The organism is Polynucleobacter brandtiae (genome assembly GCF_002797575.1).
GTDB lineage: Bacteria > Pseudomonadota > Gammaproteobacteria > Burkholderiales > Burkholderiaceae > Polynucleobacter > Polynucleobacter brandtiae.
This window is the reverse complement of the sequence record NZ_PGTX01000004.1, coordinates 57672-140739: the sequence shown is the minus strand read 5'-3', so window position 1 is coordinate 140739 and position 83068 is coordinate 57672. Positions and strand designations below refer to the sequence as shown.

Genomic DNA, 83068 nt, shown 5'->3' with positions numbered 1-83068 from the left:
AACCCCGCTAGAGTTCGTATCTGAATGGCGCAATAACTTAAACCCTGGAGCCCATGTTTCTAAATGAAAATGGTCCGAAGAAACCAGACAGGTCAAAGGCATAACCACTCTTGCGCTCGACTAAGGTCACGATGGCTTGCTTATGGGCAGCGCCAATGACGGTATCGCCTTCCCAGTGGCCGATTTGGGATCTGGCTTCAATGTGCTGGGGACGCTCGCTGATGGGCCTTCTACCGACGATCTGACCCCTCCGGTCACGGCCACTGGCATAGCGCTTTTTGCGTTTCTTTTGGCAGCGCAGCTGCTGGTAAAGGCTGCCACGGTAATCCTCCCCTTTTTAACCTAAGCTAAAAGTAGAGGCTGGTACTGCAAGTGCTAGTTTTTGTTTAGGAGTAATTCCTCCTAAACCCATATTGGGTCTTTCGTGATTGTAGGTCCACATCCATTTGGTTGCAAAGTCTTGTACTTCATCAATCGATTCAAAGAGGTATTGATTAAGCCAGTCATATCTCACGGTGCGGTTATAGCGTTCAATATAAGCATTTTGCTGTGGCTTACCTGGTTGGATATAACTCATCTCAATTTGGTGTTTAGCAGCCCATGCAGTCAGGATGTTTCCTACGAGTTCGGGGCCATTATCACAGCGTATTTTTAAGGGCTTGCCACGCCATTCAATGATCTGATCGAGTGACCGGATCACTCGTACTGCGGGCATAGAAAAATCAATATCAATGGCTAAGGCCTCTCGATTAAAGTCATCGATCACATTAAAAAGGCGGATGGTTCTGCCATCATGAAGTTGGTCATGCATAAAATCAATCGACCAAGTGTCATTAATACCTTGAGGTACAGCTAAGGGTAAAGGCTTTTCCCGAACTAAGCGTTTATGGGGTTTAATCCGTAGATTAAGCTCTAGTTCCTTATCCCTAAAGGGACTTCCCTTGGTCGTAATCCGGTAAACCCGCTTGTGGTTCCAGGTAAATCCCTTCACGTTACGCAAAAATAAGAAGCAAAGACCAAAGCCCCAGTTGCGTTGATTGTGAGTAAGACGGATCAGCCAATCGGCAATAAGGGCATTGTCAGAAGACAGCTTAGGGCTATAGCGATAGCAGGTCTGGCTAATGACAAAGGTATCGCAGGCTAGGCGGATACTCATACGACCCCTTTTTACTTCTTGGCTGGCCATCTCACGGCGGCGAGATGGCCGAGTTACTTTTTTTGCAAAACTTCCTTTAAGACATCTGCCTGGAGTTGGACTTCGGCGTACATCTTCTTTAGGCGGGCATTTTCAAGCTCTAACTCCTTTACGCGGGACATCATAGAAGCATCCATGCCGCCGTATTTAGAGCGCCATTTATAGAAGCTAGCAACGCTAATATTGTGCTCACGGCACAGTTCTGGGGCTGGCACGCCAGATTCGGCTTGCTTGAGAATGGCCATGATTTGGCTATCGGTAAATCGGGAGGTCTTCATAGAATTTCCTTTAAATCAAACTACATAGAAATTCTACTTTTAAATCAAGTTAACCTAGGGGACGATTACCCAAGGATTACATTGACCAAAAGATACCGCTAGTCAAGCAAGATAATCCGAATCATTTTTCACCTGGCTTAAATATTAAATTTATATTCTTAGATGATAGACCTGTAGTTTCTGAGCAGAAACTTGATGAGGCCATTAGGGAGGTTGAGCTGAGTGAATTAAAACGTGCGGCAGAGTGGTATTCAAATGAAATTTCGCGCTTTGTCCGACGCAATCAAAAGGTATCTGATTTTTCAAAATTATTAGAAATTAAAGAATTTTCCACCACTCCAGATTTAGATCAATTAGATCGCTTGATGCGTTATCAAACCACATTGCAAAGACAGCTTTCAACGGCCATTGGAGAGTTGATAGCCCTTACTAAAAATTAGTGTCCGCCACCTTTAAAAATTACCAGGATGCCTTTCCAGATTATCCATAGGTCCAAACAAAGAAGCCCAAATGAAGAGCGCTTGAGATATTGATCTACATATTCGTATTCATAAGCTGGGTTTCCCATTTCCGAAGTGCCTTTATTGATGTGACCTAAACCTAAAAGTCCTCCACGCAGCAAAAACCTAGTGACGTTTCCCTGCGCTCGGTCTCGATCGTAGTGCATTACAGATAAAGGACGCGGCCCAACAATACTCATATCTCCCTTGAGAACACTCCAAAATTGAGGCAACTCATCCAAGTAGAACTTCTTAACAAATTGACCAACAAAGGTGCGACTATCGGGCGTCCACTCCGCAGAGTAAGCAAGCCAATCATGCCTCTTGGCACCCTCAGGTTCAATATATTTAGTTTTAATTAAGCGAATTTTATATTTAGGAATAATTCTTCCAGCACTAACCCCGTTGTAATAAAAAAACATCGGGCCTTTATTTTCTGGAATTGCCCAACCTTCAATTATAAAAGTCAGCTTTAGTAATAATAAAATTGGAGCAGAAATTATCAGCAAAATAAATGCAAGGGTTTTATCAAAAAATACTTTAAAAAAACGTGGCGGCAGCGGTTCTTTTAAATTAAAAATATGCGGATATTTTTCTAAAATCTCAATAGTTGGCGGTTTATAAGGAAATGCCTCATGAGGTTCAATTTCTTCAATCATGAATATATTAAGTAAAGAGCTTAATCCAGCGGTTTTTAGAAATTATAGTATAGCAACTTTCTCAAAGTGGCTTTATTAGTTTCTGTCCTTTTTAAATCAAAAAACCAACCCCACTTATTAAAATATTTAATGGCGGAAATTATATGGTAGTACAGGAGTTTTTTATTTTTATATGAGCCCTTAGCATGGCCATGGACTGCAGATGCTTCCGGATAAAAATATACTCTGTGACTTTTGGAAATTCTTCGACAAATATCCAAATCCTCCATGTATAAAAAATATCTCTCATCAAATCCATTAACCAACTCATAGGCAGCGCTGTTAATCAAAAGACATGCTCCATGAATAAAGGGTACATCGTATGTTTTATCATAATTTGTAAAACGTAATTCTGTTTTATTTAAATAGGGCTTAATAAATCTAGAGAAAAACCTCCTAGAAACCAAATCAATTGGGGTTGGAAGCAATCTACATACATATTGAATTGTATTATCAGGATTTAAGATTTTTGGAGACACAATCCCACAATCCGAATGCGACTGCATAAAAATATATAACTTATTTAAAGCATCGGACATCAAATATACATCAGGATTTAGAATTAAATATGACTTAGCCCTACTAGAAGTGGATTTTAGAATAAAATTATGGCCACCACTAAATCCAACATTATTATTTAGGGTTAAATAATTAAAACCTTTCACATTACAATAGTCTCTAATAGATGAATCTAATCCATTATCAAATATATATATTTCAATATTAATAATATTTGATTCATTTAAAAAACTACTTAGAACGGCATCAATTTGTGATGCAGGAGTCTTAAAGACTACCATTGAGATAATAATATCAACCAAAGGATTCCTAGATTTTTAACTACGAACTGCCATAGATAATATTTTCATAGCAGAACAACAAACTTGCAACATGTTTTTCAAGCGAACTTGGCGAACCCCAATACTTAACATAGGCATTACCTCCAAGCTCATCAGCAAAGCTTGGATTTTCGTCTAACATCTTGATTTTATCAATTAAATCAACAAGATCGCCAGATTTAAACAATAGGCCAGTAACACCATCGACAATCAACTCTCTCGCAGCACACCCGTCCGAAACTATGGCTGGAATCCCCAATGCAGCCGACTCTGCAACCGTTAAACCCTGCGTCTCATGACAGATAGAGGGGAATATCAAAGCCCGACTAGATTTCACCGCGCCTAATACCCCATTACTATCAAGCCAGCCTAAAAATTTAGCGCTTGGACATAGCGTGCGAATACGATCTTCCTCACTTCCAAGCCCTACAAAAGTCGCCGATATCTTTAAAGCATCTGCAGCTTGTGCAAACAAAGTTGCGCCTTTTTCTGGCGAGAACCTTCCTACATATATGAAGGAGCTGCTAAGCGAAGGGGGTAAATTTGGTAACTTTTTAATTGTTATGGGATTGGGAATTCGAAATACATTTGCACCCTCTGGGAGATAAGGAGATACAAGCGCCTCACTGTAGGAGGATACACAAATATAGTTCTTAACCTCGTTTGGAATATGGGCGATGTTTTCCTGTATCAGCTGCCGAGTATAGCGCCATAATTTATGCGCATAACTCCTAGAATCGCAATTTGTTGAAAGGCAGCTTAATGACATAGGGGGGACCGTGCAGTGCTCCCCTTTGGGATAGTTATACAGACCTCCATTAGGGCAGACTAAGAAATAATCATGTAGCGTCAGAACAACTTTAAATCCATGATCTATACATGCCTTAATGACACTAGAGGAAAGTGACTTAACCCATGTGTGTATATGTATTACAGAATTCACAGGCGAGTACTCCTTGAGTATCAGCTCTAAATTTCTTTTATGCTTATAGTTCCATAATCCATTTACAGCCGATCTAAACCTTAATGCGTCACCAAGCAAATCGACACCCTCAAAACATGTAACTAAAACCTTGTCCCTATTAATACTGGCGTCAATAGGCCCTACTGCAGCAACCAATCTCACATCAACCCCAGAATCGGCCAAATAATTTAAACTCGAAAGAGCAACTTGTGAAGCACCTCCATTAATATAGGCATAATCAGTTAAAACAATTAATTGAATTTTATTTTTCTTTTCTAATTCCACTGTCATTATTTTTTAAATTAAAATTTGAGTAATTAGATCCAATTATAGCTACCAACATAAAAAATGGTCCGCCAAAATAACCAGATGTTCGAGTAAAAAATATAAGAATTATTATATAAATTAGGGTTACTTGAATTAAATACATCTGCTTGGTCAATAATTCTGTAGAAAATTTATATTTTTTTATTAATTTAAAAAATATAAAAACCAAATAAGAGAAAAATAAAATTCCAAATATTCCAAATTCTGATACAATTTTAGCGCCAAGAAAGGAGCCGTCTTCCGCATTTAAACTAATTAAATTTAAACCTTCCAAAAGCTCTCTAGCGCCAGATTTTGGAAGAGGAGAACACCCCATCATATTTAAACCAAGCCCAAAGCCATATGTTCTATATAAATTAATCCAAGCATCCTCAAGGCCCTGCAGAAACACAAGACTAGAAATATTAGTGCTGCTGTCAATATCACTTAAAATTCCGACAACACGATCAACTGTGGGCATAAAAAAAGAGTTCGGAATTAGGAAAATAAAAGCGGCAATTAAAGTTACGACGATAATTCGCAAAATACTTGTAGATTTTATTCTCAAAAAAAGAATAAATAACATCCATCCCAATATCAATATAAAAAGAGTGGATGAGTGGGAGAGAAAAACCATCATAAAAAGCGCAATCAATCCAAAAATTTGCACTTTCCTTTCTAGGGAGCTAAGAATAACTACTATGCAGGGAAACACAGAAAACGCTACGTGACTTGGCTCAGTAAAAAATCCAGACAACTTCCATGCATCTCTATATCGAGCTGTATCCAAAAAAAACTGGGGGAAAAGATACTCAAGCAAAAATTCGAAAAATAATACGATAATTATCAATTGAGATATTTTAATAAGTCCAACCCAAATCCGCGGAGATGATTCTCTGCCAATGCTCCATGCAAGAATTGACGAAACTAGAAATACGGGTAGAGTCAATAAAAATTTATTATGCATATCCTCGCACCCCCCCAAAGAAAATGATAGGGTGGAGATGAGTAATGAGGCAAAAGAAATAATAAGAAGAAAAGCAGCCGGAATGAGTATATTTTTTACGTGCATAATCCATATTAAAAATATACAAAATAAAGCAAAGTAATAAGGCTTGATTACTAAACTACCGACTTTGAAGGTAATTGGCCAAATTATTGTATTATTCAAAAACAAAAAATATAACAATCGCTCCCTTAGAATTAGATTTTTCTTAGTAACCACGTATGTAGGGCCTTAGGTTATTTTTAACCAATGCAATACATGCTCTTACTATTGCAATCAATATGGGTGATCCATAGTCTTTTTGAATTCTATATGCCTCTAAAATTGCTCCATATGTGCCACTAGCGCCACCAACCAACATTGACGCAGTCACACTATTTATATGTGATGTCCTTAGATTGGCTCCGCACCTCATCAGATATTCATAATCTCCAGCCGACGAATATGCAAGATTAAATTTTCCAAATTTTTCAAATAAAGATTTTTTATGAAAAGCTCCAACATGTGCTATGGTCATAACCTTTTTATGCCGCTCAAAATCAAATTCTGATCCAACTTCTCTGAGACTCTTTCCTTTATCATCAACCAGTTGAATTTTTGAGGTTATTAGCTCACTCTCACTATCGCCTGTGTGTATTACGTTCACATAAATTTGCAAGGCTTCAGGAAAGTAGCAATCTCCAGCACCTAGAAAAGCTATCCACTCGCCCCGCGCCAAACCCAGACCTTTATTCCATGCATCGTAGATTCCACTGTCCGGCTCGCTTATCCAATTTGCTACGATATCGCTGTTTTCCTTAATAATCTCAAGAGTTAGGTCGTTTGAACCCCCGTCAATCACAATCCACTCAAAATCTTTAAAATTTTGGTTCCTTAACGATTCAATTGTTTTTCCAAGTGAACGCTCGGTATTGTAGGTCGCTGTAATTATAGAAACAAATGGCTTGTAAATAATTTGCTCCTCATTGTCGATCTTATATTTTAAAGCCGTCAATTAAAATGCTAAACACAATAAATACTTTTTCCGAAGATGCAAAGCTTAAATGGTGTGCTCCATCACACATTTATAGATATTTCTATAAGTCTTTCCAACAGAAGTTTCTTTGCATTCCTCTATTAACTCAAAAGACGCTATACCCAATTTAGAATTTTCAAATATTTTTTTTAGACCCCTTTCAATAGATGACTGACTATTTGCATCAACCAAAAAAGCGTGTTTAAAAAATTTTTGCCTGGCATAAGGCTGATCAGCAATAAGAACAGGAATTTGGCCTGCCATCGCTTCCAGCACTGATATTGGCTGAGTTTCAGTATGACTTGGAAGAGCAAATATTTTTGCACCTCGGTATATGTCAATCAATTCAGAAGAAGCCGACTCAATCCCCTTTAACCAGGTGGCATTGCTATACGCTTGGAGTTCATTTTCAATTTCTATGCCGTACCTCTCATCCCCCGGCAATACATTTCCGACAAGCACTAAAGGTACATTTAATTTTTTGCAAGCCTTCACCAACTGAAGTTGATTTTTTCTAAGGCAAACATTACCCACAGACAATACATAACTCTTAGCTACCGGCGATTCTGCTAAGAAAAATTTATCGTCAACAATATTTGGCGCCACATAAATACGCTCCATTGGATATCCAAGAACACTATTAACGTATCTTTGTTGCTCGTCATTAACAACAGTAATCGCATCTACCCATTCAAGCATCTTATTTCTTAGAACACCAGGACCGATAAAACTTGATGCAAAATTGCGCGCTCTAGACTTTAAAGTTATATAAGGAAATAGCCCAGTCAATACAACCTTCTTTCCACTCAACTTTGCCCATTTTATTGAATTGTAGTGCTGAAGATCGTATCCCCAAATGTGCACAATATTAAAATCACTTTTTTTGTCCCAAAAGTTTAGCGGCGAAATATCAACGCCACTCTTTAAACTCGCCTTGATTGCAGCAAGCATTTGAACCTCAAATCCACCAAATGCAAATGAGTGAGGTTGCAATGGAACCACCCTCACCACAGGAAATGTGCTCTTAGTTACCAACTTAAATTTCTCTTAACTTCTGAAATACATTGTTATGCCCAACACTACCAATTAGGATTAAATCATTCATTGCCCGTTCTTTAACAACACGAGAGGGGCCCGGATGTCCGGCGAATGCAAATCTGCTTGGGTTATAGTCGGCGTATAAACTTGAGTCATCCATTACCAATATTCCACCGATATTTAGGCACCTTATACTTAATTCGTAATCGGCAATCGCGACGTCATAATTATGATTTCCATCTATATATATCAGATCCCATGAGATAGATTTTATATATTCAATTGCCAATTCATCTGCAGAATAGCCACGAAATAATGATGGAGTGGCGAGGTTAAATACTTTGTGATTCTGCAAAACATCCTGATAATAATTTACCCCGCCAATATAATTGCTTACACTATCTCCCTCATTTTCGAATGGTGAAATTCCATGAATATCGCATTTGAAATCAAATTTCTTTGCAAGTAGAGCCCAAAGAGATATGACCTGCCCCCTATATACACCAATTTCTAAACACCTAATCGGTCTGAATTGCTTAAAAATTGAAAACCACATGGCGTGCAAAGCATCCTCCCCAAATCCACGCTTGTTCCTAGAAAAATACTTTCTATGGTCTCTTACATCTACAGGGCAGATATTATAGAAATACCTGTGCATATACCTGTAAATATCGTCTCGATGCCCAACGGTTGTGAGGATCTGTGTAAATAGAAGTTCTTTCTGCCTAAAACACCAGGGGCGTCGATACCACAACTCGGAAATATAATTTCTTGCCCTTCTTAGGTAGCTTTTCATTTATTAATACCTTCAAAATGTGGTGCTTTAATACTGTGGAGCGTTTTATCAAGAACATTATGAAAATGCCGTTTATAACTATTAAAATAGAAGAACTTAATTCTTTCATGTCCCTTTTTTACCATTTGATCACGTAATCCGGGTGTAAGTAAAATTTTCTGCATTGAATTTTTTATATCTGATATTGATGAGGGATTAAAATAAATTGCAGCATCTCCAGCCTGCTCATGTACACCAGGTAAATCAGAAATTATGGCTGGGCAACCGTAGTGAAATGCCTCAAGCGTTGGTATATTTGTAGGCCCCAGAAATGTAGGCATGATTAACGCTATTGCATTCTTATATAAATTTTGCACGCCAGCGTCAGGCACATATCCAAAATACTTAACCTTTCCCTCAAGACCAAGCACCTTGATTTCCTGAAATATTAGATCATCTCCGGATTTTCGAGATCCAGTTAATATCAAATGCAAATCGGGATAACTGGATTCAATTTCCTTAAAGGCCCTTAAAAGATTGAGGTGGTTTTTATGGGGCCATAGTTGGGCGGGATAATAAAAATATTTTTCAGGAAGCATCAAACCTTCATTATCCAATTGCATACCACTGGTATTATCAGCCGAGTCCCTATTCATCCCCAAACATTGAGGTATTACAAAAATATTATCGCGATCAGCGCCATATATAGCCATGACGTCATTTTTTAATTGCGTCGATTCAACTACAATTGTTAGTGCATTTCTCAGACCATACTTAATCAATTGCTCGCGTCGATAGGCCTCTAGCCCAGACGCTAATTCAGGAAATTCTGGGTGGGTTCTATGACCTATATCGGCTAAAAAAAATATGGTTGGAGCAGTAGAGGCAACTGCATCAACGAACAGGGTAGGTAAAACCAAGAGATCGATAGCATCTTTTCTAAAATAAATATTTGACGCTAGAAGAAATGGCATCCTTGAGGCTAGGAACGGCGCAACAAAGAATAGTCGCTTGAAAATAGCCTTAGCTATATGGCCAAATTGACCAATACTAATGTAAGTTAAATTTTGATATCTTTTTTGAATTTCCTCTAAATTTTCATAATTCTTTTTATGGTAAACGAATATTTCAATTTCCCGATAAGAAGCCAAGGCGTCGAGAATATTAATCATCCACTGAAAGCTTCCCCCGCCACTCCTTGGCATTTCCAATAAAAAACCAACTCTTATTTTTTCATTAATTTTATTGCCCATTAAAAATCTTCTTTTTTAATGACAAATACTGCAGTCCATGTTTCGAGGCCTGCTTGCCTGTCCGTCATCCATTCCAGCACCTCGATACATCTTAAACCCACCTCACCCAATAAATAGTCAATTTCCGGCTTAAAAAGATAGCGCATCTTATGAATTTCTGCGATGTGACTAACTTTTCTCGTGGCCTTTTCCACTACCTCAACATTAAAACCAACGTCAACTAAATTTGAGTTGGGGTAAATAGTAGGATTTGCAATACGAGTCACCTCAAATTCTTCGCTGATCATTTTCTTTACCCGATTTTTTGGCAGATCTGTAAGTACGCCAGGGCCATACCAACAATCAAAGATGAAAATACCTCCGGGATGCAAGTGCTCTGCAACTGTTAAAAACATATTCTTTAAGTCTAAATTACTAGTTTGATAACTAGCAACATGAAATAACGAAATCACAACATTAAATAACTTTTCCAATCTAATGCTGCGAACATCTCCCACCGTATAAATTGGCTCCACTAAACAATCTGAATACTTTCGACTTCCTGCAGCATTAACCATGGCCTCGCTTAAATCAATGCCATGCACAGCATATCCCATTCTTGAGAAAATTTCAGCATGCCTACCTGTGCCACAACCCAACTCTAAAAGTTTATTCCCCATTTCCGCGCTATATTTGGAAAGTAAACCTCGGACAAAATTTGCTTCCGCCTCATAATCTTTATCCTGATATAGAAGATCGTAATAAGCGGCATACGCATCAAATATTCGACTCATGAAAATTCCTCTCTAATTTCATGGGCAACATGCTTAATCTGATCTTGTGTCAACGCCATTCCACTTGGAATATAGAATCCTTTTCTGCTTAATTTTTCAGCCTCTGGATATCGCTCCCCCTTAAAAAATCCCATTTCCCTTAAGATCGGCTGCTCATGCATCGGATAAAAGAATGGCCGTGTTCCTATTCCTCGTTTGGCCAGTCTATTCATAGCCTCTTTTGCATTAATTTCCTGGTCGCCATTAATATTCAGCCCATATACCCAGTAAATATTCTCAGCATAATCTGTTTTTGAAAGCGGGAGATCAAACCCCTTAATCCCCTCTAGCAATCTTGTATAAAGACATCCCATACGGCGCTTACGATCCACAAACTCGTCTAACCGCTCGAGTTGAGCAAGACCAATAGCTGCTTGTAAATTAGTCATGCGCATATTCCATCCAAGGCGTTCATGAACAAACCGCTTCGATGGTTGAAAACAAAGGTTGCGAAGGCTGCGACAAGCATCGGCAAGAGCTAAGTCATTTGTGACTACCATACCGCCTTCTCCGGTTGTAATATGCTTGTTGGGATAGAAGCTAAAAGTACTAATATCCCCAAAGCTACCGCAAGGGGCACCCAAATAAGTTTGACCATGCATTTCGGCGGCATCCTCAATTATCCTGAGCCCATATCGCCTTGCAAGCTCAATTACGGGATCCATATTGACTGGAAGCCCATAAATATGAACAATCATGATCGCCTTTGTTTTTGCGGTTATCTTAGCCTCAATTTGACTTACATTCATATTCCAAGTGCAGGGATCGCTATCTACTAAAACGGGAATTGCTCCAGACCTGACGATCTGAAGAACACAGGAAATTATTGTGAATGCAGGCAATATAACTTCGTCGCCATCCCCTATGCATAATGCTTCAACAGCGAGATCAATCGCAGCAGTGCCATTTGAAACGGCCACTGCATATTTTCGCCCCACCCTTTCTGCAAATTTACGCTCAAACTCCTCAACAAAAGGACCTTCGGATGAGATCCAACCGCTGTCGATACACTCAAGCAAGTATTTTTTTTCATTGCCATCAATTAATGGCTCATTAACAGGAATATTTATACTCATAGATGACATTCTTTTTTGCTCGTAATGGATAATCAAAAAATTACCACCAACACTTAAATCTAAATTTCCTATTCAGCATGAAACTTAGCCCTACCCATAAGCTTCTAGGTCACACTATGGGTGAATGACAATCCTATCAGCGATATCTGCATCAAAATGAGTCTTATCTCCCTCGCCCGCATAAGGCCCCTGCTTAACCTCAATCATTTCAGTATTTTCAAGCATTTCAAAACCATGCCCACCCGATGCCAATAACAAAACGTCGCCAGGCATTAAGATTTTGCTTTCAATGTACTGCTTGCTTTGACTATAAAAGTCAACTCGCACTTTTCCTGATTTAATAAAAAGAACTTCGTTAGTTAAATGAACGGTGCGAGATACTTTATTATGTAGGTGGGGCTTTATAGAATAACCTTGGGGTCGATTCATATAACCCAGTTGCTGAGAATAATCATCTGGGGTCAAAAACTTTATCCCATCTGAGTAATAATTTGTTCGCAATATTATTGCGATCACATCACCAGAACAATTAATTTTTTCTATCATACTTATTTCAATTCTCTAATATCTGTATCAAAGTAGTTATCTCTTAATATCCATGGTAATAGGCTAGGATTCATTTTGACTTGCTCTTGATGAAATAGCCAACCCTGTCTTTCAGCATATTTTGTCATGATTTGTGGACTTCCAGAATTAACAGCGTAGACTTTATCAAGACAAAAATTAATAAGCATCTTTTTAAAATTCGCTTTGAGTGTACGCAATGAATCAAAAAAAGGCTGCGGTGAATTACTTTTTATTAATTTAGATTTATTATTCCTTGACCTTATGTTAGCATATGAATCAGAGACGCCATGGTAAAATGCTCTCTTCTTAAAGTATTCTAGATTTAAACGATCTTGACCACACTGATGAAATACTAAAGCACCTTTTAGATAATCCGCCCTTCTACCCGAATCGCGAACCTTCATAGTTAAGCCAGTCTCCCCATCTCCCTGCCAGCACTGATAATTCTTTGGAACCAAATCTGGGTGGAAGCCGCCCAACTCATAAAGCACACTCTTACGTATTGAGAAATTTAACCCCCAGATATAATTTGGATCGACCCCTTTAACGTCAGATCCAATATCAGATAAGGACAGCCAACTGCACATCCAACCCCCATAGGGCGTGGATGTAAAAAAACTCCAAAACCAACTTGGAATTGAACCATCAAACTTAGGAATACTCGGGCCACCAATCATTACTACATCATCATCCAAGAAACCTTTATGGATGGTATCCAGCCAACCCTCAGAGACCTCAACATCATCATCCAAGAAAATCAATATTTCCCCGTTGGACTCACGCGCCCCTCGATGTCTCGCGGCAGTAAGTCCCGGAGAGGGCTCATGCACATATCTCAGCCTTCCTTGTAGTTCGATACAATGCTGCATCAGAATCTGGGACATTAAAGGATCACTGTTATTATCAACAATAATAAGTTCTGAATTATTTTTTTGTAAATCAAGTCTCAAAATTGATTCTATCGCTTTTATCAAGACGTCAATTCTGCCAGCTGTAGGAATAATAATAGTGGAATTAATCAAAATAGAGCCTAAATATGTGTAATGAAATTACTTTCTAATTGCAAAAATAAGAGTTCTATTGGCCTCTTCTTCAATAATTTCAATTATTTTAAAATTTCTCTCCAATGCAGCAGTAAAGGTTTCTAATGTGTAGTTAGACGGCAATCCAGGATCGGGAACGAGATTATTTTGACCAACCAAACCAAGAGGCATAAATTCTACAAATAAATATTTTTTACATACAGCACCAACCCTTTCTACAACCTGTTCAGCAGAAAATCCCTGTGTAAGCAATAAATGATGGGTTAACGCCATACAAACCGTTATGTCAGCAGCATATCTTACGTATGGGGACTTATCAGAAAGATACCCCATAGGAGACATAAAGTCAAAACAAGCAAAACTAATTTTTTTAGCATTCAAAGTTAATCGAGCGCTATTAAATCCTCGCTCTATGGCACCATCATCTATATCTAAGCAAATATAACTCTTTAATTTGGTTTTTAAAATGAGTAGGTTAATCAAGCTGCCCTGGTTTCCGGCAATATCAACCAAAGATAATGCATCTGGGCACCGCAGATTAATGCTATCTATTAAATGACTAAACCTCTCGCTAGCAATCTCAGCAGAATCGTAATACGTCGACCATTGAGATATCACCTTAGGCGCGCTAATTCTTTTAAGTTTTCTAAAATTAATTTCCAAGCAATTTAGGATGCTCCTAGACATCCAATTAACAATTGGTTTAAAGACGGATATAAAGGTTCTAAGTTTTGGATTTTTAATTGCACTTAACCTTGAGAAAGAAAGCTGAGAAATCTTCCTAAAATTCCCAACTAGTAAGGCATATTTTGAAATTAAAGTATGAGGGATTAACGTGGCAAGTGGAAAGCGAATTAGAGTATATTTTAAACGGTCAAGCGGATATAGGGTTGTTAAGCATAAATTGCCTATCCAATAATTTCCCTTGGACATTAATGTTAGAGGATAAATATATGCCTCCAAAAATGACTCCTGGGGAGCCCAACCCACAGCCCCAGGCTCACTTTTATAAAAACTCCCAAGATCGACATACACAGGAATACAGCCCTTGAATAATATATTCTGGGTGTGACAATCTTTCATATTGTAGCCATAAATCGCTGCTATTTTCGCAGCCTCTAAAACGCATAGAGCTGCCTGATAGAGCATGGAGAATGTCCATTCTGATGGATATATCTCTGGTGATATTGTTTCATGCTTCAGTATTAATCCATATCCAGGCAATCTAAAATCCGTTACCACTGTAATAGGAATAAGATTTGCATCTTGCAAGTGCCCTATAAGACCAGATGAAAACATCTCGAGTACGTGTTGTACATAACCATCATTGATTGCCCGATAAAATTCACCGCAAAAACTAAAGACACGCCCAAGAGGATCAATACTTTGCCGATCTAGGAATTGGACATCAGCTAGGACAAATGTATTATCTAGCACCAGTTTTTCTACACTTATAGTCATATTTGCTTTACCTCTTTTAGGCACCCGTTTTTTATTTCATAGATAAAATTGCAACTCTTGAGAGTTTCAGGCCTATGAGAAACCATAAGAATGGTGACATCATTGTCTATACGATCTAACTCGGCTATTACTGCTCTCTCAGTTTCACTATCCAATGCGCTAGTAGCTTCATCAAGAATGATAAGGTCAGCACCCTTATAAAGGGCTCTCGCAATACCTATTCTCTGACGTTGGCCACCTGATAGCCTAATACCCCGCTCACCCACGCAAGTATCAAATTTATCGGGCAGTGAATTAATGTAGTCTTCAAGTGAGGCTTGTCTAATCACGCGATTCAATCGAATATAGTCAATTTGACTCCCTGAATCAGACATAGCAATATTTTCGGCGATACTACGATCTAATAAAAATATATTTTGAGGAACATGCGCAATATGTCTTTGCCATTGCCTTGAATTAGAAAGATTTATTTTCTCTTCGCCATCAATGTTAATCACTCCGGATGTGGGCTCCAGTAAACCCATTATCAAATCTAAAAATGTGCTCTTCCCAGATCCTGTTACACCTATCAATCCCACACGTGAACCCTTGATTATTTCTAGATTAATATTCTTTAAAACCAAAGGTTGATCAATTGCATAGCGAAATGCTAATCGCTCAATATTAATTGAACGCTTAAAAGAAATATTGCCAATCGATTGAAGTCTGGATGCCTCACTTGGCAAATCTAGCAAGTCAAGGGCCTCAGCAACTGAATGTTGCGCTCCCTGTAGGCTCGACCAAGAGCTAAAAGTTTGCTGCAATAGAGGAAGAAGCCTTTGTGCGCCTAAGGCCATTGCAGCTAATTTAGGAATTAACTCCCCTGCGTTACTATTACCCAAACTCAATGTAAGTGCGACTCCGATCATTACTATTATTGCCATTGCCTCAACGGGATACCTAGGGGCTAGCGAAATAAATAAGGTGCTTGCCTGAGCACGCCTTAGGTTTAAGTCTATTTCACTATGAGTGGCAGCATGAATATTCTGAGTGCCATCGATAATAATTTCGCGAATACCGCCCATACCCTCCTGTAAGGATTGGAGAACTCTATGAGATTCATATGCACAAAATAAACTGTTTCTTTTAAGGCTATTTTTCGTCAATAAGGCTGCACATAAGTAAATTACGCAAAAACCTATGAACGAAATTAATGTAATTGTTGGATCGACTAGAATTAGCGCCCCAAAGATAAAAAGCCCAAGGAAAGTTGCTGAAAGCAGATGAAGTAATGGCAGTGTAGTACCGTATACGATCCCATTAACTTGATTCGTTATGCTGTCTATGACTTTGCTACTGCTACGATTTATATGAAGAGAATACGGCTGATTGAGTATTGCGCGATAAATTCGCTGACCTAAATCAGCCCCTAGATCAAATGAGAAATATGTGGTTGCCCAAGCTAGAATTGTTCTAAAAATAGCTGCCAATAACACCGATAATGCAAAAAAAATTGACGCGACAATCCTAATATCTTGAATATTGGTAGCCGAAATAACATGAAGTGCGCTTGCCGCTATTGACCCCATGAAATTAGAGTTAGGATTAGCTATTAGCGCTAGAAAGGGGACGACCGACCCAATCACTAATATTTCCGAAAATGAACAAAGCACCATGAGCAGAATAAGTGCAATAAACTGTTTCTTTCTAGCGTGAGAAAATGTACGCCATAGACGCACTAGATTAATTGAAATTGTATCGTCACTATTATTCAAGAGGAGATATTCCGATTGGTGCTAAGTTACATGATGACAGCAAAGTCGGCAATTGCATTCTCCAGCTATAACTACTTAAGCACATTTCCCCTAAACTTCTTTTCGCCTTCCATCCCAAAACTTGGAAAGCCATAGATGGGTCCGCAAAAGCAGCAGGCACATCCCCTGGTCGGCGACCAATAATTTCGTAAGGAATTTTTTTTCTAGTTACTCTTTCATACTCAGCAACTACTTCAAGCACGCTATAACCAATCCCCGTACCAAGATTTACGGCGTGACTCCCAACTTTGATAAGGCCTTCAAGTGATGCAATATGCCCTTCAGAAAGGTCAGATATATGAACATAATCTCTAATGCATGTCCCATCTCCAGTTGGGTAATCGCCACCAAAAATATACAGTTTCTGAACTTCGCCACTGGCGACTTGATCAAGATATGGCATTAAATTAGAGGGCAGACCAACAGGAAGTTCGCCGAAATAACCTGAATCATGAGAGCCTACAGGATTAAAATATCTGAGTTTGCCAACTTTCCAACCCTTATTAGAGACGCATACCGACTCAAGTATTTGCTCGCATACTACCTTTGTATGTCCATATGGGTTGTTAAATCCATACGAAAAATCCTCTGATACAGGTAAACGCACAGGATTTCCATAAACGGTACAGCTACTCGAAAAGATTAGATTCCTGACCTTTTCTGCATCCATTGCCGAAAGTAAATTAACAAATTCGCTTACATTATTTTTATAATATGCCAAAGGATTTTTTACTGATTCGCCAACTGCCTTAAATGCTGCAAAATGCATAACCACATCTACTGAATGTTCTTTTAAAATTTGCCTAATTAATGTTTGATTGCCAACATTGCCTTCGTAAAAAAGAATATCTTTTTTAGCAGCAGCTTTAAGAAGAGTTAAAATTTTTGGGTCGCTAGCGCTAAAATTATCAAGCAATATTGGAGTATGGCCAGCATTTAATAATGCTAATGCGGTATGGCTACCAATATATCCAGCACCTCCAGTAAGAAGTATATTCATAATTTTCATTCAAAAAAACGTTAATCTCAACCGCCAAACTTCCTAAAGTACGCAATCGTCTCTTTAAGGCCATCTTCAAGAGTGACCTTAGGCTCCCAACCCAGCTTTACTTTAGCCAAATCAATATTGGGTTGGCGTTGCTTAGGATCATCCGATGGTAAAGCCTGATGAACAATGTTGGATTTACTACCAGTGAGCTTAATTACTATTTCTGCTAATTGCAGAATCGTGAACTCACCTGGATTACCAATATTGACCGGGCCCGTAAAGCCATCCTCCGAATTCATCATTCGCACCATGGCATCGATGAGGTCGTCAACATAACAAAAGCTTCTGGTTTGGTGACCATCACCATAAATAGTGATGTCTTTGCCTTGTAGTGCCTGGACAATGAAATTACTCACTACCCGGCCATCATTGGGATGCATACGTGGGCCGTAGGTATTAAAGATTCGCACGACTTTGATGTCAAGATTGTGTTGGCGGTTGTAATCAAAAAATAGAGTTTCCGCGCAGCGCTTACCCTCGTCATAGCAAGAACGAATACCAATCGGATTTACCTTACCCCAATACTCTTCTGGCTGAGGATGCACTTCTGGATCACCATACACCTCGCTAGTTGAAGCTTGCAAAATGCGAGCACGCGTTCTTTTTGCCAAGCCCAACATATTGATAGCCCCATGCACGCTAGTCTTGGTAGTTTGCACTGGATCATATTGGTAATGCACAGGAGATGCTGGGCAAGCGAGGTTGTAAATTTGGTCCGTTTCTACATAGAGCGGAAAAGTCACATCGTGACGCAGCACCTCTAAGTTAGGATTGCCCAGCAAATGGGATAGGTTGTGCTTGGTGCCGGTAAAGAAATTATCGACCACCAAAACCTCATTACCCTCTTTAAGCAGCCTTTCCGTTAAGTGGGAGCCAAGAAAACCAGCGCCGCCAGTAATGAGAATTTTTTGATGTTTATTGTAGATTTGCATAATATTTATGATCCCTAGGGCTTAATCTCCCCCAAATAAATCGCGCGTGTAAACCTTTGCTGTCACGTCATTTAACTCATCGACTAAACGATTGGAAACAATTAAGTCAGCTCGTTCTTTAAATATATCCAAATCATCCAGGACTTCGGAGTTAAAAAATTCTTTTTGACCTAAGATGGGTTCATACACAATTACTTCAATTCCCTTGGCCTTGAGGCGCTTCATAATTCCCTGAATACTCGAAGCTCGCCAATTGTCTGAGCCTGCTTTCATAATTAAGCGATAAATACCAACTACCTTCGAATTGCGCGCCAAAATATCCTGCACAATAAAGTCTTTGCGCGTTGAGTTCGAATTCACAATGGCTTGCATCAAGTTTTGCGGCACATCTTGATAATTAGCCAATAACTGCTTGGTGTCTTTTGGCAAACAATAGCCGCCATAACCAAAGGAAGGATTGTTGTAATGAGGTCCTACTCGTGGGTCTAAACCAACACCTTCAATAATCTGACGTGTATCCAAACCATGGATGGCGGCATAGGTATCTAATTCATTAAAGTAGGCCACTCGCATCGCTAAGTACGTATTAGCAAAAAGTTTGATCGCCTCAGCTTCCGTTGGATTGGTAAAAAGCGTTGGAACATCTTTCTTAATCGCACCTTCTTGCAGTAAATCCGCAAAGACTTTGGCACGCTCTGACTGCTCACCCACCACAATGCGTGAGGGGTGTAAGTTATCGTAAAGCGCTCTACCTTCACGCAAAAACTCTGGTGAAAAAATAATGTTTTGATAATTGAGTTTCTTGCGCAGTTGCTCTACATATCCCACTGGAATAGTCGATTTAATCACCATCACTGCATTGGGATTGATTACCATGACATCACGCGCTACTGCTTCAATATATCCGGTATTAAAGTAGTTCGTTACTTCATCGTAATCTGTAGGTGTAGCAATAATGACAAAATCAGCCCCCACATAGGCCTCTTCTTTATTTAAAGTGGCCTTTAAATTTAAGGGCTTGGTTTTGAGATACTCCTCAATCTCGACATCTGCAATTGGTGACGCTCGACGATTTAGCAAATCTACTCGCTGCGGAACGATATCTAAAGAAACCACTTCATGATGTTGAGAGAGCAAGATTGCATTGGATAATCCCACATAACCGGTTCCGACAACTGCGATCTTCATGAAGACTTTCTTTTGTTGATAAGCGCCTAAGCTACTTGTTTTTGAATTGATTGAATTGCTTGCGCCCGCTAATGCCCGCTCTCGACCAGTATCCTGAGTAACAGTTCCGCCCCATTTAAACGCAGATCCTTGCTTGATTTTTATACTCACCCTGGTCTTGATGTTCATTTATGGGTTACAAGTTCAGAGGCAGGCTTTTTAAGCCCCCCCCCCCCCAATTGAGACTTCTTAACCCTTGAATCCTTAGCTGCGGACTCAATTTCTTGGCGTAATTCTTCATATTCGGCCATCTTACGCTGTAAAAAATGAGCCGTCAGTGCTGCTTTGCTTTTAATGCCCTTGGGGGTTAATAAGTAAGCGTAACCCAATTTTTTCTGACTGTGGCTAAAGTTTCCCATTTTGACCAAACCTTTACCCACTAACGCTTTCACACAATAGTGAGCCTTGCCCAAGCTCACACCTAAGACGCAGGCTAACTGGCGCTGAGTGAGCTCAGGATTTGACTCAATGGCGCGCAACACTTGAAGTTGGATCTCTCCAGGGGACATGTTTATTGGCTACCGTTTGGTAGTTTTAATGAAAACTGGCTATACATGAAATAATTCTAACATTTATAGTCTTCTTGTTCAAAAAAAGAACGCCTCCATCGTAAGCTAGACCATTACCCACATTAGCAATAACCCCTAATAACCTTTAAGTTCATTAAAAGTAAAAAATGGTAAACACCGTTAAAAATCAGTGCAGTCAGCCAAAAAAAGGGGTCGAGCCACAAAAATACCATCAGGGAGGGATTATTTTCGGAAAAATGCAACCTTCTTGAGCTATTTTTCTATAGGCGAGGCTTGCCCAGAATCTTCAAAGTATTTTTTGCGCCAAGTGGGGTATTCATGAACCATATCCGCATTTTTCACATATTTAAGGACGCTTTGCGGTAAGCCCCAGCCACCACGTTGCATAACCTGCAAAAGTGATGCCCCTGTTCTCAATAACTCTTGCGCAGCCCCAACCCTAGTCGAGTGACTCGTTAATTCAGCTACCAGTGCCTCATCAAATCCTGCTTTTCTAGCTAGGCGTTTATATGTTCGATTAATTGCGCCTGGTCCGTAAGCTTCCATCATTACCTGACCACCACGCCTTATACCCCTCAAAATTGGCCCCTCTTTAATTTGCGCAGCCTCGAGCCAAATCTGTACATCTACCCACACTTCAGGAGGAAGATATATCCATCTGCCCCGTCTTAAGGTATCCATCTTGCTTGCTCGTTGATGTAGCAGCACAGATCCATCTTCGTTATGCTTAATGTCTTGTGCTAATAGCTCCACTAATTCGTGACGGCGACATAGACTGGAATAACCTAACTGCAAAAGCGCCCTATCGCGCTTGCCAAGAATATCATCGCCTGTTGCATTCATTAAATCTTCAAATAAATTTCTATTTAAACCGTAAGCTTGCTTGTTAAGTCGTCCATTTTTTCTAGCCATGCGTCGTAATGCGAGTTGCACATCAACATCATGGGCGGGGTTAGAAAAGCGGCAAAATTTATGAATTGACGCAATTGCACTAACTTTGCGCTTAATAAAGTTCACACTGCAGCCCCTTTCGACGTTTTTGTCTATAAACAAGGCTAGCGCCTCATAGCTTGCCGGCAAAGGCGGCAACTCTCGTTCATTACAAAATCGAATAAATTCTAGAAAATCAGCCTTATAAGCACGTAAAGTATTTGGTGAATAGGCGCCATCGATCTTTCTTAAAACTCCTGCAAGAATAATTTCTGGGGGTTCGGCCGATAAATCCATAATAAATTTTCCTATCTAAATTAAGGTTATTTGATTAATCGAAAATATTAGTTATTTCCTCATAAACACATATTTGCTTTAGATAAATAAATAGTCAACTTAATACAGATTGCCTGGGAGATAAAAATGTCAAATTTACAGCGATGAAGTTAAATTAGCCCAACTGAGTAAGATGCTCGTTGATTAACGTTGCAACCCAAGCACTTAATAGTTACTACATAGTTTTAATTATGTACAACATAACCTAAGGATGCGACTCTTAACGGGCTAAATTAATTTATTCGGGGCATAAATAGATATATTTGCAAAGCTTAAATATGGTTTTAAATATTTTCAGTCAACTAACCCAGATTGTTGGCGCCTGTAAGTTATGACATAACGATAAAACATGAGACACCAAGTACAGATGGTTTTACCCTGATTTTATTTTGGATCTCTTTGATAAGTCATTTTTAATTTTTTGGAGCTATGATTAATACGAAAACTTGCTAATCTTTCAACAACAGAAATACCACTATCCTCATCATGTGAATATTTTATTCATGAGCTCAAATCTCGCATAATCAAGATTAATGAAAATACCTGACAATCTCGAAATCATACAAAGAGAACCTATGCTGTACGACGATCAACACATCCAATGAACCCCAAAAAATCCTCAACGCAACTCATCTTAGAACTAACTCAAGCTTTTGCACGCCTCCCAATACTGGACGAGCGCCACGAATATCTTGATCGATATATTGGATTTTTAGCCCAGCAAATGAGCGGGGTTGTTCATCTACCCTTTCCCAATAATTTTATTAAAAAGCCTGCTGTAGTCAACGTTGAATTACAACGCCTGCTGAGCAAAACTACCGATTTAGAGCATTACCTCACGCAAATTCATCAAAGCACGATTTTGGCAATTCCTGGTAAATCTGCCAGAAGTGATCTGCGATCGGCCTGCCAGAAAATGATTGCCACCATTCATGACGCCCTGGAATCACTACACGACAATAATGATGGACAGCAACCAAACACGGGAGGCCGCCCCGCAAAATTTAGGGCTCTTGACCTAGCTAAGAGTTTGGCTGGCAACTATCGTCAACTAACTGCTAAACCGCCAACTATTCAGGTCGACTCCATATTAGAAGGGCATCCAGCGAGCAGTGATTTTTTAAGGCTGGTGACGGATGTCTTTGGAATACTCGAGGTTGAAGGTAGCCCCGAGCATTTTGCAAAACGTGCCATAGAAGAGTTTCATAAGCAAAAGGAGAAAACCCCACCCTAATCACAGGGGGTTACCTCCTTTAGACATGGCTTAATTTTTTCCGTACAAAGGTTCCTTAATTTCCCAAAAAAGGAGCCTTTATGAAATCCGCTTTACCAAACACCAGCTTTAAATTACCCAGCGAATTACAAGCCGATCCGCGCAATGCTCGGATTCATAGCAAACAGCAGATACGTCAGATTGCCAAAAGCATTCAGGCCTTTGGCTTTAATGTCCCTATACTGATTGATGCCAGTCATCAAATACTTTGCGGCCACGGCCGAGTCGAAGCTGCCAAGCTTTTAGACCTGCCGCAAATTCCGGTCATTACACTCGATCACCTTACCAAAGAGCAAGCCAAAGCCTTTGCGATTGCCGATAACCGCCTAACCGAAAATGCCTCCTGGGACGAAGCGCTATTAGGGGAAATTTTCTTAGAACTCAGTAATTTGGATTTGAGCTTTAACCTAGAAGACACTGGTTTTTCGATGGGAGAGATTGATCTACATATTTCCGGCTTTGAGAGTCTTACTGCTGCTTCTGCAGAAGATACACTCCCGCCAGTACCCACCAAACCAGTCAGTGCGCTAGGCGATCTGTGGCTTTTAGGTAAGCATCGGCTGATCTGCGGCTCAGCGTTAGAAGAAACCACATTTGAAAGGCTTATGGCGGGCAAAAAAGCAGGTCTCATTTTTACCGATCCACCCTTTAATGTACCCATTGAAGGACACGTGAGTGGCAGGCGAAATAATAAAAGCAATCAAAGCGATGATGGCAAAAAGTTAATGGCACAGATCACTCAGCCCAAACATCCCGAATTTGCGATGGCCAGTGGCGAGATGAGCTCTAGTGAATTCACCCAGTTTTTAGAGCGCTCACTAAACTTACTGGCGAGCCATAGCAAAGCAGGTTCAATTCATTATGTGTGTATGGACTGGCGTCATCTTCCAGAGATTCATACGGCAGGCTTGAGTGCCTATACAGAGCTCAAGAACATCTGCGTCTGGGTCAAAGATAAAGGCGGCATGGGATCACTATATCGCAGTCAACATGAGCTTATCTTGGTGTTTAAAAATGGTAAAAGTCCTCACCGCAATAATGTCGAGCTGGGCAAACATGGGCGCTATCGCACCAATGTGTGGCAGTACGCAGGTGCCAACACATTGACTCGCCAAGGTCATGAAGGCGACCTCTTAGCAATGCACCCAACTGTTAAGCCGATTAATCTCGTTGTAGATGCGATTTTGGATTGCTCGGCACGCGGCGAGTTTGTTCTCGATCCCTTTTTGGGTAGCGGCACCACACTTCTTGCGAGTGAGCGCACGGGTCGTATTTGCTATGGAGTAGAGCTCTCTCCAGCGTACGTGGATCTCGCGATTACCCGCTGGCAAGAAATTACTGGGCAAGCCGCTATCCACGCAGCATCAAATAAACGCTTTGAGGAGCGTATGAAAGCTAATGCAGTAACTGAAGCATTGGAAGCCAAAGCGAAAGCAAGTCATGTCTAAACCCGATCAATTCAATAATGCTAACAATGTTAACAATGCTGCCTACCGCGTGGGGTATCGTAGCCCACCCAAAAAAACCCAATTTAAAAAGGGTAAGAGCGGCAATCCCAAGGGGCGTCCGACAGGTTCGCGCAGCTTACAAACTATTTTGGTTGAGGAGCTCAAGTCTACTATCACCATTAATGAAAACGGGCGAAGCAAAACAGTCAAAAAAGGTGAAGTAATTGCCAAGCAGATGGTCAATAAAGCGATGGCGGGAGACCACAGGGCCGCTAACCTTGTACTAGGCGTATCACAGCAGCACGAATATCAAGAGGCTCTCAAGGCTCCCTCAGTCATTGAAACCCTTCCACAAGAAGATCGCCAAGTGATGCAAAACTTAATGCGGCGCTTACAAGGCCAACTCCCTACCCCAACTGCAGAACCTGAGAAGAAAGGCTTTTCATGAATGACACCACCATCCAAATAACGCAACAAGAATATCGCACCATCATACGTAATGACTTTGTCACTTTTACCGAGCGCGCCTTTTATGAGCTCAACCCTCAAACGCAATTGCTACTGGCGCCCTATATTTACTTAATTGGGACGCATTTAGAAAATTGCCGCACTGGTATAACTAAGCGCCTGATTATTAATTTGCCGCCGCGTTACCTCAAGTCCCACTGCGCTTCGGTCTGCATGCCTGCCTGGCTACTAGCGCATGATCCTTCGGCGCGCATTATCTGCGCCTCGTATGGTCAAGACCTAGCCGATAACCTAGCACTAGAGTCTCGCAAACTCATGCAAAGTACTTTTTATCAAACCCTCTTTGCTACAAGGCTCGATCCTAGAAAGATGGCGGTCAATGACTTTATGACTACCAAAGGAGGCGGCCGTATGGCTACTTCCGTAGGAGGCGTATTAACTGGTCGCGGAGCCGATTTTATTATCTTAGACGATCCCATGAAACCCGATGATGCCCTCTCTCAAACCCGGCGCCAATCTGTCAATGATTGGTATGACAACACCCTACTGAGTCGCTTAAACGATAAAAAGAACGGCTGTATTATTTTGATCATGCAGCGCTTACATCAAGATGATTTAGTCGGTCATGCGCTAGAACATGGAAATTGGACGGTACTCAATCTTCCGGCCATCGCCGAGCAAGACGAACTATTTGAGATTACCGATTTACTAGGTACCCGCTCTTGGCAACGCCAGGAAGGTGAGCCCTTGCATTCTGAGCGTGAAACAATTGAGATGCTCAAGGCAACCAAAGCGCGAATTGGAAACTTCAATTTCTCCAGTCAATATCAACAAAACCCCAGCCCAGTTGGTGGATCGATTATTAAATCGAACTGGATCATGCGTTATGACAAGGAGCAGCCTTTGCCTGAAGGCATATCCATGACAATCCAAAGCTGGGATACCGCTCATAAAGCCGGTGATCTGAACGACTACAGCGTATGCGTAACCGTAATGATGATTGAGGAGCACTACTATATTTTAGATGTCCATCGCGAGAAACTAGACTACCCCACCCTTAAAAAGCGGGTGATTGAAAAAGCAGAGCAATTTGAGCCTCGTCCGATTGTGATCGAGGATAAATCCTCGGGCACCTCTTTGATCCAAGAACTTCAGCAAATGTATCGCTACAAAATTGTGCCCTACGTACCTCCAGCGGGTACCGATAAAGTGATGCGTCTACATGCGGTGTCTGATCTTTTTGAGGCTGGCCTGGTGTACTTACCCAATCAGGCGCCTTGGTTAGAAGCCTTTGAGCATGAGCTCTTAACCTTTCCTGGAACGCGCTATGACGATCAAGTCGATGCCACATCGCAAGCTTTAGCGCACTTGCGTCAAAGGGGTAATCGCGCCATGATGATATGGGCCAAATTAGCAGACTAAGACTAACAAGGCACTTTGCTATGACCTCAAACACCGTCCATAGCCATACCTACAAGTCAAGTAAATAAGTTTGGGTTTAGGGGCTAATTGACTTGATCTTGTGGCTCTTCAGAGCGTTACTGGTGTTGTTATTTCAATAGGGAAATATCAACACCAGGAGCCTTTATGCGAGTTGTATTATCAAAAACTACCAAACCAATACTCAAGCTGCCAACACCAAAAGTCATCACTCCTGAGATGGCGCAACCTCAGAAAAAGGTTGCCGCCAAATCTCTTAAGAAGGCAGTGGTTACATCAGCGGCATCCTCAGCTCCATCATCAATCACACCCCCTCGCTTGCTAAAGCCGACCAAACAATCCCAATGTATTGATTTACTGAGCCAGCCTCAAGGCTCAAGCCTAGAGGAGCTAATGCACACTCTTGGATGGCAAGCCCACTCGATCCGGGGGTATATCAGCGGAACCTTACGTAAAAAATTAGGACTCCATATAGTGCGGCACACAGTAGATGGCATCTATATGTATCAAATTACCCAATCCAAAATATGAAAGCAGCCCTACAAGAACTGCAAGCGATGAGCCGCGCAGAACTGGCTAAAGAATGGCAGGTGCTCTTTGAAGTGCCTGCCCCACACCTTGCTAGAGAAAATATTTTGCGCGGTGCCATCGCTTGGCAAATTCAAGCCAAAGCGATGGGAGGATTATCCGGTAGTGAAAAACGCCAGTTGCAATCCGGTAAACCCATCTCCATCAATCAACCCGCTATTGGCTCACGCCTGATTCGGGTCTGGAAAGATCAAACTCATCAAGTCACCGTTCTGGCTGATGGGTACTTACATGAGGATCAAATCTATAAGAGCTTATCGGCGATTGCTAAAGCGATTACCGGGACCGCCTGGTCAGGACCCGTGTTCTTTGGCTTGAAAAAATAGATGGCTAGCAAAATAAATACGGGTAGTTTGCGATGCGCCATCTATACCCGTAAATCTTCCGAAGAGGGACTCGAGCAAGGGTTTAACTCGCTTGATGCCCAAAGAGAAGCGTGCGAGGCCTTTATTAAGAGTCAGCAGCATGAAGGCTGGAAACTGATTCCGACCTTTTATGATGATGGGGGATATTCAGGTGGCAATATGGATCGCCCTGGTCTGGCGCAACTTCTTTTAGACATTGATCAAAAGAAGGTACAAGTCGTCGTTGTCTATAAAGTCGATCGCCTAACAAGGTCGCTAGCGGACTTTGCCAAGATTGTGGAACAGTTTGATGCCAAGGGGGTTTCCTTTGTATCCGTAACCCAGCAATTTAATACTACGTCCTCCATGGGGCGATTAACGCTCAATGTTCTTCTGTCCTTTGCGCAGTTTGAGAGAGAGGTCACGGGTGAGCGCATTCGGGACAAGATTGCCGCTTCTAAAGCGAAGGGAATGTGGATGGGTGGTACTCCGCATATGGGTTATGTGGCCAAAGATCGCACTTTAGCTATTCATGAAGAGCAGGCTAATTTAGTACGCCATATTTACGATCGGTATCTGATTCTTAAAAATGTTCGCACCCTTAAATACGAATTAGATGCCCAGGGGATCACCACCCCACTACGTATCACCTCTACTGAACGCACCTTTGGAGGCAAAGCGTTCTCCCGCGGGCATTTCTATAAAATTCTGACCAACCCCGTCTACATTGGCAAGATTGCTCACATTGACAAGATTTATGAAGGTCAACATCCAGCCATTATTGACATGGGGACTTGGGATGCCACTCAAGAACAGTTGCTTAGCAATCGCCAAAGTGAGTACAAGCGTAAATCAGCGCCATCCGATAGTTTGCTCTTAGGTCTAGTAGTAGATGAGCAAGGCCACCGGCTCGTGCCATCACATAGCCAAAAGAAAAGTAAGCGCTATCGTTACTATGTATCGGAGCCCTTGATCACCAATTGCAGACAAGCAGCTCCAGAGGGTATTCGCATCCCAGCTCAAGAACTTGAAACCTTAGTGATCAATCAACTGCAAAATTGGCTTACTGATGAGACCAGTATCTTAGATTTTTTGCAGCCAGAGTCAAACCAAGTTCAGACACTCATTCGATCCATCCATGAGCATCTTGAATTGGTCAAGCAAGAAGGTAAAGAGCGTTATGAATTGATTCATCGATTGGCAAGTGGAGTCAGAGTGCTTCCAGATGAAATCCAAATAACAATCAAGCCACATGTTCTTCTTAAGGAGGAACCGAATCATATGACTAATAAAGTGACCACTAAAGCATCCGAACTGATTATCACCACCCAAGCCAAGATTGAGCGCTGCGGATTTGGTATGAAATTATTAGTGGGTAACCAATCTCAGAGACAGTCAGCAGATGCAGTATTAGTGGCATCGATTCAAAAGGGGCAAGCTTGGTTAGAACAACTGACCTCTGGAAAAGCTAAATCTCTCGCAGAGATTGCAAAAGCTGAGCGTGTAACAACGCCTTACATCACCAACACTATCCATCGCGCCTTCTTGGCTCCAGATATTGTCAGAGCAATCTTAAATGGCCAGCAACCCCATACACTTACAGCTAACTCCTTAAAACAATTACTTCCACTACCTCATGATTGGGATGAGCAGCGCAAGATACTGGGCATCAATTAGCCCAAAGCCAGCCCTAAGTGAACCGTCAAAAAGACGTTCTGAGAGAAAGCTGGGAATGAGGCAAAAATATAGGATTAAACCAACCGTAGAGAGATTTAGAAATGCAAAAGCCCCGCTGTTGGCGGGGCTCCTGCGGTATTTTGCGCTGAGAGGCAAATTACTAAGACTACTTGGCGGAGCAATCACGACGCGAACCCGCAGTATCGAGCTAGATTCCCACCTTTACATTATAGCTCCTAATGCCTACATAGTCAAATTTTATTGTTTAAAAACAATAGCTTATGGATATTTTCACAATCACAAATTCTCTCCCGTAGACAGGTATTGACTTGGTAATGCAATTGCATTACCATTTACCTTATGAATACCTCTCTCACTTTTTCCGGGAGCCAAATGATGCCTACCGCCGTACTTGAAACTGAATCTACCCTAACCGATCGCTATCAAACGACTGTCCCCGAGCCTATTCGTCAGGCATTAAAACTGGGCAAGCGCGATAAGGTGCATTACGCCATTTTGGACAACGGAGAGGTGCTGTTGAGTCGCGGGCAAGAGACTAAGTCTGACGATCCAGTATTGGGCCACTTCCTCCATTTTTTATCCCATGATCTGACCACCCATCCCGAGCGCTTACAAGCACTCGATAGCGCCTGGGTTGAACGCCTGCAATTGTTGGTAGGCAAGGTGCAGTTTGATTTAGAGGCCCCCCTACCAGATGATGAGGCTTAATCATTTCTACAAAGCCATCACCTCTGATCATTGCAGGCTGGAGCATCTTTGCGCACCCTTTGTTTCTGGATCAAGTTCAAGTCCTAACGAATGAAGTCGCCTCGCTTAAAGAAAAGAATCCTGCAACATATCAAAATAAAAATGCGGCCAAACGATTGGCTGCCATTCTTAAACTGGCATACGAAGTCATTCCACAAGATCCAACACTACCGGTATATCGGCAAGGCAATACACTTGGTGAGGATCATAAGCACTGGTTAAGAGCGAAATTCTTCGCACAATATCGATTGTTCTTTCGATATCACGAAGCAAGCAAGATCATCGTATATGTCTGGGTGAATGATGAAAATACTAAACGTGCTTACGAAAGCAAGGATGATGCCTATCGTGTATTTTCCAAAATGCTAGGGAAAGGTCATCCACCTGATGACTGGGAAACTTTACTCAAAGAGTCAAAAACGCAATCAAATTAACTCGCGCAATTTGCGCAAGATAGACGCTTAAATCCTACTCAATTTATTTGTGGCACATCGTACATTTTGCGATGAAATCAGGCCTTGTTTGCAGCTGCAAACAACCTAAGTAAACCGTCAAAAAGACGTTCTGAGAGAAAGCTAGGAATGAGGCTAAAAATACGGGCTAAGGCAAACGCAGAGAGAATTTGAAATGCAAAAGCCCCGCTGCTGGCGGGACTTTATGGAAAATACCTATATTAATCAAGGACTTAAAGACTTTATGGCGGAGAGGGTGGGATTCGAACCCACGGTACCTTTGACAGTACGCCTGATTTCGAGTCAGGTACATTCGACCACTCTGCCACCTCTCCGAACCGTAAAAGGATTATAGCCATTCATAACAACCGCCCCTAACTTGTAAGAGGGGTTGGCGTAAGGCAATTATTGGTTCAACCCACTTATTTGCAATGGCCCGCTCGCTTAGTTAGCCCGGCTTAAGAACCTCTAACCCGCCCATGTAGGATTGCAACACTTTAGGTATCCGAATACTGCCGTCTGCCTGCTGGAAGTTTTCTAGCAAAGCAACGCCCGTCCTACCAACCGCTAAGCCTGAACCATTTAAGGTGTGTACCAGCTCCGGCTTTCCTTGCCCCACTTTAAATCTCGCCTGCATCCGTCGCGCCTGAAAATCACCCATACTCGAGCAAGAGCTAATTTCTCGATAGGCATTTTGCGAAGGGATCCATACCTCCAAGTCATAGGTCTTGACACTGCCAAACCCCATATCGCCAGTACACAGAAGTACTTTTCTATAAGGTAACTCCAGCAGCTCCAGAATTCTTTCAGCATGCGCTGTGAGATCTTCCAGGGCCTGCATTGAAGACTCCGGCTTGCTGATCTGCACTAACTCCACCTTATCAAACTGATGCTGACGAATCATGCCGCGAATATCGCGCCCATAACTACCCGCCTCAGAACGAAAGCATGGGGTGTGCGCAACAAACTTTAATGGCAGCTGATCGGCATTCACAATCTCGTCCCGTACTAGGTTCGTGACTGGCACTTCAGCTGTTGGAATAAGATAGAAATTCTCAACACGAGGTTCACCAGCATCACCCTCACCACCCATTTGACGGGGAACTTTAAAGAGGTCTTCTTCAAACTTGGGCAGCTGCCCTGTGCCACGCATGGATGCAGCATTCACAATATAGGGCGCATAAATCTCTTGGTAGTCATGCTGTGTTGTGTGCATATCAAGCATGAACTGTGCCAGCGCTCGATGCAGTCTGGCCATAGACCCCTTAAGAACAACAAAGCGTGACCCGCTGATTTTTGCTGCTGACTCAAAATCTAATCCTAACGGGGCACCAAGGTCAACGTGGTCCTTTACCTCAAAATCAAATTGAGGCATTGCGCCCCATCGCTTGACTTCGATATTGTCGGCCTCATCCTTCCCTACTGGCACAGATTCATCAGGTAAATTGGGGATCTCCATTAAAAAGTCAGCGATCTCCACTTGCAAAATAGTTAAGCGTGCGGCCCCAGACTCCATATCACTATTAATTTGGGTCGCTTCTGCCATTTCAGTAGCAGCATCCTCGCCCTTCCCTTTTTTCATCCCAATTGCTTTAGACAGTTGATTACGCTTGGCTTGCAACTCTTCTGTGCGAGTTTGAAGTAATTTTCGCTCGGCCTCCAAGGCATTAAATTTCTCAACATCCAATTGAAATTTACGAGTAGCTAAGCGCGCCTGTACTGCGACGATATCTTTACGAAGTAGTTGTGGATCAATCATGCTTTGCTCAATTTTTCAAATTCAATGTTTATCAATGGAATATCTTGCTGCAGCTACTTTGTGGCTGCTTATCAGCTACTAATCCGATTTTTATCAGCTATTTTTAGTTCAGGCGTAAAACCTCTGCGCCTTGGGGTGGTACGAAATTAAATCGGTTAGCCGGTAAATCAATATTTAATTGGATCTTATCCAAAGTTACCAAAACAATACTGCCCAGCCCATCTATCAGCTCCAATGCTTTTGGTAATCCATTGCTCATACCAATCGCAATCTTGGTGTAGGGCATGTCACTCCCACCCTTGGCAGTCGGGCTTTTCTTGGGTGACAGCGAAACCCATTGCATACCCAAACGACTTTCGCCCTCCATTAAATCAAAGTGCTGATCTAAGGAAGTCTCTCCAAAAAGAATGGCGGCTGGTGTAGTAGCAAGAGCTTGACCCGCAGGTCTAAAGGTAGCTTGATTTAAATCTTTATCCCATAGGATCAGCTGTTTACCATCGGCAATCAATTTTTGCTCATATGGCTTTTGGGTATCCCAGACAAAACGCCCTGGCCGCTGAAAAATAAAGCGCCCCTGTGTTTGACGAACAACTTTCAAGCCCTTATCTTGCGACTCGCCAGCTTTTGGAGCGCGCAATTGTTGCTGCACAAAATCCCCTTCGGCTGTCTTTGAATTGCGCACAAACTGGCGCAATTGCTCAACACCGGTTTGCACATCGGCGGCCATAGCATGATTGATTGGGATTGCAGCCACCTGAATACAGATACCGATGGTGAAAGCGGATACAAATTTACGGACCATCCTTGCGATCATCACTAATCTCATCTTATTCAGATGCTCGGTGAAGAATTTCTCGATTACCGCCATTACCCATTTTAGAAACAAGCCCTGCTTTTTCCATATCCTCCAATAGGCGTGCTGCGCGGTTGTAACCGATCCGCAAGTGACGCTGTACCAAAGAAATCGAAGGACGTTTATTGTCCAAAACAATAGCAACTGCTTGATCGTATAAAGGATCTGCTTCGCCACCGCCCTCGCCAGTTAATGCATCAATGGTTGATTCATCGGCACCCTCAAGAACGCCTTCAATGTAATTGGCCTCGCCTTTTTCTTTAAGCCACTCGACTACGCGATGTACCTCATCATCAGAAACAAATGCGCCATGCACACGCACCGGCAAGCCTGTACCTGGTGCCATGTACAACATATCACCCATACCAAGTAGTGCTTCAGCGCCCTGCTGATCCAAGATGGTACGACTATCAATCTTGCTGCTAACTTGGAAAGAAATACGGGTTGGTACATTTGCCTTGATCAATCCCGTAATCACATCCACACTCGGACGCTGCGTTGCCAACACTAAATGAATACCGGCTGCACGCGCCTTTTGAGCAATACGAGCAATCAACTCCTCGATTTTCTTACCCTGAACCATCATGAGATCGGCCAACTCATCAATCACAATCACAATCACTGGCGCTTTATAAATAGGCTCTGGATCATCCGGGGTTAAGCTAAAGGGATTGGTCAGTTTTTCACCCTTTTCTTCAGCCTCTAGTATTTTCTTATTGAAACCCGCTAGATTACGAACACCAAACTTACTCATCAACTTATAGCGACGCTCCATCTCATTCACAGCCCAATTGAGGGCGTTATAAGCCTGCTTCATGTCTGTTACGACTGGGCATAAGAGATGTGGAATCTGGTCATACATAGCCATCTCTAGCATCTTGGGGTCAATCATGATTAAGCGGACTTCATCAGGCTTCGCTTTAAACAGTATCGACAAAATCATGGCATTAATACCAACAGATTTACCTGCTCCAGTAGTACCAGCGACCAAGCAATGTGGCATCTTGGCTAGGTCAGCAACCATTGGGCTGCCTGAGATATCTTTACCCAATGCCAACGTTAAAAGTGAGTGACTGTCGTTGTAAACCTGTGAACTCAGAATCTCAGAGAGATACACTGATTGGCGACTGGGGTTTGGCAACTCTAGGGCCATGCAAGTTTTCCCAGGAATGGTTTCCACGACCCGCATACTCACAACGCCGAGTGAGCGCGCCAAATCACGGGCTAGGTTGACAATTTGACTCCCCTTCACGCCAACTGCTGGATCAATCTCATAACGGGTAACTACTGGACCCGGATAAGCGGCAATTACCTTCACGGCTACATTAAATTCCGCTAACTTTCGCTCAATTAAACGCGAAGTAAATTCCAGCACTTCTGCAGAAATAGTTTCCTTAGCCTCTGGTACTGTATCGAGCAAAGCTAAGGGGGGCAATTCTGAGTCAGGAATATCCACAAAGAGGGGTTGCTGCTTTTCACGCTCTACTCGTGCGCTTTTCACAATCTCGGTCGCAGGACGCACAATCTGAATAGGCTTAGCAATTTCTACCCTACCCCTAAATTCTTCTACAAATTCCTCGCGCTCCTCTGCTGCAACCTCGCCTAACTTACGATCCTCCTCGCTATCGCGACGCTCACGGACATACTGAATAGCTAATTCAATAGAACGCCCTACTTTTTCTGCGATGTCGAGCCATGAAAAATGCAGAAATAAAGAAAGTCCAGCACACAAACCAAACAGCAAAACCAGGGTGGCGCCGGTAAATCCCATCGTCATTTGGAGGGGATCCCCAATCAGCTCCCCCAAAATACCGCCAGGAGGCCTAGGGAGCTCTAAGCCCAACGAATGCAGCCGAATAGACTCTAGACCCATACTGCTTAATAAAGTAAGCCCAAAGCCGAGCCAACGAACTAATAAAGAGCCTGGTTTAGCCTCCGGATCGACTGGAAGGGAAATACTCCACAGTTCACGCCAACCACTGAGAACACGACGCCCGAATAGTACTACCCACCAAAAGGCCGAAATTCCGAAGATATAGAGCATTAAATCAGCGATATAGGCTCCAAAACGCCCTCCCAGGTTCTTGGGCACCTCAAAACTAGCGTGAGACCAGGCCGGGTCAGCCTTGGAATAGGTCACTAGAATGGCTAATAACCCCAAACATAGGGCGCAAGAGATAAACCAGCGGGCCTCCAGGAGGAGGCGGGGCAGCCTACCTTGCCCCAGATTCTCGGGGGGCTCTGGACTCAAGGGAGCTTTAGACTTGGGATATACAGTTCTGACCATGTTCTACCGATTGTAATCAAGCAATCCTATAATTTGAATATGAATACAAATATCCCAAAACACTCCAAAGTTCTCATCCTCGGTTCTGGCCCTGCCGGTTATACAGCAGCAGTTTATGCTGCCCGTGCCAATTTGAGCCCTACCCTCGTCACTGGTATTGCCCAAGGCGGTCAGTTGATGACAACAACCGATGTAGAAAATTGGCCTGCGGATCCAGATGGCGTTCAAGGCCCTGATTTGATGGAACGTTTTTTAAAGCATGCTGAGCGCTTTAATACTGAAATCATTTTTGATCACATTCATACAGCTGCTTTAACTGAAAAGCCCATTCGTCTAGTAGGCGATTCTGGCACCTATACCTGTGATGCCCTCATTATTTCTACTGGGGCTTCTGCTCAGTACCTTGGCTTACCTAGTGAAGAAGCTTTTATGGGGCGCGGTGTATCTGGTTGCGCTACCTGCGATGGTTTTTTCTATCGCAACCAAGACGTATGCGTAGTCGGCGGTGGCAATACTGCAGTAGAGGAAGCGCTCTACCTCACAGGCATCGCTAAAAAAGTAACCGTGATTCATCGTCGCGATAAATTTCGTGCAGAGCCTATTTTGAATGACCGCCTTATGGCTAAGGTAGCCGAAGGTAAAGTAGAGCTCAAACTCAATGCGACCTTAGATGAAGTTCTTGGTGACGAAAAAGGTGTCACTGGCGTACGCATTAAAAACCAAGATGGCAGCACTGAAGAGATTGCCGTCATGGGCGCCTTTATTGCGATTGGTCATAAGCCCAATACTGAGTTGTTCATTGGTCAATTAGAGATGAACAATGGTTACATCAAAACCCACTCTGGTTTAGAAGGTAACGCTACAGCAACCAATATTCCCGGCATATTTGCAGCGGGTGACGTACAGGATCATATTTATCGTCAGGCCATTACTAGTGCAGGTACGGGCTGTATGGCAGCACTTGATGCTCAGCGTTATTTAGAAACTTTGGCCTAGAGCCTTAAAATAAAACCTGATTAGATTTAGTATTTATTTTTTATTCGCCACACCCTATTATTTTGGTTTTAATCAAAATATATATTAATCACCAATTGGAGTATTCATGAGTTACGACAAAGTCAGCCCAGGCAAGAAAATCCCCGAAAGTTTTAACGTCATTATTGAGATCCCAATGAATGCAGATCCAGTAAAGTACGAAGTGGATAAGGAAAGCGGCGCACTCTTCGTAGATCGCTTTATGGGTACAGCCATGCACTATCCATGCAACTATGGTTACATCCCACAAACCATCGCTGGTGACGGCGATCCTGTTGATGTTCTGGTGATGACACCGTTCCCACTCTTCCCAGGTTCGGTAATCAGTTGCCGTGCTATTGGTGTTTTGCTGATGGAAGATGAAGGTGGCCAGGATGCTAAATTATTAGCTGTTCCTGAAGATAAAATTTTGCCTATTTATAAGCATTTGCAAAAGCCCGAAGACTTACACGAATTGCAACTCAATCAGATTCAGCATTTCTTTGAGCACTATAAAGACCTCGAAAAGGGTAAGTGGGTCAAGGTAAAAGGTTGGAGTGGTGTAGCTGATGCTCATAAAGAAATTCTTGAAGGTATTGAAGGTTATGCGAAGTCACAAAAATAATCTTTGAGTTACCCACATTGACCTCACCCACTATTGCCCTAGCGCAGATCAACCCTCTATTGGGTGATTTGCCTGGCAATGCTCAGCTTATTTTGCAAGCAGCCTCTGAGGCGTATGCAAAAAGTGCTTCCATAGTACTAACGCCCGAGCTATCCCTCACGGGCTACCCTCCTGAAGATTTGTTGCTGCGCCCAGCTTTTATTAAAGCTACTGCAATCGAGCTCAATAAACTCATACTTGAACTCAAACAATTCCCCGGTCTGACAGTCATTGTTGGTCACCCAAAAATGACGCCTGTCGGACTACAAAACTACGCCTCTGTTTTGCGTGATGGTCAGGTCATTGCAGCCTATGCCAAGCAAGAGCTACCAAATCACGAGGTCTTTGATGAGGTACGGTATTTTGTCGCAGGCAATACAGCCTGCGTATTTGAAGCTGCTGGCATTAAATTCGGACTCATCCTTTGTGAAGATGCTTGGCATACCGGCCCTGCCTTACAAGCACATGCAGCAGGTGCAGAGATATTGTTGGTACTCAACGCCTCACCATACCACCTACAAAAAGAAGTGCTCCGCATCGAGGTTTTGCGTCAGCATATTGCCACTACGAAAATGCCGCTGGTGTATGTCAACGCCGTGGGTGGTCAAGATGAACTAGTGTTTGACGGTGGATCGTTTGCTCTAAACAACATTGGCGAGCTAGTGATGTCTATGCCACAGTTCGAAACAGATCTGGGTTTTGTTGGTATCAGCAAGTCGGGTGATTTGGAAAAAGGGTTGTTAGTTTTACCATCAAGTGTTGAGTCTCAGGCTTATCACGCCTTAGTGCTAGGTGTGCGTGACTATGTTCGAAAGAATGGCTTTTCAGGAGTGATCATCGGTCTCTCAGGGGGCGTTGACTCTGCTCTGGTTCTGGCTATCGCTGTAGATGCCTTAGGGGCGGATCAGGTTCGCACCGTCATGATGGCTTCGCGATATACCGCTGATATCTCCTGGATTGACGCAAGAGAAATGGCAAAAAATTTAGATGTCCAATACGACGAAATTCCGATCAGTGCGCCAGTCGATGCACTAGAAACAGCTTTAGCAGAACAATTCAAAGGTTTAGCGGTAGACGCAACCGAAGAAAATATTCAAGCGCGTGTGCGGGGTACCTTATTGATGGCACTCTCAAATAAAACAGGTCGCCTAGTATTAACTACCGGCAACAAAAGTGAAATGGCTGTCGGTTACTGCACCCTATATGGGGACATGGCCGGTGGATTTGCGGTCATCAAAGATATCGCCAAGACCTTGGTATACCGGCTATGCGCCTATCGCAATAGTCTTAGCCCCGTTATCCCAGAGCGGATTTTGACCCGTGCACCCTCTGCAGAATTACGGTCAGATCAAACAGACCAAGACAGCCTGCCTTCGTATGAAGTTCTGGACGGTATTGTGGAGCGATATATGGAACAAAATCAATCTATTGCCCAAATTGTTGAGGCTGGTTTTGATATGGAAAGCGTTGAAAAGGTTACTCGCCTCATCAAACTTAATGAATATAAGCGTCGTCAGGCACCCCCAGGCGTGCGAGTTACCACCCGTGCATTTGGACGCGACTGGCGCTATCCCATCACTTCAAAATTTAGGGCCTAGAGGCGCCTACCGAGGTTCTTAAAGTGACACATAAACCACCCGATGAATTTATCGGTATGATTGTTTTTATTACCACATTGAAAGAAAGCCATGAAACTCATCACCTGCGTCATCAAACCATTCAAGCTAGATGAAGTTCGCGAGGCTCTTGGTGATCTGGGTGTTACCGGACTCACTGTTACCGAGGTTAAGGGATTTGGGCGTCAAAAGGGGCACACTGAGTTATATCGTGGCGCCGAGTATGTAGTCGACTTTTTGCCTAAGGTAAAAGTCGAGGTAGTAGTGGCAACGGATCGTGTTGATGCTGTGATCGAGGCCATTGTTAAATCAGCCCACACTGGCAAGATTGGTGATGGCAAGATTTTTGTCAGCCCAATTGAGCAAGCAATTCGGATTCGTACTGGCGAAACCAACGAGTCTGCAGTTTAAAAGCAGGGTTGTTCTCAAAAAAATCGATCGAAGCTGGGCTGGGCTGGCCTGAGTGGTCCTGAGTGGGCCATATTGAGCCCAAGTAAATTCAAAGATCTAAGAAAAATCTGCACCCACCCCAATACCAATTTCTATTTATTGCACCGCAATATTAAATAAGTGGAGGCATGTCACAAAATAGGCATCCTCCACCATCTCACGGCACAATAGAGCTTTTCAAATCATTCTTTTTTGGAGTCCACACTCGCATGAAACGCCTCAACGAACGCTCTCGCAATGTCACCGAAGGGGTTGCACGTGCTCCTAATCGCTCTATGTATTACGCAATGGGGTATGAAGATAAGGACTTTTCTAAACCGATGGTGGGTGTAGCGAATGGTCACGCCACGATTACCCCTTGCAATAGTGGACTTCAGAAACTAGCAGATGCGGCAGTAAGTGCTCTTGAAGCGGCTGGAGCAAAAGCGCAATTATTCGGTGTTCCAACTGTATCCGATGGTATCGGCATGGGTACCGAGGGTATGAAATACTCACTCGTATCACGAGAAGTTATTGCAGACAGCATTGAAACTTGTGTCAACGGCCTGTGGCAAGACGGTGTTCTTGTTATCGGTGGTTGCGATAAAAATATGCCAGGCGGCATGATGGCTATGGCACGCACCAATGTGCCTAGTATTTACGTTTATGGCGGCACTATTCAACCCGGCCATTACAAAGGCAAGGAGCTCAATATTGTTTCTGCATTTGAAGCGGTTGGTGAGTTTACTTCTGGCCGTATGACAGAGCAGGACCTTAAGGGCGTAGAACAAAACGCTTGCCCAGGAAGCGGCTCTTGCGGTGGTATGTACACCGCCAATACCATGAGCTCTTCTTTTGAGGCCCTTGGCATGAGCTTGCCTTACTCTTCAACCATGTCTAACGTAGATGCAGAGAAAGTTGCTAGCGCACATGATTCAGCCCTAGTGTTGGTAGAAGCTATTAAAAATAACTTACGCCCACGCGACATCATCACCAAAAAATCGATTGAGAATGCAGTAAGCGTCATTATGGCAGTGGGTGGCTCTACCAATGCCGTTCTCCATTACTTAGCCATCACTAGTGCAGCAGAAATTGATTGGACAATTGATGACTTTGAGCGCATTCGTCAGCGAGTGCCAGTCATTGCGGATATGAAACCTTCCGGCAATTACTTAGCTACTGATCTGCATCAAGCGGGGGGCATTCCCCAGATCATGAAGATATTGCTGGATGGCGGACTACTCCATGGCGACTGCATCACCATCACCGGTAAAACCATCGCAGAGACCTTGAAAGATATTCCTTCCGTCCCCCGCGCGGATCAAAAGGTGATTCGTACTTTAGACAACCCAATGTATAAACAAGGTCACTTAGCTATCCTGAAGGGCAATATTTCGCCTGAGGGTTGCGTAGCTAAAATTACTGGCTTGAAAAATCCATCGATTACCGGCCCTGCCCGTGTATTTGATTCTGAGGATGATGCAATGGCAGCCATCATGGCGCAAAAGATCAAAGATGGTGATGTCATGGTCATTCGCTACGAAGGCCCTAAAGGTGGCCCCGGTATGCGTGAAATGCTTGCTCCGACAGCTGCTCTAGTAGGGCAAGGCTTAGGGGAGTCTGTCGGCCTTATTACCGATGGACGGTTCTCTGGTGGCACTTGGGGCATGGTTGTTGGTCATGTTGCACCCGAGGCATTTGTAGGTGGTACGATCGCCCTCATCCATGAAGGCGACTCAGTAACCATTGATGCGCACAAGCTGCTAATTCAGCTCAATGTAAGCGATGAAGAGATCGCTCAACGTCGCGTTGCTTGGGTACAACCCAAGCCTCGCTATACTCGCGGTTTGTTAGCGAAATATGCGCGCCTTGCGAGCTCTGCCAGTAAGGGCGCAGTAACGGACTTGAACTTAGATTAAACCGCTCAACCCAAAACAAAAATCCCTCAGTCAAAAACTGAGGGATTTTTTTATGCCAACCCTCAAAGTCCATAAGCCAAGGGTGGAGATAAAAACATTAGTGCTTCATAGCTCCGCCCACAGCATTGACTGGCATTTTCACCTCAACTTCACCGGCTTTAGCAAATCTGAGTTTTACTGGAACCATCTCACCCGCAGCTAATGGAGCCTTTATATTCATGAACATTAAATGCAGGCCACCTGGCTTTAGCTCAACAGAGCCACCTGCTGGAATAGGGATATCTTTTACTTGACGCATTTTCATCACGTTGCCTTCCATGGCCATTTCATGTAACTGGACTTCACCAGCAACCGGTGAGGTTACAGAAACTAATTGATCTACTGCGCCCTTGTTTTCAATCTTAAAAAATCCACCTGCTACTTGCTGGCCTGAAACCGTTGCACGGGTATAGGCATGCTCAATTTGTAAATTCCCTACTTTTGCGTTTTGAGCAAGCGCCGCAGTGCCATAGCCCATAGTCATGGCTAGGGCTAAATAAATTAATGAATACTTTTTCATAAAAATCCTTTAAAAAAATGATAGTGAACTACTTTTGAAAATCAAAACGACATAGAGGCTTTTACTAACTAATTGTCTTAGAACCACATAATCTACACAACACAGGGCAATTCATCTGCCGTTTTCATAGCGAGGCCATGGACCTAATTACTTAGGCCTGTGAAGGAGGTGCGGCAGAGGGCGGCATTAGCCAGATAGTTAGAGGCTGAGGTGACTGATAAAACAGCTGCGGTAGGAACGCAAAACTTTGCGGCGCCTGAAATGTCAGGCTGGTATTCAATCCGGGTGTAACAGCACCCTGAACAAAACAGTAAGGGCAAGGTCTACTCGTGTCTTGAAAATCGGTTGGAGAATCTGCATTTGCTCTGATATCGATCTGCAGTTGATTCCCTTCTGCCGAACAAATCTCCATCGCAAAGCCTTGACCATGCTTGCTAACTGAAACTGCCTGAGAAATTGCTGGAGCAAGTGCGCTGATCAGTACTGCAAGGGCAGCAAGCCAGTGAACCAAGCGGTGTTTGGGGAAATTCATTCTAGGTAAATTTTAGCCGACTTCTAGAGGCTGCCCCCGAATAAGAAAGGGGGCTTACGCCCCCTTCTCTTTACTGTGGCCTACCAGCAAGTTAAGCAGTTGCGGGCTTTTTCTTGCTAATCACCTTGCCAATAATTGGCCAGAAGAGCAGCAATAGGGCCAAAGCAGTGATTCCACTTACTAGGTAGTTGGAGAAAAATACATCCAAACTACCTTGAGAGATCAGCATTGACTGACGGAATGAGTCCTCTGCACGATCGCCCAATACTAAGGCCAAGACCATTGGCGCCATTGGATAGTCGAGCTTTTTAAAGACATAACCCATCACACCAAAACCTAACATCAACCAAACGTCAAAAGTAGCATTGTGGACGGTATACGCACCAACAGCACATATGACCAAAATGACTGGCGCAATGATCGAGAACGGAATTCTCAAAATAGAAGCAAACAATGGCACGCAAGTAAGCACTACGAACAGGCCAGCTAGGTTACCTAAATACATACTGGCAATAAGTCCCCAAACAAAGTCTGGCTTCTCAACGAAGAGCAATGGGCCAGGTTGTAAGCCCCAGATCAATAAACCACCCAGCAATACTGCAGCGGTTGGTGAACCTGGAATACCTAAAGACAGCATCGGTAACAAAGCAGCGGTACCAGCAGCATGGGCTGCAGTTTCTGGAGCAACAATACCCTCCATCTCGCCCTTACCAAAGTTTTCACCATCCTTAGATACCCGCTTTGCGACACCATAAGCCATGAAAGATGCAGGAGTAGCGCCACCAGGGGTGATGCCCATCCAGCAACCAATCAAGCAGCTACGCAATGTTGTTGCCCAGTACTTTGGAAGCTTTGCCCATGTCTCAAGTACAACCTGGCGACGAATCTTAGCAGCGGCACCCTTAAATGCCAGACCCTCTTCCATGGATAGCAGAATTTCACCAATACCGAATAAACCGATTACAGCGATTAAGAAGTCAAAACCGCGCATTAACTCTGGCTGCCCAAAAGTCAAACGGAGCTGACCGGTAACCGTATCCATACCAACCGTTGCCAAGGCAAAGCCCAGCATCATGGCTGAAATGGTCTTGAATGGAGAGCCCTTATTCATACCCACGAAGCTACAGAAGGTCAGCAGGTAGACCGAGAAGAACTCTGGCGGCCCGAACTGCAACGCAAACTTCGCCACTAATGGGGCCAAGAAGGTAATCATGACGATCGCGAAGAACGCACCAACAAACGATGAAGTAAACGCAGCAGTCAATGCCTCGCCAGCCTTACCATTACGCGCCATTGGATAACCATCAAAAGTTGTCGCAACCGACCAAGGCTCGCCTGGAATGTTAAACAAAATGGAAGTAATCGCGCCGCCAAATAATGCGCCCCAGTAAATACAGGAAAGCATAATGATCGCTGAGGTTGGTGGCATCGTGAAAGTCAACGGCAACAGAATGGCAATTCCGTTCGCGCCACCTAGACCTGGCAACACACCAATAATCACACCGAGAGTGACCCCGACAAGCATGAGCAGCAAGTTAAACGGTGTCATTGCGACGGCAAAGCCGCCGAATAGAGCATTAATTTCTTCCAACTGGAACTCCTTTTTTTCTAATCTTTTTAGTAGTTATATTTTTTAGTTCACGCCAATAAACTCGAGTGGATTGATCCACGAGCCATGTGGTAACGGAACCTGAAACCAGTATTCAAACATGAGGTAAAGGGCAATAGTCACACCTAATGAAACAGCGACAGCCTTCCAAATAGGGTATTTTCCCAACCAAACCATGAATACGGCAATATAAATAAGTGAGGAAACATAAATACCGATGAGTTGCACACCCAAAACAAAGACAATGGCGGGAAGCAACACTGCCAAAACTTGCTTTAAAGGTTCTTTATCAACAAAGGACTCCGTTTTTTTCTTCTTATCAACCACTACAGCCTGATAAAGCGTGATTGAACTAGAGAGGATAAATATCAAGCTGATATAAAAAGGGAAGTAACCAGCTTCGGGGCCATCGCTACCCCAGGATGCTCCTAACTTCATACTTCCCGTCATGACTACCAGGCCGAGAATAATAAAAAGCAGCGCGGTGATGATGTCCATGGCGCGTACGCTGATGGCGGACTCTGAGTTGGGGCTATTTGTATTTTCAGACATTCATTGATTCACTAAAAAGGGTTGATTAAATCTCATTCACTTCATTACTGATGCTACTAATAAAAATAGGACCTCCGCACGGAAGCCCTATTAGATTTCACTACTGATTACTTCGCTAAGAATCCAGCCTCAGTCATCAACTGCTTATGCAGCGCTTCGTTTAGCGTAAGCCAGTTTCCGAACTCTTTACCAGTCATGAACGTTTGGTTAAAGGCACCATCAGCCATGAATTTTTTCCACTCTGGTGTCTGAATGACTTTCTTAAACAAGTTGACATAGTAATCAACCTGCTCTTGGGTCACGCCTGGAGCCATAAAGATTCCGCGGAGCATCGTATAGTCTGTGGAGACACCAGCCTCTTTGCAAGTTGGCACGTCATACCAAGACATGGTTGGCGTAATCTTTTCCTTGTAAGGCATACGTGTGTCGTCAAATACGCACAATGCGCGTAGTTTTCCGGCACGCCATTGAGCAACTGCCTCAATTGGATTATTTACAGAAGAATCAATGTGGTTGCCCACCAATTGAACTGCAACGTCACCGCCCCCTTTAAATGGGATGTAGGTGAACTTAGCGCCAGACGCTTTTTCTAATGCAACAGTAATGATTTGATCTTCTTGCTTAGAGCCAGTTCCACCCATCTTGAACTTACCAGGGCCGGCTGCTTTAGCTGCGTCGATGTATTCCTTAGCAGTTTTGTAAGGCTTTTCAGCGTTATCCCACAACACAAACTGGTCAAGTGCCAACATTGCCACTGGTGTAATGTCTTTCCAGTTAAACGGCACACCTGTAGCTAAGGGCGTAGTGAATAAATTAGACAGGGTAATCACAATTTTATTAGGATCGCCCTTCGCTTCTTTCATTGCCAAGAAACCTTCAGCACCGGCACCAGCTGATTTGTTGACCGGAATCATCGCTTGTTTCATCAGGTTATTTTTAGTGATGATGCCCTGAATCATGCGGGCCATTTGGTCAGCACCACCACCGGGACCGGCAGGAATGATGAACTCAACTGGCTTAGTTGGCTCCCAAGCAGCAAAAGCGGGTGAAACAGCAGCAACACCGAGGGCTAATGCGGTGGAAATCAATGCCCCTTTTAACTTCATTTTCATGAACGCTCCTCCAAAAAATTTTCAGGCCAACAGAAATTTGGCTTGCTTTTTATAATAGAGTAATTCTTATCGAATTCAGGCTTACAAGAATTGATTGCCATCAATAATTAACAAATGCCTTATTAGGGGTAATACTAGCTACTAAGTAGATACCCTAGTATAAAGATTGGTGCCGCTTGCCGGAATCGAACTGGCGACCTTTTCATTACGAATGAACTGCTCTACCAACTGAGCTAAAGCGGCGGTAAGGACTTGATTTTAATCGAAACGAACCTAGCGGAATCGATCTAACAACTTTTTACTAACTTTATCCAGCTGCGTTGAATCCTGGATGATGAATTGCAAGCCATTCGCGTCGACAATCAGCAAGGTATTGCCTGCAATACAGCGAATATCCTCTTCTGTCTTGAGTCGAATTCGAGTTGGGCCACGGTCAGTTTCAATATCCCAAACGCTGGGGGTGGCAAAGGTGGATACCTGCGTAATTTTTTCAATCACCGGCATAAACTCGCGTGCAGCCATTTCTTGCTCAATCAGACCTAATTCAGCCTCGGGTACTTGGCTAACACTATCAAACCAACAGAGCTCCTTACCCGAAGCATCCATTAATGAAATTCCGGCACCTGGCGCAGTAATTGGAAAGGCTCTTACTGGATAAATACCTTCATGACGATTACCGGCAGCATCGATCAACACGAGACGACCAAGACAATCCCGCTCTAAGGTGTGGGGTTTTTGATAGGGGCTCATATCGATACCTTCTCGAGGCTCTCACCAATTGCGCCGCCCTCAACTAACTCTGCAGCATGGCGAAGCTGGGCTTGGTACAACGCATAGTAAGCACCTTGCGCATCCATTAATTGATCGTGAGAGCCGATTTCTACGATTTCACCTTTGTCTAATACAACTAAGCGATCTGCTTTTCTGAGGGTGGATAAGCGATGCGCGATAGCGATAGTAGTACGCCCCTTAACAAGGTTGTCCAAAGCGCGCTGAATTTCTTTTTCAGTGGTGGTGTCGACAGATGAGGTGGCCTCATCTAAGATCAAAATACTAGGATTAATTAGTAATGCACGAGCGATTGAAATGCGTTGCCGCTCACCACCAGAAAGGGATTGGCCACGCTCACCAACGAGAGAGTCATAGCCTAGCGGTAAACGCAAAATAAATTCATGAGCATGGGCAGCGCGGGCTGCTTCAATAATCTCTTCCCGCGTGGCCTCAGGTTTGCCATACGCAATATTCTCAGCAATAGTTCCAAAGAATAAAAAAGGTTCCTGTAGCACTAGACCAATACGCTTGCGATAGTCGCTAATCGCAATGCTTCTGATATCACGTCCATCCAAAGTAATAGCGCCAGCACTGACATCATAGAAGCGGCATATTAAATTCACCAAGGTACTTTTACCGGACCCACTATGACCCACTAAGCCAATCATTTCTCCCGGGGCAATATCAAGGTTGATTCCCTTAGTGACCGCGCGATTGCCATAGCGAAAACCCACGTCCCGCAAAGAGATACGGCCTTTTACCTCACCTAAGGGAGCAGGATTAATGGGCTCCGGAACACTGGAGACATGATCCAGAATATCAAAAATCCGCTTTGCGCCAGCAGCTGCTTTTTGTGTATGCGAAACAATCCGACTCATGGAATCAAGGCGAATATAAAAACGTCCGATATATGCCAAGAAAGCAATCAAAACACCTACGGAAACTTTATGATGGGCAACCTGCCAAATACCAAAACCCCAAACAACTAATAGACCTGTTTCAGTTAATAAAGTTACCGTTGGAGAAAATAAACCCCACACTCGATTCACGCGATCATTAATCTGTAAATTATGTTTATTAGAGTCGACGAACCGCTTGAGCTCTCGATCCTCTTGAGCAAATGCTTTCACTACCCGAATACCCGGAATGGTATCAGCCAAGATATTGGTAACTTCTGACCAAATACGATCAATCTTCTCAAAACCAAAGCGCAACTTATCGCGCACCGCATGAATCATCCACACAATAAATGGCAATGGAGCCAGCGTTACCAATGCCAGTAAAGGATCAATGGATATCAAAATGGCTGCGGTCATTGTGATCATCAACACATCAGTAATAAAGTCTAAAGCGTATAGCGACAAGAAAACACAAATGCGATCAGTCTCTGCACCAATACGCGCAATGAGATCACCCGTCCTTTTTCCTCCGAAGTACTCTAACGAAAGCTTTAATAAGTGCTCAAAGGTAGTGTTACGTAAGTCTGCGCCAATGCGCTCACTGACTAATGCCAAAAGGTATGTCTTCCACCAACCTAAAGCCCAAGCAACAATGGCTGCTACGAACAGGGCAATGAGGTACATGCTCGCCAAATGAAAATCAATTGGATCACCCTTCTCAAAAGGAATCAGCACGTGATCCATTAAGGGCATTGTTAAATATGGGGGTATCAAGGTAGCGCCCGTAGAAAGCAGCGTTAATGCGAAGCCTAAAAGCAATTCTTTTTTGTAGGGACGGGCAAAACGCCACAACTTAAATAAAGTCCAAGTCGATGGCGGCGCATCCTCATCGGGGTCACATGTTGGACAGTCGTTTGTATTGGCAGGCTTTGGATTAAGGCAAGCTGGACAAACCTGTTGGTCGTATTCAGACGCTTGACTGGCTATATTGCCTACCTGATCCCCACGCAAGATTTGCTTAAAGCCACTTTGCAGGCGCAGTGCTTGGGGGTTAACTGCCAAGGTAAAGTACCAAGTTCTTTGAAGCCTGTCATCCATCTCCAGCTTTAAATGCCCTACACCTGCATGGTCACCATGTAACAGCTGTGCTCCGGCCTGAATTGGCCATAACTCAGACTGCTCGCCGTTAGTCCACAGTAAACCGGCAGGAGTAAGGTAAAGCAGGCTTTTAGTAAAGTGCATTTCACTATCAAGGTCGATCTCAAGCCATGCAAAGACCGAATCTAGCACTTGATCAGGGGAGTGAAGCCGCAGCTTACCAACCCAATGAGGGGGTAGCGAGGATGTAGATGGTGGAATTTCTAGCTTCATTGACCTTGAAAGTATAGTGGAGCTAAGTTTTTATGAATATGTAACTTTGTCAACTTTAAGCTGCCTAAAGCCGTTAAATTGTCAAAGTAAGCTTTTTAGATTATTTTTGCCAATTTGTGGATTTTCAATAACTATTAGAAATAGAGAGACAGTTTGAGCATTTTCTTACCCATGCGCCCTCAGCGCTAGCGAATTGCTCAATCCCACACATGCCCCAACTGCTAGATAAAACCATTGAAATACTGAGCGTAAAACATTTACGCGGCCCCAATATGTGGACCTACCACCCAGTAATTGAGGTTTGGGTTGATATTGGCGATTTGGAAGACTACCCCTCGAACCTGATTCCAGGTTTCTATGAGCGGCTAGTCAAAGCCTTGCCAAGCCTTCAAGAGCATCGCTGCAGTTATGGTGAAGCCGGTGGATTTCTCAAGCGAGTTGAGGAGGGAACCTGGCCGGCGCATATTCTGGAACATCTCACGCTTGAATTACAAAATTTAGCGGGTATTCCGGGTGGCTTTGGTAAGGCACGTGATGGGGATCGTCGGGGAGTTTATAAGGTGATGGTGAGCGCTATTAATGAAGAGGTGACCCTCACCGCTCTGAAGTATGCCCGCGATCTGTACCTGGCTTTGGCGCAAGATACCCAAGATCCCGTAGCCCAAGTCAAAACGATTATTGAAAACCTTCGTGAATTGGGTGATGACCTCTTACTCGGGCCTAGCACTGCTTGTATTGTCAATGCGGCCGAAGAAAGGAGTATTCCCTCTATACGCTTGTCGGAAGGCAATCTTGTTCAACTAGGTTACGGCTCAAAACAGCGCAGGATCTGGACAGCAGAAACGGATAGAACGAGCGCTATTGCTGAGACTATATCGCGTGACAAAGACCTTACTAAAAGCCTACTTTCAAGTGCAGGCGTTCCTACACCTGAGGGTCGTACGGTTACCAGCGCTGATGATGCTTGGGAGGCGGCTCAAGATATTGGCTTACCCGTGGTTGTAAAGCCAATAGACGGGAATCATGGTCGCGGTGTTTTTATTAATTTATATACCCAAACAGAAATTCAATCGGCCTACGCAGTAGCCATTGATGAAGGTAGCGAAGTCTTAGTTGAGCGGCACATTATTGGTGATGAACACCGCTTATTGGTTGTGGGTAATAAAGTAGTTGCCGCAGCTAAAGGGGAAACCGTCTGGGTTACTGGTGATGGCAAGCATACCGTTTTAGAGCTTATTCAAATTCAGATTAACTCTGATCCAAGGCGAGGTAAAGCAGAGGAATGCCCTCTGAACCCAGTGCGCATTGATTCTGCAGTGGAATTAGAGCTAGCCCGTCAAAAATTGAGTGGGACTAGTATTCTCGCTATCGATCAAAAAGTACTCATTCAAAGTAACGGTAATGTTGCATTTGATGTTACGGATCTGGTACACCCCGATACAGCGAGTCAGGTTGCCCTAGCAGCCCGCGTGGTTGGCTTAGAGATTGCCGGGGTTGATCTGGTTGCCCAAGATATTAGTAAGCCGATGGCATCACAAAACGCAGCCATCGTTGAAGTCAATGCCGGTCCAGGACTGCTAATGCACCTTAAGCCTGCAAGCGGTAATCCACAACCTGTAGGGCAAGCCATCGCAGATCACCTCTTTCCATCTGGGGTAGATTTTCGAATTCCGGTCATTGGCATCGCTGGTGCTCGTGGCAAAACACCTGTTGCAGAAATGGTTGCCCATTTTTTACGTTTAAGCAATTTGTATGTGGGCCTTTCTTGCAGTAAAGGCTTATTTTTTGGACACCGCTCTATTCAAAAGAGTAATGCGGCGAACTGGGAAAATGCGCGACGTACTTTACTGAATCGCGCTGTTGAAGCTGCGGTGATTGAGAATAATCATCTTTCGATGTTGATCGAGGGTTTAGCTTATGACCGCTGCCAAGTTGGTATCGTTCTGAACATTGACCCAGCAGCTAATTTCCCGCAGTACGCTATTGACGATGAAGATCAAATATTTAGTATTGTTCGCACACAGGTAGATGTGGTGTTACCTACCGGGGTTGCCGTTCTTAATGCCGATGACCCTATGGTAGCTAAGATGGCCGAGTTATGTGACGGAGAAGTGATCTTCTTTACACGGGATGCATCATCTCCAGCGATACAAGCCCACCTGAATAAAAAAGGCCGCGTGATTATCGTTGGCGAACAGCAAATATTATTGCAATGGGGTATTGATGAACCTAAGAGCATTCCCGTTCCGCGCCACGCAGAATCCAGCCCAAGTTCGCCATGGAAGGCAATGAATCTGGGCGCAGCCATTGCTGCAGCATGGGCTTTAAATATTCCCTTTAACGTTATTGAAGCTGGTGCTGAGACCTTTGTTTTCGACGCCACTATTCCAACAGGAGCTTAATTGGAAATCACCCGTATTCGTATGTTGCGCGGTCCAAATTTATGGAGCCGCCACACCGCCCTAGAGGCGATTGTTTCTTGCGATGAAACTGAACGCTCCATAGACTCCATTCCTGATTTTGAAAACAGAATTCGAGAGCGCTTTCCTCAATTAGGTAGTATGCGTCGGGGTGGTCATAATGAAATTCTCTCATTAGCCCATGCCTTGGAGCATGCAGCCCTTGGTCTGCAATCGCAGGCAGGCTGCCCAGTCACTTTTAGTCGCACAGTACAAACCATCGAGGCTGGTGTTTATCAGGTCGTGGTTGAATACACCGAAGAGGTGGTCGGTCGTATGGCATTTGACTTTGCTTTTGCTTTAATTCTAGCAACGCTGACTGACTCCCCATTTAATCTCACCGCAGCCCTCTCTGAATTAGAAGCCCTATATGAAGATGTTCGGCTTGGGCCTAGTACGGGTTCCATCGTAGATGCTGCTGTTCAAAGAAATATTCCCTTTCGCCGCATGACGGAGGGAAGCATGGTGCAGTTTGGCTGGGGCAGCAAACAAAAACGTATTCAAGCAGCGGAGACTAGCGACACGAGCGCCATCGCAGAAGCGATAGCTCAAGATAAAGAGCTGACTAAAAATTTACTCGCTGCTGCGGGTGTTTCTGTACCCATTGGTGAAGTAGTTACTACCGCTGACGATGCCTGGCGGGCTGCACAAAAAATTGGTGGGGCGATTGTCCTCAAGCCTAAAGATGGTAATCAGGGTAAAGGGGTGGTTGCTAACATCCAAACTGAAGCAGAGGTTCGCGCAGGCTTTGTTGTGACTCAGGCTTTTGGCCATGAGACTATCGTTGAGCGTTATTTACCGGGTGCAGACTATCGCCTCCTAGTAGTTGGCAATCGACTTTCTGCTGCTGCACGTCGTGAACCTGCCCAAGTCGTTGGCGATGGTAAGCACACTGTCGCTCAATTGGTAGAACTAGAGAACAGCAATCCGTTACGCGGCGATGGTCACGCAACTGCTTTAACTAAAATTCGTTTTGATGATATTGCCATGGCACATTTAGCCAGCAATAATCTGAGCCCAGAATCAATTCCCAAGACTGGGGAGCGGGTTTTATTGCGCAATAATGCCAACTTAAGTACTGGCGGAACTGCTACAGATGTAACGGATGATGTACATCCCGATGTAGCGGCTAGCGCTATCGCTGCGGCACAAATGATTGGCCTAGATATTGCTGGTGTGGATATTCTGTGTGAAGCAATTTATAAGCCTCTAGAGGCACAAGGTGGCGGCATTGTCGAAGTCAATGCAGCCCCCGGCTTACGCATGCACCTCAAGCCCTCGTATGGCAAAAGTCGTCCTGTTGGGGAAGATATTATTAATACGATGTATCCATTAGGCGAAGATGGCCGCATTCCAGTTGTAGCTGTGACGGGCACCAATGGCAAAACAACCACTGTTCGTCTGATTGCCCATCTGATTAATGAGACAGGTCTGCGTGTTGGTATGACATCTACCGATGGCGTGTACATCAATCATCGACTGATTGACTCTGGCGACTGTAGCGGTCCTAAAAGCGCCCGCAATGTCTTAATGCATCCCGATGTAGATGCAGCAGTTCTAGAAACAGCTCGCGGAGGAATGCTGCGCGAAGGCTTGGGTTTTGATCGCTGTGAAGTAGCCGTCGTAACCAATATCGGTGAAGGGGATCATTTAGGCCTGAACTACATCACTAGTGTCGAGGATTTAGCCATTCTGAAACGGGTAGTCGTGCAAAACGTAGCACCAACCGGCGCGGCAGTCCTCAATGCAGCAGATCCGATTGTGGTCAAAATGGGTGACGTTTGTAATGGCCGCGTTATTTTCTTTGCTCAAAATCAACACCACCCTGTAATTGCTGCGCATCGCGCAAAGAATAAAAAAGTAATTTACTGTGACGGCACTTACATCGTTGCATCTAAGGGCGCTCGAGTAGTCTACCGCTTTCCAGTAAGTGAAATTCCGATTACTCAAAATGGGGTTCTCGGCTTTCAAATAGAAAATGCAATGGCTTCTATCGGTGCTGCATGGGCTTTAGGATTAGACGCTGAGAAAATTGCACGCGGCTTACACTCCTTTCAAAGCTCTGCTAACGCAGTGCCAGGACGCTTTAATCAATTCAAGCATAAGGGCGCCACTGTAATTGCTGACTATGGCCATAACCCAGATGCTATGCGCGCCCTCGCCAGTGCAATAGCAGCAATGAAGCCCAAAAAGAGTCACGTAGTCATTAGTGGCGCTGGTGATCGTCGTGATGAAGACATCCGCGATCTCACCCGCATTTTAGGGAATAATTTTGATAACGTCATCTTGTATCAAGATCAATGCCAACGCGGTCGCGAAGATGGTGAAGTATTAAAGCTCTTGCAAGAAGGACTTGTGGGAACAACGCAAGCAAAGCAAGTCAAAGAAATTACTGGCGAGTTCTTAGCAATTGATACGGCCTTAAATGATTTATCGCCTGGTGATATTTGCCTAATCTTAATTGATCAAGTCGAAGAATCCTTGGCCTATCTCAAAGAAAAGGTTCAGCCATAAAAAAAATTCCAATCAATGATTGGGATTTTTTAGCATTGCCCCACTAGAGCAGTAATATTTTCTAATAACTAACTCTACGCATGGTAACGCTGTAAACGCTCGATTTCCTCTTTAGATCCCAGCATGACAGAAACACGCTCATGCAGATCCGTCGGGATTAAATCCATAATCAATTGATCACCGTTAGTAGATGCGCCCCCAGCCTGCTCTACTAAAAAACTCATCGGGTTCGCCTCATACATTAAGCGTAACTTGCCCGGCTTATGTGGTTCGCGCTGATCCCAGGGGTACATAAAAATACCCCCTCGAGAAAGTACGCGATGCACATCTGCCACCATGGAAGCAATCCAGCGCATATTAAAGTCTTTGTCACGCTCACCGCCAACACCCGCAAGACATTCATCAACGTAACGGCGCACTGGCTCCGCCCAATGACGCATATTGGACATATTGATTGAAAATTCTTTGGTAGCGTGGGCTATCTCTACAGATTCTTTAATTAATACAAATTCACTAGTAACCCTATTCAAGGTAAACATCACAACACCATCACCAAGAGTTAAGGCCATTGTGGTTTGGGGTCCATAAACCACATAACCTGCAGCCACCTGATGACGCCCCGACAATAAGAAGTCAGTCGTTTGCAATGGTGCAGCAGGATCTTGTTTTTTGAGGACTGAGAAGATCGTACCGATGGATACATTCACATCAATATTTGATGAGCCATCGAGTGGATCAAATAATAGTAAATAGTCGCCCGTTCCTTGAACGGCGACTGGTAGTTCCATTTCCTCAGAAGCTAAGCCCGCGAGTGATTGACAGCCTTTAACACCCTCAATTAATAAATCATTCGCGATCACATCTAACTTTTGCTGAACCTCGCCCTGCACATTGCCTGTACCAGCAGAACCCAATAAACCAATCAAAGCACCTTGAGCCACCTCATGGCTGAGGGTCATGCAAGTATCAGCAACCGCTACTAACAGCTCTTGTAGGCCAGTAGGAACGGCATTGCCCTTGACCTGGACAGTCTCTAAATATTGCTTGAAATGGGTATTAAAAGTCGTTGAAGCTGTCAAAAGAAATTCTCCATCAATCTGGGGTGGTACATTGCTAAACAGACTCTATTTTGCCTTCAAAGCACATTTACTATAAAAATATGCCGCTTTAATCACCAAGCGCTTTCAGAATCACCTCTTTTACATCTGCTGAGAGGGTTTCAGATTCGGCTACTCGCTCCAGGGCCGCCCGCATCAAACTTTGATAGGGTTGTGCAAACTGCTTCCAGCGATCAAGGCCTCTAGCTAAACGAGCAGCTACTTGAGGATTGATAGCATCTAAGGCGAGCACAGATTCTGCCCAAAAAGCATAACCACTGCCATCCATTTGATGAAAGCTAGCGGGGTTATTCATACAAAACGCATGAATCACGCTACGAACACGATTAGGGTTGTTCATTCTGAAAGCCTCGTGCCCTTGCAAGCGACGCACATCACTCAAAGTGGCAACAGCATCAGTAACGGGGGGCCTACTCGCCTGTAAAGAAAACCACTTATCGATTACTAAAGGATCATCTGCAAAGTGAGCATAAAAGTCTTCAAGGCATGCAACTGCCGATGAGGATCCCTGAATCACCAGCGCTGCTAAAGCAGCATAACGATCAGTCATATTATCTGCATTGCGATATTGATTGACCGCCATTGGCGACCAAATTAAAGGATCTGCCTCCAGCAACATACTCAACGCCAGATTCTTCAAAGCCCGTTTACCGGCACTTGCCGCATCAGGATTGAATGGACCAGGCGTTTGCATTTGCTGGTAGAGGGAAGCCCACTCCATTCTGAGTTCTCTTGCAATGGCCTTACGGAAAGCGCGACGAGCTACATAAATTTTCTGAGGATCAACGCTGACACACTGCTCATACAAATAAGTTTCTGCAGGCAAAGTCAGTGCAAGGTCTTTAAACGCAGGATCTAATGCGGGATCCATCAATAGATCGCGATAAGCCGAAATCAGCGCTGCATCAGGTAAACGACCCTGCAAAATCATCTGCATTGCTAATTTTTGCCCAGCCTCCCAGCGATTAAACGCATCATCATCACTTGAGAATAGCGTTAATAAATCAGCCTCACTTTGATCAAAGTCCAACTTAATAGGCGCAGAAAAATTGCGATTAATAGACAAAACGGGACGGGTTTCTACATCCGGAAAGGTCCACGTTTGACTTTCTTGCGTCAACTCCAACAAGCTTTCTTGTTGATCACCAGCAGGCGTCAATAAACGCATTGCCAATGGAATATGAAATAACTTAGTGTCCTTATTTTTTACATTTGCAGGAGGGTGTTGTGTCACCGTCACTTGATATTCTTTTTTAGCCGCATTATATGATTCGACCACGCTCACCGTTGGAGTGCCTGCTTGGCCATACCAATTCTTAAATTGCTCAAGATCACACCCGTTCGCATCAGCCATCGCCATCAAGAAATCTTCGCAAGTCACAGCCTGACCGTCGTGGCGCTTAAAGTAGAGATCCATTCCCTTACGAAAGCCCTCTCTACCCAGTAGCGTTTGGTACATACGCACAACCTCAGCGCCCTTTTCATACACTGTCACGGTATAAAAGTTATTGATTTCTTGATACTCATCTGGACGAATAGGATGTGCCATTGGGCCCGCATCTTCTGGAAATTGGAGTTGACGCAAAAGTCTGACGTCCTCAATCCGCTTTACCGCCCTACCGGACTCACTACCCATTTGATCGGCAGAAAATTCTTGATCACGAAATACGGTCAAACCCTCTTTTAGGGATAGTTGAAACCAGTCACGGCAAGTCACCCGATTACCCGTCCAGTTATGAAAGTACTCATGTGCCACAACGCTCTCAATATTGGCAAAGTCGGCGTCGGTTGCAGTCTCAGCCTGAGCCAAGACATATTTGGTGTTAAAGATATTGAGACCCTTATTCTCCATAGCTCCCATATTAAAATCTCCTACAGCCACAATCATGAATCGCTCTAGATCTAATTCCAAGCCGTAGCGTTTTTCATCCCAGTAAATGGAGGCAATTAAAGAATCCATCGCATGGCGCGTCTTCTTTAAATCGTGTGACTCAACCCAAATTTGCAATAGTTTCTTTGCGCCACTACTAGTCGTAATAGTCTCTTCAATACATTCCAACTTACCAGCAACCAATGCAAATAAATAAGCGGGCTTAGGGAATGGGTCTTCCCAGATTGCAGTGTGCCAACCATTAGCCAATTTTTCAGTACTCAGTAAATTGCCGTTGGATAATAAAACTGGATACTCCGCCTCTCGCGCCCGCAAAATAACCCGATAGCGCGCCATCACATCGGGCCTATCTAGAAAATAGGTAATTTTGCGAAAGCCCTCAGCCTCGCATTGCGTAAAAAAGTTACCATTAGAAACATAGAGACCCATCAGCGAGGTATTTTTCTCAGGAATGCAGACACAAATGATCTCGACACTAAACGCTTGGCAGCCATCATGGGGTAGCGCATGAATCGTCAGCGTCAGAGGCGTCAACTCAAACTGACGATGGGCCTCACCATTGATGCGTAAGCTTACAAATTCAAGTTCTTGGCCCTGAAGAACTAAAGGCAATCCGGCCTCATGATTGGGCCCAGGTAAAACTTCCAGGCGGCTTTTAACAATGGTTCGCGCTGGATCCAAAGCAATATCAAGCTCTACCTGGCTAAGAGTGTAATAAGGGGGGAGGTACTTGAGCCTGTTGAAGCTCTGCGGTAGATCAGTTTTCATGGGGTAATTTTAAGCCCGAATGGCAGTTTGTTCTTAACCCCAAATGAGGGTCGCTAAACCAATCACAATAAAAGTGATTGCGGCTACCCCATGTACCCATCGAAGCGGTAAACGCTGGGTAAATTTCTGGCCTATCCAAACTGCAGGGGCATTCGCTAGCATCATCCCCAAAGTGGTGCCTACGGTGACTGACAGCACATCTGCATACTTCGCACCCAGTGCGATAGTAGCGATCTGGGTCTTATCCCCCATCTCTGCCAAGAAAAAAAGGCCTATTGTTAGCATAAAAACTTGAAAGGCTTTGTCGGCAACCTTAGAGTCTGCCGCATCATCAATGTGGTCTGGAACCAGCAGCCAAAGTCCGATACCCAAAAAACTGAGCCCTAAAATCCATTTCAAAACATCCGCGCTCACTAGACTGGTGAGCCAGTGCCCTAAAAAAGCTGCACAAGCATGATTCGCAATCGTCGCAATAAAAATGCCACCAATGATTCCGAACGCTTGTTTCGGATAGCGAGCCGCCAACATCAAAGAAAGTAACTGGGTTTTATCTCCCATCTCGGCCAGAGCAACAACGCCTGTGGATATGGCTAGCGCAGAAATATCCATCTGCTCAAGCTGTTAGAAGGGGTTTTTGCATCCATTAATAATAAAGCAAAGCAGGCGGCATATTCTCGATATATGCCGCCAAAGCACTACACAGCTAGCAATTCCTCAGCTGATACAAAGTCTTTTTTCTGAGCAATGGCCACTGGTTCTGATGTCAGTATTCCTCGGTGCACACTTAACCCATTCCGTAAGTGAGGATCATTGAGTAAAGCAATCAAGCCACCTTTATTCGCCAATGCTTCAATGTAAGGGTAGGTTGCATTTGTAAGCGCAAAAGTAGAGGTGCGAGCTACAGCACCCGGCATGTTGGCAACGCAGTAGTGCAACACACCATCCACAGTAAAAGTGGGGTCTGTATGAGTAGTAGGTCTAGAGGTTTCGAAACAACCTCCTTGATCTATCGCCACATCAACTACTACAGCACCAGCCTTCATCTTGCGGACCATCTCTCGAGTGACCAACTTTGGTGCAGCGCCTCCTGGCAGTAGTACAGCGCCAATCACTACATCCGCCTCACACACTTCCAGCTCGACTAATAGCGGGTCTGCATAAAAGGTTCTTACGCGATTGCCATAAAACATATCTATTTGCCTCAAACGATCAATATCGCGGTCAAAAATACAGACTTCCGCACCAATCCCTACCGCCATTTGAAGAGCATTACGACCCACTACACCTGCGCCCAATATAACAACCTTTGCAGGCGCAACGCCCGGCACTCCGGCCATCAAAATACCCAAACCTCCGTGCGTCTTTTCAAGATGAGTAGCTGCTGCCTGAATCGACATCCTACCCGCCACTTCACTCATTGGTGCAAGCAGCGGTAATCCACCAAGTCCTGAAGTGACTGTTTCATAAGCAATGCACGTAGCCCCTGAGGACATCAACGCTTTGGTTTGGGTTGGGTCTGGAGCAAGATGCAAATAGGTAAAAAGAATCTGATCCTCGCGCAACATGGCACATTCTTGTGGCTGAGGCTCTTTAACTTTGACAATCATCTCTGCTTTTGAAAATACCTCGGCCGCACTATTAATTAATGTGGCTCCCGCTAAACGATAAGACTCATCTGTTAAACCAATCTGCTCTCCAGCCCCTCTCTGAATTAATACAGAGTGACCTTGTTTGCACAAACCTTTTACATTGCCTGGGGTTAAGCCTACACGGAATTCATTATTTTTTACTTCTTGAGGTACGCCAACAATCATTGCTATCTCCTTATTTAAAGTCACGATTGAGTTTGGTTTTGTGATGCAAGCCCACTAGGTAGAACATGACGAGATACAGGCCCATTAAGCAAGGCCCTAATATCAAAGCCATCCTGGCATCCTCATGAAAGCCCATCAGCACTACTACTAAAGCAATAAATGCCAATGCGAACCATGAGGAATACGGCCACCAAGGGGTGCGATAAGCTAACTCAGCTACCTGGTTTTTTGTCAAAGAGCGACGAAATTGAATCTGGGTAATCAATATAGAAATCCACACCATCAGGCCGATAAACGTCACTGCGGCCATGACATACTGAAATGCCTTATCAGGTACAAAGTAATTGAGTACGACTCCGGACATACACACAGCTACTGTTGCCATCACTGCTCGATGAGGAACGCCGTACTTGGATAACGTCGCAAAGGGAGATGGAGCATACCCATTCACCGATAAGGCATATAACAAGCGTCCACCACTAAAAATGCCGGCATTACAGGAAGACAGCGCTGCAGTAATCACCACAAAGTTAATCATGCCTGCAGCCTCACGCAAGCCAATGCGTTCAAACATCACTACAAAAGGACTGCCCTGCTGACCCACTTCATTCCAAGGGAATATCGCCAGAATCACGAAAATTGCACCCATATAAAAAATTAAAATACGCCAGGCCAATGAATCAATTGCCATAGGTATGGTTTTACGTGGGTTCTCAGCCTCACCGGCAGACAAGCCAATCATCTCAATGCCGACATAAGCAAATAAGACCATCTGCAGCGAGAGCAGCATACCGCTAATACCATTTGGGAAAAAGCCACCATGAATCCAGAGATTACTTAATCCAATGGGGTTCCAGTCATTCGTAAAGCCAAAAAAAATCACAGAGCAGCCTAATGCAATCATCGCAATAATCGCCACGACTTTGATCAAGGCGAACCAGAACTCAAATTCACCAAAGACTTTTACTGCAATCAAATTAATCAGACCCATCATCAGAATCGACGATAGTGCCCAAATCCACTGCGGCGTATCTGGAAACCAAATCCCCATGTAAATACCCACTGCTGTGACCTCAGCAACACCCACGACGATCCAGTAAGTCCAATAACCCCAGCCGACCATATAGCCAGCCAGAGGACCCACATAGGTATTGGCATAGGCTGCAAATGATCCTGCTACAGGCTCATGGACTGCCATTTCACCTAAAGTGCGCAGCACAATAAAAGCGACGATGCCCGCCAGTAGATATCCCAGCAGAATAGAAGGCCCAGCGATTTTGATTGCACTTGCAGAACCAAGAAATAGTCCGACACCAATCGTTGATCCTAAAGCCATCAAACGAATATGTCGCACCTTGAGGTGACGCTTTAAACTAGTATGTTCAGTCTGCAAAACAGACCCCCTTTCAGTTTGTCGTTGGCAAGTCACCAACGAAGCAAGGTCTAGGCAGGAGTTCTGATCTCTACTAGAGGGGTAATTTATCTAAAACTACTAAATAAATAAATATGATTCTTACAAAACAAAAATGGTTATTTAAATCAAAGGTTAGGCATTTTTAAACACCCAACAGATTACTAAAGAATACGTAATTTCCTACAGGGATTGCCCTTAAGGGTTTAGCTAGATTTAGGTAGATTCTGCTGAGACTACTGACTGAATCGAGATCAGATTGAGGATTTCTGCGGCGGCGGCTAAGCCGCAGGCTGCCGTTACCATAACGGTAGATCCATAGCCTGAGCAGGCTAAGCCGCCACTAGCTACGCCGGCTCTTGGCTCATGTGAATACACAGCACGAATGCCCATCTTGCTCCTTAAATTTCTGGAAAAGCCATGATCTTGTCTAAGTCCTTGGCGCACCTTTGCAAGTAAAGCATCTTGCTCGGTTCGAGACAGATCATCGCAACGAACAGAGGTGGGATCCGATTTTCCGCCCGCGGCCCCACACATCACTAATGCACGATGATTTTGAGTGGCCCAAACTGCTAAAGCAATTTTAGTCAGCACCGAATCGGTCGCATCCAAAACTAGGGCCTCTTGAGGAATCCACTCCTCTAAATTTTGTGGCTCTAAAAATGTATCGCAGATAGTCAGTGTGATTTCAGGATTAATCTGCCGTATCCGCTCAGCCATAGCCTGCACCTTAGCCTTACCAAACTCCCCCTCAAGCGCATGTAATTGGCGATTGGTATTGCTCTGAGAAATGTGATCAAAATCGACTAAGACAAGATGGCCGATAGCGGTTCTAGCCAAGGCTTCAGCAGCCCAAGAGCCAACACCTCCTAATCCAGCCACAACCACAGTCGCCTTGCGAAATCGTTCACGCAGCTCAGGGCCATAGAGGCGAGCCACCCCTCCAAAGCGACGATCATCTGCGCTAACCTCATTAGCCAACACCTCAGTTGCCTCCAACTTGTCTTCTGCCATAGCTTCTCTATATACTTTAAAAATGGATCCCATTGCTCAACTTCGTAAAAACTATACCTTTGGTCAGCTCTTAGAAACTGAAGTTCCAGTCAATCCGCTAGCTTTATTTCAAGTATGGTTTGATCAGGCTACAAAAGCAGAGTGTCCTGAACCGAACTCTATGACCTTGGCGACTGCTGATCAGGCCGGGAATCCTTCAGCTCGTATTGTCTTACTAAAAGGCGCAGACCAGAGTGGCTTTACCTTTTTTACCAATTACGACAGTCAAAAGGGTCGTGAGCTGGCAATTCGGCCCCAGTCAGCACTACTATTTCACTGGCATGAACTTGAGCGTCAAATACGAATCAAGGGCTCGACTGAAAAAATCACTGCATCTGAAAGTGATGATTACTATCACTCTCGTCCAGCGGCCTCCCGAATTGGCGCATGGGCTTCCCCACAAAGTACTGCAATCCCAAACCGGGAATTTTTAGAGCAGGCTGAAAAAGATTTTGGCGCGAAGTTTGGAAATGCGCCTCCGCGCCCAGAGCATTGGGGAGGGTATCGATTGCGCCCAACCGAAATTGAATTTTGGCAAGGCCGCCCATCACGGTTGCACGATCGCATTCACTATCAACTAGAGGGTAATAACTGGTGCATTACCCGGTTAGCTCCCTAAATCGACCACCGACTATCTCATTGCGTCTTATTGAAAGCCTACAGCTAACAAAGATCTAAACTTCGCCCTAAATTTGGCTAGCTTAGGCGCTACTACTGCCATGCAATAACCCTGCCCAGAGTGCTGACGGAAGTAATCTTGATGGTAATCTTCGGCCGGATAAATCACTGGTGCATCAGCAATTTCTGTCACGATTGGATTGGAGTAGATTTTCGCATCCACTAATTCTTTCACCACCTCATGCGCAGTCTTATTTTGAGCCTGGCTATGCGTAAAGATGACCGAGCGATATTGGGTGCCATGGTCATTACCCTGATAGTTCAGTGTAGTCGGATCATGAATCACAAACAGCACTTCCAATAGGTCGCGATACGTGATCACACTAGCATCAAAATAGATGTCCACAATTTCTGCATGGCCGGTTGTGCCTGAACAAACAGACTCATAATCCGGATTGGGGCGAGGGCCACCTGCGTAGCCTGAAATCACTGCGCTTACACCGGTAATTTGCTGATAAACAGCCTCAAGACACCAGAAACAGCCTCCTCCTAAGGTGGCACGCTCAATAGTTGCTAAGTTTTCTTCGTTAATAGTGTTCATGCCTTTATCCTAATACCTTATTCAATCATTTGCTTGCCGCCTATCTTATTCCCATGACAGTCAATCGCCTTACGCTCCAATTAGAAGAAATTAAAGCGGCTTATGCTGCTGACCCCAATCCCACCCTAGAGGTTCGACTAGAGAGAATTGGCCGTATTGAGAAGCTGGTGGCAGCCAATGAGGAAAGAATTTGTAAGGCTTTAGAAGCAGATTTTGGAGTTCGTAATCCAATTGAAACAAGGCTGGCTGAATTTCAAATGATTTATCAAGCCTGCAAGCATGCTCGCAAACATCTTAAAGAGTGGATGAAGCCCAGCTTGGTAGATACACCCAGCTTCTTAGGCTCATCCCAGGCTTGGACTGAAATGCAATCTCTGGGTGTAGTGGGCATCATGAGTCCCTGGAACTACCCAGTTCAATTAGCGCTTGTTCCGGCCATTGCAGCACTTGCAGCTGGTAATAGAGTTTGGCTAAAACCCTCTGAAAGAAGTTTGCGTACATCCGGTTATTTGGCGAGCCTTATTCAAGAGTATTTTCACCCAAGTGAATTTTGCGTAACTACTGGTGGCGTAGACATTGCCGAATCATTTGCTGCACTTGCCTTTGATCATCTCTTTTTTACTGGCTCGGAAAATACCGGCAAGAAAGTGATGCGCGCTGCAGCCAATCACTTAACCCCCATCACACTCGAGCTAGGCGGTAAATCGCCTGCGATGATCGATCTCTCAGCCAATCTTCCAGACGCTGCCAAAAGCATCATTTACGGAAAACTGATTAATGGCGGTCAAACCTGTATTGCACCAGATTACGTTTTAATTCATCAAAGTCAATGTACTGCTTTTGTTGCAGAGCTACAAAGTGCCGCTCGAGAACAGTTTTCTAATGTGGAGGAGTTCACTAGCGCGATTGATTCAACGCAACTTGCTCGTTGGCAGCTGTTGGCAAAAGATGCGGTAGAACGTGGTGCTCAAGTTACTCCACTACTACCACTGCATGAGAACATCCCAAACTATTTCACGCCACTTGTATTAATGAATGTGCCAGCAGATGCGCTCATCATGCAGGAGGAAATCTTCGGGCCTATTCTTCCAATAGTCACCGTTGAGGACGATACTGCCGCTATCCACTACGTCAACAGTAAGCCCAAACCATTAGCCCTTTATTGGTTTGGTCAGGATCGCAAAACAATGCAGCGCGTAATTCATGAAACACGCTCTGGTGGAGTCACGATTAACGACACCTTACTTCACGTTGCAGTGGAAGACCTTCCCTTTGGAGGCGTTGGCGCCAGTGGTATGGGTGCTTATCATGGCAAAGCAGGTTTTGACACCTTCAGTCATCGAAAGTCGATTCTTCAGGTGCGCGGTTTCTTCGGGCTATCCTTCCTACGGGGCACTCGATTGGCAAGGCCACCCTATGGAAAAGGTGTTGAGCGTCTACTTCGCTGGCTACGCTAATTAAAATAGTTCAAGGGGAAACCCTTGCTATTAAGCAATATCAATGTCATACTTAGGGGCTTTTTTAAGCAATTTGATTCATCGCCCCCCAGCTATATTTCAGCGATTAGTTTAGAAGTCATAAACACAACAACGCTGCCGCCTGTCTGATGGTCGATGCCTTTGACCATCACACTCAAAAAAAACAAGAGTGTATACACGGAGACATCCCCTAAAGGGGATGTGTAATAGCATGACTTTTTCTCAAGAAACGAATCACGAGTCCAAGGACTCAAAGCCGACTGGAACCGAATTCCAGTCTTTCGCGCTCGCGCCATCACTCCTTAAAAACATTGCTGAATTGGGTTATACCCAAGCTACCGAAGTACAGGCTCAGGTTATTCCTGCGGCTTTGGCAGGTGGTGATTTATTAGTCAGCAGTCAAACTGGTAGCGGTAAAACAGCCGCCTTTTTATTACCTTTAATTAATCAATTGATTGAAGACAACCCTAGTAACTCACCTGTTCCAGGTCGTGCTCAGCCTAAAGTATTAGTACTCTGCCCTACCCGTGAATTAGCGCAACAGGTTTCTGCAGATGCAGTGAACTTAGTTCGTGGAATGAAGGGTATTCGCATAGCAACAGTCATGGGTGGCATGCCTTACGGCAAGCAGATCCAAGCATTGAAAGGCGCCTTGTTAGTAGTTGCAACACCAGGTCGCTTACTTGACTTAACTGATAGCAAAGCCATTCGCTTGGATGATGTGAAGCAACTTGTGATCGATGAAGCGGATCGTATGTTAGACATGGGATTTGCAGATGATCTAGAAGCAATTGATAAGCGTTGTGTTGCCCGCACGCAAACCTTGATGTTCTCTGCTACTTTTGCACCAAAGATTATGTCTTTGGCCAATGAGTTGACCACTAACGCAAAACGTATTGAGCTTGCTCATGCTGGTGAAAAACACGCCAACATTGAACAGAAGCTTCACTGGGCTGACAGTGTTTCACACAAGCATAAATTGCTCGAGCATATTTTGGCTGATGCCTCTTTAGATCAAGCTGTTGTATTTGCTAGCACCCAGATCGAAAGTGAAAAAATTGCTGATACCTTACGTGCCAATGGTTACGAAGCTACCGCACTTCATGGTGCAATGCCCCAAGCTGTGCGTATGCGTCGCCTTGAGTCACTTCGCAAAGGTCACACGAAGATTTTGGTTGCTACTGATGTCGCTGCGCGCGGTATCGATGTACCCCGCATTAGTCATGTGATTAACTTTGGCTTACCTATGAAGCCAGAAGATTACACACACCGTATTGGTAGAACTGGACGTGCTGGTCGTAACGGCGTAGCAATTACCCTAGTTGAGCATCGTGATCGCGCAAAGATTCGCAATATCGAGCGCTTCACACAGCAAGATATCGTTGCCTCTGTTATTGCCGGTCTTGAGCCACAAGCCAAGCCTAGCTTTGGTGGTGGCGGTGGTGGTGGTCGTCCAGGTGGTGGTCGCTCTGGTGGTGGTCGTTCCGGTGGTGGTGGTCGCTCTGGTGGTGGCTACGGTTCAGGCGCTCGTTCCGAGTCTCGCTCTGGTGGTGGTAATGCTGGTGGGAACCGCTCTGGCAATCATTTTGAATCTCGCTCGTCTGGCGACTCACGTCCTTCAAGTGACTCACGCCCATCCGGTGACTCGCGTCCTGGCAATCGCTTTGCTGATTCACGTCCTGCACGCTCTGCAGACTCGCGTCCAAGTACTGGCAGCCGCTCTAGCGACTCACGCCCATCTGGTGATTCACGTCCCTCAGCTGGTCCTCGTTTTGCTAAACCCAAAACTGGCGGTCAACGTCGTAGCTTTAGCGGCAACTAAATATGGCTCACCGTCGTCGTCTCCGTTCTTCATGGAATCGAGTCGATTCCGGTGAACTGCATCAAGCGCCACGCAAGTGGCAGTCTTGGCTCAGTGATACCGGTTCTTTAACTCAAAAAATTGAATCCGTCATTGGTCAAAAACTAGAGGTAGTAGTTTTACGAGACTGCCGACAAAACCTCAATAGCGACGAAAGTCGCTATTTTCATTTAAAGATCCAGCGCTGTCGGGTTCGAGAAGTGTTGCTGTGCGCAAACAATATTCCATTGGTAATGGCACGCAGCATCATTCCCAGTTCAAGCTCTAGCGGTAGTAACCACCAGGTTCTGCGCTTAGGTTGCAAGCCCTTAGGGGCCGTCTTATTTGCAAAATCCCGCACCCATTCCAAGGCAAAGCCTATGCGAGAAATTGCGCGCCTTGATCAGCGCAGCGCTCTATGGAAAACATGTTTGCAGCGTTATGAGAGCCTACCTAGCGTCGCCTGGGGAAGACGCACTCTGTATCACCTGAAAGGCAAGCCGCTTCTAGTGAGCGAAATCTTTTTTTCCTCACTTCTCAGTTGTTAAGTAATTAGGCTATTGCCGCTCAAGCCAATCTTGACTTGCTTTGACTAAAGCGTCGTCGCCAGACTCACAAACAATAATTTCTCTAAAGCCAATTTGTCTCGCTGCATCTGCAATATTCGGGTGTGAACACAATGCGACACTAAGATTAAGTGATAACTGAGCACGCCCCAGGTGGCGCGCAGCTTCCGAGGAAGTTAGCAACCAAAGAGATTGAGCAAAGTCTATTTTTCGGATGTCGCCCCAAATAGGGCTTTCTAAATCCAGCGGAATGCGGCTGTACACCGAAATCAAATCTAAGTGTGCTCCAGCTACTTTGAGCGTATTGGCTAGCCAATCACGACCGCCCTCGCCCTTCAATATCACCACTCGCTTTGTAGGCCAATCCCATTGCAGTTTTTGCAGTGCCTTCCAAAGACCCTCAGAGTCCCACTCAGTACTATCTTGGGGATAAAGTAGCCTAGTTGGGGCGCTCTCACTACCAATGCCATAACTACTTAAAGCAGTTAAGCTACCACCGCCCATTACCCCAATAGGAACGGGGCTGTTAGTGAGCTCTTGCCAAGAACATTCTAACAAACGCATCGTGCATTCAATTGCATTCGGGCTAACAAAAATTGCTAAATCGGCCATATGTAATGATGTTGCAATATCTTGGGCCAATGCACTCCCCTTCGCTGGAAGAATGGTGAGTAATGGCAGTGAAATGATTTCCGGAGGCTTTGCTTGGCTAGCAGGGCTCTTTTGCAAACATTTGTAAAGCAACACTGACAGCTGCTGTGCTTGCCCGCTAGGGCGCGTAATCACAATGGTCTTAATGCTCATCGATCTGGTGCTTTGATTTGTTATCTACTGAGGCAAACCGTTTGGCAATAAACTTGCTGCGCCTTGCAAAATTAAATCCTGTGCTACTGCAAGACCTAGGGCCTCTGCTTCTGCCAAGCTTCTGACGGATCCTTGGGCGCTAGCCAAACAGATCGCCTTACCATCAACGCTAGCGACAAATGAGCGAATCTGCATTTGATCTTCGCTCCAAACAGCATAAGCCGCTAAAGGTACTTCACAAGAGCCCCCCAATTGACGGGAGACCATTCGCTCAGCGGTCACTGCATACAAGGTTGGTAAATTACTTAAGGGAGCAAGCCACTCTTTAATATTCGGGTGTTTACTGAGGGTTTCAATACCCAAAGCGCCCTGCCCAGCTGCTGGCGTGTAGGGATCAATTGGTAATAGCGCTCGAATACGTGCCTCAAGCCCTAGGCGCTTTAGACCCGCAGCTGCCAAAATGATGGCCTGGTACTCGCCACGATCCAGCTTACCCATGCGGGTATCCAAGTTACCCCGTAAAGGATGAATCTCCAAATGCGGAAATTGTGCTCTCAACACAGATTCACGACGCAGGCTAGAGGTTCCAACAATGGCACCCTGGGGCAGATCCTCTAGGCTTGCATAGTCGTTCGATACAAACGCATCACGCGCATCCTCACGTGCCATGACGCACGATAAATCAAAGCCCTGAGGCATCACCATCGGGACGTCTTTTAGGGAATGCACCGCCAAATCGGCTCGACCGTCCTCCAAAGCTGTTTCCAACTCTTTAACAAAGAGGCCCTTACCACCCACCTTGGAGAGTGCTTTATCCAAAATTTGGTCACCCCGCGTGGTCATACCCAAAATCTGGACATCGCACTCTGGATAGTGCTTTTTTAGGCAATCCCTGACATGCTCGGCTTGCCACATAGCAAGCCGGCTCTCGCGAGAGGCAATCACAAGACGCTGAGGAGGGCTAGAAATAGAGGATATGGAGCTAGAAATGGGGAGTTGGGACATAACATTTAAAATAATCGAAGACCTTCACCAATATACTGCGTTTATGAGCACATCAAATAATTCCCTTGCCAACAAAGCCCAAGCTTGGTCGGCCCGCTTTACCGAACCCGTTGACGAACTAGTGCAACGTTACACTGCCTCGATTGGCTTTGACCAGCGCTTTGCGATGGTGGATATCGCAGGGTCCTTGGCCCATGCTCAAATGCTAGCAACTCAAAAGATTATCAGTGCGCAAGATTTAGCGGATATTCAAAAAGGCATGGCGCAGATTAAAAGTGAAATCGAGGCTGGTGAATTTCAATGGCAGCTGGCTCTGGAAGATGTTCATTTAAATATTGAAGCCCGCCTGACACAGTTAGTCGGTGACGCTGGTAAACGGCTGCATACCGGTCGCTCACGCAATGATCAGGTCGCGACTGACTTAAGACTCTGGTTGCGTGGAAGCGTCGATGAGATCGCGGTCACACTAAGATCATTACGTACTGCACTGCTTGATCTTGCAGAGAAGCATGCTGCAACCATCATGCCTGGCCATACCCATTTGCAAGTCGCTCAACCGATTACCTTTGGCCACCACTTGATGGCCTATTACGAAATGTTCAGTCGGGATGCCAGCCGCTTAGCAGATTTACGTGCACGGTTTAATCGCCTGCCATTAGGCGCGGCAGCCTTAGCGGGCACTACCTATCCAATCGATCGCATGCAAGTAGCGCGTACTCTTGGCTTTGATGGCATCTGCGCAAACTCATTAGACGCCGTTTCTGATCGTGATTTTGCGATCGAATTTTGCGCGTTTTCTGCTATTTTGATGATGCATGTATCACGCCTCTCAGAAGAGCTGGTGCTTTGGCTCAGCCCACGCTTTGGATTTATTGATCTACCGGATCGCTTTTGCACCGGAAGCTCTATCATGCCCCAGAAGAAAAACCCCGATGTCCCTGAACTAGCGCGAGGTAAAACAGGACGCGTTTACGGCGACTTAATTTCTTTATTGACATTGATGAAGAGTCAGCCTTTGGCTTACAACAAAGATAATCAAGAAGATAAAGAGCCTTTATTTGATGCAGTCGATACCGTACAAGATACTTTGCGTATTTTTGCAGACATGATTCCCCATATTGAAGTCAAAGCCGATGTGATGAGGTCAGCAGCTGAAGAAGGTTTTGCAACGGCTACTGACTTGGCAGACTATTTAGTAAAAAAAGGTTTAGCCTTCCGAGATGCACATGAGGCAGTAGCGCATGCAGTAAAAGCCTGCGTGGGTCGCAAATGCATGCTGACCGACCTTAGCCTTTCTGAATTGCGATTTGCCTGTGGTTTAGATAGTCGCCCCGAGCTGATGTCTGATGATGTCTTCGCCCTACTCACCGTGGAGGGCTCAGTGAACTCACGTCAACATGTGGGCGGCACAGCACCAGCACAGGTCTTGGCAGCCATTGAACAGGGTCGCGCTGATCTCTAGATCACATGGGCTTGTGGAGAACCCTCTCAGCGAGCATTGATCGCGTTAATCAGCTGCTAGGCAAGGCAGCAAGCATCATGATCTTGCTCTCTTGCGTTGTATCGGCGCTCAATGCCTTGCTGCGTTATAGCTTAGACATTAGTAACAACTGGCCACTAGAACTGCAGTGGTATCTGTTCGCCGCTGCAGTCATGCTTGGCGCCGCTTACACCCTAAAGCGCAATGAACATGTGCGGGTGGATTTAATGTATTCCCAACTCTCTGATCGCGGGCGTATTTACGTCGATCTATTTGGGCTGATGGTGTTTTTAATGCCTGCTTGCATTTTGTTTGCCTGGCTATCATGGGTTTCATTGTTTTATCCATCCTGGCTGGTATCTGAACATTCCCCCAATGCGGGCGGTTTAGTGCGCTACCCCATTAAATTCTTAGTGCCTTTTGGCTTTTTTATGCTGAGCCTGCAAGGTCTATCTGAAATCATTAAACGCATTAGCGCACTCAACGGTAAATCTACTTTGTCAGCCGCTGATTTGCATTACGAAAAGCCCATGCAATGATCCCATTAGAGTGGATGCCGCCGCTCATGTTTGGCGGCTTGATCCTATTTATGTTGATCGGATTTCCAGTGGCCTTTTCTTTAATGGCCGCAGGTCTTTTTTTTGCGGGCATTGCCATTAGCGAGCATTATTTTGATGTGCTTTTTTTACAGGCTATCCCGCAGCGTATTTTTGGCGGGGTTCTTGCTAACGACCTGCTCTTAGCAATTCCTTTCTTTACCTTTATGGGCGCCATCCTAGAGCGTTGCGGCTTAGCTGAAGAGATGCTGGACTCCATGGGTCAATTGTTTGGACGCGTTCGGGGTGGGCTAGGGTACTCAGTCATTATTGTGGGGTTCATCTTAGGAGCAATTACTGGCACTGTAGCTGCTCAGGTGATCGCTATGGCCATGATCTCCCTGCCGGTCATGATGCGTTACGGTTACAACATGCGCTACGCTACGGGCGTTTTAGCAGCCTCTGGGACTATTACGCAATTAGTGCCGCCCTCCTTAGTGCTCATTGTTCTGGCAGATCAACTCAAAACTCAAAGCGGTAGTGCTGATGTTGGCAGCATGTATCTCGGTGCGTGGGGGCCATCATTACTCCAAATCGGCCTATTTGCGCTCTATACCTTCCTCTTATCGCGCTTTCGCCCAGACTACTTACCCGCCGCCCCAGAGAGTCAACTCGCGCTCAGGGGTTGGTGCCTTTGGAAAAAATGTCTTCTCGGGATTATTCCTTCAGCAGCACTCATCTTTTTGGTCTTAGGTACTATCATGACCGGTATTGCCACACCCACAGAGTCGGGTGCTATGGGTGCAATGGGTGCTTTAGCGCTGGCCTGGTTACGCCGCTCCAACATCCCCGACCTCAAAGGCCTCATTGAGCAGGCCTACCAAAATACGATGCGGATCACTTGCATGGTTGTCTTTATTTTGATTGGCTCCACCTGTTTTTCAGTGGTATTTCAAGGTGTTGATGGCGGGCAATGGGTAGAAGCATTATTTTCAGACTTACCGGGTGGCTGGGTGGGATTTGTAGTGGCCGTGAATGTGTTCGTATTTTTTCTGGCATTCTTTTTGGATTTTTTTGAAATTGCCTTCATCATCGTTCCGCTACTAGCGCCCGTAGCTGTCAAATTACTCTCCCCTGTGCTACTTGCCTCAATGAATGGCAATCCCCAGGCGGCGGCCAGCGCCGCATTGGTATGGTTTGGAGTAATGCTGTGTGTCAATATGCAAACCTCGTTTATGCATCCCCCTTTTGGCTTTGCCCTTTTTTACCTAAGAGGAGTTACACCTAAAGAAGTCAAGAGTAGCGATATTTACTGGGGTGCTCTACCCTGGGTCGGCTTGCAACTTATTATGGTGGTGCTCGTCATTGCCTTTCCGGCACTCGTCACTACGCTACTAGATAAGCCAGCAGCGCTTATTCAAAGCCAGGATTTTAATTTCACGAACAGTGAAGAGCCTGCAGCAGCGATACCAGCAAATAACGTGGGCGACGATGCGCCGGTGGTCTTTCGGCTGGATAAGCCAACAATAAAATAATTCTGAAGTGACGGGTTTGGAGTTTTGCTTATTCATTAATGGCGTTGCTATTAATAGCAAAAAAAATACCCTGCAAAGGCAGGGTATTTTGATGAAACTAGATACATCAATTACAGCGTGCTATCTGACTCTAGTCTGACGCAATCGACATAATATTCACTGCGCCCACCCGTCTCGGACTTTACTAGTCCATGAATATCGGTCTCAAACCCAGGAAATTGTGCATTGAAGTCACGCGCAAAATAGAGATAATCAATAATTCGCTTATTAAAACGCTCGCCTGGAATTAGCAATGGAATACCCGGTGGATATGGCGTCACTAACATCGCCGTAATCCGATCCTGCAGCTGATCAAGGGGGACACGGTCTACTTTCTTATGCGCCATCCTGGCCCAAGCTTCTGATGGCATCATCGCTGGCACCATGTCTGAGGTGTACATCTCAGTAGTCATACGCGCTACGTCACGACCCTTGTAGAACTCATGAATTTGCTGGCAAATATCCTTCAAACCTACCCGCTCATAGCGAGGATGCTTTGCTACGAACTCTGGCAAAACTTTCCATAAGGGGGCATTTTTATCAAAGTGATCTTTAAATTGCTGCAACTCCGTAACCAAAGTATTCCAGCGCCCTTTAGTAATGCCAATAGTGAACATAATGAAGAAAGAATACAAACCACACTTCTCCACAATCACGCCATGCTCAGCTAAGTATTTCGTAACGATGCTAGCTGGGATACCCACAGAACCGAAGTTCCCCTCAATGTCTAAGCCGGGCGTTACGATAGTCGCCTTAATAGGATCTAGCATGTTGAAATCTTCAGCAACATTGCCAAAGTCATGCCAGCTGGCATTTGGCTCCAGCACCCAATCAGAGCGCTCGCCAATACCCTCGTCCGCTAAGTGATCTGGACCCCAGACCTTAAACCACCAGTCCGCACCAAACTTAGCATCTACCTCACGCATCGCGCGACGGAAGTCCATCGCTTCAGCAATAGATTCTTCTACCAGCGTTGTTCCACCAGGGGCTTCCATCATTGCCGCAGACACATCGCAAGATGCAATGATGGCGTATTGGGGGCTAGTTGAGGTGTGCATCAAATAAGCCTCATTGAAGCAGTCACGATCGAGCTTAGTGTCTTCAGCATCCTGCACTAGCACCTGAGATGCTTGTGATAATCCCGCCAACAACTTATGGGTTGATTGGGTTGCAAACATCAAACTCTTCTTAGTGCGCTTGCGGTCCAATCCAATTGCATGCATATCCTTATAGAAAGGATGGAAAGCAGCATGTGGCAACCAAGCTTCATCAAAGTGCAAAGAGTCCACCTTGCCGTCGAGCATGTCTTTAATAATCTCAACGTTATAAACAATGCCGTCATAGGTGCTTTGAGTCAATGTCATAACACGTGGTACGACCGTCTTATCTTTAATAAACGGATTGGCGTCAATTTTCTTCTGGATATTTTTCCACTCAAATTCTTCTTTCGGAATAGGCCCAATAATGCCCAAATGATTACGCGTCGGCATCAAAAAGATCGGAATTGCGCCCATCATCGTAATAGAGTGAATCACAGACTTATGGCAATTTCTATCGACTACGACAACATCACCAGGGGCTACTGTAGAGTGCCAAACAATTTTGTTTGAGGTGGAGGTGCCGTTGGTGACAAAAAATAAATGATCAGCATTAAATATCCGCGCCGCATTACGCTCACTTTGCAATACAGGGCCGGTATGGTCCAAAAGTTGACCTAATTCCTCTACCGCATTACAAACGTCCGCACGCAACATATTTTCACCAAAGAACTGGTGGAACATGCGTCCAACTGGGCTCTTCAAAAATGCAACACCGCCAGAGTGTCCAGGGCAATGCCAAGAGTAAGAGCCCTCAGAAGCGTAATTGGTTAAGGCCCGGAAGAATGGCGGTGCCAATGAATCCAAGTAAACCTTTGCTTCTCGAATAATGTGGCGAGCTACAAACTCAGGCGTGTCTTCATTCATATGAATAAAGCCATGCAACTCGCGCAAGATGTCATTAGGCATGTGACGTGATGTACGAGTCTCACCATACAAAAAGATTGGAATATCTTCATTGCGTTTACGCACTTCGGTAATAAATGCCCGTAAATTATTCAGTGCTGGTAGGTCATGATCCTCGGAGTCTGTTACAAACTCTTCATCATCAATCGAGACAATAAATGAGGAGGCGCGAGAGGCTTGCTGGGCAAAGGATGTAAGGTCGCCATAACTTGTTAAACCAATGACTTCCATCCCCTCAGTCTCAATGGCTTCAGCTAAATCACGAATACCAGAACCTGAAATATTTTCAGAACGAAAATCCTCATCAATAATGATGATTGGGAAACGAAATTTCATGAGCACCCTTTAAGGTCGCCAATATGGCGATTCAACAGATTAAGTCTTTGGTAAAGTAACGCCGACTTGGCCTTGATATTTGCCGCCACGATCTTTGTAGGACGTGCCACATACTTCGTCACTCTCAAAGAACAATACTTGCGCGCAACCTTCACCAGCGTAAATCTTGGCCGGTAGCGGTGTTGTATTTGAAAATTCTAGCGTCACATAGCCCTCCCATTCAGGCTCGAATGGAGTGACATTCACAATAATTCCGCAGCGGGCATAAGTACTCTTACCAACGCACACTGTTAGTACGCTGCGAGGGATCTTGAAATACTCTACCGTTCTCGCTAAAGCAAAGGAGTTTGGTGGAATGATGCAAACCGGACCCTTAAAGTCTACGAAGGATTGCTCATCAAAGTTCTTTGGATCGACGATAGTGCTGTTGATATTCGTAAAGATCTTGAATTCATCAGCACAACGAATGTCGTAGCCATAGCTAGAGGTCCCGTAACTTACAATTTTTTGGCCGGCAGCATCTATACGAACTTGCTCCGGTTCAAATGGGCTGATCATGCCTTGCGCGCCCATACGGCGGATCCAGTGGTCAGATTTAATAGTCATGGCCGAATTGTAAAACCTTCACAGGGGCAATGCCCATCAATTTACTCAGATGCAGGGGTAAAAACGACCCTCTCTGGAGCGTTATAAATCTCAAAATGCTTCCCGGAACAGCGAGAAAGCAGCGTGAGGTTGGTTTTGCGTGCCAACTCTAGGCCCATCAGGGTCACGCCAGAACGAGTCAACAGGAAGGGAATGCCCATCTGAGCCCCTTTAATCACCATCTCTGAGGTCAGACGTCCGGTTGTAAAGAAAACCAGATCCTTGCCGGGCTTGTCCGCGAGCCACATTAGGCCCGATATGGAGTCCACGGCATTATGGCGGCCCACGTCTTCAATAAAATGCAGCAGTTGAACATCATCATTGCCATTACGCTCAAACACCGCACAAGCGTGTACTGAGCCTGATTTCTTATAAATGGTGTCATGCATACGAATACTGTCAATCAGCTTCACAATCGCCTCCTGGGCCAGCAAAGGGCCCTCGGGCAATCGTATCTGATCCATCTCCTCAATCAATCCCCCAAACATCGTGCCCTGGCCACATCCAGTAGTCACTACCCGCTTACTTGTCAGGGCGTCAATATCTACAGTACTGCGATGGGTCTTGACCGCTGCCGAGTCTGTCTCCCAATCGACCTGAATACTCTCAATATCGTCTGGGGACTCTACTAAGCGCTGATTGCGCAAATAGCCCAGCACCAAAGCCTCTGGGGCACTACCTAAGGTCATTAATGTCACAACCTCACGCTTATCCAAATAAATGGTTAAAGGTCGCTCACCCGGGATATGGGTAGTCTTTAAGCGCCCGGCTTCATCCATGATCTGTACCTCATGCACCAGGGGCACCGAAGCGCTGGACATCTGAATATTGTGGGGCAAGGCCATAAACGTCTCTTTAATTAAGTTCAAATCGGTGTTTACTTTAACCGCAGACTAAAATTAGAGCATAAGTAAAACTCAAGGCCCATAATCTGGTGTTCTTAAAGCTGTATTTGATTGATGTTGTTCTTTTTATAAAAGCCCGCTTTTCATGAGTAGCCCCAAACGCCGCCTGCTAGTTACCTCAGCCCTTCCTTACGCTAATGGCCAAATCCATATTGGTCATTTGGTGGAATATGTCCAAACTGACATCTGGGTACGATTTCAAAGAATGCGTGGCCACGAAGTTCACTATGTCGGTGCTGACGATACCCATGGCACACCAATCATGTTGCGGGCTGAAAAAGAAGGCATCTCCCCCAAAGAGCTTATTACCAATGTTTGGAAAGAACATAAGCGCGACTTTGACGACTTCTTCATTTCTTTTGACCACTACTACACTACTGATAGCCCAGAAAATGAAACGCTATCAAAAAGTATTTATCTCAAACTGCGCGATGCAGGCTTAATCGAAATGCGCGCAATTGAACAGGCATACGATCCTGTAAAAGAGATGTTCTTGCCCGATCGCTTTATTAAAGGTGAGTGCCCTAAGTGTGGTGCTAAAGATCAATACGGCGATTCTTGTGAAAAGTGCGGAGCAACTTACTCTCCTACCGATCTTAAGAATCCATTCTCCGTAGTGAGTGGTGCAACACCGATTAAAAAAATATCTGATCATTATTTTTTCAAACTATCAGATCCCCGTTGCGAAGCTTTCTTACGCGATTGGACTCAAGTCAGAACACCTCTACAGCCCGAAGCACGCAATAAGATGAAGGAATGGGTCGGGCAGCCTGGCGAGAGTAAGTTAGGGGATTGGGATATCTCTCGTGATGCCCCATACTTTGGCTTTGAAATTCCAGATGCACCAGGCAAGTATTTTTACGTCTGGCTAGATGCTCCCATTGGCTATTACGCTAGCTTCCTCAACTATTGCCAGAGCAAAGGGATGAATTTTGAGGAATGGGTCAGACCCGACACCACTACTGAGCAGTATCACTTTATCGGTAAAGACATTCTGTATTTCCACACGCTTTTTTGGCCAGCGACATTGCACTTTGCTGGTTATCGAACGCCAACGAATGTATTTGCTCATGGCTTCTTAACTGTAGATGGCGAGAAGATGAGTAAGTCACGGGGCACTTTGATTTCTGCGCACAGTGTGATGGAGTGCGGCTTTAATCCAGAGTGGTTCCGCTACTACTTCGCCACAAAACTAAATGACAGCATGGAGGACTTGGATCTCAACCTTCAAGATTTCGTGGCTCGAGTTAATAGTGATTTATTAGGGAAGTACATCAACATCGCTAGCCGTAGTGCTGGCTTTTTGGTGAAGCGTTTCGGCGGTATTGTTTCTGATGATGCAATGCATCACCCTCTGCTTTCAGATATTGCCGGCGTAAGTGAAAAAATTGCGGAGCTCTACGAAGGACGCGAATATGCCAAGGCACTCAGGACCGTCATGGAGTTGGCAGATAAGGTCAATGCCTTTGTTGATGAAAATAAACCTTGGGAAATCGCCAAGAATCCAGAGCGTGAAGCGGACTTACAAAGGGTTTGCAGTGTGACTTTGGAGGCATTTCGCCTATTAAGCCTTTATCTCAAGCCGGTCCTACCCCAGGTCACCGCCGGAGTTGAGGAGTTCTTATCTGTGCCATCCATGACTTGGGATGATGTAAATACCCCGCTCTCCAGCCAGCATCCGATCAAAGCCTATCGGCACCTCATGACAAGGGTGGAAGCCCCCCAAATTGAGGCATTACTGGCGGCCAATACCTAAAGAAAGCCTGAAAACTCTCTGGCCCCATAAAAAACGAAGATTTGAGGTAATCAAGCAAAAAGTCGATGGGTTTGTAGGAAAAATCGTTAATAATGATGGGCTTGGCACTTAGTTGCCACCCAATAACTTTTGCAAGCTACTCAATTAGTTTGGTCATTTTAGGAAATATGATGGCAAGGTACCAGTCTGAATTTACCCAGTTCTTAAATGAGCTTAAAACCGAGCAACCTGATATTGAGGCAGGACAGCAAGCGGGTCGCGCCCTCCTTTGGGACCAGGTACCACTGACTACAGAAGATCAACGCCGTGCAAAAGTAGCCAAGTTAAAGCAACGCGCTTACGTCTATTCCAATGACTAAATACAGTACTGAGCCAAGCACCCAGCCGATTGGTGATCTACTTGACAGCACTCCATCCGTAACCGACGGAATGTCATCTGCTTTTGCAAAGTTATATGGCGAGCCCTTATTCAAGCTCCCAACTGATTTATATATTCCACCAGACGCACTGGAAATTTTCTTAGAGGCATTTGAAGGTCCGTTAGATCTGCTGCTTTATTTGATTCGCAAACAGAACTTCAACGTGCTCGATATCCCAATGGCTCAGGTGACACAACAGTATCTGAGCTATGTTGATCAAATTCGTCATCATAATTTAGAGCTAGCTGCAGAATATCTCTTGATGGCTGCGATGCTCATCGAGATTAAATCTCGCATGTTATTGCCAATGAAAAAAGCGGATAGCGATGAAGAGGTTGAAGATCCTCGTGCTGAACTCGTACGCCGCCTTTTAGAGTACGAGCGAATGAAGCTTGCAGCACAAGAGCTTGACCAGATTCCGCAACAAGGCCGTGATTTCCAAATCGCACATGGCTATGTCGACACTACAGTAGCTGTTAGCTGGCCAGAAGTAAATTTAGAAGATTTGCAAATGGCTTGGCGAGATGTATTGCACCGTGCAAAGCTCACTCAACATCACACTATTACGCGCGAAGAACTGTCGGTACGTGACTTTATGACGCGTATTTTGCGGCGCCTGCAAAGCACTCGCTTTGTTGAGTTCAGCGAGCTATTTGATGACGCCATTAATTCGGGCAAAGGTATTCCAGTCGTGATTGTCAATTTCATTGCCATGCTCGAACTCTCTCGTGAAGCCTTAGTTGAAATTACTCAGGCAGAGCCCTATGCTCCAATTTATGTTCGCCTAGCCTACACCCCCGTTTAATGAAAATTATTAGCGATATCCAAGAGCTACGCGACCACTTGCGCGGACAAAATCGCGCTGCTTTTGTGCCAACCATGGGCAATCTTCACGAAGGACATCTCTCCCTCATGCGATTAGCTAGGCAGCACGGTGACCCTGTTGTTGCCAGTATTTTTGTCAATCGATTGCAGTTTGCACCGAATGAAGACTTTGATAGCTATCCACGTACGATGCAAGCTGACATCGATAAACTCGAAAAAGAAGGGGTATACATTTTGTTCGCCCCTACAGAGCGTGATTTATATCCTCAGCCTCAAGAATATCGAATTGATCCCCCGCAGCAACTAGGGGACATCCTCGAAGGGGAATTTCGTCCTGGATTTTTTAAGGGTGTATGTACTGTTGTCCTTAAGCTGCTCTCTTGTGTTCAGCCCAAAGTAGCAGTGTTTGGCAAAAAGGATTACCAGCAATTGATGATCATCCGCCAAATGGCCAAGCAATTTGCATTGCCAGTCGACATTATCCCTGGAGAAACTATCCGCTCTGAGGATGGTCTCGCTCTCTCCTCTCGCAATGGCTATCTTTCTGCTGAGGAACGCGCCCAAGCCCCCGAACTGCAGCGCATCCTTAAAGAGGTACGGGAACAGCTACTAGGGTTAACTGAGCGCACCACAGAGTCACTCAGCGCCATTGAAATGAGAGCGGTAGCCGAACTTACTCAACGCGGCTGGCAGCCAGATTACATTGCCATTCGTCAGCAGAGTGATTTAGCGCCTGCTAGCAACTCCCAATTGCAGGTGGGCGAGCCACTAGTGATCTTGACGGCTGCAAAGCTCGGCAATACTCGCTTGATTGATAACTTAGAAGTCTAGGCAATAAGCGCGCTGTCACTACAGTAGAAAAAATTGGCCTACCTGTAGATTTAACTCCTGGGCTAACTGGGCGCCACTCATTTTTCCTGCGCTACCCTTTGCCTTAAGGACCTCAATCTGTCCTCCATGACAGCCCACAAAAAATGAGTCCGCAGAAATCTGAGTGATCTCCCCTGGCTTTCCTTTTACAGCCCCGTAGGTAGCGGAAACATGTTTACGGGCATCAAAAATTTGTACCTTTTGCTCGCCCATTTTTGTCCAGGCTCCAGGCGCTGGGTTGCAAGCACGAATAAGATTGTACGTTTGAGTGATATGGCTTGCCCAATGAATCTGCGCGGCATTTATTTCAAACCAACCCTCGTAATTTGCCAAGGATTCATCCTGGATAATCTCTTGATGCTGATGAGCAGCCACCAGATCTGCAGCCTCCAGCAATGCTTTAACGCCCATAGGGAATAAGGCATCAAAGTAGATATGCCCTAAAGTATCGTCGGGTCCAATAGCAACCTCTTTTTGCAAAATAATTTCGCCCTCATCCAATCCGTCCGATGGTCGAAAAATAGTCAATCCCGTCTTTTCTTCACCCAGAGCAATTGCCCAATTAATAGCGCTGGGTCCACGATATTTAGGGAGTAAGGAGGGGTGATACTGAATAGTGCCATGCTTGGGCAATTTAGCTAACTCTTGAGGAACAAACTGAAGTACATAAGCCATTACACAAATATCAGCCTGGCTATCAATCATCGCTTGAGCCGCTTCAGGCCCCTTCAAGGATGCAAACTGCAGGGGAACTAAACCGCTTGCAATGGCAGCTTCCTTCAATGCTTCTGGCTTAGTAGATTTAGGGTTGTCGGGCGGGCAAAACACAGCGACCACTTCATCACCTCGGTCCAAAAAGGCCTCTAACGCTGCCTTACCAAAATCAGCACTACCAATCAAAGCAACCCGCATATTAAATAACCTTATCGCGACGTAAAGAGATCAGTTCATCTGTTGTAAACCCAAGTTCACTCAAGATTTCATCGGTGTGCTCACCCAACAGTGGTGAACGCTCTACTTCAGTTGGGCTATCTGATAACTTAATTGGATTACCCACAGTCAGATACTTTCCACGAATAGGATGATCCACTTCAACCACCGTTCCCGTCGCCCTGAGTGAAGGTTCTTCAGCAATTTCTTTCATCGACAAAATAGGTCCGCAAGGAATGTCATACTTATTTAAGGTATCCATCACTTCAAATTTTGTTAGGGTAGAAGTCCACTTCTCAATCTCAGCAAAAATCTCCATCAAACGTGGCAACCGTGCCATGGCAGAGGCATAGTTTGGATCAGTGATCCAGTCTTCGCGACCAATTACTTTACAAATAGCCTCCCATACTGGAGCCTGAACTACGACATAAATATAAGAATTAGGATCTGTTTCCCAGCCCTTACATTTCAAAATCCAACCAGGCTGACCGCCACCAGAAGCATTGCCAGCGCGGGGTACAGCATCCCCAAAGGTGCCGTTAGGATACTGTGGATACTCTTGCATAGTACCGTTGCGCTCTAAACGCTGTTGGTCACGCAATTTGACGCGGCACAAATTGAGTACGGCATCTTGCATTGCAGCTAGCACCTTTTGACCTCGGCCAGAATGCGTGCGCTGGTAAAGCGCCGTAACAATTCCTAGAGCCAAATGCAAGCCGGTGCCGCTATCTCCAATTTGAGCACCAGTCACCATTGGGGGGCCATCATCAAAACCAGTTGTTGATGCTGAGCCGCCCGCACACTGTGCAACGTTCTCATACACCTTGCAATCTTCATAAGGGCCAGGACCGAAACCTTTAACAGAGGCCATAATCATCATCGGGTTGAGCTCCTGAATACGCTCCCAAGAAAAACCCATACGATCTAAAGCGCCTGGAGCAAAGTTTTCTACCAGGACATCACACTCCTTAATGAGTCGCTCTAAAATTTCTTTACCACGGGGAGTTTTTGTATTCACCGTAATGGAGCGTTTGTTATGGTTTAACATCGTGAAATACAAACTATCCGCATCGGGGATGTCGCGTAACTGACCACGCGTTGCGTCCCCCTCCCCCGATTTTTCAACCTTGATAACATCAGCACCAAACCAAGCAAGCAACTGAGTGCAGGTTGGGCCGGATTGCACGTGGGTAAAGTCGAGGACTTTAACTCCCTCTAACGCTTTTGCCATGATGAACTTTCTAATAATGTATGAATTTTTAAATTAGGCATATTTTACCAGTGCGCCCTTCAATCTCAATAATTAATGCCTATTTTTTAGGCATATCCTATGCCAATGCCCTGAAAGTACTTTGAGACTCAGGGTGCAGAATTTTCTAGATCGGCTAGACGCTTTTGTAGCGCCCTTTCCTGAGCAAAACGCTCAGTCTCATCTCGGATAACGGCAACTACTCCATAGGCTTCATGCTGCTCATTAAGCAACATCCCGACAGTAAAAGCGATCGATAGAGTGCGACCATCTTTGTGTTTGGCAGGCACCTTCAACAGTGCGGATCCATAACGAGTGGTGCCAGTGTGCATGGAATGCCGATAGCCCTCACTATGTCTTTGGCGTTGACGCTCAGGAACAATTAAATCCAATGTCTTGCCAAGCACTTCTGCTTCTGTGTATCCAAATATTCGTGTGGCGGCCGCATTCCACAGTACGATCTTTTCATGGGCATCAGCCACGATCATGGCATCGCCTATGCAATCCAATAACTTAAGTACATCAATGTTTGTGTTCATTGCACTAGTCTACTCATCTTTACGAAATCGCAGACAAGAAAAAGGCGCTCATGAAGAGCGCCTTTTTGCATAATGCAATTACTAAAGAGTCGTTATTAAACTGCTTTAGCTGCGTGCAGCTTTGAAATGTCGTCTGCGCTATAACCAAGATCAGTCAATACTTCATCAGTATGCTCACCTAATAAAGGAGATGGCTTTACTTCGACTTCCAAGTCAGAGAACTTAATTGGGCTACCAATAGTTAAATACTTACCACGGGCTTTGTGGTCGACTTCAACAATGGAACCACTCTTACGTAAGTCTGGTGATGCAGCCAATTCTTTCATTGAGAGTACTGGTGCACAAGGAATATCGAACTTACGGAGAATATCTACTGCCTCGTACTTGGTCTTGTCTTTGAGCCACTCTTCAATTACTGCAAAGATATCAAAAATCTTATCTTGACGTGCTTCTGCAGTCATATAAGCAGGATCAGTTGCCCACTCTGGACGACCGAGAGCTTCTGTAATTGGCTGCCAAGCATGGCCTTGAATCGTAAAGTAGATATAAGCATTAGGATCCGTTTCCCAACCCTTACACTTTAATACCCAACCTGGCTGACCGCCACCACCCGCATTACCGCCGCGTGGAACTACATCACTAAAGGTACCGTGTGGGTACTGTGGATACTCTTCGAGGTAACCAATTTTGTCTAAGCGCTGTTGATCGCGCAACTTCACGCGGCACAAGTTCAATACAGCATCTTGCATTGAGCAAGATACTTTTTGACCCTTGCCTGTTTTTTGACGCTGCATTAATGCAGTCAAAATACCAATAGCTAAGTGCATACCTGTATTACTGTCGCCCAGAGCAGCAGCAGAAACAGTAGGAGGACCATCCCAGAAACCAGTGGTAGAGGCAGCGCCGCCAGCACACTGAGCCACGTTCTCATACACTTTTAAATCTTCATATGAGTGACCATCACTAAAGCCTTTTACGGAAGCCATGATCATTTTTGGGTTCAATTCTTGAATGCGCGCCCAACTAAAACCCATG

At 44.7% G+C, this 83068-nt stretch carries 72 protein-coding genes, 2 tRNA genes and 2 pseudogenes (1 of these 76 running past the window's edge); 27 read left to right on the top strand and 49 right to left on the bottom strand.

Annotated elements, in window-relative coordinates; all coding sequences use genetic code 11:
• Positions 1-97: 97 nt before the first annotated feature.
• The 21 genes and pseudogenes from B0G85_RS08745 to B0G85_RS08645 all read right to left on the bottom strand — a co-directional run.
• Positions 98-319 (bottom strand): annotated as a pseudogene (locus B0G85_RS08745) (IS30 family transposase); the annotation flags it as partial.
• Between the two features lie 18 nt (positions 320-337).
• Positions 338-1473 (bottom strand): IS3 family transposase gene (locus B0G85_RS08740; protein ID WP_100380076.1). Its coding sequence is split into 2 segments (ribosomal slippage): positions 338-1227 and positions 1227-1473, totalling 1137 coding nucleotides; the frame shifts between segments, so codons are not numbered across the junction.
• Between the two features lie 436 nt (positions 1474-1909).
• Entirely contained in the window at positions 1910-2632 is a 723-nt protein-coding gene (locus tag B0G85_RS08735) for a sugar transferase (RefSeq protein ID WP_100380075.1), read from the bottom strand.
• Between the two features lie 35 nt (positions 2633-2667).
• Positions 2668-3492 (bottom strand): glycosyltransferase, encoded by an 825-nt coding sequence (locus tag B0G85_RS08730; RefSeq protein ID WP_100380074.1) that lies wholly within the window; start codon positions 3490-3492, stop codon positions 2668-2670.
• Positions 3493-3511: 19 nt separating this feature from the next.
• Complete coding sequence (locus tag B0G85_RS08725; protein ID WP_232726004.1) at positions 3512-4759, bottom strand: glycosyltransferase family 4 protein; 1248 nt, start codon at positions 4757-4759, stop codon at positions 3512-3514.
• Complete coding sequence (locus B0G85_RS08720) at positions 4737-6005, bottom strand: hypothetical protein (protein WP_157799306.1); 1269 nt, start codon at positions 6003-6005, stop codon at positions 4737-4739. Before B0G85_RS08720 ends, B0G85_RS08725 begins: the two co-directional genes overlap by 23 nt.
• Positions 5995-6780, bottom strand: coding sequence for a glycosyltransferase family 2 protein (locus tag B0G85_RS08715; protein WP_100380071.1), 786 nt, complete (start codon positions 6778-6780; stop codon positions 5995-5997). Before B0G85_RS08715 ends, B0G85_RS08720 begins: the two co-directional genes overlap by 11 nt.
• 45 nt (positions 6781-6825) lie before the next feature.
• Entirely contained in the window at positions 6826-7752 is a 927-nt protein-coding gene (locus tag B0G85_RS08710) for a glycosyltransferase family 4 protein (protein ID WP_157799305.1), read from the bottom strand.
• A gap of 85 nt (positions 7753-7837) precedes the next feature.
• Complete coding sequence (locus B0G85_RS08705; protein ID WP_100380069.1) at positions 7838-8635, bottom strand: class I SAM-dependent methyltransferase; 798 nt, start codon at positions 8633-8635, stop codon at positions 7838-7840.
• Entirely contained in the window at positions 8632-9867 is a 1236-nt protein-coding gene (locus B0G85_RS08700) for a glycosyltransferase family 4 protein (RefSeq protein ID WP_100380068.1), read from the bottom strand. The genes B0G85_RS08705 and B0G85_RS08700 overlap by 4 nt, the downstream gene beginning before the upstream one ends.
• Complete coding sequence (locus tag B0G85_RS08695; RefSeq protein ID WP_100380067.1) at positions 9867-10640, bottom strand: class I SAM-dependent DNA methyltransferase; 774 nt, start codon at positions 10638-10640, stop codon at positions 9867-9869. Before B0G85_RS08695 ends, B0G85_RS08700 begins: the two co-directional genes overlap by 1 nt.
• Positions 10637-11755: a DegT/DnrJ/EryC1/StrS family aminotransferase gene (locus B0G85_RS08690; RefSeq protein ID WP_100380066.1), complete on the bottom strand. Its 1119-nt coding sequence runs from the start codon at positions 11753-11755 to the stop codon at positions 10637-10639. Before B0G85_RS08690 ends, B0G85_RS08695 begins: the two co-directional genes overlap by 4 nt.
• 114 nt (positions 11756-11869) lie before the next feature.
• Positions 11870-12301 carry a hypothetical protein gene (locus B0G85_RS08685; protein WP_100380065.1) on the bottom strand — a complete coding sequence of 144 codons (432 nt, stop codon included), beginning with the start codon at positions 12299-12301 and terminating at the stop codon, positions 11870-11872.
• A gap of 2 nt (positions 12302-12303) precedes the next feature.
• Positions 12304-13344, bottom strand: a complete 1041-nt coding sequence (locus B0G85_RS08680; protein WP_157799304.1) for a glycosyltransferase family 2 protein — start codon at positions 13342-13344, stop codon at positions 12304-12306.
• A gap of 27 nt (positions 13345-13371) precedes the next feature.
• The gene (locus B0G85_RS08675) at positions 13372-14826 is read right to left on the bottom strand and encodes a hypothetical protein (protein WP_100380063.1); all 1455 of its coding nucleotides are present in this window, start codon (positions 14824-14826) and stop codon (positions 13372-13374) included.
• Complete coding sequence (locus tag B0G85_RS08670) at positions 14823-16580, bottom strand: ABC transporter ATP-binding protein (RefSeq protein WP_157799303.1); 1758 nt, start codon at positions 16578-16580, stop codon at positions 14823-14825. Before B0G85_RS08670 ends, B0G85_RS08675 begins: the two co-directional genes overlap by 4 nt.
• On the bottom strand, positions 16573-17619 hold the full coding sequence (gene galE / locus B0G85_RS08665; protein ID WP_100380087.1) for a UDP-glucose 4-epimerase GalE: 1047 nt from the start codon (positions 17617-17619) through the stop codon (positions 16573-16575). The genes B0G85_RS08670 and galE overlap by 8 nt, the downstream gene beginning before the upstream one ends.
• Positions 17620-17645: 26 nt before the next feature.
• A complete protein-coding gene (locus tag B0G85_RS08660; RefSeq protein WP_100380061.1) occupies positions 17646-18599 on the bottom strand; it encodes a UDP-glucuronic acid decarboxylase family protein in 954 nt (317 codons plus the stop codon).
• 21 nt (positions 18600-18620) lie between these two features.
• Positions 18621-19787: a nucleotide sugar dehydrogenase gene (locus B0G85_RS08655; protein WP_100380086.1), complete on the bottom strand. Its 1167-nt coding sequence runs from the start codon at positions 19785-19787 to the stop codon at positions 18621-18623.
• Positions 19788-19951: 164 nt separating this feature from the next.
• Positions 19952-20335, bottom strand: a complete 384-nt coding sequence (locus tag B0G85_RS08650) for a MarR family EPS-associated transcriptional regulator (protein ID WP_100380060.1) — start codon at positions 20333-20335, stop codon at positions 19952-19954.
• Positions 20336-20608: 273 nt separating this feature from the next.
• A complete protein-coding gene (locus B0G85_RS08645) occupies positions 20609-21583 on the bottom strand; it encodes a tyrosine-type recombinase/integrase (RefSeq protein ID WP_100380059.1) in 975 nt (324 codons plus the stop codon).
• Positions 21584-22223: 640 nt separating this feature from the next.
• Between B0G85_RS08645 and B0G85_RS08640 the strand changes: the two genes are divergently transcribed.
• The 9 genes from B0G85_RS08640 to B0G85_RS08600 all read left to right on the top strand — a co-directional run bounded on the left by B0G85_RS08640 (position 22224) and on the right by B0G85_RS08600 (position 30062).
• Positions 22224-22856: a hypothetical protein gene (locus B0G85_RS08640; RefSeq protein WP_100380058.1), complete on the top strand. Its 633-nt coding sequence runs from the start codon at positions 22224-22226 to the stop codon at positions 22854-22856.
• Positions 22857-22936: 80 nt separating this feature from the next.
• Positions 22937-24343 (top strand): site-specific DNA-methyltransferase, encoded by a 1407-nt coding sequence (locus B0G85_RS08635; protein ID WP_100380057.1) that lies wholly within the window; start codon positions 22937-22939, stop codon positions 24341-24343.
• Positions 24336-24791 (top strand): DUF5681 domain-containing protein, encoded by a 456-nt coding sequence (locus B0G85_RS08630; protein ID WP_100380056.1) that lies wholly within the window; start codon positions 24336-24338, stop codon positions 24789-24791. The genes B0G85_RS08635 and B0G85_RS08630 overlap by 8 nt, the downstream gene beginning before the upstream one ends.
• Positions 24788-26233, top strand: coding sequence for a phage terminase large subunit (gene terL / locus B0G85_RS08625; protein WP_100380055.1), 1446 nt, complete (start codon positions 24788-24790; stop codon positions 26231-26233). The genes B0G85_RS08630 and terL overlap by 4 nt, the downstream gene beginning before the upstream one ends.
• A 165-nt stretch (positions 26234-26398) precedes the next feature.
• Positions 26399-26782 carry a DUF3489 domain-containing protein gene (locus tag B0G85_RS08620; RefSeq protein WP_232726003.1) on the top strand — a complete coding sequence of 128 codons (384 nt, stop codon included), beginning with the start codon at positions 26399-26401 and terminating at the stop codon, positions 26780-26782.
• A complete protein-coding gene (locus B0G85_RS08615; RefSeq protein ID WP_100380054.1) occupies positions 26779-27165 on the top strand; it encodes a DUF2924 domain-containing protein in 387 nt (128 codons plus the stop codon). Before B0G85_RS08620 ends, B0G85_RS08615 begins: the two co-directional genes overlap by 4 nt.
• Entirely contained in the window at positions 27166-28860 is a 1695-nt protein-coding gene (locus B0G85_RS08610; protein ID WP_100380053.1) for a recombinase family protein, read from the top strand.
• A gap of 393 nt (positions 28861-29253) precedes the next feature.
• Positions 29254-29589 (top strand): type II toxin-antitoxin system PrlF family antitoxin, encoded by a 336-nt coding sequence (locus tag B0G85_RS08605; protein WP_369405933.1) that lies wholly within the window; start codon positions 29254-29256, stop codon positions 29587-29589.
• A 2-nt stretch (positions 29590-29591) separates the two neighbouring features.
• Positions 29592-30062: a type II toxin-antitoxin system YhaV family toxin gene (locus B0G85_RS08600; protein WP_439650396.1), complete on the top strand. Its 471-nt coding sequence runs from the start codon at positions 29592-29594 to the stop codon at positions 30060-30062.
• Between the two features lie 263 nt (positions 30063-30325).
• Here the strand turns inward: B0G85_RS08600 and B0G85_RS08595 are convergent.
• The 4 genes from B0G85_RS08595 to B0G85_RS08580 all read right to left on the bottom strand — a co-directional run bounded on the left by B0G85_RS08595 (position 30326) and on the right by B0G85_RS08580 (position 34979).
• A tRNA-Ser gene (locus B0G85_RS08595) sits at positions 30326-30415 on the bottom strand.
• Positions 30416-30528: 113 nt separating this feature from the next.
• Positions 30529-31839, bottom strand: a complete 1311-nt coding sequence (gene serS, locus B0G85_RS08590) for a serine--tRNA ligase (protein ID WP_100380051.1) — start codon at positions 31837-31839, stop codon at positions 30529-30531.
• 103 nt (positions 31840-31942) lie between these two features.
• A complete protein-coding gene (gene lolA / locus B0G85_RS08585) occupies positions 31943-32653 on the bottom strand; it encodes an outer membrane lipoprotein periplasmic chaperone LolA (protein WP_232726002.1) in 711 nt (236 codons plus the stop codon).
• A 13-nt stretch (positions 32654-32666) separates the two neighbouring features.
• Entirely contained in the window at positions 32667-34979 is a 2313-nt protein-coding gene (locus B0G85_RS08580; RefSeq protein ID WP_100380050.1) for a DNA translocase FtsK, read from the bottom strand.
• Positions 34980-35018: 39 nt separating this feature from the next.
• Between B0G85_RS08580 and trxB the strand changes: the two genes are divergently transcribed.
• From trxB to ilvD, 5 genes are all read left to right on the top strand, one after another.
• Positions 35019-35975 carry a thioredoxin-disulfide reductase gene (gene trxB, locus B0G85_RS08575; protein WP_100380049.1) on the top strand — a complete coding sequence of 319 codons (957 nt, stop codon included), beginning with the start codon at positions 35019-35021 and terminating at the stop codon, positions 35973-35975.
• Positions 35976-36081: 106 nt separating this feature from the next.
• Positions 36082-36618, top strand: a complete 537-nt coding sequence (gene ppa, locus B0G85_RS08570; protein ID WP_100380048.1) for an inorganic diphosphatase — start codon at positions 36082-36084, stop codon at positions 36616-36618.
• Positions 36619-36635: 17 nt separating this feature from the next.
• A complete protein-coding gene (locus tag B0G85_RS08565; RefSeq protein ID WP_100380047.1) occupies positions 36636-38255 on the top strand; it encodes an NAD+ synthase in 1620 nt (539 codons plus the stop codon).
• 90 nt (positions 38256-38345) lie between these two features.
• Positions 38346-38684: a P-II family nitrogen regulator gene (gene glnK / locus B0G85_RS08560; RefSeq protein WP_100380046.1), complete on the top strand. Its 339-nt coding sequence runs from the start codon at positions 38346-38348 to the stop codon at positions 38682-38684.
• Positions 38685-38932: 248 nt separating this feature from the next.
• The gene (gene ilvD, locus B0G85_RS08555) at positions 38933-40621 is read left to right on the top strand and encodes a dihydroxy-acid dehydratase (RefSeq protein ID WP_100380045.1); all 1689 of its coding nucleotides are present in this window, start codon (positions 38933-38935) and stop codon (positions 40619-40621) included.
• 97 nt (positions 40622-40718) lie between these two features.
• On the opposite strand, the gene B0G85_RS08550 is transcribed toward ilvD, so the two are convergent.
• From B0G85_RS08550 to B0G85_RS08515, 8 genes are all read right to left on the bottom strand, one after another.
• Positions 40719-41180 (bottom strand): copper chaperone PCu(A)C, encoded by a 462-nt coding sequence (locus B0G85_RS08550; RefSeq protein ID WP_100380044.1) that lies wholly within the window; start codon positions 41178-41180, stop codon positions 40719-40721.
• A 151-nt stretch (positions 41181-41331) separates the two neighbouring features.
• Positions 41332-41712 carry a DUF2946 family protein gene (locus B0G85_RS08545; RefSeq protein ID WP_100380043.1) on the bottom strand — a complete coding sequence of 127 codons (381 nt, stop codon included), beginning with the start codon at positions 41710-41712 and terminating at the stop codon, positions 41332-41334.
• Between the two features lie 91 nt (positions 41713-41803).
• Positions 41804-43303, bottom strand: a complete 1500-nt coding sequence (locus tag B0G85_RS08540) for a tripartite tricarboxylate transporter permease (RefSeq protein WP_100380042.1) — start codon at positions 43301-43303, stop codon at positions 41804-41806.
• 42 nt (positions 43304-43345) lie between these two features.
• The gene (locus B0G85_RS08535) at positions 43346-43873 is read right to left on the bottom strand and encodes a tripartite tricarboxylate transporter TctB family protein (protein ID WP_100380041.1); all 528 of its coding nucleotides are present in this window, start codon (positions 43871-43873) and stop codon (positions 43346-43348) included.
• Positions 43874-43980: 107 nt separating this feature from the next.
• Entirely contained in the window at positions 43981-44979 is a 999-nt protein-coding gene (locus B0G85_RS08530) for a Bug family tripartite tricarboxylate transporter substrate binding protein (protein WP_198508788.1), read from the bottom strand.
• 173 nt (positions 44980-45152) lie between these two features.
• Positions 45153-45228: transfer RNA gene (locus tag B0G85_RS08525), tRNA-Thr, on the bottom strand.
• Between the two features lie 30 nt (positions 45229-45258).
• Positions 45259-45735, bottom strand: a complete 477-nt coding sequence (locus B0G85_RS08520; RefSeq protein WP_100380039.1) for a cyanophycin metabolism-associated DUF1854 family protein — start codon at positions 45733-45735, stop codon at positions 45259-45261.
• Positions 45732-48026 (bottom strand): cyanophycin metabolism-associated ABC transporter, encoded by a 2295-nt coding sequence (locus tag B0G85_RS08515; RefSeq protein ID WP_100380038.1) that lies wholly within the window; start codon positions 48024-48026, stop codon positions 45732-45734. Before B0G85_RS08515 ends, B0G85_RS08520 begins: the two co-directional genes overlap by 4 nt.
• A gap of 218 nt (positions 48027-48244) precedes the next feature.
• On the opposite strand from B0G85_RS08515, the pseudogene B0G85_RS08510 reads away from it, so the two are divergent.
• Positions 48245-50395, top strand: a pseudogene (locus B0G85_RS08510) (cyanophycin synthetase); the annotation flags it as partial.
• A gap of 33 nt (positions 50396-50428) precedes the next feature.
• On the top strand, positions 50429-52999 hold the full coding sequence (cphA, locus tag B0G85_RS08505) for a cyanophycin synthetase (protein WP_100380036.1): 2571 nt from the start codon (positions 50429-50431) through the stop codon (positions 52997-52999).
• A 74-nt stretch (positions 53000-53073) separates the two neighbouring features.
• Here cphA and B0G85_RS08500 read toward each other — a convergent pair whose 3' ends face one another.
• The 6 genes from B0G85_RS08500 to B0G85_RS08475 form a co-directional block, all read right to left on the bottom strand.
• The gene (locus B0G85_RS08500) at positions 53074-54078 is read right to left on the bottom strand and encodes a class 1 fructose-bisphosphatase (protein WP_100380035.1); all 1005 of its coding nucleotides are present in this window, start codon (positions 54076-54078) and stop codon (positions 53074-53076) included.
• Positions 54079-54166: 88 nt separating this feature from the next.
• Entirely contained in the window at positions 54167-56776 is a 2610-nt protein-coding gene (gene pepN, locus B0G85_RS08495; protein WP_100380034.1) for an aminopeptidase N, read from the bottom strand.
• A gap of 33 nt (positions 56777-56809) precedes the next feature.
• Positions 56810-57385, bottom strand: a complete 576-nt coding sequence (locus B0G85_RS08490; protein WP_100380033.1) for a TMEM165/GDT1 family protein — start codon at positions 57383-57385, stop codon at positions 56810-56812.
• Positions 57386-57471: 86 nt separating this feature from the next.
• A complete protein-coding gene (gene ald / locus B0G85_RS08485; protein WP_100380032.1) occupies positions 57472-58590 on the bottom strand; it encodes an alanine dehydrogenase in 1119 nt (372 codons plus the stop codon).
• Positions 58591-58600: 10 nt separating this feature from the next.
• On the bottom strand, positions 58601-59983 hold the full coding sequence (locus B0G85_RS08480; RefSeq protein ID WP_100380031.1) for an amino acid permease: 1383 nt from the start codon (positions 59981-59983) through the stop codon (positions 58601-58603).
• A gap of 234 nt (positions 59984-60217) precedes the next feature.
• Entirely contained in the window at positions 60218-61015 is a 798-nt protein-coding gene (locus tag B0G85_RS08475; RefSeq protein ID WP_100380082.1) for a tRNA threonylcarbamoyladenosine dehydratase, read from the bottom strand.
• 22 nt (positions 61016-61037) lie between these two features.
• Between B0G85_RS08475 and pdxH the strand changes: the two genes are divergently transcribed.
• Positions 61038-61673 (top strand): pyridoxamine 5'-phosphate oxidase, encoded by a 636-nt coding sequence (pdxH, locus tag B0G85_RS08470; RefSeq protein WP_100380030.1) that lies wholly within the window; start codon positions 61038-61040, stop codon positions 61671-61673.
• Positions 61674-61700: 27 nt separating this feature from the next.
• Here the strand turns inward: pdxH and msrA are convergent, their stop codons facing one another.
• Entirely contained in the window at positions 61701-62273 is a 573-nt protein-coding gene (gene msrA, locus B0G85_RS08465; protein WP_100380029.1) for a peptide-methionine (S)-S-oxide reductase MsrA, read from the bottom strand.
• Between the two features lie 53 nt (positions 62274-62326).
• Between msrA and B0G85_RS08460 the strand changes: the two genes are divergently transcribed.
• From B0G85_RS08460 to B0G85_RS08450, 3 genes are all read left to right on the top strand, one after another.
• The gene (locus B0G85_RS08460) at positions 62327-63730 is read left to right on the top strand and encodes a coniferyl aldehyde dehydrogenase (RefSeq protein ID WP_100380028.1); all 1404 of its coding nucleotides are present in this window, start codon (positions 62327-62329) and stop codon (positions 63728-63730) included.
• A gap of 232 nt (positions 63731-63962) precedes the next feature.
• Positions 63963-65573 (top strand): DEAD/DEAH box helicase, encoded by a 1611-nt coding sequence (locus B0G85_RS08455; RefSeq protein WP_100380027.1) that lies wholly within the window; start codon positions 63963-63965, stop codon positions 65571-65573.
• 2 nt (positions 65574-65575) lie between these two features.
• Positions 65576-66139, top strand: coding sequence for a chorismate--pyruvate lyase family protein (locus B0G85_RS08450; RefSeq protein ID WP_100380026.1), 564 nt, complete (start codon positions 65576-65578; stop codon positions 66137-66139).
• A gap of 9 nt (positions 66140-66148) precedes the next feature.
• Here B0G85_RS08450 and B0G85_RS08445 read toward each other — a convergent pair whose 3' ends face one another.
• Both B0G85_RS08445 and hemC read right to left on the bottom strand, forming a co-directional pair.
• Complete coding sequence (locus B0G85_RS08445) at positions 66149-66961, bottom strand: uroporphyrinogen-III synthase (RefSeq protein WP_100380025.1); 813 nt, start codon at positions 66959-66961, stop codon at positions 66149-66151.
• Between the two features lie 24 nt (positions 66962-66985).
• The gene (hemC, locus tag B0G85_RS08440) at positions 66986-67966 is read right to left on the bottom strand and encodes a hydroxymethylbilane synthase (RefSeq protein ID WP_100380024.1); all 981 of its coding nucleotides are present in this window, start codon (positions 67964-67966) and stop codon (positions 66986-66988) included.
• 43 nt (positions 67967-68009) lie between these two features.
• On the opposite strand from hemC, the gene argH reads away from it, so the two are divergent.
• The 3 genes from argH to B0G85_RS08425 are packed head-to-tail and all read left to right on the top strand — an operon-like array spanning position 68010 to position 71517.
• Positions 68010-69428, top strand: a complete 1419-nt coding sequence (gene argH, locus B0G85_RS08435; protein WP_100380023.1) for an argininosuccinate lyase — start codon at positions 68010-68012, stop codon at positions 69426-69428.
• A gap of 5 nt (positions 69429-69433) precedes the next feature.
• Positions 69434-69985, top strand: coding sequence for a TRAP transporter small permease subunit (locus tag B0G85_RS08430; RefSeq protein WP_100380022.1), 552 nt, complete (start codon positions 69434-69436; stop codon positions 69983-69985).
• Entirely contained in the window at positions 69982-71517 is a 1536-nt protein-coding gene (locus B0G85_RS08425) for a TRAP transporter large permease (RefSeq protein WP_100380021.1), read from the top strand. The genes B0G85_RS08430 and B0G85_RS08425 overlap by 4 nt, the downstream gene beginning before the upstream one ends.
• A gap of 110 nt (positions 71518-71627) precedes the next feature.
• Here B0G85_RS08425 and B0G85_RS08420 read toward each other — a convergent pair whose 3' ends face one another.
• From B0G85_RS08420 to B0G85_RS08410, 3 genes are read right to left on the bottom strand one after another with little or no spacing between them, the layout of a single operon-like run.
• Positions 71628-73895, bottom strand: coding sequence for an arginine/lysine/ornithine decarboxylase (locus tag B0G85_RS08420; protein WP_100380020.1), 2268 nt, complete (start codon positions 73893-73895; stop codon positions 71628-71630).
• A 39-nt stretch (positions 73896-73934) separates the two neighbouring features.
• The gene (dcd, locus tag B0G85_RS08415) at positions 73935-74501 is read right to left on the bottom strand and encodes a dCTP deaminase (RefSeq protein WP_100380019.1); all 567 of its coding nucleotides are present in this window, start codon (positions 74499-74501) and stop codon (positions 73935-73937) included.
• A gap of 41 nt (positions 74502-74542) precedes the next feature.
• Positions 74543-75379: a formate dehydrogenase accessory sulfurtransferase FdhD gene (locus B0G85_RS08410; RefSeq protein WP_198508787.1), complete on the bottom strand. Its 837-nt coding sequence runs from the start codon at positions 75377-75379 to the stop codon at positions 74543-74545.
• Positions 75380-75530: 151 nt separating this feature from the next.
• On the opposite strand from B0G85_RS08410, the gene metG reads away from it, so the two are divergent.
• The 4 genes from metG (at position 75531) to panC (ending at position 79276) form a co-directional block, all read left to right on the top strand.
• On the top strand, positions 75531-77201 hold the full coding sequence (metG, locus tag B0G85_RS08405; RefSeq protein ID WP_100380017.1) for a methionine--tRNA ligase: 1671 nt from the start codon (positions 75531-75533) through the stop codon (positions 77199-77201).
• A 170-nt stretch (positions 77202-77371) separates the two neighbouring features.
• The gene (locus tag B0G85_RS08400) at positions 77372-77560 is read left to right on the top strand and encodes a DUF3460 family protein (RefSeq protein WP_100380081.1); all 189 of its coding nucleotides are present in this window, start codon (positions 77372-77374) and stop codon (positions 77558-77560) included.
• Positions 77553-78425, top strand: a complete 873-nt coding sequence (locus B0G85_RS08395; protein ID WP_100380016.1) for a segregation and condensation protein A — start codon at positions 77553-77555, stop codon at positions 78423-78425. Before B0G85_RS08400 ends, B0G85_RS08395 begins: the two co-directional genes overlap by 8 nt.
• On the top strand, positions 78425-79276 hold the full coding sequence (gene panC, locus B0G85_RS08390) for a pantoate--beta-alanine ligase (protein ID WP_100380015.1): 852 nt from the start codon (positions 78425-78427) through the stop codon (positions 79274-79276). The genes B0G85_RS08395 and panC overlap by 1 nt, the downstream gene beginning before the upstream one ends.
• Positions 79277-79294: 18 nt before the next feature.
• Here panC and B0G85_RS08385 read toward each other — a convergent pair whose 3' ends face one another.
• From B0G85_RS08385 to frc (B0G85_RS08370), 4 genes are all read right to left on the bottom strand, one after another.
• Positions 79295-80227 carry a methionyl-tRNA formyltransferase gene (locus B0G85_RS08385; protein WP_100380014.1) on the bottom strand — a complete coding sequence of 311 codons (933 nt, stop codon included), beginning with the start codon at positions 80225-80227 and terminating at the stop codon, positions 79295-79297.
• A 1-nt stretch (position 80228) separates the two neighbouring features.
• Positions 80229-81476 carry a formyl-CoA transferase gene (gene frc, locus B0G85_RS08380; protein WP_100380013.1) on the bottom strand — a complete coding sequence of 416 codons (1248 nt, stop codon included), beginning with the start codon at positions 81474-81476 and terminating at the stop codon, positions 80229-80231.
• Between the two features lie 128 nt (positions 81477-81604).
• Positions 81605-82033: a PAS domain-containing protein gene (locus B0G85_RS08375; RefSeq protein ID WP_100380012.1), complete on the bottom strand. Its 429-nt coding sequence runs from the start codon at positions 82031-82033 to the stop codon at positions 81605-81607.
• A gap of 95 nt (positions 82034-82128) precedes the next feature.
• A protein-coding gene (gene frc / locus B0G85_RS08370) for a formyl-CoA transferase (protein ID WP_100380011.1) crosses the window boundary here: on the bottom strand, positions 82129-83068 show its 3' portion. It continues 311 nt past the right edge of the window; 940 of the gene's 1251 nt are visible here — the last part of the coding sequence; its start codon lies off the right edge, out of view — the gene reads right to left on this strand; the stop codon is at positions 82129-82131.

What these genes read in the sequence shown, in the direction of transcription:
- serS (WP_100380051.1), bottom strand. Translation starts at nt 31,839, where the DNA reads ATGATTGATCCACAACTACTTCGTAAAGATATCGTCGCAGTACAGGCG.
- metG (WP_100380017.1), top strand. Translation starts at nt 75,531, where the DNA reads ATGAGTAGCCCCAAACGCCGCCTGCTAGTTACCTCAGCCCTTCCTTAC.
- B0G85_RS08420 (WP_100380020.1), bottom strand. Translation starts at nt 73,895, where the DNA reads ATGAAATTTCGTTTCCCAATCATCATTATTGATGAGGATTTTCGTTCT.
- galE (WP_100380087.1), bottom strand. Translation starts at nt 17,619, where the DNA reads ATGAATATACTTCTTACTGGAGGTGCTGGATATATTGGTAGCCATACC.
- B0G85_RS08385 (WP_100380014.1), bottom strand. Translation starts at nt 80,227, where the DNA reads ATGCGGGTTGCTTTGATTGGTAGTGCTGATTTTGGTAAGGCAGCGTTA.
- B0G85_RS08515 (WP_100380038.1), bottom strand. Translation starts at nt 48,026, where the DNA reads ATGAAGCTAGAAATTCCACCATCTACATCCTCGCTACCCCCTCATTGG.
- B0G85_RS08395 (WP_100380016.1), top strand. Translation starts at nt 77,553, where the DNA reads ATGACTAAATACAGTACTGAGCCAAGCACCCAGCCGATTGGTGATCTA.
- ald (WP_100380032.1), bottom strand. Translation starts at nt 58,590, where the DNA reads ATGATTGTTGGCGTACCTCAAGAAGTAAAAAATAATGAATTCCGTGTA.
- ilvD (WP_100380045.1), top strand. Translation starts at nt 38,933, where the DNA reads ATGAAACGCCTCAACGAACGCTCTCGCAATGTCACCGAAGGGGTTGCA.
- msrA (WP_100380029.1), bottom strand. Translation starts at nt 62,273, where the DNA reads ATGAACACTATTAACGAAGAAAACTTAGCAACTATTGAGCGTGCCACC.
- B0G85_RS08615 (WP_100380054.1), top strand. Translation starts at nt 26,779, where the DNA reads ATGAAAGCAGCCCTACAAGAACTGCAAGCGATGAGCCGCGCAGAACTG.
- B0G85_RS08645 (WP_100380059.1), bottom strand. Translation starts at nt 21,583, where the DNA reads ATGGATTTATCGGCCGAACCCCCAGAAATTATTCTTGCAGGAGTTTTA.
- B0G85_RS08620 (WP_232726003.1), top strand. Translation starts at nt 26,399, where the DNA reads ATGCGAGTTGTATTATCAAAAACTACCAAACCAATACTCAAGCTGCCA.
- B0G85_RS08635 (WP_100380057.1), top strand. Translation starts at nt 22,937, where the DNA reads ATGAAATCCGCTTTACCAAACACCAGCTTTAAATTACCCAGCGAATTA.
- B0G85_RS08675 (WP_100380063.1), bottom strand. Translation starts at nt 14,826, where the DNA reads ATGACTATAAGTGTAGAAAAACTGGTGCTAGATAATACATTTGTCCTA.
- B0G85_RS08685 (WP_100380065.1), bottom strand. Translation starts at nt 12,301, where the DNA reads ATGATAGAAAAAATTAATTGTTCTGGTGATGTGATCGCAATAATATTG.
- pdxH (WP_100380030.1), top strand. Translation starts at nt 61,038, where the DNA reads ATGGATCCCATTGCTCAACTTCGTAAAAACTATACCTTTGGTCAGCTC.
- B0G85_RS08545 (WP_100380043.1), bottom strand. Translation starts at nt 41,712, where the DNA reads ATGAATTTCCCCAAACACCGCTTGGTTCACTGGCTTGCTGCCCTTGCA.
- trxB (WP_100380049.1), top strand. Translation starts at nt 35,019, where the DNA reads ATGAATACAAATATCCCAAAACACTCCAAAGTTCTCATCCTCGGTTCT.
- B0G85_RS08450 (WP_100380026.1), top strand. Translation starts at nt 65,576, where the DNA reads ATGGCTCACCGTCGTCGTCTCCGTTCTTCATGGAATCGAGTCGATTCC.
- B0G85_RS08445 (WP_100380025.1), bottom strand. Translation starts at nt 66,961, where the DNA reads ATGAGCATTAAGACCATTGTGATTACGCGCCCTAGCGGGCAAGCACAG.
- argH (WP_100380023.1), top strand. Translation starts at nt 68,010, where the DNA reads ATGAGCACATCAAATAATTCCCTTGCCAACAAAGCCCAAGCTTGGTCG.
- B0G85_RS08660 (WP_100380061.1), bottom strand. Translation starts at nt 18,599, where the DNA reads ATGCAAATCTACAATAAACATCAAAAAATTCTCATTACTGGCGGCGCT.
- pepN (WP_100380034.1), bottom strand. Translation starts at nt 56,776, where the DNA reads ATGAAAACTGATCTACCGCAGAGCTTCAACAGGCTCAAGTACCTCCCC.
- B0G85_RS08400 (WP_100380081.1), top strand. Translation starts at nt 77,372, where the DNA reads ATGGCAAGGTACCAGTCTGAATTTACCCAGTTCTTAAATGAGCTTAAA.
- B0G85_RS08640 (WP_100380058.1), top strand. Translation starts at nt 22,224, where the DNA reads ATGAACCCCAAAAAATCCTCAACGCAACTCATCTTAGAACTAACTCAA.
- B0G85_RS08655 (WP_100380086.1), bottom strand. Translation starts at nt 19,787, where the DNA reads ATGAAGATCGCAGTTGTCGGAACCGGTTATGTGGGATTATCCAATGCA.
- B0G85_RS08705 (WP_100380069.1), bottom strand. Translation starts at nt 8,635, where the DNA reads ATGAAAAGCTACCTAAGAAGGGCAAGAAATTATATTTCCGAGTTGTGG.
- B0G85_RS08695 (WP_100380067.1), bottom strand. Translation starts at nt 10,640, where the DNA reads ATGAGTCGAATATTTGATGCGTATGCCGCTTATTACGATCTTCTATAT.
- B0G85_RS08735 (WP_100380075.1), bottom strand. Translation starts at nt 2,632, where the DNA reads ATGATTGAAGAAATTGAACCTCATGAGGCATTTCCTTATAAACCGCCA.
- B0G85_RS08630 (WP_100380056.1), top strand. Translation starts at nt 24,336, where the DNA reads ATGTCTAAACCCGATCAATTCAATAATGCTAACAATGTTAACAATGCT.
- B0G85_RS08550 (WP_100380044.1), bottom strand. Translation starts at nt 41,180, where the DNA reads ATGAAAAAGTATTCATTAATTTATTTAGCCCTAGCCATGACTATGGGC.
- glnK (WP_100380046.1), top strand. Translation starts at nt 38,346, where the DNA reads ATGAAACTCATCACCTGCGTCATCAAACCATTCAAGCTAGATGAAGTT.
- frc (WP_100380013.1), bottom strand. Translation starts at nt 81,476, where the DNA reads ATGGCAAAAGCGTTAGAGGGAGTTAAAGTCCTCGACTTTACCCACGTG.
- B0G85_RS08580 (WP_100380050.1), bottom strand. Translation starts at nt 34,979, where the DNA reads ATGGTCAGAACTGTATATCCCAAGTCTAAAGCTCCCTTGAGTCCAGAG.
- lolA (WP_232726002.1), bottom strand. Translation starts at nt 32,653, where the DNA reads ATGATCGCAAGGATGGTCCGTAAATTTGTATCCGCTTTCACCATCGGT.
- ppa (WP_100380048.1), top strand. Translation starts at nt 36,082, where the DNA reads ATGAGTTACGACAAAGTCAGCCCAGGCAAGAAAATCCCCGAAAGTTTT.
- B0G85_RS08425 (WP_100380021.1), top strand. Translation starts at nt 69,982, where the DNA reads ATGATCCCATTAGAGTGGATGCCGCCGCTCATGTTTGGCGGCTTGATC.
- hemC (WP_100380024.1), bottom strand. Translation starts at nt 67,966, where the DNA reads ATGTCCCAACTCCCCATTTCTAGCTCCATATCCTCTATTTCTAGCCCT.
- B0G85_RS08690 (WP_100380066.1), bottom strand. Translation starts at nt 11,755, where the DNA reads ATGAGTATAAATATTCCTGTTAATGAGCCATTAATTGATGGCAATGAA.
- B0G85_RS08650 (WP_100380060.1), bottom strand. Translation starts at nt 20,335, where the DNA reads ATGTCCCCTGGAGAGATCCAACTTCAAGTGTTGCGCGCCATTGAGTCA.
- B0G85_RS08490 (WP_100380033.1), bottom strand. Translation starts at nt 57,385, where the DNA reads ATGGATATTTCTGCGCTAGCCATATCCACAGGCGTTGTTGCTCTGGCC.
- B0G85_RS08700 (WP_100380068.1), bottom strand. Translation starts at nt 9,867, where the DNA reads ATGGGCAATAAAATTAATGAAAAAATAAGAGTTGGTTTTTTATTGGAA.
- B0G85_RS08610 (WP_100380053.1), top strand. Translation starts at nt 27,166, where the DNA reads ATGGCTAGCAAAATAAATACGGGTAGTTTGCGATGCGCCATCTATACC.
- B0G85_RS08535 (WP_100380041.1), bottom strand. Translation starts at nt 43,873, where the DNA reads ATGTCTGAAAATACAAATAGCCCCAACTCAGAGTCCGCCATCAGCGTA.
- B0G85_RS08605 (WP_369405933.1), top strand. Translation starts at nt 29,254, where the DNA reads ATGATGCCTACCGCCGTACTTGAAACTGAATCTACCCTAACCGATCGC.
- B0G85_RS08430 (WP_100380022.1), top strand. Translation starts at nt 69,434, where the DNA reads ATGGGCTTGTGGAGAACCCTCTCAGCGAGCATTGATCGCGTTAATCAG.
- dcd (WP_100380019.1), bottom strand. Translation starts at nt 74,501, where the DNA reads ATGACTATTAAATCTGACCACTGGATCCGCCGTATGGGCGCGCAAGGC.
- B0G85_RS08460 (WP_100380028.1), top strand. Translation starts at nt 62,327, where the DNA reads ATGACAGTCAATCGCCTTACGCTCCAATTAGAAGAAATTAAAGCGGCT.
- B0G85_RS08530 (WP_198508788.1), bottom strand. Translation starts at nt 44,979, where the DNA reads ATGAAGTTAAAAGGGGCATTGATTTCCACCGCATTAGCCCTCGGTGTT.
- B0G85_RS08710 (WP_157799305.1), bottom strand. Translation starts at nt 7,752, where the DNA reads ATGCTTGCTGCAATCAAGGCGAGTTTAAAGAGTGGCGTTGATATTTCG.
- B0G85_RS08455 (WP_100380027.1), top strand. Translation starts at nt 63,963, where the DNA reads ATGACTTTTTCTCAAGAAACGAATCACGAGTCCAAGGACTCAAAGCCG.
- B0G85_RS08475 (WP_100380082.1), bottom strand. Translation starts at nt 61,015, where the DNA reads ATGGCAGAAGACAAGTTGGAGGCAACTGAGGTGTTGGCTAATGAGGTT.
- panC (WP_100380015.1), top strand. Translation starts at nt 78,425, where the DNA reads ATGAAAATTATTAGCGATATCCAAGAGCTACGCGACCACTTGCGCGGA.
- terL (WP_100380055.1), top strand. Translation starts at nt 24,788, where the DNA reads ATGAATGACACCACCATCCAAATAACGCAACAAGAATATCGCACCATC.
- B0G85_RS08375 (WP_100380012.1), bottom strand. Translation starts at nt 82,033, where the DNA reads ATGAACACAAACATTGATGTACTTAAGTTATTGGATTGCATAGGCGAT.
- B0G85_RS08520 (WP_100380039.1), bottom strand. Translation starts at nt 45,735, where the DNA reads ATGAGCCCCTATCAAAAACCCCACACCTTAGAGCGGGATTGTCTTGGT.